Genomic DNA, 90402 nt, shown 5'->3' on the forward strand with positions numbered 1-90402 from the left:
GTGGCCGCCCCCCAAATCAACCCCCGCCACCACCCCGCCCACACGGTGGTGTCGTTCGAAGAGTTGTGCCCCTCCCCCCCCCCCCCCCGCGCGGGGGGGGGGGGGGGCGCCCGGCCGGGCGCCCCCCCGCCATCACGCCGGGCGCTCGACGCGCACGTTCCAGCGTCCGCCGTGGCGTTCCAGGACCAGCGGCAGGTCGAAGCACTTGCCGATCCGGTCGCCGGTGAGCACCTCGTCGGCCGGGCCCTGGGCCAGACTGCGCCCGTCACGCAGCAGCAGGGCGTGCGTGGTCCCGGCCGGCAGCTCCTCCAGATGATGGGTGACCAGCACCGTCGCCAGCCGCGGATGCTCCAGGCGCAGCGCGTCCAGCGCGCCGAGCAGCTGTTCCCGGCCCGGCAGGTCGAGGCCGGTGGCCGGCTCGTCCAGGAGCAGCAGCCGCGGCTCGGGCATCAGCGCCCGCGCGATCAGGGTCCGGCCGCGCTGCCCCTGGGAGAGCGTGGGCCAGCGGGCCTCGCGGCGCTCGGCCAGCCCCAGCGTCTCGATGAGCCGGTCGGCCCGCGCCTCCTGCTGCGGCGTCGGCCGCCACCGGGGCAGCGGGGCGACCGAGTTGGTGAGCCCGGTCAGCACCACAGCGCGCACGGTCAGCGGCTCGGTGAGCGGATGGCGGGGATCGACATGTCCCACGTACGACCGCAGCTCCCGCACATCGACCCGGCCGAGGCGGCGGCCGAGCACCTCCACCGTGCCGCGCGTCGGGTGGGTGAGGGCGCCGAGCAGGCCGAGCAGGGTTGACTTGCCGGCGCCGTTGGCGCCGAGCAGCGCCCAGTGCTCGCCCGCCCGCACGGTCAGTGAGACCTCCTGGAGGATCGGCCGGCCGTCGCGCACGACGTGGACGTCCTCCGCATGCAGGACGATCATCGGCGCACCGCCCGGTTCACCGCGGACAGCACCGCGAGCACGGCGGCGGCCGGCGCCGAGGCGTCCTGCCCCGCGCCCCACACCGTCCGGCCGGCCACCCGGCACTCCGCGAAGGCGAACGGCCCGCTCGCGGCGGTCTCCAGGACCTCCACCGGATACCCGGCGCCCGCCAGCGCGTCGGCGAACGCGGCCAGCGGGCCGGCGCCGGTGCCCGTGTGCTCGGCGGTGCCGTCCTCGCCGGTGCGCAGGACGCAGACGAACCGGTCGCTGCCCGGCGCCTCGGGGTGGCTCGACCAGGACTCCAGCCTGAGCGGGCCGTCGTCCAGGTAGGCGGCCCGGAAGAGGTCGTACAGCTCCTTCGGTGTGACCTCCCGCCCGTCGGCGTCCGCCGCCTCCTGGACGAGGCCCGCGAACTCGGGCCGCATCCGCTCCGGCAGGTCGACGCCGTGCCGGGTGCGCAACAGATAGGCCGAACCACCCTTCCCGGACTGCGAGTTGACCCGGATCACGGCCTCGTAGGAGCGGCCCAGGTCGGCCGGGTCCACCGGCAGATACGGCACCGACCAGGGCGCCTGCCGCTCCGATACGCCCGATTCGGCCGCCCGGCGGGCGTGCCGGGCCAGGCCCTTGCTGATCGCGTCCTGATGGGTGCCGGAGAAGGCGGTGTGCACCAGCTCGCCCGCATACGGGTGCCGGGGGTGCACGGGCAGCCGGTTGCAGTGCTCGACCGTCTCCCGTACCGCGTCGATGTCGCCGAAGTCGACCATCGGGTCGACCCCTTGGGCGTACAGGTTCAGCGCGAGGGTCACCAGGTCGACATTACCGGTGCGTTCGCCGTTGCCGAACAAAGTGCCCTCCACGCGCTGGGCGCCTGCCAGCATGGCCAGTTCGGCGCAGGCGACACCGGTGCCGCGGTCGTTGTGCGGATGCACGGAGAGGATCACCGAGTCCCGGCGGGACAACTGGCGGTGGACGTACTCGATCTGGTCGGCGTAGACGTTCGGGGTGGCGATCTCCACCGTCGCGGGCAGGTTGTGGGTGACCGGGCGGTCGGGGCTCGCGTCCCACAACTCGGTCAGCCCGTCGCACAGTTCGAGCACGAAGTCGGGCTCGGTCAGGTTGAAGGTCTCCGGGGAGAACTGGAAGCGGACGCCGGCCCTGTCCCCGGCCCGGCGCGCCATGTGCCCGGCCGCCTCCCGCACGGTGCGCCGCACCCCGGCCCGGTCCCGGCGCAGCACCACCTCGCGCCACACCGGAGAGGTCGCGATGTACAGGTGGACCACGGCCCTCGGCATCCCCTCGATCGCCTCGAAGGTGCGGTCGATCAGGTCGTCTCTGGCCGGGGTGAAGACGACCGGGGTGACGTCGTCGGGGACGGCCCCGGAGGTCACCAGGTGCCGTACGAAGTCGAAGTCGGTGCGGCTCGCCGACGGGTAGCCGACCTCGATCTCCTTGAAGCCGAGACGGACCAGCAGGTCGAAGAAGCGGCGCTTGCGGGGCGTGTCCATCGGCTCGGCCAGCGCCTGGTTGCCGTCGCGCAGATCGACGGGAACCCACAGCGGCGCCCGGGTCAGGCGCGCGGAGGGCCAGGACCGGTCGTCGGCCGGGACGTGCACGCGCCGGTCGTAGGGCCGGTAGCGGTGGTACGGCATGGGGCCGGGGCGCTGGGGATTCCAGCGGGGAGTCAGGACGGTGGTCATCGTCGGTGGTGCCCTTCGGCTCGGTCGGACGGTGACCGGCGGCACGGCGACCCCGCGGCGGGGTGCCGGTCGCGTCAGGCCCCGCCGCGGCAGCCGAGGAGAAGCAGACCGCGAAGCGTCATGGGGGATACGCTAACCACTCCTCAGGTCCTCAGACAAGTGAGAATCTTCCGTGCGCCCCGACGCCCTACGGCTGCGGGTCCCCTGCCCCCGACGAGTTGGTGACACACCATGGCCCTAGGTCCCGTCCGCCCGAGCCCGCTGGTCGAACAGGCCGCCGCCCGCCTGCGTGAGCAGATCGCCGCCGGTCACTGGCCCGTCGGCACCCGGCTGCCCGGTGAGACCACCCTCGCCAGGGAACTCGGCGTGGGCCGCTCCACCGTCCGCGAGGCGCTGCGCGCGCTCACCGGGGCCGGGCTGGTGCGGCCCCGGCAGGGCGCGGGCGTGTTCGTCGTCGCGACGCGGCCCGTCGAGGACTGGCCGACGCGGCTGCGCCGGGCCGCGGTGTCCGACGTCTACGAGGTCCGGATGGCCGTCGAGGTGCACGCGGCCCGGCTGGCCGCCGCCCGGCGCACCCCCGAGGACACGGCGGCGATCGAGGCCGCGCTCGACGGCCGCCGGGCCGCCGCCACGGCGGACGACCGGGCGTTCGTCGACGCCGACATCGCCTTCCACGCGGCCGTGGTCGACGCCGCGCACAACCCCGTGCTCGCCGATCTGTTCGCCGAGTTCACCCCCGTGCTGCGGGAGGGCCTGGTCGATCTGCTGGCCCTGACCGGCCGGCGCGTACAGGACCCGAACACCGCCGACGACGCCCATGCGGCCCTGGCCCGGGCGATCGCCGACGGGGATGCCGAGACCGCGGCGAACGTCCTGCGCGCGGAACTGGAGGACCCGTTCGGCGGGCCCTGAGCGCATGGGTCACGAGCGGTGCCGACCGGGTTCGCCCGGTTGCCGCGCGGTCCGGAATAGTCCATGGAGTGCACGGGTTGATGCACCACAACGCATGCGCATGCATCGATCCTGGAAGGGTCTGTCATGAAGATCGGCATCATCGGCGCTGGCAACATCGGCGGCAACCTCACCCGACGGCTCACCGCCCTCGGCCACGATGTGTCCGTCGCCAACTCCCGCGGCCCGCACACCCTCACCGACCTGGCCCGGGAGACGGGCGCGACGCCCGTCCCGGCCGCGGAGGCGGCCCGCGGCGCGCAGGTCGTCGTGGTCACGGTTCCGGTGCGGGCGGTCCCGGACCTGCCCTCCGGACTGCTCGACGGGGCGGCCGAGGGCGTCGCCGTGATCGACACGGGCAACTACTACCCGCAGCGGGACGGCCGGATCGCGGGCATCGAGGACGACGGGATCACCGAGAGCCGCTGGACCGAGCGGCAGATCGGCCACCCGGTGATCAAGGCGTTCAACGGCACCTACGCCCAGGACATCCTGGACCGCCACCGCCCGGCCGGCGACCCCGGCCGCCTGGCGCTCCCGGTGGCCGGCGACGACGAGGCCGCCAAGCGGGCCGTGCGCGACCTGATCGACGAACTCGGCTTCGACACGGTGGACGCGGGCGGCATCGACGAGTCCTGGCGGCAGCAGCCGGGCACCCCGGTGTACGGGCTGCGGGCGGGCGCCGAGGCGGTACGCAAGGCCCTCGCCGAGGCGTCACCGCAGCGGCCGTCGGACTTCCGCGCCCAGGCGTAGCGAGCGCGAGCGCTTCCCGGTGTGGCGGGCCTTCGCAGGTCAGCCGTTCCCGGCCCAGGCCCGCAGGGCGGCCTTGTCCGCGAAGGCCGCCACATTCTTGTCGTACGGTTCGCTGGTGTACTGGTGGAAGCGCCACGTGGCCTTGATGCGGGGCTTGCCCGCGCTCACGTAGTCGGCGATCCACAGGCCGTCGCCCGCGTACGAGGTGGTGTCGATGTTCAGCCAGAAGTGACGGTTGGCGTACAGCACGACCTGGTGGCTCGGCCGCAGGTCCTTCACCTTCCGGATGAACAGGTCCTTCTCGGCGTTGCTCGCGTGCGTCCCCTCGCTCGTCGACTCCCAGTCGACGGCGAGGATGTCGCCCGCCTTCTCCGGGGCGTGCCGGACGAAGTACTCGGCCTGGGCGCCGATGTTGCCGGGCCACAGGAAGTGATAGAAGCCGACGACGAGCCCCGCGTCACGGGCCCGCTCGGTCTGGGCACTGAGTTTCGGGTTGACGTACGAACGCCCCTCCGTCGCCTTGATGAAGACGAAGGAGACGCCGTCCGTGTCATAGGACGAGGACTGATACGCACTCACATCGATGCCGTGCAGCATGGGGGACTCCCTCGGACGTCAGTGGGGTGACAGGAGTTGACTGCTGTATGCCCCCTGCCCCGCCCCGCCACCCCCGCGCACGAGGGAGTCATGGCGCACGCCCCGCGACAACCGCCCCCGAAACCGCCGGTGGTACAGCGAACCGTCCCCCGGTGTGTCCGTGGCCGGGCGCACGGGTTTGCGGGGTCGGCATCCGAGGGGATTGCGGGCGACGACGAGGGTGGCGACCGCGTTGCCGGGACGTGGCTGGAGGAGCACCTGGTGCGGACCGGCGACTACACCGACTCGACCAGCGCCTACCGGGCCGCGCTGGACCTGTCGCGGCTGCCGGAGCCGCCCACCGCCGTCTTCGCGTTCAGCGACCGGCTCGCCTTCGGCACGCTGCGGGCCGCCCATGAGCTGGAACTGCCGGTGCCGAGCGGCCTGTCGATCGTCGGCTTCGACCATCTGGAGGCCACTGAGCTGGTCTCGCCCACCATCACCACGGTGCGCCGGCCGCTCTCGACGATGGGCTCGACCGCGGCGATGATGCTCCTGCAGCTCATCAACGGCGAGAAGCCGCCGGCCATGCACATCCAGCTGGCCGCGGAACTCGTCGTACGGCAGTCCACCGGAGCACGGCGGACAGGCCGGTGACGTCCCACCCGCCCTGAACGGGCGACGGCCCGCCAGGCGACGGGGCATCTCGAAGAACACCGTGAAGCCGGCGTCGGCGCATGACCGGCCGCCGAAGTACGAGCGCCGCGGCAGGCGCTGATCGCCGACCGCGCATCAACTATCGGAAAGGGACCGATCCGTACACCATGAAGCGGTACATCCTCACCGGCGCACCCGGCGCAGGAAAGACAACGATCCTCCGACAACTGCAGGACCAGGGGGTCGACGTGGTCGACGAGGCAGCGACCGCCGTCATCACGCGCGAGCAAGCCGAAGGAGACGCTGAGCCCTGGACCCGGGCGGCCTTCATCGAGAAGGTGGTCGACCTGCAACGCCAGAGGCAGATGCAGTCCACCGCGAGCGACGCCACCCTCCAGATCTACGACAGATCTCCGATCTGCACCCACGCCCTCAGCACATACCTCGGGCGCCCCGTCCCGGAGAAGCTCTCCGCCGAGATCGGCAGAATCACCCGAGAACGGGTTTACGAACAGCAGGTCTTCTTCATCCGCAACATCGGGTTCTGCGAGCCCACCGCGGCCCGCCGGATCAGTTTCCAGGAGTCGCTGGCCTTCGAGAGGATCCATGAGCAGAGCTATCGGCAGTTCGGCTTCGACCTCATCGATGTGCCGGCCGGTGACCCGGCCACTCGGGTGGCGATGATCACGGACGTGCTCTCGCGGCTCGCGTCAGAAGCAGTGTCACCCGCTCGATCCAGCGGCCGATCACGGATGAAACCGCCACCGGCCCTCTGAAACGACGTCCGCCTTGTCGTCGCTGACGCGAATGGCTGTGTCGTCGTCGATGAAGTAGATCGGGAAGTCCGCCCGCGCGGCGATGCGATCGGCCCAGGCGTCGTCGCGCTCCGGGAAGTCCGGCGAGTACAGATGGGGCTTCAGATACCAGTCGAAGAGGCCGAAGGGCGGCTTCACGGTGGTCGCGTCGAGAACATGGAGGTCTGCGGTGTCCCCGATGACGCCGGCGGAGTGTTCGGTGAGATTCCGGCTGAAGATCATCGATCCGGCGCTCAACCCCACATAGACCCGGCCTGCCAGCGCTTCCAGGAAGCCGTCGGCCAGGTCGTTGCCGGTGATGCTGCGCGCGAGGTGGTAGTGATTGCCGCCCCCGACATAGACGACGTCGGCGCGCAGCAACCGGTCGAGTACCAGCCGAGGGGGCAGGCCGTTCAGTTCCAGGATGTCGAACTCCTGCCAGCCGAGGCCGTGCAGTCGGTTCATGTCCGAGAGGAGCCACCCATGGTCTCCGGACTCGGCCATGGACGCCGTGGGAACGTACACGATGTTCGCCGACCGGAACGGTTTTCCCAGCATGTCCCGCAGGGCGTCCCGCAGGGTCTCGTTACCCAGACCGTTCGACGTCAGCAGAAGCTCCATCGGACGAGCCAACCATGCCTGATGGACTCACGCAACGCACCGACCACAGACCCGAGCCGGCCTCACGACCGCCCGCTCACCAGGGACGTCATCAGCCCTGGAGCACAAACACGACTGGAGAGAAGGCTTCGCCCGCGATGTCGACGACTCCCGAGAGGGCCGGCCAGAGTGCGCTCCGGCCGGCCCCGGGCCACCGGCTTCGCGCGGCGCAACCCGGCGTTGCCGTACCGCAGTCGGGGTGGCACCCGCACACCGTCCGGCTCCGGCGCCACCAGTCCAGAACCACCACATGCGGGTCGAACGCCCGAGCCGGGTCGGGGCACCGCCCCCGTCCTTTGCGAGCAACGGCTGCCACCCGACACCGGTCTGTGCTGTTTCAGGGTCGGGGTGACCGGAAGCCTCTGCCGGTCACCCCGGGGCTGTCAGCGTCCCGTTGTCACGCGGAACGTACTGAGCACTGCCTTGTGGTCGGTCGGCCAGGTCCAGGTCGGCTTCCAGAACCGGTCCTTGCCCGACTCTGCGACCCGCTTGTTGCGCACGATCGAGGTCGACGGGCCGACGATCACGCTGTCGAGAAGCCTGAGGCGGTGGTCGGGGTGGTAGAAGACAAAGTCGATGCGGTCGCGTTCATCCGCCTTCGGGGCCCAGGTCAGCGACTCCGTCTTGGCCCCGGGGTTGTCGCTGGGCCAGGTGAAGCCGGGGGTGCGGGCCGGGTCGGGGTGGGCGACGCGGTAGCTGTCCCGGAACCCGGCGTCCTCGATCGCCTTGGTGGTCGACCACTCGACCACGGCGCCGTTGTGGTCGAACAGGTTCCGTGTCCGACGGGTCCAGTCGCGGTGCGAGGGTTCGTTGAAGTCGCCGGCCAGGAAGACGAGCCGGCCCTTGGCGCGCTCCCGCGCCGCGTCCGCGAGCATGGTCCTGGTCACCTGCGTACGGCCGGACGCCTCGTTGAGTCGCATGATCAGGTCGACGTCGGATGATGCGTGTGGCCACGGCCTGGACCAGGGGGTCAGGGAAGTCGAGGCAAGCGCCGTCCGCGGTGAGGGAGTAGGTCTGGAAGTCAGTGGTGAGCAGGAGCACGGGGATGCCGCTGGCGGCGGCGTAGCCGATCTCCATGCACACGCCGTCGTCGAGGCTCGGGCCGTGCAGGAGAGCGATCATCGCGTCGAGACGGCCGAGGCGTTCCCGGTCCAGTTCGAACAGACGGCGGCCCTTGACCTCGGCGACCAGGTCCTCCTCGTCGGTGTCGCAGAAGGGCAGGAAGACGCGCTTGGTACCGGCCTTCGCAGCGAGCCGCTCGGCGAGGTCGGCGGCGAGGGCACGGTCATGAGCGGCAAAGAGCCTGCCCCTGCCTCGGGCGCCTCCCGCGCAGGCGACAACCCCATCGAGGCCATCGAACGCAGCAGCAGCCGAGTGTACGAACTGCTCCAGCAGCTCCGGCGCGGCGACATCCAGCGGCTGGGTGTCCTCCGGGCCCGCAACCGCGCCCATCTGATCACCCGGGCCTGGCAGTTCCGGATTCTCACCGCGGACCAGGTGATCGCGTGGCTTCGTTGACGCCGGCTGTCCCCGACAAGGCCGTGGTCCCGGCGAACGTGGAGAAGGTGCTCGCCTGCGATCTGGAGGGCGCCGACCTCCCGTCCGTCGACCTTGCCCTGGGCCTGCTGGAGCGGTTCACCATCTGCGGCCGGTCCGTGGCGGGCGACCTGCGTGCCCTGTGCATCAGCCTCCCCGAGGACTCGGAGGCCCGGCGTGGTGTGCAGGCCACGCTCAGCGAGGCGTCCCGGCGGCTTTACCTCGCCCCCGTCCTGCGAGGCCCCGTCCGACTCAGGGTGTAGGACATCGCACGCCTCGTTCACGCCCTGCTCCGTGCAGCCGAACGGGTCAGCGAGGAAGAGTGCGCGCACGCGCCGGCAAGAACATCAGCACGCCACGATGAACGGGAATGTAAACGTGCTGGTCAGGGTCTGTTTTCGTCAGCATTCGATGATGTTGACCGCCAGGCCGCCGCGGGCTGTTTCCTTGTACTTGACCGACATGTCCGCGCCCGTGTCCTTCATGGTCTTGATGACCTTGTCGAGGGAGACATGGTGGCGGCCGTCGCCGCGCATCGACATGCGGGCCGCGGTGACGGCCTTGACGGCGGCCATGCCGTTGCGCTCGATGCAGGGGATCTGGACCAGGCCGCCGACCGGGTCGCAGGTGAGGCCGAGGTTGTGCTCCATGCCGATCTCCGCGGCGTTCTCGACCTGTTCGGGGCTGCCGCCCAGCACCTCCGCGAGGGCGCCCGCCGCCATGGAGCAGGCGGAGCCGACCTCTCCCTGGCAGCCGACCTCGGCGCCGGAGATGGACGCGTTCTCCTTGAACAGCATGCCGATCGCGCCGGCCGCGAGCAGGAAACGGACCACGCCGTCCTCGTCGGCGCCGGGCACGAAGTCGAGGTAGTAGTGCAGGACCGCCGGGATGATGCCGGCAGCGCCGTTCGTCGGGGCGGTCACCACCCGCCCGCCGGCCGCGTTCTCCTCGTTCACCGCCATCGCGTACAGCGTGATCCACTCCATCGCGTGTGCGAGCGGATCGCCCTCGGCGCGCAACTGGCGGGCCGACACGGCGGCCCTGCGCCGCACCTTCAGGCCGCCCGGCAGGATGCCCTCCCGGGACAGGCCGCGCGCCACGCACTCCCGCATCACCCGCCAGATCTCCAGCAGGCCCGCGCGGATCTCCTCCTCGGTGCGCCGGGCGCGTTCGTTCTCCAGCATCAGCGAGGAGATCGACAGACCGGTCTCGCGGGTCAGGCGCAGCAGTTCGTCACCCGTGCGGAAGGGGTACTTGAGCACCGTGTCGTCCAGCTTGATCCGGTCCGCGCCGACCGCGTCCTCGTCGACGACGAAGCCGCCGCCGACCGAGTAGTACGTCTTGCTCAGCACGTCGGCGCCCGCGGCGTCGTAGGCCCGCAGGGTCATGCCGTTGGCGTGGTACGGCAGCGCCTTGCGGCGGTGCAGCACCAGGTCGGCGTCGGCGTCGAACGTGATCTCGTGCTCGCCGAGCAGCCGCAGCCGGCCGGACTCCCGGATGCCCGCCACCCGCTGGTCGGCGCCCTCCACGTCCACCGTCCGGGGCGCGGCGCCCTCCAGACCGAGCAGCACGGCCTTCGGCGTGCCGTGGCCGTGGCCCGTCGCGCCGAGCGAGCCGTACAGCTCGGCACGGACCGACGCCACGGAGCCGAGCAGGCCCTCGTTGCGCAGCCGGCCGGCGAACATGCGTGCCGCGCGCATCGGGCCGACCGTGTGGGAGCTGGACGGGCCGATGCCGATCGAGAACAGGTCGAACACCGAGATGGCCACGGTGACTCCTCCATACGGGGGTGCGGGACGGGGTGCCGCGCTCAGGGACGCGCGGGCGCGGCACCCCGTACGGCGGGGACTACTTGCCCAGGCCGGGGTAGAGCGGGTGCTTGGCGGCCAGCGCCCGCACCCGTGCCGCCAGGGCGGACGCGTCGTACGACGGCTTCAACGCCTCGGCGATGACGTCCGCGACCTCGGTGAAGTCCTCGGCGGAGAAGCCGCGGGTGGCGAGCGCGGGCGTGCCGATGCGCAGGCCCGACGTGACCATCGGCGGGCGCGGGTCGTTCGGGACGGCGTTGCGGTTGACGGTGATGCCGACCTCGTGCAGCCGGTCCTCGGCCTGCTGCCCGTCCAGCTCGGAGGCGCGCAGGTCCACCAGGACCAGATGTACGTCGGTGCCGCCGGACAGCACGCTCACACCGGCCTCGCGGACGTCCGGCGCGGTCAGCCGCTCGGCGAGGATCCGGGCGCCCTCGACCGTACGGTGCTGGCGCTCCTTGAACTCCTCGGAGGCCGCGACCTTGAACGAGACCGCCTTGGCGGCGATCACATGCTCCAGGGGGCCGCCCTGGAAGCCGGGGAACACGGACGAGTTCAGCTTCTTCGCGAAGTCCTTCTTCGCGAGGATGATGCCACCGCGCGGGCCGCCCAGCGTCTTGTGGGTGGTGGAGGTGACCACATCGGCGTACTGCACCGGGTTCGGGTGCAGACCGGCGGCGACCAGACCCGCGAAGTGGGCCATGTCGACCCACAGGTACGCCTCCACCTCGTCGGCGATCCGGCGGAACTCCGCGAAGTCCAGCTGCCGCGGGTAGGCCGACCAGCCCGCGATGATCACCTTCGGGCGGTGCTCCTTGGCCAGCCGCTCGACCTCGGCCATGTCGACAAGACCGGCCTCGTCGACGTGGTAGGCGACCACATCGAACTGCTTGCCGGAGAAGTTCAGCCGCATGCCGTGGGTCAGATGGCCGCCGTGCGCCAGGTCCAGACCGAGGATGGTGTCGCCGGGCCGGGCCAGCGCGAACAGCGCGGCCTGGTTGGCGGAGGCGCCCGAGTGGGGCTGCACGTTGGCGTACTCGGCGCCGAACAGCTCCTTGACCCGGTCGATGGCGATCTGCTCGGCCACGTCGACGTGCTCGCAGCCGCCGTAGTAGCGGCGGCCCGGGTAGCCCTCGGCGTACTTGTTGGTGAGGACCGAGCCCTGCGCCTCCATGACCGCGACGGGCGCGAAGTTCTCGGAGGCGATCATCTCCAGGGTGGACTGCTGGCGGTGCAGCTCGGCGTCGACCGCGGCGGCCACGTCCGGGTCCAGCTCGTGCAGCGGGGTGTTCATCAGCGACATGTGGTTTCTCGACTCCTCAGCCGGCGGTGAAAGCGACGTACTCGTCGGCCGAGAGCAGATCGGCCGGCTCCTCGGCGACGCGCACCCTGAACAGCCAGCCGCCCTCGAAGGGGGCCGAGTTGACCAGCGACGGGTCGTCCACGACGTCCTCGTTGACGGCGGTGACCTCACCGGTCACGGGGGAGTACAGGTCCGACACCGACTTGGTCGACTCCAGCTCACCGCAGGACTCACCCGCGGTCACGGTGGAGCCGACCTCCGGGAGCTGGGCGTAGACGACATCGCCGAGCGCGTTGGCCGCGAACTCCGTGATGCCGACCGTCGAGACGCCGTTCTCGGCGGCCGACAGCCACTCGTGCTCCTTGCTGTAGCGCAGCTGCTGGGGGTTGCTCATGACCTGAATTCTCCTGTACGCGAGGGAGTGCTGATGACGGGGGAGGGCGGAAGGCGCAGGTGAGCGGGGTGGTGTGCCCGGCATCACAGCGGGGCGGGGCCGCTGCCCGCCCTGCGGGTCCAGTGTCTACTTCTGCCGACGGTAGAAGGGCAGCGCCACGACCTCGTACGGCTCGTGGGTGCCCCGGATGTCCACGCCGACGCCCGTCGTGCCGGGCGCCGCGTGCGCCGCGTCGACGTACGCCATCGCGATGGGCCGGCCCAGCGTGGGGGAGGGGGCGCCGGAGGTCACCTCGCCGGTCACCTCGCCGCCCGCGACGACCGGGTACCCGGCGCGCGGCACCCGGCGGCCCTCGGCGACCAGGCCGACCAGCACACGCGGCGGATCCTGCGCGGCGCGCGCGGACGCCGCCAGCAGCGCCTCGCGCCCGACGAAGTCGCCCTCCTTCTCGAACTTCACCACCCGGCCGAGCCCGGCGTCGAAGGGGGTGAGCGAGGTCGACAGCTCGTGCCCGTACAGCGGCATGCCCGCCTCCAGGCGCAGCGTGTCCCGGCAGGACAGGCCGCACGGGACCAGGCCGACGCCCTCGCCGGCCTTGGTCAGCGCCTGCCACAGCTCCACGGCGTGCTCCGGCTTCACGAACAGCTCGAAGCCGTCCTCGCCGGTGTAGCCGGTACGGGCGATCAGCGCGGGCACGCCGGCGACGGTGCCGGGCAGGCCCGCGTAGTACTTCAGGCCCGGCAGATCGGCGTCCGTGAGGGAGGCCAGGATGCCGGGGGACTCGGGGCCCTGGACGGCGATCAGCGCGTAGGCGTCGCGGTCGTCGCGGACCTCCGCGTCGAAGCCGGCGCCGCGCTCCACCAGCGCGTCGAGCACCACCTGGGCGTTGGCGGCGTTCGCGACGACCAGGAACTCCCGCTCGGCGAGCCGGTAGACGATCAGGTCGTCCAGGATGCCGCCGTCGGACCGGCAGATCATGGTGTAGCGGGCCCGGCCGACACCGACCGAGGCGATGTTGCCGACCAGGGCGAAGTTCAGCAGGGCCGCGGCCTCGGGCCCGCTCACCCCGATCTCTCCCATGTGGGAGAGGTCGAAGAGGCCGGCCCTTGTGCGTACGGCCGTGTGCTCGTCGCGCTCGGAGCCGTAGCGCAGGGGCATGTCCCAGCCGGCGAAGTCGGTCATCGTCGCACCGAGCGAGCGGTGCAGCGCGTCCAGCGCGGTATGCCGCGGTGTTGAGTGTTCGGTACTGCTCATCGGACGGATGTCTCCCAGGGCGTGGGGAAGGCGAGGTGGATCCTCCCCATCTGTCATCGGAACCTGAGAGGTTCGCCCTGACCACCTGCGTGGTCACGGCTTGCACCTTGGGTGGGGCCACCGGACAGCGGCCCGCTTTTCAGATGTGCCTCGCCCGCGCGGTAACGGGGCCTGAGAGATTCAAGGGAGGGACTTGCTCCTTCGGCGTCCCAGCAGGGCTGCTGGGAACTCTCCCGCGCGGATTCAAACGGCCGGTATGCAGTTGGCGGGCTCATCATTGCACGCATCGCCGCCGCACGGCAGGCCGGATCCGTAACCGTGCTGTGGCAGAACGCGCACGACACCGTGAGGCACACGCATTACCTTCTCTTTACACTCGACGGGGATGGGATGTCCGGACCCAAGGGGAGGACGATCACGGTGAACAGGACCACGGCGTACGCCACGACCACGGGCCTTGCACTACCCGGGCAGCCGGGCGCCCCCGCCGCCGAGCCCTGCGCGGACCACCCGGTCCCGGTGCTCCGCGACCTGCGGGAGCGGGCCGGCCGCACCCCGCACGCGCTCGTCTTCGGCCGCCATGATCTGGCCGTGGTCACCGGCCTGCCCGGCAGCGGCAAGTCGACCCTGATGGACCGCGCGGTCGACGGCATCCGCATCGACTCCCAGGACACCCGGGACCGCTGGGACGCCCGCGTCCCGCGGCTGCTGCCCTACGCGCTGTACCGCCCGCTGGTGCGCCTCGCGCACTACGCCGCGCTGCGCCGCGCCCTGCGCACCGGCGAGGGCGTCGTGGTGCACGACTGCGGCACCCAGTCCTGGGTGCGCGGCTGGCTGGCCCGCGAGGCCCGCCGGCGCGGCGGCACCCTGCACCTGATCCTTCTGGACGTGCCGCCCACGACGGCGCTCGACGGGCAGCGCGAGCGCGGGCGGGGCGTCTCCGGCCACGCCTTCCTGCGCCACCGCAGGTCGGTGGCCCGGCTGCTGCGCGCGGTGGAGCGGGGGGAACTGCCCGAGGGCTGCGGCTCCGCGGTGCTCCTCGACCGGGACGCGGCGGATGTGCTGCACCGGATCGGCTTCGCACGGTGATTCGGCTCCGCACGGTGATTCGGCTCCGCACGGTGATTCGGCTCCGCACGGTGATTCGGCTCCGCACGGCGAACCGGCTTCGCACGGTGAAGTCGGTTTCGCACGTTGAACCGGCTCCGTACGGTGATTCGGCTCCGCACGGCGAACCGGCTTCGCACGGTGAAGTCGGTTTCGCACGTTGAACCGGCTCCGTACGGTGATTCGGCTCCGTACGGTGATTCGGCTCCGTACGGCGATTCGGCTCCGCACGGTGAAGGCCGTCACCGCCACCCGTTAGCCTTTTCAGCCACAGCAGCGGTTCCCAGCAGGCGGTAGGCAGATGGACTTCCCGGCACAGGCGCACCCCGCGCACCCTCACCCGCACGGCGGATGGCCCGGCAACGAGCTGGAGGAGGTGCTCTCGGCCTCGCTCGGCGTCCCGTCGGCCGGCGGCCGGATCATCGAGGTCCTCGGCCGCAGCTTCCTGTGGATCCCGCTGCCGAGCGGCGGCGGCCCGAACAGCGGCCCCCTGGACCTGCCCACCGTGGACATCGACGGGCAGGTCCATGTGCCGGTCTTCACCTCCGAGGAGCAGTTCCGCCAGGTCGTCGGCTCCCACATGTCGTACACCATCGCGCCCGCCGTGGAGTTCGCCCGCGGTCTGCCCCCGCAGGTCGGCATCGCGGTCAACCCGGGCGGCGTGGTCGGTGCCCCGCTCCCGCCGGACGCGGTGGCCGAACTGTGCCGGGCCGGCCGCACCGAGCTGGACGGCCCGGCGAGCGGCGGCCGGGTCCGGCTGTTGGAGCCCGACTGGCAGGACGACCCGGTCGACTTCCTGTCCGCCGCGTCCGCCGAGTTCGCCGCGATCGGGGTGGTCCGCGCGGCCCGGCGGTGCCTCGCGGCCATCGAGACGGGGGAGCCGGTGCTGTTCGTGGGGGTCGAACTCAGCCAGTGGGAAGGCGATCTGCGCGCGCTGCCGCTGGAGGCACTGGGCCGGGCCCTCGCGCAGGCGCCGGTGCGGTGGCCGGTCAACCTGGTGCTGCTGGACGTCGCCGAGGATCCGGTGGGGGACTGGCTGAGAACGAATGTGCGGCCCTTCTACGAACGCTAGGCGCTTAGCTGGGAGAGCCGGGATACGTCGTCCTTCGTCTGCTGCGCCGTCGTGGCTGGTCGCGCCGTTCCCCGCGCCCCTATGGGGGTTGCCGGGCGTTGTCGTCTGCGACGCCGTCGCGGCTGGTCGCTTCCCCAAGTTCTCGGCTTCGCTCGAACAGGGGGACCCCCACCGCGGTGGAGCCGCATGGCGATACAGTCCCGCGCCCCTGTGGGCGCTGGGAGGAGCGCAGGCCTGATGGACAGGGTGGGTCGGGGGAGCGGGGCGCTTAAGCTGTGTTGCTGATGCGGGGTACCCGAAGAAGAGGCGGTAAGTCAGGTGAGCGCGAGCCTCAGCGGCAGCGTCGAGCACACGCTGCGCCAGGTCACGCCCGGGCGCTACGACGCCTATGAGGCGCTGCTGCGCGCGCTCGCGACCCCCGGCTCCGGCCAGGTCTGGATGCTGTTGTGGCACGGCCAGTCCGGCTCGCCCGACGCCCAGTACGGGAACATGGAGATCGACGGCCACGGCTACGTGCCCTGCGTCACCTCCGCCCAGGAACTCTCCGCCAGTGGCTGGAACCGCTCGTACGAGGTGGTCGACGGGGTCGACGTCGCCCGGACCCTCTACCCCGACCACTACGGGCTCTGGCTCAACCCGCACGCGCCGGGCGGCGGCGTCGGCGTCCCCTGGCTCGATCTGCGGCGCATCGCCACGGGCCTGGACCGCCAGCCGGCCGGCCCGCTCAGACTGTCCGAACCCGGCATCGAGATCCCGCAGTTCTACGCCCTGCTCACGCAGAACGCCCACCGCACCACGGCCGTCCGCTCGTTGCGCCGGGCCTGGGTGCAACCCGCCCTCGGGGCGCCGTACCTCGCCATCGGCCTTGATGTGTACGACACTTCGCCGCCCGCGGTGGACTCGGTGCGCGCGATGGTGCAGCAGTCGATGGGCGCCGTACCGGACGGACTGCCGGTCGCGACCGTCGCGATGACCGACGAGTACGACCCGGTCGTCATGTGGATGCGGGCCGGTACCCGCCCCTTCTACGACCGTGAGGCGCACGCCGCCCAACCGCCCGCCCCGGCCGCCGGGTACGGCTATCCCCCGCTCCAGGGCAGGTACTGACGAGATGCCGTCGCGGGCGGGCGCGTCCGCCGGGTGACGGAGTGACAGCAGCGGGTCTTCGCGTGTAGAGCGCGCTGAAAAGTCCGACTCCGTCCCGTTGGCCCAACTCCTCCACGTCCGGACCCCGCTACCCACTGTCCGGATAACGGAACCCTCCAGAGCGCATCACGTTTGCGCATCCTTTCACCGTCAAGTCTGGCAGCAGATCGCCCAAGCGTTGAAGACTCCCGCAGCAGGGGCCTGATGCCCCTTCGTACGACGGACTGATCATGCCGCCACAGCGGCAAGTGCGGGCCGGCTACCGCCGGTTGAGAGGGGTCCCTGCCAGATGACGGCACCATTGCACGAGCCGACCGCGGAAGCGGCCCCGAGCCCGGCCGAGGAAGCGGCGGTTGTCAGCGCCGGCGCCAAGGCCGTCCAGGGGCGCTCTTTGGGGCGGATCGCCTGGGAACGCCTCAAGCGGGACAAGCTCGCCCTCACGGGCGGCATCGTGGTCCTGGCGCTCATCGTGATCGCCCTGCTCGCGCCGGTGATCACAAGCCTTGTCGGGCAGGACCCCGACGCCTACCACGAGGATCTGATCGACCCGCTGTTCGGCACCCCCACCGGCTCGCTGGGGGGCATCAGCGGGGACCACCTGCTGGGCGTCGAGCCGGTCAACGGCCGTGACATCTTCGCGCGCATCCTCTACGGCGCCCGCATCTCGCTGCTGGTCGGCTTCCTGTCCGCGGTCGTGGCCGTGATCCTGGGCACCGTCCTGGGCATCCTCGCGGGCTTCTTCGGCGGCTGGGTCGACTCCGTCATCAGCCGGGTCATGGACGGCCTGCTGGCCTTCCCGCAGCTGCTCTTCATCATCGCCCTCGTCTCCGTCATGCCGAGCGAGATGCTGGGGCTGACCGGTACGAGCGTGCGCGTGTTCGTGATGATCCTGGTCATCGGCTTCTTCGGCTGGCCCTACATCGGACGCGTGGTGCGCGGCCAGACGCTGTCCCTGCGCGAGCGGGAGTACGTCGAGGCCGCCCGATCGCTGGGCGCCGGGCGGCTGTACATCCTCTTCAAGGAACTGCTGCCCAACCTCGTCGCGCCGATCATCGTCTACACGACGATGATGATCCCCACCAACATCCTCACCGAGGCGGCACTCAGCTTCCTGGGCGTGGGCGTCAAGCCGCCCACGGCCTCCTGGGGGCAGATGCTTTCGAGCGCGATCGACTACTACGACTCGGACCCCATGTACATGGTGGTCCCGGGCGTGGCGATCTTCATCACCGTTCTTGCGTTCAACCTCTTCGGCGACGGCGTGCGCGACGCGCTGGACCCGAAGGGCGCCCGCTGAACCGCCGTACCCCAAGCGACCCGTGGCTCATTCACGGGATCTCTCATCAAATCCATCCGGAGGATCCGAGATCGTGACTACCCAACGCACCTCAGGGCGGCGCAAGCAGGCCATGGCCGCTGCCGCCGTGGTCGCCGCGCTGCTGACCACGGCAGCGTGCGGCGGCGGCGACGACAGTGGCGACAAGGGCTCGAAGAACGGCGCCGCGGGCTTCGACGCCGCGAACAACAAGGTCGCCCAGGCCTCGCTGGCCAAGAAGGGTGGCACGCTGAGGTTCGGCGGTGCCCAGGACGCCGACTCGTGGGACACCACCCGCGGTTACTACGGCTTCATGTGGGACTTCGCGCGCTACTACAGCCGTCAGCTCGTCACCCCCAAGCCGGCCCCGGGCAAGGAAGGCGCCACGGTGACGCCGGACCTCGCCACCGGCGTTGCCAAGGTCAGCGACGACGGCAAGACCTACACGTACACCCTGCGCGACGGCATCACGTGGGAAGACGGCAAGCCGATCACCTCGAAGGACGTCAAGTACGGCATCGAGCGGGTGTGGGCACAGGACGTGCTCTCCGGCGGTCCGACGTACCTGAAGGAGGTGCTCGACCCCAAGGGCGAGTACAAGGGTCCGTACAAGGACAAGTCCGCGGACAAGCTCGGCCTGAAGGCGATCGAGACGCCGGACGACAAGACCATCGTCTTCCACCTGCCGAAGGCCAACTCGGACTTCGAGCAGATGCTGGCCCTGACCTCGGCCTCCCCGGTCCGCCAGGACAAGGACACCAAGTCCAAGTACCAGCTGCACCCGTTCTCCTCGGGACCGTACAAGTTCGAGTCCTACAACCCGAACAAGGACCTCACCCTGGTCCGCAACCCCGAGTGGAAGCAGTCCTCGGACCCGGTCCGCAAGGCGTACCCGGACAAGATCACGGTCAAGTTCTTCACCAACGCCAACGAGCTGGACCAGCGCCTGATCAACGGTGACCTGGACCTGGACCTCAACCAGACCGGCCTGTCCCCGCAGGGCCGCACCACCGCCCTGAAGCAGCACAAGGCCAACCTGGACAACCCGGTCTCCGGCTTCATCCGTTACGCGACCTTCCCGCAGGTCGTGAAGCCGTTCGATAACATCCACTGCCGCAAGGCAGTCATCTACGGCGCCGACCACGTCTCGCTGCAGACCGCCCGCGGCGGCCCGCTCGCCGGTGGCGACATCGGCACCAACATGCTGCCCCCGGCGGTGCCGGGCTCCGAGGGCCAGAGCTACGACCCGTACGAGCTGGCCGGCGCCAACAAGAGCGGCAACGCCGCCAAGGCCAAGGAAGAGCTGAAGGCCTGCGGCAAGCCGAACGGCTTCAAGACCACCATCGCCGTGCGCAACAACAAGCCGGTCGAGGTGGCCACCGCTCAGTCCATGCAGGCGTCGCTGAAGAAGATCGGCATCACCGCCGAGATCGACCAGTACGACGGTTCGCAGTACAGCGGAATCATCGGCAGCCCCTCGAACGTGAAGAAGAAGGGCTACGGCATCATCATCATGGGCTGGGGCCCGGACTTCCCGTCCGCCCAGGGCTACGGCCGGCCGCTGTGGGACAGCCGCTACATCCTGCAGAGCGGCAACAACAACTTCGCCATGATCGACGACAAGTCCATCGACGGTCTGTTCGACCAGTTCGCCGTCACGCTGGACGACGCGGGCAAGACCAAGATCGCGAAGGAGCTCAACCACAAGGTCATGGAGGGCGGCTACTACCTGCCCTTCGTGTTCGAGAAGTTCATCAACTGGCGCTCCAGCAACCTGGCGAACGTCTACACGTCCGACGCCTACAGCGGCTCGTACGACTTCGTCAACCTCGGTCTGAAGAACCCGAAGTAACCCGGCACACCCGCCATACGGCACGAAAGGCAGGTGAAGGCCGGCGACGCGTGATCGCGGGCCACCGGAAGTCCCCCACCGCCCACAAGGCGTGGGAGGTACCCGGTGGCCCGCGGTCCGCGGCGGGCCGAGAGCTGTGCTCGCTTACCTCATCAGGCGGTTGTTCGCCGCCGCAGTGATGCTCGTGGTCATCATCATGGTGGTCTTCGGCATCTTCTTCCTCGTCCCCAAGTGGGCGGGCGTCGACATCGCCGCGAGCTTCGTGGGCAAGCAGGCCGACCCCGCGGCCGTCGAGGCCGTGCGGGTGAAGCTGGGCCTGGACGACCCGATCTACTCCCAGGTCTGGGAGTTCTTCAAGGGCATCTTCGCGGGCCGCACCTACGCGGCCGGCGGTGACGTCACCCACTGCGCCGCGCCGTGCTTCGGCTACTCCTTCCGCACCGAGCAGGCCATCTGGCCGGTGCTCACCGACCGCTTCCCGGTGACCCTGGGTCTCGCGCTCGGTGCTGCCGTGCTGTGGCTGGTCGTCGGTGTCGCGGCGGGTGTCCTCTCCGCGCTCAAGCGGGGCAGCATCTGGGACCGCGGCGCGATGGTCATCGCCCTGTCCGGTGTCTCGCTCCCCATCTACTTCACGGGCATGATCGCCCTGTCGGTCTTCGCCTTCGGCCTGAAGTGGTTCGACGCCGAATACGTGCCCCTCAGCGAGAGCTTCGGCGGCTGGTTCGGCGGCATGATCCTGCCGTGGATCACCCTCGCCTTCCTCTACGCGGCGATGTACGCCCGGATCACCCGCGCGACCATGCTGGAGATCCTCGGCGAGGACTACATCCGCACCGCCCGCGCCAAGGGCCTGCGGGAGCAGACGGTCATCGGCAAACACGCCATGCGCTCCACGATGACGCCGATCCTGACCATGCTCGGCATGGACCTCGGGGCCCTGATCGGCGGCGCGGTCCTCACCGAGAGCACGTTCAACCTGCCCGGCCTCGGCCGGGAGGTGCTGACCGCGATCAAGGCCCAGGACCTGCCCATCATCCTGGGCGTCGTCCTGATCACCTCGCTCGCCGTGCTCATCGCCAACCTGGCCGTGGACATCCTCTACGCCGTGATCGACCCCCGAGTGAGGCTCACATGACCGAACTCAGCAAGAGCGGAGCGGCCGTGGGCGAACCCACCGCCGCCTCGCCCAGCACCGCCTTCCTCGAAGTGCGCGACCTGAAGGTGCACTTCCCGACCGACGACGGCCTGGTCAAGTCCGTCGACGGACTCAGCTTCAAGCTGGAGAAGGGCAAGACCCTCGGGATTGTGGGCGAGTCGGGCTCCGGCAAGTCGGTGACCTCGCTCGGCATCATGGGCCTGCACACGGCCGGCCAGTACGGCAGGCGCAAGGCGCAGATCTCCGGCGAGATCTGGCTGGACGGCACCGAGCTGCTGTCCGCCGACCCCGACCACGTCCGCAAGCTGCGCGGCCGGCAGATGGCGATGATCTTCCAGGACCCGCTGTCCGCGCTGCACCCGTACTACACGATCGGCCAGCAGATCGTGGAGGCGTACCGGATCCACCACGACGTGGACAAGAAGACCGCCAAGCGGCGTGCGGTCGAGATGCTCGACCGGGTGGGCATCCCGCAGCCCGACAAGCGGGTCGACAGCTACCCGCACGAGTTCTCCGGCGGTATGCGCCAGCGTGCGATGATCGCGATGTCGCTGGTCAACAACCCCGAGCTGCTGATCGCGGACGAGCCGACCACCGCCCTGGACGTGACGGTCCAGGCGCAGATCCTGGACCTGATCCGGGACCTGCAGAAGGAGTTCGGCTCCGCGGTCGTCATCATCACCCACGACCTGGGTGTCGTCGCCGAACTGGCCGACGACATCCTGGTGATGTACGGCGGCCGCTGCGTCGAGCGGGGCCCGGCCGAGAAGGTCTTCTACGAGCCCCGCCACCCCTACACCTGGGGCCTGCTGGGCTCGATGCCGCGCCTCGACCGCGAGCAGCAGGAGCGGCTGATCCCGGTCAAGGGCTCCCCGCCCTCCCTGATCAACGTCCCGTCCGGCTGCGCCTTCAACCCGCGCTGCCCGTACGCCGACGTACCGAAGGACAACGTCACCCGCACGGTCCGCCCCGAGCTGACCGAGGTCGGCAGCCGGCACTGGGCCGCCTGCCATATGTCGCAGGAGCAGCGGGAGCGGATCTGGACCGAAGAGATTGCGCCGAAGCTGTGAGTGAGAACGCAGAGGACAACGCAGTGAGCATCCCTGCACAGAGCGACGACGCAGACGACGCCGGGGTGCGGACCGCGGGGACGGCCACCCTCGACAAGGGCTCCGCACCCGGCGAGGTCCTGCTGAAGGTGACCGGGCTGCAGAAGCACTTCCCGATCAGGAAGGGCCTGCTGCAGCGGCAGGGCGGTTCGGTGCGTGCGGTCGACGGCCTCGACTTCGAGGTGCGCTCCGGCGAAACCCTGGGCGTGGTGGGCGAGTCGGGCTGCGGCAAGTCCACGATGGGCCGGCTGATCACCCGGCTGCTCGAACCGACCGCCGGGAAGGTCGAGTTCGAGGGGAAGGACATCACACACCTCGGCGTCGGCGGTATGCGTCCGCTGCGCCGCGATGTGCAGATGATCTTCCAGGACCCGTACTCGTCGCTGAACCCGCGGCACACCATCGGCACCATCATCGGCGCTCCCTTCAAGCTCCAGGGCGTCACCCCCGAGGGCGGCATCAAGAAGGAAGTGCAGCGGCTGCTGTCGGTCGTGGGCCTCAACCCCGAGCACTACAACCGCTATCCGCACGAGTTCTCCGGCGGCCAGCGCCAGCGCATCGGCATCGCCCGCGCGCTCGCGCTCAACCCGAAACTGGTCGTGGCGGACGAGCCGGTGTCGGCCCTCGACGTGTCGATCCAGGCACAGGTCGTGAACCTCCTCGACGACCTCCAGCAGGAGCTGGGCCTGACGTATGTGATCATCGCGCACGACCTCTCGGTCGTCCGGCACGTCTCGGACCGGATCGCGGTGATGTACCTCGGCAAGATCGTGGAGCTGGCCGACCGCGAGTTGCTGTACAAGGCGCCGATGCACCCGTACACCAAGGCGCTGATGTCGGCCGTGCCGATCCCGGACCCGAAGCGGAAGAACGCCAAGAGCGGGCGCATCCTGCTCAAGGGCGATGTGCCCTCGCCGATCGCCCCGCCGAGCGGCTGCCGCTTCCACACCCGCTGCTGGAAGGCCACGGAGATCTGCCGCACGACCGAGCCACAGCTCCTGGAGCTGCGGCCCGGTCAGCGCGTCGCCTGCCACCACCCGGAGAACTTCGCCGACCAGGCGCCGCAGGACACCGTCCTGCTGTCCGCGGCGAAGGAGGCCGGGGAACTCGTACCGGACGCGATCCTGGAGGAGTCGGCGGAGACGTCGGCCGCGGTCGCGGCGGCGGTCTCGGAGCAGGACGCGGACGCGCCCGCCGAGGAGACCGCGCAGGCGGCAGCTGCCGGTGAGCCCGCGGACAAGAGCGCCGAGAAGGGCGCCGGAGCGGCCACCGCGAAGGTGACCTCGGCGGAGCCCGCGGAGGCGAGCGCGGGCAGGTCCACGGCGGATGTTCCCGAGGGCGAGTCCCGGGGGAACTCCGACGACGAGCCCGAGCAGGCCGCTCCTGACGCCGCCGGTGAGGCGGCGACGGACGAGACGCCGCGGTCGAAGGACGCGTAAGGACACCTGGCGGGGCGGCCGGCGAAGGCCGCCCGACGGACCGGACGGGAGGGCGTGCGGGGCGCGCCCTCCCGTCCGGCGTGTGCGGGCACGGTCAGGCGCCCGGCCGCGCCGGACCCGCGTTCCGCCGCGGGTGAGAATGTCCGGGTGTTCCAGCAACTCTTCGGCCCGTCCGTCCAGCACACCATCGATGTCGTCGGCATCTTCGTCTTCGCGATCTCCGGTGCGCTGCTGGCCGTGCGCAAGAACTTCGACGTCTTCGGCATCGCCGTGCTCGCCGAGGTCACCGCGCTCGGCGGCGGGCTGTTCCGCGACCTGGTCATCGGCGCCGTCCCGCCGGCCGCGTTCACGGACCTGGGGTACTTCAGCACGCCGCTGCTCGCCGCCCTGCTGGTGATCTTCCTGCACCCCCAGGTGGAGCGCATCCAGGTCGCGGTCAACGTCTTCGACGCGGCGGGCCTCGGGCTGTTCTGCGTGGCGGGGACGACGAAGGCGTACGCCTACGGGCTCGGCCTGACCGCGTCGGCGGCGCTGGGCCTGGCCACCGCGGTCGGCGGCGGCGTCCTGCGCGACGTGCTCGCCAACGAGGTCCCCTCCCTGCTGCGCTGGGACCGCGACCTGTACGCGGTCCCGGCGATCGTCGGCGCCGCCTTGGTGGCGGTGTGCCTGCGTTACGGGGTGCTGAATACGTTCACCAGTGGGCTTGCGGCGCTCACCGCCTTCGTTCTGCGGCTGCTCGCGATGCGTTTCCACTGGCGAGCGCCGCGCGCGTGGAACCGGCGGTCGACGGTGACGGAGGAGTAGCGGCGTCGATCCGGCTCCGGCCCATCTGCACGGTCAGCCAGCGGAACACGGTCGGCACCTGGGGCCGCCACAGCGCCATGGTGTGCCCGCCCGCGCTGCGCGGCAGGAACACCACCTGCACCGTCGTCGGCGCCTTGGCCACCGACTCCAGGGCCACGCCCGCCTGGTAGCCGTCACCGGACTCGCCGGAGACGTACAGCGCGATCCTGGGCGGTACGGGGGCCTTCTTCAGCAGCAGATAGGGGTTGTTGCGCGCGCGTACGGCCGGGTCCTGCGCCGTCAGCGAGTTCCGTTCGCCGATCGGGTCGTTGTAGCCGGACAGGCTCACCGCGGCCCGGTAGCGGTCGGGGTGGGCCACGGCCAGCTTGACCGCACAGTGCGCGCCCGCCGAGTACCCGGCGACCGCCCAGCCGGCCGGCCCGGTCTCCGCGCGGAAGTTGTCCGTGACCATCTTGGGCACGTCGATGCTCAGCCAGCTGTCGGCGTTCACCGTGCCGGGGATGTTCGCGCAGCCCGTGTCCACCCCGGCCAGCAGGTTGGTGCGGGGCGCCACCAGGATGAACGGCGCGACCCGGCCGCTTCTCATCAGCGGCAGCAGCTGCTCGTGCGCCTTCAGCGAGCCGAACCACGCCTTCGCCGAGCCGGGGTAGCCGGGCAGCAGTTCCACCACGGGGAACTTCCGGTGCCGGTAGGCGGGTTGGCCGTACTGGGGCGGGAGCCAGACGTAGACCTCCGCGTCCACCCCGGACACCCTGCCCCTGAGCTGGGTCACGCGGACCCCGCCGGCCGCGCGTATGCCGGGGCCGTCGGCCGCCTGGAACGACTGTTTCACCTTGGGCAGCCGCTGGAGCGCCAGCCCGCCGGTGCCGTCCCGGCCGAGGTTCGCGGCCTGCTGCACATGGTTGCCGGTGCCGAGCAGGTCGGACCAGTTGTCGTACAGACCGTTGGAGTTGTTGACCAGGACGAAGACCAGGGTCACGGCGGTGCCCTGGGCGAACAGCAGCATCAGCATCCGGGCGACGACGTGCAGGGCCTTCGGCCCCCGTATCCGCGACCACAGGACGAGCGGCAGGACGAGGGCGACGACGCACAGCACGAAGGTCGTGTAGAGGAACGCGGTCCCGGTGAGGCTCATGCCCCCATAGAGGGGAAAGACCGGTGCGGGGTTACGGACGTGTCCGGACACTTACCGAGAAATTGCCGGAACCTCACCCGGCGGACGGATCGGCCTGTGATCAGATAGGCACTCCGAAAACTACGGCTCAGTAGTTTTACGTTGTACGGTTCACCCATGTCAGAACAAGCCACTGCGGCGGACCGGCGGACCGTGCCCGGCGGCAGCGAGTTCGACCGCGACATCGCTGTCACCCGGCGCGAGCCCGGCGTCTACGCCATCGACCTGCACGCCGGCTGGACGATCGCCAACGCGGTCAACGGCGGCTATCTGCTGGCCGTTCTCGGCCGGGCCCTCGCGGACACCCTTCCGCATCCCGACCCGTTCACGGTCTCCGCACACTATCTGACCGTCTCCCGGCCCGGCCCTGCCGTCGTCCGCACCCAGACCGTGCGCACCGGCCGCACCCTCTCCACCGGCCAGGCCTCCCTCTACCAGCGCGACGATCATGGCGAGGAGGTCGAGCGCATCCGCGTCCTCGCCTCCTACGGCGACCTCGACGCGCTCCCGGACGACGTCCGTACGACGGCGACGCCGCCCGCGCTCCCGCCCATGGACCAGTGCTTCGCCCCCCAGGACGGCCGGAGCCCGGTGGACATCGGCTCGGCCCTCACCGACCGGCTGCTGCTGAAGCTCGACCCCACCACCCTCGGCTGGGCGCTCGGCGCGCCCTCCGGCAAGGGGGAGATGCGCTCCTGGTTCGGCCTCGCGGACGGCCGGGACGTCGGCCCCCTCGCGCTGCTGCTCGCGGTCGACTGCCTGCCGCCCACCGCCTTCGAACTCGGCCTGTCCGGCTGGGTCCCCACGGTCGAGATGACCGTGCATGTGCGACACCGTCCGGCGCCCGGCCCGCTGCGGGTGTCGGTCACCACCCGCAATCTGGCCGGCGGCTTCCTGGAGGAGGACGCCGAGGTCTGGGACAGCGCGGACCGGCTGGTCGCCCAGTCCCGGCAGTTGGCCCGGGTCAGGCTCGGCTGAGCGGCCTGCGCCCCGGCCGGGCCGCCAACCGGCTGTAGGCGTCGGCTCCTTCGGGTGCCGCGACGGCGGCGTCGAAGGGCGTGCCGGCGCCCCGCGGCCGAGACTCCGGCAGCACCCACCGGGCGTTCGCCGACGCGAACTCGACCCGATCCGGGGCGGGTTCTCGCGGATACCCAAGGGCCTCGGAGAGATTCCAGGTGTGTGTCACGATCTCCATCACACAGCCGGCGAGCGTGGCCCGACCCGGAACCTCGCCCCATGGCACCGCCCCGGTGCCGCCCTCCGCTCGTCGCTCTCCCACGCCTTCAGAGCCCGGACCCGGACCTCCTCGTACGCCGCCGCCCAGCCGTCGTCCGGGACGCCGTCCACGAACGAGGCGACCGCGCAGCCGTCGCCGCCCTCGTCGACCACCGTGTTGCGCCGGGTGCCGCCGACGATATGGCTCAACAGGGTGCGCACGTCGAACTCGGCGCACGGCGTCGGACCGGTCGACTGCCACGGCCGTACGGCCGCGATGAGCGCCGCCGCCTGCCCCATGGCGCGGGCGTGGGCGGGACGCGGGTCGGGTCCGGTGGCCCCGGGGATGTCGCTGGTCAAGATGTGCCTTCCGTGAGTCGGTGCGACCAGGATTCCCGGATAACCCGACAGCCGCCGTCACCATTTGCCGCGCTCCGTCCAGGGCGGGATCCGGGGGGAGCGAAGTCCGACCGGCTGCTGTCGACCCTGCCGCTCCAGCAGACCCGGGGCCGCGTCCGGGGTCGGTGCGGGGAGTGGCCGGCCTTGGAGGCCGAGGTCCCGGGGGAGCGGCCCCTCTCGGTCGTCGGGCCCGGAGGGCCGGTGCGGGGTGCGGTCAGTGCAGCCAGTGCCGGCGGCCGATGCCGATCAGCCGGAGCCGGCGGTTCGCGACCCGGGTGACGTGTTCGCGCTCCGCGTCCGACGCGTCCGGCGCCTCCATGGCCTCCAGGAACAGCGAGGCGGTGCTGATCATCTGGTCGACGTAGAGGTGGGCCAGCATCAGCAGGTCGGCGTCGTCCCAGCCCGCGGCCTCCGGGTCCTTGGCCAGCTCCGCCTTCACCTCATCGGCGAACCGCGCCAACTGCTCCCGGATGGCCTCGCGCACCGGCTGCACCCCGCCGTGCCGCTCCCGGGTGAGGAAGCGGATGTGAGCGGGGTACGTCAGCACATGACGGGAGATCAACTCGACGGCGCGGGTGATCCGTTCGTCGCCGTCGGCCGTGGAGACCGTCGTGCGCACCATCGGGTGCAGGCTGCCCAGCGCCTCGTCGACCAGGGCCACCCCGAGGTCCGCGATGGAGCGGAAGTGCCGGTAGAAGGCGGTCGGGGAGATCCCGACGGCGCGGGTGACCTCGCGCAGGCTCAGGCTGCTCAGGCTCTGCTCCTCCAGCAGCCCCAACGCCGCGTCCAGGAGCGCCTGCCGGGTCTTCTGCTTCTGGGCCTGCCGAATGCCGAGAGTGTGACTCATGTCATCCAGTTAACAATTGTTCTCCGGAATTGGGAAGATGTCCTGCGCGTTAGGCTGGATAGTCAGTGAACGGGTGTAACCACAACCGTTCACCGAGACCTCACGAGAGCATCTCGGAAGGGATCGCATCCCATGTTGTTCATCGTCGCCGCGCTCCTGCTGCTGGGCGTCCTGATGGGCACCGTCGCCCACGCGCCGCCGCCCCTCACCGCCGTCGCCGGCGTCGCCATCGCCCTCTGGCTCGGTGTCTTCGCCCTCCGCGAGCGCCACGCCCGCCGTCGCGGCCCGTCGGCCGACTGACCCCACGCACCACACCGGAACCATCCCCCACCGTCCACCCTCGCCGTCCACCCTCACTGTCACGCCGAACCGGCCGACCGTCGGGAGCTGACCACCATGCACCTCACCGCACCGGCAACCCGCCGTCCCGCTACCCGGGACGCCGACGGCATGGCCGTCGCGTCCTTCATCCTGGGCCTGCTCGGCCTCCTCGTCCTCAACCTCGTCCTCGGCCCCATCGCCGTCGCGCTGGCCGGAGTCGCCCTGTGGCGCGGCACCGCCCGCCCCGGCCGCGCCGTCCTCGGCCTCACCCTGGGCATCGCCGACCTGCTGGTCCTGGTGGCCTTCATGCAGGCCGACCACACGGTTTCCTGGAGCTTCTGAGCCGGCGACCGTCCGCCGCGCGCGGGCCCCGGACCCGGCTTCAGGGGGCGAGCGGCCGGGAACGGGCCGCACCCGCGGCGCCGACTGGCCGAGAGGAGCCCCACACCCCCCGAGGCCGCCGGAGCGGGCGCCGTAGAATCGGCCTCACCATGGCATACCTCGACCACGCCGCGACCACCCCGATGCTCCCGCAGGCGGCGCAGACGCTGACCGCCCATCTGAGCGTCACCGGCAACGCGTCCTCGCTGCACGCCTCCGGCCGGCAGGCCCGCCGTACGGTCGAGGAGTCCCGGGAAACCCTCGCGGAGGCGCTGGGCGCCCGCCCCAGCGAGGTCGTCTTCACCTCCGGGGGCACCGAGGCCGACAACCTCGCCGTCAAGGGCCTGTACTGGGCCCGCCGGGACGCCGACCCGGCCCGCACCCGCGTCCTGTCCAGCCCCGTCGAGCACCACGCGGTCCTCGACGCCGTCCACTGGCTCGGCGAACACGAGGGCGCCACCGTCGAGTACCTGCCCGTCGACGGGTACGGCCGCGTCCACCCGGACGCCCTGCGCGAGGCCATCGCCCGCAACCCCGACGACGTCGCCCTGGCCACGGTCATGTGGGCCAACAACGAGATCGGCACCGTTCTGCCGGTGCGTGAACTGGCCGAGGTGGCGGGCGAGTTCGGCATCCCGCTGCACGCCGACGCGGTGCAGGCGTTCGGCCAGGTCCCGGTCGACTTCGCCGCGTCCGGGCTCGCCGCGCTGACCGTCTCCGGACACAAGATCGGCGGCCCGTACGGCATCGGGGCCCTGCTCCTCGGCCGTGAGTACACCCCCGTACCCGTGCTGCACGGCGGCGGCCAGGAGCGGCACGTCCGCTCCGGCACCCTCGACGTCCCCGCCATCGCCTCCTTCGCCGTCGCCGGCCGGGTGGCGGCCGCTGAGCGCGCCTCGTTCGCCCGTGAGATCGGCGCCCTGCGCGACGAACTCGTCGCCGCCGTGCGGTCGGCGGTGCCGGACGCGATCCTCGGCGGCGACCCCGTGAACCGTCTGCCGGCCAACGCCCACTTCACGTTCCCCGGCTGCGAGGGCGACTCGCTGCTGCTCCTGCTGGACGCCCAGGGCATCGAATGCTCCACCGGCTCCGCCTGCACCGCGGGCGTCGCCCAGCCCAGCCATGTCCTGCTGGCCACGGGCGCCGACCCGGACCTGGCCCGCGGCACCCTCCGCTTCTCCCTGGGCCACACCTCCACCCAGGCCGACGTGGAGGCCGTCGCCAAGGCCATCGGCCCCGCGGTCGAACGAGCCCGAGCAGCCGGCCTCACCTGAAACCCCCGTTTGCACCGGGCGCCCCCAGCGCCACCGGCCTCACCCGCTTCACGCGCCGAGCCGTCGCCCGGTCTCATCCGCTTTATGTGCCGAGCCGTCGCCCGGTCTCATCCGCTTTATGTGCCGAGCCGTCGCCCGGTCTCATCCGCTTTATGTGCCGAGCCGTCGCCCGGCCTCACCCGCTTCATGCGCCGAGCCGTCGCCCGGCCCCACCCGGTTCGCTCGACCGATCACACCGGCACCCTCGGCACCAGACGACCGACGCCCTCCACCCCCGGCCGCCGTTCTCGTTTCGGCCGTCCCGACGCTGCGCCCCCGCCCTGCCCTTCGCACGGTCCGGACGGGCCTACCCGCCGTCTCCCGTTCTGCCGTCGCTCCGGCCTTCAGCGGGCCGAGCGGGCCGGCAGGCCTCATGTCGCCGACGCGGTCGTCCGCGCCCGGTCGGTCGATGCCTCGCGCACCAGCCGCAGGTACCGGTCCCAGTCCCAGTACCGCCCCGGGTCCGTGTGGTCCGTACCGGGCACCTCCACATGCCCGATGATGTGCCGGCGGTCCACGGGTATGCCGTAGCGGGCGCATATCGCGGCCGTCAGCCGCGCGGAGCCCGCGTACATCTCGTCCGTGAACGACGAGGCGCGCTCCACGAACCCCTCGTGCTCGATGCCGACGCTGCGCTCGTTGTACTCCCGGTTCCCCGCGTGGAACGCCACGTCCAGCTCGCGCACCAACTGTGTGATCCGGCCGTCCTCGCGGACGATGGAGTGCGAGGCCGCCCCGTGCCCCGGGTCCTGGAAGACCCGCACCGCGCTGCGGTAGCCGCCCTGCGTGACATGGACCACCACCCGGTCGATCCGGTAGTCGGCCGGCCGGTCCGCCCGCCGGTAGTTCGCCGTGGACGCGGCCACCCAGCGCGCGCCCCGGAAGTCCACCGCGCCCGCCACCCGCGGCCTGTCCACCCCCGGAAGCCGCCACCACAGATGGGACAGCTCCTCACGGGCCAGCACGGCCGTGCCCACCGCCGCCACGGCGCCGCCGACCAGCAGCGCACGCCTGCCCAGCTGCCGGTCGCCGTCCAGCTTCTTCTCCCCCATGTGATCGTCAACGGATACTCGCGCGCCCCGGTTCCCGCGTCCCCGTACTCTGGAGGGGCTATGACTGACACCCCGCAGCGCACCCGTCCCCTCCGCGTCCTCGCCGCCATGTCGGGCGGCGTCGACTCCGCCGTGGCCGCCGCCCGCGCGGCCGAGGCGGGCCACGACGTGACCGGCGTCCACCTCGCGCTCTCCGCGAACCCGCAGTCGTTCCGCACCGGCGCCCGGGGCTGCTGCACCATCGAGGACTCACGCGACGCCCGCCGCGCCGCCGACGTCATCGGCATCCCCTTCTACGTCTGGGACCTCGCCGACCGCTTCCGGGAGGACGTGGTCGAGGACTTCGTCGCCGAGTACGAGGCCGGCCGCACCCCCAACCCGTGCCTGCGCTGCAACGAGAAGATCAAGTTCGCCGCGCTCCTGGACAAGGCGCTGGCGCTGGGCTTCGACGCGGTCTGCACCGGCCACTACGCGAAGGTGGTGACGCTCCCCGACGGCACCCGGGAGCTGCACCGCGCCTCGGACCTGGCCAAGGACCAGTCGTACGTGCTCGGCGTGCTGGACGACCGGCAGCTGGCCCACGCCGTGTTCCCGCTGGGCGACACGGTGACCACGAAGGACGAGATCCGCGCCGAGGCCGAGCGCCGCGGGCTCGCCGTCGCCAGGAAGCCCGACTCGCACGACATCTGCTTCATCGCCGACGGCGACACCCAGGGCTTCCTCGCCCGGCGGCTCGGCAGGGCCGAGGGCGACATCCTCGACGAGGCCGGCACCAAGGTGGGCACCCACGACGGTGCGTACGGCTTCACCATCGGCCAGCGCAAGGGGCTGCGCATCGGCACCCCGGCCCCCGACGGCAAGCCCCGCTACGTCCTCGACATCTCCCCGGTGAGCAACACCGTGACCGTCGGCCCGGCCGCGGCCCTCGACGTCACCGCGCTGACCGCGATCAAGCCCCGCTGGTGCGGCGACGCCCCCGAAGGCCCCGGCGGCTACTCCGCGCAGCTGCGCGCACACGGCGACGAGACCGAGGTGACCGCCGAACTGGTGGACGGCGCCCTGGAGGTGTCGTTCGCGGCACCGGTCCGCGGCGTCGCCCCGGGCCAGGCGATCGTCCTGTACGACGGCACACGCGTGGTGGGCTCGGCGACCATCGCCTCGACCACGCGCGCGACGGCCGCGACGGTGTAGCCGGCCCCCGACGCCCCGCTCAGCCGGCGAAGAACTCGGCCAGGATCGGGGCGAGGACGTCCGGGTCGACCATGTGGGTCTGGTCCGCCAGGGTGCGGAACGCGCCCCGGGGAGCGGCCTGCGCGACCTGCGCCGTCGACGTCCGCAGCCATTCGGGGCTCGCCCCGCCCGCCACGGCCAGCACCGGCACGCCGATCGACGCGATCCGCTCCCGCGGCAGCGCACCTCCGCACAGCACGGCGTCGTCGTAGGCGAGACTCGGCGCGATCGCCTCCATGTCGGCCCACATCGGGGACTGCCGCGCACCCTGGATCATCTGCTCGGCCAGCCCGGTGAGCCTCAGGAACAGCTCGACCGCGTCGCCTCGCCGCCCTCGGGCGAGCGCCTCGGTGAGCCGCTCGGTGTACTCGGCGCGCTCCTCCTCACCACCGGGCTGCGCGAACGGCGGCTCGTACACGGCGACCTGAGGAACCGGCAGGCCGCTCGCCGCCGCCTCCAGCGCCAGCGCGCCGCCCGACGAGACGCCGTACAGCGCCGCCCGGCCGCCCACCGCCTCGATCAGCGCCGCCAGGTCCTCGACCTCGCGGGCGACGGCGTACGGCGCCGTGTCACCGCTCGCGCCGCGGCCCCGGCGGTCGTAGACGACGACGGTGAACCGGTCCGTGAGCCGCTTGGCCAGCGGGGCCAGCGTCCCGCCCGTCGACATCGCGCCGCTCACCAGGACGACGGCAGGACCCGCCCCCGAGCGTCCGTACGCGATGGGCGTGCCGTCAGGCGAAATGATCTGCTTGTCCATGCCTGTGCAGACTGCCATCCGGCACGCGCGTCATCGGTCCGACACTTCGGTCACGCCACTTCAGCGGGCGACACTTCTCCTGTGTAGAAGCACAGGTGGTCCTTGATCGGGGCCACCTCGTCCTTGGGCTCCGGATAACCCCAGACGAGGTCCGGGGCGTCCGGCAGCGACCAGTAGGACGCCGTGCCCTTGAAGGGGCAGTCGGTGTGGGTGTCGGAGGGGGTGAGGAGGTCGAGGCGTACGTCCTCGGCCGGGATGTAGTACCGCACCGGGCAACCGGTCTCGCGCAGCAGCAGCGGGCGGTCGGTCTCGGCGAGCACCTGGTCCCCGTGCACCACGCGCACGTGCTGCCCGCCCTGTTCGATGGTGATGGTGTGTCCTTCGGCCATACCGGAACAGCACCCGTCGGCCCCGACTTCTTCCCGCGTACGGTGGGGCGCATGAACATCTGCGTCTTCCTGTCCGCCGCCGACCTCGACGACCGCTACACGCGTCCCGCGCGCGAGTTCGCGACCCTGATCGGGAAGGGCGGCCACACGCTGGTCTGGGGCGGCTCCGACGTCGGTCTGATGAAGGTCGTCGCGGACGGCGTGCAGGAGGCGGGCGGCAGGCTGCTCGGCGTCTCCGTGGAGTTCCTTTCGGCGAAGGCGCGGCACGGCGCGCACGACATGGTGATCGCCAAGGACCTCGCCGAACGCAAGCGGCTGCTCCTGGAGAAGGCCGACGCCGTGGTGATCATGGTGGGCGGCACCGGGACGCTCGACGAGGCCACCGAGATCCTGGAGCTGAAGAAGCACGGGCACACCGACAAGCCGGTCGTGCTGCTCAACACCGCAGGCTTCTACGACGGCCTCAAGGAGCAGTTCCGCCGCATGGAGGCCGAGGGTTTCCTGCCCCGCCCGCTGAGCGACCTGGTGTTCTTCGCCCAGGAGCCGGTCGGGGCGATGGCGTACCTGGAGGAGAGCCGCGGCATCGAGTGACGCCTCGCTGATGCGACCATGGCCCGCATGGCTACTCATGTGATCACCGGGGCGGGCTCCGGAATCGGCGCGGCCGTGGCGCGCCGCCTCCACGCGCGCGGGGACGAACTCGTCCTGCACGCGCGCGACGCCGGCCGCGCGAAGGACCTCGCCGCGGAGTTCCCCAGCGCGCGCACGCTCGTCGGTGACCTCGCGGACCCGGACAGGCTGTCCTGGGCCTTCTCGCACCAGACGCTTCCGGACCGGGTGGACTCGCTGCTGCACATCGCGGGCGTGGTCGACCTCGGCGCGGTGGACGAGCTGACCCCCAAGTCCTGGCGGCACCAGGTCGACGTCAACCTGATCGCCCCCGCCGAGCTGACCCGTCACTTCCTGCCCCAGCTGCGCCTCGCCCGCGGGCATGTGGTCTTCGTGAACTCCGGCGCGGGCCTGAGAGCCCGTGCCGGCTGGGCCGCGTACGCCGCCTCCAAGCACGGCCTGAAGGCGCTCGCCGACGCCCTGCGCGACGAGGAGCACGGCAACGGGGTCCGGGTCACCTCCGTCTACCCGGGGGGCACCGCCAGCCCCATGCAGGCCAAGGTCCACCGGCAGGAGGGCAAGGAGTACGACCCGGCCCGCTGGATCGACCCCGAGTCGGTCGCGACGACGATCCTGACATCCCTGGACCTCCCACGCGACGCGGAGATCAACGACATGACGATCCGCCCGGGCCACTGAGCGCTCCGCCGGGGTGCCGCACTGCGCCACGGGTCGGCTGCTGCACCGTCCTGGCTGGTCGCTCCCCCAAGTTCTCGGCTTCGCAGAAGCAGCGGGACCCCCGTCGCGGCGTCCCGGGGGCGCCGCTTTCAGCCTCCCCGGCTTCGGCCTGACCGGGCCCGCAGCCACCGCCCGGTCTGCGCGACGGGCGGGCGAGGAAGGGCAGCCCGCAGCGGAGCGCTTACCCTTCCGGGGTGAGTGAGAACGACTTCAGAGTCCCGAGATTCCCGGGAGCCACCGGTGTCGGGTCCATGCCCGGCGAAAACGCACGGGAGGCGGCCAAGACCGTCACCGGCAGCTTCGAGGACTTCCCGCATCTGCCCGAGCTGCCCGCCCGCGGACCCGGCGCCGACATGATCGGGCGGACCGCGGGGATGCTCGTGGAGCTGTACGCGCGCGTGGAGCCGAGCGGCTGGCGCCTCGCCGACCGTCCGGGCCGGGACACCAGGCGGGCGCGGTCCTGGCTGGGGCAGGACCTCGACGCGCTGGAGGAGTTCACCCAGGGCCACGAGGGCGACCTCAAGGTGCAGGTGGTCGGCCCGTGGACACTGGCCGCCGCCCTGGAGCTGAGGAACGGCGAGTCCGCCCTCTCCGATGCCGGCGCCTGCCGTGACCTCGCCGCCTCGCTCGCCGAGGGCCTGCGTCTGCACCTCGCCGAGGTACGGCGCCGCGTCCCCGGCGCCCGGCTCGTGCTCCAGCTCGACGAACCCTCGCTCACCGCCGTACTGCGCGGACAGGTCCGTACCGCCAGCGGCTACCGCACCCACAGGGCCGTGGACCGGCAGATCGTGGAGGCCACCCTGCGCGACGTCGTCGGGACGCACAGCGGCGGCCCCGTCGTCGTCCACTGCTGCGCATCCGACGTCCCGTTCGCGTTGCTGCGCCGGGCCGGTGCCGCCGCCGTCTCGTTCGACTTCGCACTCCTCACCGAGCGTGACGACGAGGCGATCGGGGAGGCCGTGGAGGGCGGCACCCGGCTGTTCGCCGGTGTCGTGCCGTCCACGGACGGCCCATTGTCAGACCCTGCCGGTAGCGTCGTGGGTGTCAGAACGCTGTGGCGCAGGCTGGGGCTGCATCCGGGACTTCTCGCGGACGCGGTCACCCTCACCCCGTCGTGCGGTCTCGCGGGCGCTTCCCCCGGGTACGCCCGCGCGGCGCTCGCCCACTGCGTCCGGGCGGCGAGATCCCTCGCGGACAACCCAGAGTAACGGGAGGACAACACGGTGGCCGGCGACAAGCAAGCGGAGACGACGGTGCCCGCCGAGGCACGCGACAAGCACGCGCGGCTCGCTGAGCAGATCGAGGAGCACCGCTTCCGGTACTACGTGAAGGACGCTCCCGTCATCAGCGACGCGGAGTTCGACAAGCTCCTGCGCTCCCTTGAGGCGCTGGAGGAGGAGTATCCGGAGCTGCGCACGCCCGACTCGCCGACCCAGAAGGTCGCCGGGGCGTACGAGACGGAGTTCACCGCGGTCGAGCACCGCGAGCGCATGCTCTCCCTCGACAACACCTTCAACGACGAGGAACTCGCCGCCTGGGCCGACCGTATCCACCGCGAACTCGGCGACCAGGAGTTCCACTTCCTGTGCGAGCTGAAGGTCGACGGCCTCGCGGTGAACCTCACCTACGAGCGCGGTCGGCTCACCCGCGCGGCGACCCGCGGCGACGGCCGCACCGGCGAGGACATCACGCCCAACGTCCGTACGATCGCCGAGATCCCCGACCGGCTGCACGGCGAACGCGTGCCCGACGTCGTGGAGATCCGCGGCGAGGTCTACTTCCCGATGGAGAAGTTCCTGGAGCTGAACGAACGGCTGGTCGCGGCCGGCGACAAGCCGTTCGCCAACCCCCGCAACGCGGCCGCCGGTTCACTGCGGCAGAAGGACCCGCGCGTCACCGCCACCCGGCCCCTGCACATGGTCGTCCACGGCATCGGCGCCCTGGAGGGCTCCTCGGGCTTCACCCGGCTCTCCCAGGCCTACGACCTGCTCAAGGGCTGGGGCATGCCCACCTCCCCGCACAACCGGGTGGTCGACGACCTCGACGGCGTACGGGAGTTCATCGCCCACTTCGGCGAGCACCGGCACTCCGTGGAGCATGAGATCGACGGCGTGGTCGTCAAGCTCGACGAGATCCGTCTCCAGGGCCGCCTCGGCTCCACCGCCCGCGCCCCGCGCTGGGCGATCGCGTACAAGTACGCGCCGGAGGAGGTCAACACCAAGCTCATCGACATCAAGGTGGGCGTCGGCCGCACCGGCCGGGTCACGCCGTACGCGCAGGTCGATCCGGTCACGGTCGCGGGCTCCGAGGTCGAGTTCGCCACCCTGCACAACCAGGACGTGGTCAAGGCCAAGGGCGTCCTCATCGGTGACACCGTGGTGATCCGCAAGGCCGGTGACGTCATCCCGGAGATCCTCGGCCCGGTCGTCGACCTGCGCGACGGCACCGAGCGGGAGTTCGTGATGCCCGCCGAGTGCCCGGAGTGCGGGACGCCGCTGCGGGCCATGAAGGAGGGCGACATCGACCTGCGCTGCCCCAACGCGCGCGCGTGCCCCGCCCAGTTGCGGGAGCGCGTCTCCTACCTCGCCGGCCGGGAGTGTCTGGACATCGAGCACTTCGGCGAGGTGGCCGCGGCGGCGCTGACCCGGCCGCTGGAGCCGGCCGACCCGCCGCTGAGCGACGAGGGCGACCTGTTCGACCTCACGGTGGACAAGCTGCTGCCCATCAAGGCGTATGTCCTCGACCAGGACAGCGGACTGCCCAAGCGGGACCCCAAGACGGGCCAGGAGAAGGTCGTCACGGTCTTCGCGAACCAGAAGGGTGAACCGAAGAAGAACACCCTCGCGCTGCTGGAGAACATCGAGGCGGCCAAGGAGCGTCCGCTCGCCCGCTTCCTGAACGGGCTCTCCATCCGCCATGTGGGACCGGTCGCCGCCCAGGCGCTCGCCCGCGAGTTCCGTTCCGTCGACCGCATCGAGCAGGCCACCGAGGAGGAACTGGCGGGCATCGACGGCGTCGGCCCGATCATCGCCGCCGCGCTCAAGGAGTGGTTCGCCGAGGACTGGCACCGCGAGATCGTCCGCAAGTGGAAGGCGGCCGGAGTCCCCCTGGAGGACGAGTCGTCGGGCGAGGAGGAGGGCCCGCGCCCGCTGGAAGGACTCACCGTCGTCGTGACCGGCACCCTGGAGAACTTCACCCGTGACGGCGCCAAGGACGCTTTGCAGAGCCGCGGTGCGAAGGTGACCGGATCGGTGTCGAAGAAGACCTCGTTCGTCGTCGTGGGTGACAACCCGGGTTCGAAGTACGACAAGGCCATGCAGCTCAAGGTGCCGGTGCTGAACGAGGACGGCTTCGGCGTCCTGCTGGCCCAGGGGCCCGAGGCGGCGGCCGAAGTCGCCCTTCCGGCCGACGAGTAGCCGTTGAAGACCACCCGATCGGCGCATACCAGATGCATACGGGTGGCCGGGGCGCATTCGGGCAACCCCCGACGACCGCTGCCCGTGAGAGCCTTCCGCGGCCTACTGTTGGGATGTGCGCCTGCCGTGCCCAGCTGCGGTCGGGGCATCCCCGTGTGCCCGATGAGCACGGGGAAGGAATGTTCCAACGCGGAGCCGTCGCCGGACGTCGGGCGTCGGGCCGCGTGGCGTGGGCACCGCCGGCTGTGAGAGGGACGGGAATGGAACCGACCGAGAGCGCCGCCCCGGACGCGTGGCTGCGCCTGCGCCGCAGAGCGGTCGCATGGCGGGAGAGCCGGTGGCCGGGCCGGACCGCTGAGCGCGCGGGCGCCGACGGACGCGCCACCGCCGCGCACTCGGCGCTCCGGGCACGCGCCGTTCCCCTGTTCGCCCAGGGCACCCAGGGGGCCCCGGTGCCGGCCGGCACCGACCACTCCCAGCCGGCCTGGCCCGCGCTGCCCGCCGCCGTCGTCGCGGCGGCCGCGTTCGCGCTGGGCGCCGGGTTCTACCGGGCGTTCACCGACAACCACGCCCTCTTCCCGTCCGGCACCGTCGGCTGGTCGCTCGCGCTGCTCACCGGCATCATCGTCGGCCACCTCGTCATGCTCGGCCGGGCCCGCTGGTGGGGCGGCACCGGCTCCGGCGCCGCCCTCACCCTCGCCGTCCTGCTGCTCTACGGCTGGGTGCCCGCCGGCATGGTCAGCCTCACCGTCGTCGTCCTGGTCGGCATCGCCCGCAGGCACCGCTGGCGGCAGGGCGTGCTGCACGGCGCGGTGGACATCCTCGGCATCGGCGCCGCCGCCCTGCTGCTGGGCTCCTTCGGCCGCGTACCGACCGTCGAGGCCCCCTGGAACCCCGACCACTGGGACGTCACCACCGTCCCCGAGGTCGTGCTGGTCGCCGCGGCCTACCTCGCCGTCACCCGCGTCCTGCTGTGGTACCTGAGCGCGCCGCGCGGCGGCGGCCTGCCCACCGTCGCCCGCACCGCCCTGGTCAGACAGGGCCTCGTCGCGGTCGCGCTGCTCGGCATCGCCCCGCTGATCTGCGTCGTGGCGGTCGCCCGTCCGGTGCTGCTCCCGCTGTTCGCCATCCCGCTGGTCGCCCTCGACTCGACCCTGTGGATCGCCCGGGCCCGGGCCGAGGAGCAACTGCGCGACCCGCTGACCGGACTGCCCAACCGGCAGTGGCTGCTGGAACGTATCTGGACGGCGCTCGACGACGCCGAACGCATCGGCGCCCGCTCCGCACTCATGCTGATCGACCTCGACCGGTTCCGCTCCGTGAACGACACCCTCGGGCATCTCGCCGGGGACCGGCTGCTGCTCCAGATCGCCGACCGGCTGCGCCTCGCGCTGCCGCGCGGCGCGGAGGCCGCGCGCCTCGGCGGCGACGAGTTCGCCGTGTTACTGCCGGTCGCCGACTCCACGACGTCCGCCACCCGGGTCGCCCGCAACCTGGTCACCGCGCTCAGCTCGCCGCTCGACCTCGACGGGCTCACCCTCGTGCTGGAGGCCAGCGCGGGCGTCGCCGTCTTCCCCGACCACGCGCTCGACGCCGAGGGCATGCTGCGCCGCGCGGACGTGGCGATGTACCAGGCGAAGCGGGACCGCACCGGCGTCGAGGTGTACGAGTCGAAGCGGGACTCCAACACCCCGGACCGGCTCGGCCTGCTGGGCGATCTGCGCCGCGCGCTGGACGCGCACGAGATGCAGCTGCACTACCAGCCCAAGGTCCGCTTCGACGGGCAGGTCGCCGGCCTGGAGGCGCTGGTGCGCTGGGTGCACCCCGAGCGCGGGAAGGTGCCGCCGGACGAGTTCATTGCGATCGCCGAGTCCTCGGGGCTGATGCCCCAGCTGACCGAGTATGTGCTGGAGACCGCGCTCGGGCAGGTCGCCAAATGGCGGGCCCAGGGACTGCGGGTGCCGGTGGCCGTGAACGTCTCCCCGCGCGATGTCCACACGCCCGGCTTCGCGGGTTCCGTCGCCGCCCGGCTGGCCCGGCACGGAGTGCCCGCGGCGGCGCTTCAGCTGGAGATCACCGAGCATGTGCTGCTGGAGGACCCGCAGCGGGCCGCCGACACCCTCGCCGGGCTCACCGGGCACGGCGTGAAGATGTCCCTGGACGACTTCGGAACCGGCTATTCCTCGCTGGTGCACCTGCGCCGGCTGCCGGTGAGCGAGCTGAAGATCGACCGGTCCTTCGTGGCCCGGCTCGCCGTGGACAACGAGGACGCGGAGATCGTGCGCTGCACCGTCGACCTGGCGCATTCGCTGGGGCTTCTGGTCGTCGCCGAGGGCGTGGAGGACGACGAGACCTGGGAGCGGCTGCGGGACCTCGGCTGCGATGCCGTACAGGGGTGGCTGGTGGCCGCGGCGATGCCGCCCGAGGAGACGACGGCATGGCTGCTGGCGCGGGGGTCCCGCGGCTGGCAACGGCCGCGTGCCGCGCTGCCCGCCGCCGAATGACCCCGCCCACCGGCCCGCCCGTCAGGTTGCTCCTCACGGGACCCGAGTTGCCTCCGGGGCGCGCTTCGGTTTCGGGTCCGCGTGGGGGATTCGCCTTGCTGCCGTGGTCGTTGTAGTGAGCAGTGCCGCGCCGTTCTTCGCCGGCCGGGTGGGGTACCGCCGTCACCGAGGGGTTGTGGGATGTCGCTGTTCGTTCCGAGGTTCGAGGAGTCCGTGATCGTCCGGGAGGCCGAGGCGGAGGTCGTCGGCCGTGCGCCCACCACCATCCGGCTGCTGGCCGACAGCAGCCGGACCGGCGGCGCCCTGTCCACCCAGCGGGTCACCCTCACGGCGGGCGCCGACGGCGCGAAACCGCACTGGCACGACAACTCCGCCGAGATGTTCTTCCTGCTCGACGGCGCCGCCGACATCCTCTCCGGCGAGGACGTCGTCACCGCCGGCCGCGGTGACCTCGTCGTCGTCCCGCCGGGCAAGCCGCACGCCTTCGCGGCCGTACCCGGCGCCGACGCCGATCTGCTCATCGTCATCACACCCGGCGTCGAGCGCTTCGAGTACTTCCGGCACCTGCAGCGCATCCGCCTGGGCGAGGCCACCTGGGAGAGCATCCTCGAAGTCCAGGACCTGTACGACAACCACTTCCTGCGCAGCGAGGCCTGGGAGACCCGCCGGGCCTGACGGGCGGGGCCGGGCAAACCGTTTCACGGCCACCCGGCCCCGCCCCATAGGATTGGCCCCAAACCACACACACTCACCCCAGAGGATCGCTGCATGCCTGGCATCACGCGCGAGGAGGTCGCCCACCTCGCCCGGCTGGCGCGTCTGGAGCTGAAGCCCGAAGAACTCGACCACTTCGCGGGCCAGCTCGACGACATCATCGGCGCGGTCGCCCGCGTCAGCGAGGTCGCCGACCAAGACGTACCGCCGACCTCGCACCCGCTCCCGCTGACCAACGTCATGCGCGCGGACGAGGTCCGTCCCTCGCTCACCCCCGCGCAGGCGCTCTCCAGCGCCCCCGCCCAGGAGCAGCAGCGTTTCAAGGTGCCGCAGATCCTGGGGGAGGACTGACCATGACGGACATCATCAAGCTCACGGCCGCCGAGACCGCCGCGAAGATCGCCTCCGGCGAGCTGACGGCCGTCGAGGTCACCGAGGCCCATCTCGCCCGCATCGAGGCCGTCGACGAGAAGGTGCACGCCTTCCTGCACGTCGACCGTGAGGGCGCGCTCGCCCAGGCCCGCGCCGTCGACGACAAGCGCGAGCGCGGCGAGGAACTGGGCCCGCTGGCCGGTGTCCCCCTCGCCCTCAAGGACATCTTCACCACCGAGGGCGTCCCCACGACCGTCGGCTCGAAGATCCTCGAAGGCTGGATCCCGCCGTACGACGCGACGCTCACCCAGCGGCTGAAGGCCGCCGACGTCGTGATCCTCGGCAAGACCAACATGGACGAGTTCGCCATGGGGTCCTCGACGGAGAACAGCGCCTACGGGCCCACCGGCAACCCCTGGGACCTCACCAGGATCCCCGGCGGCTCCGGCGGCGGCTCCAGCGCGGCGCTGGCCTCCTTCCAGGCGCCGCTCGCCATCGGCACCGACACCGGCGGCTCCATCCGCCAGCCGGCCGCCGTCACCGGCACGGTCGGCGTGAAGCCGACGTACGGCGCCGTCTCCCGCTACGGCATGGTGGCCTTCTCGTCCTCCCTGGACCAGGGCGGCCCCTGCGCCCGCACGGTCCTGGACGCGGCCCTGCTGCACGAGGTCATCGCCGGACACGACCCGCTGGACTCGACCTCCATCGACGCCCCCGTCCCGCCGGTCGTCGAGGCCGCCCGCAACGGCTCGGTGCGCGGCATGCGCATCGGTGTGGTCAAGCAGTTCCGCGGCGAGGGCTACCAGGCCGGCGTCATCCAGCGTTTCGACGAGGCCGTCGAACTGCTGACGGAACTGGGCGCCGAGATCGTCGAGCTGGACTGCCCGTCCTTCGACCTCGCCCTGTCGGCGTACTACCTGATCGCGCCGTCCGAGTGCTCCTCCAACCTGGCGCGCTTCGACGGTCTGCGCTATGGCCTCAGGGCCGGCGACGACGGCGGCCACTCCGCCGAAGAGGTCACCTCCCTCACCCGCGAGGCGGGTTTCGGCCCCGAGGTCAAGCGCCGCATCATGCTCGGCACGTACGCCCTGTCGAGCGGCTACTACGACGCGTACTACGGCTCAGCGCAGAAGGTCCGCACCCTGATCACGCGCGACTTCGAGAGGGCCTTCGAGCAGGTCGAGGCGATCGTCTCGCCGACCACCCCGACCACGGCCTTCGCGATCGGCGAGCGCGCCGACGACCCGATGGCCATGTACCTCGCCGACCTGTGCACCATTCCGACCAACCTGGCGGGCAACGCGGCCATGTCGCTGCCCTGCGGTCTCGCCCCCGAGGACAACCTCCCCGTGGGCCTGCAGATCATCGCTCCGGCGATGAAGGACGACCGGCTGTACAAGGTCGGCGCCGCCGTCGAGGCCGCCTTCGTGGAAAAGTGGGGGCATCCGCTGCTTGAGGAGGCTCCGTCGCTGTGAGCAAGGCACTGTCCAAGGCCAAGGACTTCAAGAAGTCGAAGTCCGGTACGTACCTGTCCATGGCCACCACCGCGTTCGGCGCGGTCGGCGTTGCCAAGCAGATCAAGAAGGCCCGCGCCGAGCACGACACGCTGCGCCTGATCGACGCCACCGTGTCCGCCGTCGCCATCGCCACCGGCCTCGCCTTGCTCTACCGCGAGCTGAAGCGGCTGGGCGACGACGACGTCCTGCTGGGCTGAGAGGGAAGTTTCACCGTGACCACCACGACCGACCTGGTGTCGTACGAGGACGCGCTGGCGTCGTACGATCCCGTCATGGGCCTTGAGGTCCATGTCGAACTCGGCACCAAGACCAAGATGTTCTGCGGGTGCTCCACCGAACTGGGCGCCGAGCCCAACTCGCAGACCTGTCCGACCTGTCTCGGCCTGCCCGGCGCGCTCCCGGTCGTCAACGCGACCGGCGTCGAATCCGCGATCAAGATCGGTCTCGCGCTGAACTGCTCGATCGCCGAGTGGTGCCGCTTCGCCCGGAAGAACTACTTCTATCCGGACATGCCGAAGAACTTCCAGACCTCCCAGTACGACGAGCCGATCGCCTTCGACGGCTACCTCGACGTACAGCTGGAGGACGGCGCGACCTTCCGTGTGGAGATCGAGCGCGCCCACATGGAGGAGGACACCGGCAAGTCCACCCACGTGGGCGGTGCGACCGGCCGTATCCACGGCGCGTCCCACTCCCTGCTCGACTACAACCGCGCGGGCATCCCGCTCATCGAGATCGTCACCAAGCCGATCGTCGGGGCCGGCGAGCGTGCCCCCGAGGTCGCCCGGGCGTACGTCCGTGAGCTGCGCGAGGTCATCAGGGCGCTCGGCGTGTCCGAGGCCCGCATGGAGATGGGGCAGATGCGCTGCGACGTCAACCTGTCGCTGATGCCCAAGGGCGCCGACAAGTTCGGCACCCGCTCCGAGACGAAGAACGTCAACTCGCTGCGGTCCGTGGAGCGTGCCGCCCGCTTCGAGATCCAGCGGCACGCGGCCGTGCTGTCGTCCGGCGGCACGATCGTGCAGGAGACCCGGCACTTCCACGAGGACACCGGGTCGACCACCTCGGGCCGGGTGAAGGAGGAGGCCGAGGACTACCGGTACTTTCCGGAGCCCGACCTCGTTCCGGTGGCCCCCGCGCGCGCGTGGGTCGAGGAGATCCGGGCCGCGCTGCCCGAACTGCCGCTGGTGCGTCGCAGCCGCCTCCTTGCGGAGTGGGGCATCTCGGCCACCGATATGCAGGCCATCCTCAACGCCGGTGCGCTGGACCCGATCCTCGCCACCATCGGCGCCGGTGCCGACGCGGCCTCCGCCCGCAAGTGGTGGATGGGCGAACTGGCGCGCAGCGCCAACGAGTCGGGCGTCGCCCTGGACGAGCTGGCCATCACGCCCGAGCAGGTCGCCCGCGTCACCCGGCTGGTGGCCGCCGGTGACCTGAACGACAAGCTGGCCCGCCAGGTCATCGAGGGCGTCCTCGCGGGCGAAGGCACCCCGGACGAGGTCGTCGACAAGCGCGGTCTGAAGGTCGTCTCCGACGATTCGGCGCTCGGCACGGCCGTCGACGAGGCCATCGCCGGCAACCCGGGCATCGCGGACAAGATCCGCGGCGGCAAGGTGGCCGCGGCCGGCGCCCTGGTCGGCGCGGTGATGAAGGCCACCCGCGGCCAGGCCGACGCGGCCCGCGTCAAGGAGCTGATCCTTCAGAAGCTGGGCGTCGGCGAGGGCTGAGCCACCGCGTGCACCACCCGTCCCTGGGGGGACGCATCGCCATGATGCGTCCCCCCAGGGCGTTTTCGTCACCGGCGACGCCCCGCGACGTACGCACCTGGCACCCGCGACGCACCCACATGGCGCCGGAGAGGCTCCCTTTTCGCGCGAGCGCAGCCGGACGACCCGCGGAAGTTCCCGGTCGCCGCCTCTTGTGAAGAAGCCCACGAACCCGGCAAACGATCTCTTTCAGCTGCAACAGTGGTCAACGATTGCTCATGTGTTCTTTGCGGGCTGTTTCGTTCATCGACGTTCGTTCCCAGGCAAAGATCCGCACATCGTCCCTGGGAGCAGGCCATGGCAGCCCTTGCACGCTGGTGTGTCCGGCACCGTCTGCTCGCCGTCCTGCTCTGGCTGCTCGCCTGCGGCGGTGTCAGCGCTGCCGCCGCCGTCACCGGCTCCGCGTACTCCGAGAGCTATGAGGTCCCCGGCACCGAAGCGGGCCGGGCCCAGGAACTGCTCGGCGCGGGCTTCCCCGGTATGGGCGGTGACAGCGACACCGTCGTCTGGCACACCGGATCCGGCGGTGTCCGCGCCGCCGACGTCGAGCAGACCATGAGCCACACCCTGGACGACATCGCGGACCTGCCCGGGGTGTCCTCGGTGACCAGCCCCTACGACGGCCAGGGCAGCGGGCAGATCAGCCGCGACGGCCGGACCGCATACGCCGTCGTCACCTTCGACCAGCCGGTCGAGCACATCGACAGATCCGAGGCCGAGGCCGTCGTCCGCACCGCCGAGTCGGCCGAGACGGACGGGCTGCGCGTCGAGTCGGGCGGCAGCGCCATCGGGCTCACCGCCTCGTCGGGCGGGCATGTCGCCGAGGCGATCGGCGTGGTCGTCGCCGCCCTGGTGCTCTTCGTCGCCTTCGGCTCGCTCGCCGCCTCCCTGCTGCCCATCGCCACCGCCCTGGTCGGCGTGGGCACCGCGTACGCCTGCATCGCGCTGCTCGGCCACGCCATGACCGTCGCCGCGTTCGCGCCGATGCTCGGCCTGCTCATCGGGCTCGGCGTCGGCATCGACTACGCGCTGTTCATCGTCACCCGGCACCGTCGCGGACTGAAACGCGGACTGACCGTCACCGAGGCCGTCACCGAGTCCGTCGCCACCACCGGACGCGCCGTCGTGTTCGCGGGCGCCACCGTGTGCATCGCGCTGCTGGGCATGCTGATCCTGCGGCTGAGCTTCCTCAACGGGGTCGCCGTCGCCGCCGCGCTGACCGTCGTCCTGACCGTCGCCGCCTCCGTGACCCTGCTGCCCGCCCTGCTCTCCCTCATCGGCGAGCGCGCGCTGAGCCGGCGCGAGCGGCAACGACTGGCCGAGCACGGTCCGCAACCGGAGCTGCCCACCGGCCTCGCCGCCCGCTGGTCCGCGTTCGTCGAACGCCACCCGAAGCTGCTCGGCTCGGTCGCCCTCGCCGTCGTCGCCCTGCTCGCGCTGCCCACCCTCACCCTTCGCCTCGGCACCTCCGACCAGGGCAACGACCCCAGGGACTCGACCACACGGCAGGCGTACGACCTCATCGCCGACGGCTTCGGCCCCGGCGTCAACGGACCGCTGACACTGGTGTCACGCATCGACGGGGCGGACGCCCGGCTCGCCCTCGACAACCTCGACGCCACCCTGCGCACCACCCCGGGCGTCGCGTCCGTGACACCGGCGCGGTTCAACACCGGGGGCGACACCGCGTACCTCACCGTCGTGCCCGACTCGGCGCCGCAGTCGCGGCAGACCAGCGACCTCGTCGACCGGCTGCGCCACGAGGTGCTGCCGCGCGTGGAGCAGGGCACCTCGCTCGACGTGCATGTCGGCGGCGTGACCGCGAGCTACGACGACTTCGCCGACGTGATCGTCGGCAAGGTGCCGCTGTTCGTCGGCGTGGTCATCGGGTTCGGCTGTGTGCTGCTCCTGCTCGCCTTCCGGTCGATCGGCATCCCGTTGAAGGCCGCCGCGATGAACCTCGCCGCCGTCGCGGGCGCCTTCGGCATCGTCGTCGCGATCTTCCAATGGGGCTGGGGCAGCGAACCGCTGGGGCTCGGCAGGGCCGGACCGATCGAGCCCTTCCTGCCCGTGATCATGGTGTCGGTGCTCTTCGGGCTCTCCATGGACTACCAGGTCTTCCTGGTCGGCCGGATGTACGAGGAGTGGCTGGAGACGGGCGACAACCGGCGCGCCGTCCGGGTCGGCCTCGCCGAGACCAGCCGGGTGATCAACTCCGCGGCCGTCATCATGATCTCCGTGTTCCTCGCCTTCGTGCTCGGCGGCGACCGCGTGATCGCCATGTTCGGCATCGCGCTGGCCGCCGCCGTCGCCCTCGACGCCTTCGTGCTGCGCACCCTGCTGGTGCCCGCCCTGATGCACCTCCTCGGCGGCGCCAACTGGTGGCTGCCGGGCTGGCTCGACCGGCGCCTGCCCAGGATCAGCATCGAACCGCCCGAATGCCGCGCCGCCCATGAAAGGCTCGACGCCGTCGTGGCGGAACTGGAGCAGGAACAACAACAGCAGGATGTGGACGACAGCCCCGTGTGACGACGGCGCCGGACCGCGGCCCCTGTGCGCCAAACCCCGGCCCCTGTGCGTCGGACCGCGGCCCCTGTGCGCCGGACCGCGGCCCCTGTGCGCCGGACCGCGGCCCCTGTGCGCCGGACCGCGGCCCCTGTGCGCCGGACCGCGGCCCCTGTGCGCCAAACCCCGGCCCCTGTGCGTCGGACCGCGGCCCCTGTGCAGCTGCGGCCGTCCGGCGCCGAGCAGGGCACCCGCGCCACCGGCTGCCGGGCCCACCCGGTGGCGCGCCCCACGCGCGCGTACGGCTCACAACGATCATTAAGAGACCTCTCAGACAGCGTCCGTACGGTGCGGGGCATGGGAACGAAGACAGTGGACGAGGCCGGCAAGGACACCGGCACCGAAACCGAGCAGGCGGCGGACAACGGAAGGGCCGACGACGCCGCGGACACCGGGACCGCGGCCGCAGGCCGGACCGACGAGGCGGCGGAGTCCGCGGCCGCAGGCCGGACCGACGACCAGGCTGCGGACCGGACCGACGACCGGACCGGCGAGGCCGTCGGGGACACGGATGAGGAGGCGGCCGAGGCGGAGGCCGAGAAGGGCACAGCGGACGGTCCGTCCGGGGTCGGCCAGGGCGCCGGAGCGGTCGTCTCCGCCGTGCTGGGCCTCGTCTCGCTGACCGGCGGCTGGATCGGCACCGTGGCCGCCGCGCGCCAGACCCTGATCGGCCAGCTGAAGACCTCCTCGAACGCGAGCGTCGCCACCCAGGTGCAGGCGGTCTACGGCGACGCCTGGCAGACCACCGCGCTGTGGGCCGCGGGGTTCGCGCTGGCGGCGCTGATCACCGGCGTCGTCGTGCTGGCCCGGCCCGCGTTCGGCGCCCCCGGCACACCGCAGGCCGCCTGGATCAAGTCGGTCGCCTGGGCCGGCGTCTCGCTCGGCGTCATCGGCCTGCTGCTGGCCGTCCTCAAGTACTCCGACGCGCTCCTCGGACTGCCCTCGACCAGCTGAACCAGAGCCCATTCCACCAGGGGCCTTGAACCCCCCGAAAGCACCTTACGGGGGCGTCTGAGGCCCCTTACGCGCGCCGGGAGCCGGCCCGCCCGCCGGAAGATGCGGAACCCTTCCGATGTGCCGCGCCCCCCTGGCCGACGAAGGTGGAGCCATCGCCGGAAGCGATGCCACCACCCGACGCTCCGAGGGGCCCGCCATGATCGAGTACGAACTCCACCAGGTCCGCGCCGGCGAACTACGGCGCCGGGCCGAGTACGAGCGCCTGGTCCGTGAGGCGCTGCGCGGACGCCGCGCCGCCCGCCGTGCGACGGCGGCCCGCCGCCGCGCCGGCCGCGAGTCTCCCTGCGACACCGGGTGCCCGGGCCGTCATCGGCAGCCCCGCACCGCGTGAGCGCCTTCGCGGGGGCGGGCGCCCACACGGGAGACGGCCGCCCGCTCCCGGTCCACGCCCGCCCGCGCCCCCGCCCGGTCCGCCGCACGACCCGGCCGCCCGCACCCGGTCCGGGCAGCGATCCGGCCCCCCTGTGGACAACGGATGCCGCGCTGTCGGACCTCCGTGCGATGCTCAAACCCGTGGAGACCAGGTCCGTCAGTCCCGTGTTCGTCGGCCGCACCGACGAACTGCACACATTGCACGACGCGCTCGCCCGTGCCGCCGCCGGCGAGCCCCAGGCGCTGCTGGTCGGCGGCGAAGCGGGCGTCGGCAAGACCAGGCTGGTCGAGGAGTTCGCCACCGCCGCCGGCCGTCAGGGCGCCGTCGTCGCACTCGGCGGCTGCGTCGAGATCGGCGCCGACGGACTGCCGTTCGCCCCTTTCTCCACCGCCCTGCGCGCCCTGCGCGGCGCCCTGCCCGACGAACTCGCCACGGCCGCCGCGGGCCAGGAGGACGACCTGGCCCGGCTCCTGCCCGAGCTGGGCGAGGCCACCCCCGCCCACGCCCCGGCGCGGCACGACGAGGAGGGCACGGCCCGCCTCTTCGAACTCACCGCCCGCCTGCTGGAACGCATCGCCGCCGACCGCACGCCTACAGCGAGCAACTACGGCTCCTGGAGCGGGCGATGGAACTGTGGGACACCGCCCCGGAGCCGGTACGGGCGGCACTGCGCCCCGTCGACTGCGCCGAGGTCTACCCGCCCTGCGACCCCACCACCCCGCTGCGCTATCCGGACCTGATGGCGGAGGCCGCCGTCGCCGGACGAAGGTGCGGTGAGCGCGAACGCGCCCTGAAGATCACCAAGCGGGCGCTGCAACTCCTCGAGGACGAGGACGACCCGCTGCGCGCCGCCTGGTTCTGGACCCAGCGCTCCGGCCTCGTCCAGGCGCTGGGACGCGGCGACGGACGGCATGAACTGGCCATCGCCGAGCAACTGGTGCGCGGACTGCCCCCCTCCGAGGTGCACGCCGATGTGCTCGCCGGCATCGCCAACTGGGCGATGCTGCACGAGCCGGGCCCCGACGCCCTGGCCGCAGCCGAACGGGCCGTCGAGTACGCCCGCATGGTCGACGCCCGCGAGATCGAACTGGACGCGTGCATCACCCTCGGCACCCTCAGGGTCGACGCGGGCGGCGTCGAGGCCGGACTCGCCGAGCTGCGCCGGGTCAAGGACCGGTCCGTGCGGGAGGGCTACACCCATGTCGCGGGCCGTGCCTAGGTGAATCTGCCCGCCGAACTCGACGCGGTCGGCCGCTCCCGGGAAGCCGTCCCCATCCTGGACGAAGGGATCGACTACACCCGGACGTTCGGCCTGCTCGGCTCCGAGGCCCTGCTGTGGGCCAACCTCGCCGAGTCCCAGTACGCCCTCGGCAACTGGGCCGGGCCGCATCCGCCGCCGCGAACGCGACCCGCCGCGGCCCCAGCGCCAAGCCCCTGGGCTCGGCCGCGCTGTCCCTGGCGCGCCTCGCCCTCGGCCGCGGCGACCCAGCCGAGGCCGCCCGCCAGCTCACCGCGGCCCGCGGCTACTTCGGTACCCGCGACGTCATGCCCCAGCAGTGGCTGCCGCTGGCCCGCGTCGCGGTCGGCCTCGCCGCCGCGGAGGGCCGCGTGCTCGACGTCCGCGCCGAACTGCACCACGCCCTGGACGCCGGTGTCCCGCCCGGCAGCCACCGCTACGCCTGGCCGCTGGTCCGGGCCGCCGCCACCGCGGAGGCCGACGCCCGCGCCCTGCCCGCGGCGGAACCCGGCCGGGCGGAAGCCCTCGACCGCATCGCCACCGCGGCCAAGAAGCTCACCACCGGCGCACCCGTATGGCTCGCCCACGACGCATGGGTCCGCGCCGAACTGCGCCGCGCCGCGGGCGAGGACACCCCCGAGATCTGGTCCGAGGCGGTCACCGCCTTCGAGTCCCTGGACCGCCCCTACGACCTCGCTCGTGTCCGCCACCGGCTCGCGGCGGCCCTGCTGTCCCCGGGCGGCAGACGCCCGGGAGACCCGCCCGCCGGCGGGGACGGCGAGCGGGACCGCGCCACGCAGCTGCTTCGGCTGGCCGGAGCCGTCGCCGATCACCTGGGCGCCCGCCCGCTCGCCGACTCCGTGGCGCTCCTCGCCCAGCGCGCCCGCCTCGTGCTGACCCGCACCCCGCGGTGGACGCCCGCCCCGGCCGACCCGGTCGAGGCGCTGGGCCTGACCAGCCGGGAGCGCGATGTGCTCCGCCTGGTCACCGCCGGCCGCACCAACCGTCAGATCGCCGAGGAGCTGTTCATCTCCCCGAAGACCGCGAGCGTCCATGTCTCCAACATCCTGGGCAAGCTCGGAGTCTCGGGACGGGGCGAGGCGGCGGCGGTGGCCCATCGGCTGGAGCTGTTCCCGCCGCCGCCCGGGGCGGACGACCGGCTCACCGCACGGCCACGGCCGTAGCCGACGGCAGCCGGCAGGCAGCGGGCGGGCCGGGGCGCCCGGCCGCCGTCGCGTCATGTCACCTTGAGTTCCAGGATCCGGTCGTCTTCCTTCTTCGGCTTGCCCCGGCCGTCCGTGTTGCTCGTGACCAGCCACAGCCTGTCGCCGCCCGCCGCGACGACGGTACGGAGCCGGCCGTAGGTGCCCTTCAGGAACGCCTGGGGTGCCGCGGCGGCCTCCGTGCCCTTCAGCGGGATGCGCCACAGCCGCTGGCCTCTGAGCCCGGCCATCCAGACGGACCCGTTCACATAGGCGATGCCGCTGGGGGAGGCGACGTCCGTGTGCCACTGGGCCAGCGGGTTGTGGAACCGGGGGTCCGACGACTTGCCCTCGGCGTCCGGCCAGCCGTAGTTGTCGCCCGGCTTGATCGCGTTCAGCTCGTCCCAGGTGTCCTGGCCGAACTCCGAGGCGAACAGGCGCTGTCGGTCGTCCCACGCGAGGCCCTGCACATTGCGGTGGCCGTAGCTGTACACGACGGAGTTCTCGAACGGGTTGCCGGGGGCGGGCTCGCCCTCCGGGGTCATCCGCAGGATCTTGCCGCCCAGGGACTTCACATCCTGGGACAGACCCCGCTCGCCGCTCTCGCCCGTGCCCGCGTACAGCATGCCGTCCGGGCCGAAGGCGATGCGGCCGCCGTTGTGGATGTAGCCCTTGGGGATGCCCCGGAAGACCGTGTCGGGCGCGCCGAGCTGTTCGCCGGGCGGCTTCCGCTCGTCGTACAGCATCCGCACGATCCGGTTGTCGGAGGCCGAGGTGAAGTACGCGTAGACCATGTGGTCCGAGGCGTAGCCGGGGGAGAGGGCGAGGCCCAGGAGACCGCCCTCGCCGGCCGGGGACACCCCGGAGACCTTGCCCAGCTCGGTCTGCTTGCCCGTCTTCTCGTCGACCCGGGTGATCGTCCCGTCGTCCCGGGAGGAGACGAGCAGGCCGCCGCCGGGCAGGGGGGCCAGGCCCCAAGGCGACTTCAGATGCTCCGTGACCGTCCGCACCACCTTCACCGAGCCCTTGGCGGGCGGGGCCGGTGCGGTCGACCCCGCGGACGGGGCGGCGCCGGACGTCGTCCCCCGAGCGGTCGTACTCCCGTCCCCGCCCGGTGGGCCGCCTCCGTCGGAGGAGCAGCCGGCCGTCAGCAGGAGCGCGGTTGCGGCCAGCACGGCCGACACGACTCGACATTGCACGATCATGGTCCCTTCGACGCGGTGGTTCCGGCGGCGGTTCTCTATCTCTTACACCGCTCGCCCCGCCCGGGTTCCCATACGGCCGCGGATCCGCGGTGTCAGTCCCAGGAGCCCTGGACGGGCGGCAGCCGGGACAGTGCCGTCAGGTCGTCCGGGGTCAGCCGGACGGACGGGGCGCTCGCGTTCTCCGTCACCCAGCGTTCCCGCTTGGTCCCCGGCACCGTGACCACGTGCCGGCCCTGCGCCAGGGTCCAGGCCAGCGCCACCTGCGCCGGTGTGACATGTTCGCCGTGCCGCCGGGCCACCCGGCGCAGCCCGGCGACGATGGGCTGGTTGGCGGCCATCATCTCGGCAGTGAACCGCGGATGGCGGGCCCGCACGTCGTCCGGTTCGAAGCCCTCGCCCGGGGTCAGCGTGCCGGTCAGGAAGCCGTTGCCGAGCGGCATCGCGGCGAGGAAGCCGACGCCGCGGTCCGCGCACCAGGGCAGCAGCGCGTCCAGCGCCTCCGGCGACCACACCGACAGCTCCGCCTGCACCGCGCTCACCGGGAAGACCTGCTGGACGCGCCGGAGCTGGCGCAGCGTCGCGTCGTGCAGCCCGGTTCCCGAGCGGCGCCCGCCGCGCGCGCCCACCGCGCACAGGCCGAGCGCGCGGACCTTCCCGGCCCGGACCAGGTCCGCCATCGCGCCCCACGTCTCCTCGACGGGGACCTCGGGGTCGGCGCGATGCAGCTGGTACAGATCGATCACGTCGGTCTGCAGCCGGCGCAGCGACGCGTCGCACGCCCGCCGCACATACCCGGGGCGGCCGTTGGCCACGATGTGCTGGTCGCCCACCAGCAGCCCGACCTTGGTCGACACGAAGGCCTCCGCGCGCCGCTCCTTGAGGACCCGGCCGATCAGCAGTTCGTTGGTGAACGGGCCGTACATGTCGGCCGTGTCCAGGAGCGTGCAGCCGAGGTCCAGGGCCCGGTGCACGGCCCTGACCGACTCGTCCCCCCGCTGCCGCGACCCGCTGTACGCCCAGTTCATCGGCATGCAGCCGAGTCCGACGGCCCCCACCGCGAGCGCCCCCGCGCCGATCGTCCTGCGCTCCACCTGGTCGTGACCCTCCCTCTTCGGCCCCCAACCTAACCTCTGCCTGTTCACGAGCCTGACATAGCCTCCTGACCATGACTGCTGACGTATGGCTGCCCATCCCGCCGGAGGAGTTCGAGGGGCTTCCCGACGGGCCCGACTACCTGTTCTGGAACGGGGAGGAGGAGTTCCCCGCGGACCCGGCCGACTGCGCCTTCTACGTCGTCCCCTACATGAAACCCAGCGACGTCTGTGTCCGGCCGCTGCCGCGGATGAGCGGTGTGCAGGTCGTACAGACGCTGTCCGCGGGCATCGACCATGTGCAGCCGGGTATCGGGCAGTTGCACCCGGGCGTCCGGCTGTGCAATGCGCGCGGGGTGCACGAGGCGAGCACGGGCGAGCTGACGCTGGCACTGATACTCGCCTCGCTGCGCGGCATCCCGGACTTCGTGCGCGCCCAGGACAGGGGCGAGTGGCGCGGCGGGTTCCACCCGGCGCTCGCCGACAAGAACGTCCTCATAGTCGGTTACGGCTCCATCGGCGCGGCCATCGAAGACCGGCTCGCGCCATTTGAACTCGCGCGGGTGGCGCGCGTCGCGCGCTCCGGGCGCACCTCGGCGCGCGGTCCGGTGCATCCGCTCACCGAACTGCCCGCCCTGCTACCGGAAGCGGACGTCGTGGTCCTGTCCACGCCGCTGACCGAGACCACGCGGGGCCTCGTGGACGCCGACTTCCTCGCGCGGATGAAGGACGGAGCGCTGCTGGTCAACGTCGCGCGCGGACCCGTCGTCGACACCAAGGCGCTGCTCGCGGAGCTGGAGAGCGGCCGTATCACCGCCGCCCTGGACGTGACGGACCCGGAGCCGCTGCCGCCGGGCCATCCCCTGTGGCAGGCGCCCGGTGTGCTGATCAGCCCGCACGTGGGCGGGCCCACATCGGCCTTCCTGCCGCGCGCGAAACGGCTGCTGACGGACCAGTTGAGCCGTTTCGTGAACCGGGAGCCGCTGCGAAACGTGATCCTTACGACGGGCTCCACCCGCGCGTGAGGGTCGACATGGCAGGCGTGTAATCCGTTTCGGGTACCCTCCGCATCCTTCCGGACGCGGGGGGTACCTCTATCTCCGCGATCGTCACGGAGCGTAGAGAAGCTATGTCCCTGCGTGACGAGACTGGTGTATCGTCCCCGACAGGGGCTGCGCCGCGCACCGTTCGGCGCCAGGGATGAACATTTCAGAGATGTGAGGGGGGCGACGGGCGATGCACGGCCTATGGACGAACCATCCGACGCGGCGAGGCCGCCGACGGCGGCCCTGGCGCACGGCGGCGCACAGACGCGGCCATCACACCAGCCACCACCCCAGGCACAGCGGACGCAGGAGGCATGCGCACCGGGACCCCCGGGGCCCGGGAGCGGCACGGACCGGGAGGGACCGGTGAGTTCGCCGCCCACCGTGACGACCACCCCGCGCGGGGCGCTGCGCACGCAGCACCCGGCAGGGCCGCCGCTGCCCCGTCCGCCGGCCGTCGGCGGCGGGTCCAGCATGGTCCATCAGCTCGTTCTGGCCCTGGTGTGCGCGGGATACGCCGTCGGTTCCGCGCTCGACTGGGGTTCCAGCGAAATCGCGCTGATCATGGGGGACTTCGGACTCGCCGCGGCGGCGGGCTGCGCCGCGGTCTCGTGTCTCCTCTACGCCCACAGGCGCCAGGTCCGCTTTCGACCCGCCTGGATACTGTTCGCCCTCTCCTCGGCGATGGTGGCCCTGGGCAACACGGTCTGGGGGTGGTACGAGGTCGTGCTGCGGCGTCCCATGCCCAGCCCCAGCTTCGCCGACCTGTTCTTCCTGTGCTTCGCGCCGCCCGCCATCGTGGGCCTGCTGGTCCTCGCCAAGCGGCCGGTGTCGAAGGCGGGCTGGATGTGCCTGGCGCTGGACGCCTGGCTGATCGGCGGCTCGCTGCTCACCCTGTCCTGGAGTCTCGCGCTCGCGCAGGCCGCCAGGTTCGACGGGCCGAGCGTCGCGCACGCCGCGCTGTCACTCGCGTACCCGCTGCTCGACATCGCCCTGGTCAGCATGGTGCTCGCGCTGCACTTCCGACGCGCCCCGGGCAACCGCACGGCCGTCAACACGGCGATCGGAGCGCTCGCCCTGACCGTGATGTGCGACGCGCTGTTCACCTCGCCGCTGCTGCACAGCAATTACCGCTCCGGGCAGCTGCTCGACGCGGGCTGGTTCGCGGGTTCGCTGCTGCTCGCCTACGCGCCCTGGGCGGCGCCCTCGCGCCAGGGGCAGCACGAACCCGACCGGTCCGGCGGCGGGCACGCCCGCGCCGCCCACCGGCGTGCGACCGGGCCGCGGACCGGCGAGCCCGGCCAGCCGCCACTGCCCGGCCAGGGGGCCGAGCACAGCCGGTATCCGGCCGGCCGGCCGATCACCGGCTCGCTGGCCGCGCTCACCCCCTATCTGGCCGCCGCGGTGTGCACCCTGGGCATCCTGTACAACGTGCTCAACGGGCGCAGCCCCGACCACGTCGTACTCGTCACCGCCGGCTGCGTGGTGCTCGCGCTCGTCGTGCGCCAGGGCATCATGCTGCTCGACAACATCACCCTCACCCAGGAACTGGCGCAGAAGGAGAACCACTTCCGCTCCCTGGTACAGGGGTCGAGCGACGTCATCATGATCGCCGCGCCCGACGGCACCCTCCGGTACGTCTCCCCGGCCGCCGCCGGGGTCTACGGGCGGCCCGCGGAGGAACTGGTGGGCAGCGAACTGGCCGTGCTCATCCACCCGGAGGACCTGGGCTGTGTGGTGCACGAGGTGCGCCGCTTCCTCACCGCCAGCCCCCTCGAAGAACCCACCACCCGCATCGAGTGCCGCTTCCGGTCCGGCGACGGCGGCTGGCTCAACGTCGAGTCGACCGTCAACCGTCACCACGGCGGCCTCATCTTCAACAGCCGGGACGTGACCGAAAGAGTGCGGCTGCAGGCACAACTGCAGCACAGCGCGGAACACGACGCGCTCACCGACCTGCCCAACCGCGCCCTGTTCACCCGGCGTGTGCAGCAGGCCCTGTCCGGCCGCCGTGCCTCCGACCGCGCCGCCGCCCTGCACGGCACGGCCGTCCTCTTCATCGACCTGGACGGTTTCAAGGCCGTCAACGACACGATCGGACACCAGGCCGGGGACGAACTGCTCGTCCAGGCCGCCCGCAGACTCCAGGACGCGGTCCGGCAGGGGGACACCGCGGCCCGGCTGGGCGGCGACGAGTTCGCGGCCCTGATCATCGGGGACGGCGTCCAGGACCGCGGCGCCCGGGAGCGGAACATCCTGGAACTGGCCGACCGCCTCAGGACCACCCTCTCCCAGCCCTACCTCATCGACGGCAATGATGTCCGGGTCAACGCCTCCATCGGGGTCGCCTTCGCCGAACCGGGCCTCGGCGCGGGCGAGTTGCTGCGCAACGCCGATCTGGCGATGTACCGGGCGAAGTCGGCGGGCAAGGGCCGCGTCGAGCTGTACCGACCGCAGATGCAGCAGGACGTCGTGCGCAAGGCGGAGCTGGCCACCCGGCTGCGCGCCGCGCTGCACGACGGCGAGTTCACGCTGCTGCACCAGCCGGTGGTGTGCCTCGGCAGCGGCCGCGTCATGTCGGCCTCCGCACAGGCACGCTGGCGCTCCTCCCAGGGGGTGCTGTTCACACCGGCCGAGTTCCTGCGGGTGGCCGAGGACAGCGACCGGACCTCGGAGCTGGACCGCTGGATCCTGGAGGAGGCGGTATCCCAGGCCGCCGAGCGGGCCGCGACCGGACTCGCCGTACCCGTGGCAGTGCGGATGTCCGCGCGGCGGCTGCTGGACCGGTCGATGCCGCTCGGCTCGGTGGAGGCCCTGCTGACCCGGCACGGGCTGCCGTCGGGGTCGCTGCTGATCGAGCTGGCGGACACCGATCCCCGGGTCTCCCTGGACGAGCTGGAGCGCCGGCTCGGCGCGCTCAGGCGGTTGGGCGTGCGGATCGCTCTGGACGGCTTCGGCAACGGCTACGCGGCGATCACGGCCCTGCGCAGACTCCCCGTCGACGTGCTGAAACTCGACCGCAGCCTGGTCGAGGGCGTCGTCGAGTCCGCGCGGCTGCACAAGATCACCAGTGGGCTGCTGCGGATCGCCACCGACCTCGGGCTGCAGTCCGTGGCCGACGGCGTGGATCTTCCGGAGCAGGTCGTGGCGTTGCGCGCGATGGGCTGCACCCATGGGCAGGGCATGGCGTTCGCCGGGCCACTGGACGAGTACCGGCTGCGCCGGGCGCTCGGATCCGGCCATTATCCGGTGCCGCACGGACCGGCCGAACCGGCGTTCGCGGGCGGCGCGAGGGAGCCGAGCGGGCGCGTCGGGATCGAGGGCACCTGGGTGTCCACCCGCCCGGCCGAGGCCGAGAGCGGGGGAGCACGGATGCCCGAAGGGCTGAGCACGGTCGTGGCCTCGCCCCCGACTGCGGCGCCCCGGAGGTGAACGAGTGAGGAAAGGGCACGCGGTGGCGTCCGCAGATGGTGTGTCCGCCGTGTCCGGAGACGGACGTGGCCTAGGCTCACATGATGAGACTCCCGTCCCACTCACTTGACACGCGGTGCGTGCCGGGGGGAGGGTCGGTGCCATGCGCACCCGAATTCTCGTACTTGGACAGCGCGTCGGCTGAGCTGGGACCCACCGGAGGACGATCCGGAAATCCCAGCGACCTCACCGGCGCGCTCCCCTCGCTTGCCCTACGGCACGAGGGGTTTTTTGTTGCACGGGCACCTGCCGTACAGCAGATCTACACCGCACAAACCTCGCAAAAACCCTCAGCATCGAGAAGAGAATGCCGATGACCGAGCAGGCCACCGGGGCCCATCATCCGCAGCCGCGGCCCCGTTCCGGAGGACAGCAGTCCGCGACCGTCGAGCACGTCACGGGTGCGCAGTCCCTCATCCGCTCGCTTGAGGAGGTCGGGGCCGACACCGTATTCGGCATTCCCGGCGGTGCGATCCTGCCCGCGTACGACCCGCTGATGGACTCCACCCGGGTCCGTCATGTGCTGGTCCGCCATGAGCAGGGTGCCGGGCACGCGGCCACGGGGTACGCGCAGGCGACCGGCAAGGTCGGCGTGTGCATGGCCACCTCGGGCCCCGGCGCCACCAACCTGGTCACGCCGATCGCCGACGCGCACATGGACTCCGTCCCGCTGGTCGCGATCACCGGCCAGGTCGCCTCCAAGGCGATCGGCACGGACGCCTTCCAGGAGGCCGACATCGTCGGCATCACCATGCCGATCACCAAGCACAACTTCCTGGTCACCGACCCCCAGGACATCCCGCGGGTGATCGCGCAGGCGTTCCACATCGCCTCCACCGGCCGCCCGGGCCCGGTCCTCGTGGACATCGCCAAGGACGCCCTCCAGACCCGGACCACCTTCTCCTGGCCGCCGGTCATGGACCTGCCCGGCTACCGCCCGGTGACCAAGCCGCACGCCAAGCAGATCCGCGAGGCGGCCAAGCTGATCACTGCCGCTGGGCGCCCCGTCCTGTACGTCGGCGGCGGCGTCCTCAAGGCGCAGGCCACGGCCGAGCTGAAGGTCCTCGCGGAACTCACCGGCGCGCCCGTCACCACCACCCTGATGGCGCTCGGCGCGTTCCCCGACAGCCACCCGCAGCACCTGGGCATGCCGGGCATGCATGGATCGGTGGCCGCCGTCACGGCTCTGCAGAAGGCCGACCTGATCGTCGCCCTCGGAGCCCGCTTCGACGACCGCGTCACCGGCAAGCTGGACAGCTTCGCCCCGCACGCCAAGATCGTCCACGCCGACATCGACCCCGCGGAGATCGGCAAGAACCGCGCCGCCGACGTGCCGATCGTCGGTGACGCCCGCGAGGTCATCGCCGACCTGATCCAGGCCGTGCAGAAGGAGCACAGCGAGGGCCACACGGGCGACTACACCGCCTGGTGGAACGACCTCGACCGCTGGCGCGAGGCCTACCCGCTGGGCTACGACCAGCCCGCCGACGGCTCGCTCTCCCCGCAGCAGGTCATCGAGCGGATCGGCCGGCTGGCGCCGGAGGGAACGATCTTCGCGGCGGGCGTCGGCCAGCACCAGATGTGGGCGGCGCACTTCATCGAGTACGACAAGCCCGCCACCTGGCTGAACTCCGGCGGCGCCGGAACCATGGGCTACGCGGTCCCGGCCGCGATGGGCGCCAAGGCCGGCCGGCCCGACCGCACCGTCTGGGCGATCGACGGCGACGGCTGCTTCCAGATGACCAATCAGGAGCTGACCACCTGCGCCCTGAACAACATCCCGATCAAGGTCGCCATCATCAACAACGGCGCCCTCGGGATGGTCCGCCAGTGGCAGACGCTGTTCTACAACCAGCGCTACTCCAACACCATCCTGCACTCCGGCCCCGCCGGAGTGAACGGCGACTCCGCCACCGGCGCCGCCGCGCAGCCGAGTGCCGGCACCCGCGTCCCCGACTTCGTGAAGCTCTCCGAGGCGATGGGCTGCTACGCGATCCGCTGCGAGTCCCCGGAGGACCTGGACAAGGTCATCGAGGAGGCGAACGCGGTCAACGACCGCCCGGTCGTCGTCGACTTCATCGTCCACGAGGACGCGATGGTCTGGCCGATGGTCGCCGCCGGCACCTCCAACGACGAGATCATGGCCGCCCGGGACGTCCGCCCCGACTTCGGCGACAACGAAGACGACTGAGCGAGGAAGAGCACACACACATGTCCAAGCACACGCTCTCCGTCCTGGTGGAGAACACACCGGGCATCCTCGCCCGGATCGCCGCGCTGTTCTCCCGCCGCGGCTTCAACATCGACTCGCTCGCGGTCGGCGTCACCGAACACCCCGACATCTCCCGCATCACCATCGTGGTGGGCGTCGAGGAACTGCCGCTGGAGCAGGTGACCAAGCAGCTCAACAAGCTCGTCAACGTCCTGAAGATCGTCGAACTGGAGCCCTCGCAGGCGGTGCAGCGCGAACTCGTCCTGGTGAAGGTGCGCGCCGACAACGAGACGCGCTCCCAGATCGTCGAGATCGTCCAGCTGTTCCGCGCGAAGACGGTCGACGTCTCCCCGGAGGCCGTGACCGTCGAGGCCACCGGGTCCGGCGAGAAACTGACCGCCATGCTCAAGATGCTGGAGCCGTTCGGCATCAAGGAGCTGGTCCAGTCCGGCACCATCGCGATCGGGCGCGGCGCCCGCTCCATCACGGACCGGTCGCTGCGCGCACTCGACCGGTCGGCCTGACAAGGCATTGGGGCGGCCGGGGGAACCCGGCCGCCCGTATGCCGAGACCCCGAATCGTCCTTCCCCCTCACCGTCATACGGTGGAAGCACCACCTGCACACAAGGAGAGAACCCAAAGTGGCCGAGCTGTTCTACGACGCTGACGCCGACCTGTCCATCATCCAGGGCCGCAAGGTCGCGGTCATCGGCTACGGCAGCCAGGGCCACGCGCACGCCCTGTCGCTGCGCGACTCGGGTGTCGACGTCCGGGTCGGTCTGCACGAGGGCTCCAAGTCCCGGGCGAAGGCCGAGGAGCAGGGGCTGCGCGTGGTGACGCCCGCGGAGGCCGCCGCCGAGGCCGACGTCATCATGATCCTGGTGCCGGACCCGATCCAGGGCCAGGTCTACGAGGAGTCCATCGCCCCGAACCTGAAGGACGGCGACGCGCTGTTCTTCGGCCACGGCTTCAACATCCGCTTCGGTTTCATCAAGCCCCCGGCCGGCGTGGACGTGTGCATGGTCGCGCCGAAGGGCCCGGGCCACCTGGTGCGCCGCCAGTACGAGGAGGGCCGCGGCGTCCCCTGCATCGTGGCCGTCGAGCAGGACGCCTCCGGGAACGCCTTCGCGCTGGCCCTGTCGTACGCCAAGGGCATCGGCGGCACCCGCGCGGGCGTCATCAAGACGACCTTCACCGAGGAGACCGAGACCGACCTGTTCGGTGAGCAGGCCGTTCTGTGCGGTGGCACCGCGGCCCTGGTCAAGGCGGGCTTCGAGACGCTGACCGAGGCCGGCTACCAGCCGGAGATCGCCTACTTCGAGTGCCTGCACGAGCTGAAGCTGATCGTGGACCTCATGTACGAGGGCGGCCTGGAGAAGATGCGCTGGTCGATCTCGGAGACCGCCGAGTGGGGCGACTACGTCACCGGCCCGCGGATCATCACCGACGCCACCAAGGCCGAGATGAAGAAGGTCCTCGCCGAGATCCAGGACGGCTCCTTCGCCGCGAACTGGATGGAGGAGTACCACGGCGGTCTGAAGAAGTACAACGAGTACAAGAAGCAGGACTCCGAGCATCTGCTGGAGACCACCGGCAAGCAGCTGCGCAAGCTGATGAGCTGGGTGAACGAGGAGGCGTAAGCCTCATGGGACGGGGCCGGGGCGGATCGCTCCGGCCCCGTTGTCCATTCCGTCCGACCCCGGACGGGTGATCCTTCCGCACAGGCGCAGAACGGCCTTCGCCACGCCACTACACTTCTGCACAACAACGCGTCAGGCCCACAGCGTCGTGCGTCTTCCGCGGCTAGCCCCCTCTCCTCCGCCTGCGGCCGTCGGGACGGCCGTCCGCACGCTTTGGACTTGTGAGGACTCACGTGAGCTCGAAACCTGTCGTACTCATCGCCGAAGAGCTGTCGCCCGCGACCGTGGACGCGCTCGGCCCCGACTTCGAGATCCGGCACTGCAACGGCGCGGACCGAGCCGAACTGCTCTCCGCCATCGCCGATGTGGACGCGATCCTGATCCGCTCCGCCACCAAGGTCGACGCCGAGGCCATCGCCGCCGCGCACCAGCTGAAGGTCGTCGCACGAGCCGGCGTCGGCCTGGACAACGTCGACGTCTCCGCCGCCACCAAGGCAGGCGTGATGGTCGTCAACGCCCCCACCTCCAACATCGTCACCGCGGCCGAGCTGGCCTGCGGTCTGATCCTCGCCACCGCCCGCAACATCCCGCAGGCCAACGCCGCGCTGAAGAACGCCGAGTGGAAGCGCAGCAAGTACACGGGTGTCGAGCTGGCCGAGAAGACCCTCGGCGTCGTGGGCCTCGGCCGTATCGGCGCGCTCGTCGCGCAGCGCATGTCCGCCTTCGGCATGAAGGTCGTCGCGTACGACCCCTACGTCCAGCCCGCCCGGGCCGCCCAGATGGGCGTCAAGGTGCTGTCCCTGGACGAGCTGCTCGAAGTGTCCGACTTCATCACCGTGCACCTGCCGAAGACCCCCGAGACCCTCGGGCTGATCGGCGAGGAGGCGCTGCACAAGGTCAAGCCGAACGTCCGCATCGTCAACGCGGCGCGCGGCGGCATCGTCGACGAGGAGGCGCTGTACGCGGCGCTGAAGGAGGGCCGGGTCGCCGGCGCCGGCCTCGACGTCTACGCCAAGGAACCGTGCACGGACTCCCCGCTGTTCCAGTTCGACCAGGTCGTGTGCACGCCGCACCTCGGCGCCTCCACCGACGAGGCCCAGGAGAAGGCGGGCATCGCGGTCGCCAAATCGGTGCGCCTTGCCCTCGCCGGCGAGCTGGTCCCGGACGCGGTGAATGTGCAGGGCGGTGTCATCGCCGAGGACGTCAAGCCGGGCCTGCCGCTCGCCGAGCGCCTCGGCCGGATCTTCACCGCGCTGTCCGGCGAGGTCGCCGTCCGGCTCGACGTCGAGGTGTACGGCGAGATCACCCAGCACGATGTGAAGGTGCTGGAGCTGAGCGCGCTCAAGGGTGTCTTCGAGGATGTCGTCGCCGAGACGGTGTCGTATGTGAACGCGCCGCTGTTCGCCCAGGAGCGGGGCGTCGAGGTGCGCCTGACCACCAGCTCCGAGTCGGCGGACCACCGCAACGTGGTCACCGTGCGCGGCACGCTCGCGGGCGGCGAGGAGGTGTCGGTCTCCGGCACGCTGGCCGGCCCGAAGAACGTACAGAAGATCGTCGCCGTCGGTGAGTACGACGTCGACCTCGCGCTCGCCGACCACATGGTGGTGCTGCGGTACGAGGACCGTCCGGGTGTCGTCGGCACCGTCGGCCGCATCCTCGGCGAGGCGGGCATCAACATCGCTGGCATGCAGGTGGCCCGCGCCACGGTGGGCGGCGCGGCCCTGGCCGTGCTGACCGTGGACGACACGGTGGGCGCGGGTGTGCTGGCGGAGGTCGCGGCGGAGATCGGTGCGACGTCCGCCCGCTCGGTGAACCTGGTCTGAGCCCGTCGAACCGCCGGCCGGGCCGCGCCCATCGCCCGCCCGGCGGTCACCAGCCCCAACAGCACCCGACGCCGCAGCCCGGCGACCGACACCTACCGCTGCTGCCTGACGCTGCACACCCCCCGCTGACCACGGCTTCGTAGGCACCCGCCCACCGCGGCATGGCCACCGCTCCGCCGGACCGCCGCCCAACGCCCGCCGCCCGGCGACCGCCGCCGCGGCTGTCGCCCACTGTCGCCGTCTGCGCGCTGTCCGGCGACCGGGCGTCCTGTGGCCGTCGCTCGGTGGCGGCCGTCAGCCGCCCGCCGCCGTAGCCTGCTCGCAGTCCGGCGACCGCTGCCCCGCTGCTGCCTGCCGCCCGGCCACTGCCGCTGCTCGCCGCCGTCCGGAGGCGGTCCCGTGGCCGCTGCCGCTGCCTGCCGCCCGGCGTCCGCCGTGGCGTGGTCGTCGCTCGGTGGCGCCGTCCGCCGACCGCTGCCGCAGGCCGTCGCCTGCCGTCTGTCGCCTGGCGGCCGCTGCCCGGCCGCCGCCGCAGCCTGCCGGCTGTCGTCCGTCGCCTGCCGCCCGGTGGCCGGCTGCAGCTGCCCGGCCGCTGCTGTCGCCCGGCCGCTGTCCGACGGTCGTTGTGCGCCTGGCTGCCGTTCAGCGGCGCTCGTCCGGTGGGTGGCTGCTTGTAGTCGTCGGTGGGGCTAGAGGTGTGCTGCCTTCAGGGTCATGTGGAGGAGGAGGCGGTGTTCGCCGTTGGTCAGGTCCAGGCCCGTCAGGTGCTCGACCCGGGACAGGCGGTAGTAGAGGGTCTGGCGGTGGATGCCCAGTTCGGCCGCCGTGCGTCCGGCCTGGCCCGCGCAGTCGAGGAACACCTCCGTGGTGCGGGCCAGCTCATGGTGGGCGGGGGCGAGCAGCGGGGCGACCGCCGGATCGCGCGCCACCTCGTGCGGCAGGGCGGTCAGCAGCCGGTACGGCCCGATGTGCGCCCATTCGGCCACCGGCCCGAGCCCCGGTTCGGCCAGCGCCGCGCGGGCCGCCCCGACCGCCTCCCGCCAGGCGGCCCCCAGCTCGGCGAGCCCCGTGCGGGCGGCCGCGACCCCGGCCGCTCGCCTCAGGTTCGCGGCGTTTGACGCGCCGCCCCTGCCGCGCCGCCTGCCGCCCGCCCGCTCCAGCAGCCGTCCCGCCGCCGACACCGCGGCCCCCACGGTGTCCGTCGACCGTAGCCGCACCAGCAGCGCGAGCGACTGCTCGGCGGAGCCCCAGGGCACCGTGCACAACGCGGTCGCGCCCGGCAGCGTACGGACCGAAAGGGCGTCGGACGGGTCGGCCGACGGCCAGGGGGCCACGCACACCACCGTGTGCGGGCCGTCCGACCGGGCGCCCAGGGCGGTACGCAGCTCCGCGACCGCCATGTCCGCCTGCCACCCCCGCTCCGCGGTCAGCGCCGCCCGCAGCTCCCGGGTCAGGTCGGCCCCGGCCTGCGCCTCGTCCGCGAGCAGCGCGCCGATCCGCGTGGTGACCGTCATCGCCGCGGCCAGCTGCCGCTCGCTCGGGCCGGGATCGTCGTCCAGGAGCCAGACGTAGCCGAGGACGACACCTCGATGGCGTACCGGCAGGCAGATGCGGCCCCGGTACACCCCGGCCTCCGGGGTGCGCGGGATGCGTACCGGTCCGGTCGCCCGGGTGATGCCGAAGCCCTCGAACCAGGCGCGGACCGCCGCCGTCGAACGCCGGGTCAGTATCGACCGGGCGCGGACCGGGTCGAGCGCCGACGCGTCCAGCTCGCCCTCGCTGTCGTACGCGCCGAAGGCGATCAGCTCGAAGTCGCGGTTCTCCAGGGTCGCCGGCGCGCCCAGCAGCTCCGAGATCTCGTCCACCAGCTCCTGGTAGTCACCCTTGTAATCCGCCGCCACCCGGGTATTCTCCCGCATTTCCCGGCTGCCTTCATACATCTGTCTGAGATCCGGTGAGCGGATGCGTGACAGCTGTCGATGGCCGACGATCGGAGGGATCCTTAGGTTTCACGGTGGTTCTCCGTGCCGTACCCGATTCGTCGGCCGACGGCCCATTGGTGCTTTGTTGTGGAGGTGCCCCGTGCTGGGTCCCGTCATTCTCGCCGCGTCACGCAGCGACCGGATGCGCCGCCTGATCTCGGCGGCCCCGGTGACCAAGCAGGTCGTCGACCGCTTCATCCCCGGCGAGACCGTGGACGACATCGTGCCCGTCATAGAGGACCTGACCGCCAAGGGCCTCGAACTGACCCTGGACGTCGTGGGCGAGGACATCACCACGGCCGAGCAGGCCACCGCGGCCCGGGACGCCTATCTGGCACTGACCGACCGGCTGGCGGAGCTGGAACTCGGCCGGAAGGCCGAGATGTCCGTCAAGCTCTCCATGTTCGGCCAGTCCCTCGACGGCGGCCATGAACTGGCCCTGAAGAACGTGCGGTCCGTCGTCGAGGCCGCATCCGCCATCGGCACCACCGTCACGCTCGACGCCGAGGACCACACCACCCTCGACTCGATGTTCGCGATCCACGAGGAACTGCGGAAGGACTTCCCGCGGACCGGCTGTGTCATCCAGTCCTACCTCTTCCGCACCGAGGCCGACGCCCGCAGGCTCGCCGCGAGCGGCAGCCGGGTACGGCTCGTGAAGGGCGCCTACAAGGAGCCCGCCGAGGTCGCCTACCAGCAGAAGCACGAGATCGACAAGGCGTATGTGCGGATTCTGCGGACACTGATGGACGGCGCGGGGTACCCGATGATCGGGTCCCATGACCCGCGGCTGATCTCCATCACCCAGGAACTCGCGCGCAAGGCCGGCCGCAAGCTGGACGAGTACGAGTTCCAGATGCTCTACGGCATCCGCAGCGAGGAGCACCTGCGGCTCGCCGCCGAGGGTCACCGCATGCGCGTCTACACCGCCTACGGCACCGACTGGTACGGCTACTTCATGCGGCGCCTCGCCGAGAAGCCGGCCAACCTGCGCTTCTTCGCCCGCTCGATGGCCAGCAAGGGCTGAGCCCGCATCCCCCGCTCGCAACACCGCTCACGTCAAGGAGTAACGGATCCCATGGACGCTGTGACCCAGGTCCCCACCCCCGTCAACGAGCCGGTGCACGGCTACGCCCCCGGCTCGCCCGAGCGCGCCCGTCTGGAGGCCAGGCTCAAGGAGCTGGCCGAGAACCCGATCGACCTGCCGATGACCATCGGCGGCGAGCAGCGGATGGGCGGCGGCGAGCCCTTCCAGGTCGTCCAGCCGCACCACCACAAGGCGGTCATCGGCACGCTCCGCAACGCCACCCGGCAGGACGCCCAGGACGCCATCGACGCCGCCCTGGCCGCCGCGCCCGCCTGGCGTGCCCTGTCCTTCGACGACCGGGCCGCGATCATCCTGCGCGCCGCCGAGCTGCTGGCCGGCCCGTGGCGCGAGACGATCGCCGCCTCCACCATGCTCGGCCAGTCGAAGACCGCCCAGCAGGCCGAGATCGACACCCCGTGCGAGCTGGTCGACTTCTGGCGGTTCAACGTCCACTACGCCCGCCGGATCCTGGCCGAGCAGCCACCGGCCAACTCCCCGGGCGTGTGGAACCGTCTCGACCACCGCCCGCTGGAGGGCTTCGTCTACGCGATCACCCCGTTCAACTTCTCGGCGATCGCGGGCAACCTGCCCACCGCGCCCGCGCTGATGGGCAACGTCGTCGTGTGGAAGCCGTCCCCGACCCAGACCCACGCCGCCGTGCTGCTGATGCGGCTGCTGGAGGAGGCCGGACTGCCCAAGGGCGTCATCAACCTCGTCACCGGCGACGGCATCGAGGTCTCCGAGGTCGCCCTCGCCCACCGCGACCTGGCCGGCATCCACTTCACCGGCTCCACCAGGACCTTCCAGTACCTGTGGAAGACGGTCGGCGAGAACATCGAGAAGTACCGCTCCTACCCGCGGCTGGTCGGCGAGACCGGCGGCAAGGACTTCCTGGTCGCCCATCCGAGCGCCGACCGCGCGGTGCTGAAGACCGCCCTGACCCGGGGTGCCTTCGAGTACCAGGGGCAGAAGTGCTCGGCCACCTCCCGCGCCTACATCCCGGCGTCCCTGTGGAACTCCGGCTTCAAGGAGGAGTTCGCGGCCGAGGTCGACCACCTCACCATGGGCGACGTCACCGATCTGGCGAACTTCATCGGCGCCGTGATCGACGAGCGTGCCTTCGCCAAGAACAAGGCCGCGATCGACCGCGCCCGGCAGGACCCGGCCTGCACGATCGTCGCGGGCGGCTCCTACGACGACTCGGTCGGCTACTTCGTCCGTCCCACCGTCATCGAGTGCACCGACCCGGAGAACGAGGTCTTCCGCACCGAGTACTTCGGCCCGGTCCTCGCCGTCCACGTCTACGACGACAGCTCCCCCCAGAAGTACGGCGAGATGCTGGCCCAGATGGAATCGGTCTCCGACTACGCCCTCACGGGCTCGGTCATCGCCAACGACCGTGCGGCGGCGGCGTACACGATGGACAAGCTCCGCTACGCCGCGGGCAACTTCTACATCAACGACAAGTCGACCGGGGCCGTGGTCGGCCAGCAGCCCTTCGGCGGCGGCCGTGCCTCCGGCACCAACGACAAGGCCGGCGCCCCGCAGAACCTGCTGCGCTGGACCTCGACCCGCGCCATCAAGGAGACGCTGGTCGCGCCGACCGACCACACGTACCCGCACATGGGCTGACGCCAGGTCGTCGGACGACGGGCCGGGAAGCCGAACCACGGGTTTCCGGCCCGTTCGCGTACCCGCGCACCGCACACTGGCCTCATGGACGACACGGAGACGATCACCACCGACGACGGAGTACGGCTGTGGGCCTTGCGGTCGGGGCCGGGCGACCCGTTGGTGCTGTGTCACGGCGGCCCCGGGCTGTGGGACATGTTCGCGGACGTGGCGCGGCTGCTGACCGACGTGACGGCGGTCGTCCGCTGGGACCAGCGCGGCTGCGGACGTTCGGAGCGCATCGACGGGCCCTGGACGACCGAGCGCTTCGTGGCCGATCTGGACGCCGTACGACGGCACTTCGGGCTGGAGCGGATGGCGCTGCTCGGTCATTCCTGGGGCGCGCAACTGGCGTTGAGCTATGCACTGGCCCATCCGGAGCGGGTGCGGACGCTGGTGTACGTGGCCGGTACGGGGATCGGGCCGGCGGCGGACTGGAAGGACGCCTACGAGCACAACCTCCTCACCCGGCTCGGCGAGCGTCCCGAACGGCTCGCCCGCTGGCGTGAGGTGCCGGACGAGTCCCGGGAACACGCGGTGCTCCAGTGGTCGACCGACTTCGCGGACCGGGAGCGGGCGTTGGAACACGCCGAGCGCATGGCCGACCCCTGGTTCCCGATCAACTTCGCGTGCAACCGGGCCCTCGGCGACGAGACGAAACGCAGCTGGGGGACCCCCGCGCTGTACACCGCCTGCACGGCCTTGGACGTGCCCACCCTGATCGTCGACGGCGCGCACGACATCCGTCCGCGCACCGCCGTGGACTCCCTGGAGCGGGCCCTGCCCCGGGTCCGCCGAGTGGCCCTGCCGGACGCCGGGCACCTGCCGTGGGCCGAGGACCCCGACGGTTTCCGGACGGCGGTCGCCGACGCGCTGACCGTGCCCGGCCGGAGCGCCGATGATTGACGCATGACCTTCACCCTGCGTACCGCCCATACCGCGGAGCTGGCTCCCGAGGAGCTGCGTGCCATCCGCTCTCTTCTGCACGACGGTTTCGCGGGCGACTTCGAGGACGCCGACTTCGAGCATGCGCTGGGCGGCATGCACGCCCTGGTGCATGACGCGGACGGCATCGTCGCGCACGGCTCGGTCGTCATGCGCCGGGCACGGCACCGCGGGCGATGGCTGCGCGTCGGGTACGTCGAGGCCGTCGTGGTACGGCCCGCCGTGCGCCGCCGGGGCCTGGGCGGGCAGGTGATGGGCGCCCTGGAACGGGTGGTCGACCGGGCGTACGACCTCGGCGCGCTGTCGGCGAGCGAGGAGGGCGCCCTGCTCTACGGGCCCCGCGGCTGGCGGCTCTGGACCGGCCGGATCCACGCCCTCTCGCCGGACGGGATCGTACGGCTCGCGGACGAGGAGGGCGGCCTCCTGGTGCGCTCCGCGCCGGCCGCACCGCCCGACCCCGATCACGAACTGGTCTTCGACTGGCGCGACGGGGATGTGCTCTGACCCCCGGACGACGAAACCGCAGGTCACAGGGGTGGCACTCGGTCCGCCGTCTCAGATAGTAGGAAGTCCGACTAATTATGGAGACAGAAGCGCGATCCCCCCTTAGTTTTGTAGGAGCCGAACGTCTCGCTCGATCCAGCGAATGGCGGTCGTGAGCCGGGCCCGTGCAGGCAACCCCTGCGGCACCGCTCCCTGCCCCTCCGGCGTCTCGTAACCCCCTTTTTTTCCGTACTCCAGGTGTATCTCGAAGGAGTCGATCCCCATGGCCGAGACGACCGTCCGCCGCCGAGTCCGCCACGTGTCCCGCACGAGCGAGTCCGACCGCAAGAACGCCGCCGCCGCCCTCCAGCGCGCCCTCGACCGCCGCGACAACGGCGGCCAGACGGGCCACTGAACCGGGCCCGCGCGGCGCGCATGACACCCCAGTGGCCGGGAGCCGCACCCGCACGGGGTGCGGCGCGACCCTACCGGCCGCGCCGCACCTCGAAGTGGTCGATCCGGTCCCCGTTCTGCGCCAGCGCGGACACCGTGAGACGCGCGGCCGGGCCCGTCTCGGCCGCCACCTCCAGGACGGAGAAGCCGGTGTAGCGCACCCGGGACCACTCCACCGTCTCCGCCTCGGTGTCCCGGGACTTCGTCCAGTGGAAACTCCGTACCGCGTCGTGCCGGGTGACATGCCCCTCATAGCTGTCCCCGACCCCGGACGGGAACGAATACAGGTTCCGGCCGCCGCCGCCCGCGGTGACGTACACGATCCCGTCCCGGGTCGGATCCGTGGACCCGCCGATCGGCACCGCCCGGCCCACCGCGCCGTCGCGCACCGCGTCGGTCCGCTCGTACACATGGTTGTGCCCGTTGATCACCAGGTCCACCTGATGCCGCGCGAACAGCGGCAGCCACGCGTCCCGCACGCCCCCGTCGGAGGCGTGCGTGGAGGTGGAGTAGGCGCAGTGGTGGAAGAAGACGACCACGAAGTCGACGTCCCGCGCCGAGCGCAGCTCGCCGAGGGTGCCGTCCAGCCACTTCGTCTGCCGGCCGGCCGTGTGCCCGAGGTTGGCCGGGATCTCGTACGACACGTCGTTCGCGTCCAGCGCCACGAAGCCGACGTTGCCGTAGACGAAGGCGTACGCCCCCGGTGTTCCCTGCGGATCGAAGCCGCTGTCCGGCAGGGAGAAACGGGCGAGCTGGCCGCCGTAACCGTCCGGCGAGTACCAGGCCTCCATGTCGTGGTTGCCGGTCGTCACCATCCAGGGGACGGACCGGGCGACCGGCTCGGTCTGCTTCAGGAACAGGTCCCAGTACCGCGGGTCGTAGCCGTCCGACGTGCTGCCGGTGCCGTTGGCGTCCGCGTAGCAGATGTCGCCCGCGTGCAGATGGAAGGCCGGCCGCCGGCGCAGCAGGACGTCGTCGTTGGCGCTCGCGCTCCTGCTGACGCCCTGGTCGCCGAAGGCCGTGAAGACGAAGCGCTCCGGGGTGGCGGGCGCGGTGCGGAAGGAGGCGATCGTCGAGCGATGGGCGGGGGAGGCGGGGTCCCAGCCGTCGTGGCCGACGCCGTAGTAGTACGTCGTGCCGGGACGCAGACCGTCCAGGGCCGCATGCACGTAGTACTGCTCCACCGCGGGCCGCACCCCGTCCAGGCCCGGCGTGTGCAGGTCGCGCAGCTCCGCGTCGGTCCGGCGACTCAGCTCATCGGGGCGCGAGCCGACCCGCACGAACGGCCGGCGGACCGCGAACGGCACCTGCCAGGAGATCCGCATCCCGGTCTTCGGGTCGGCGCCGAACGCGAGATGCCGGCCGAACGGGGCGATCGCGCCGCCCGCGACCCGCGAGGTCGCCGCTGCGGGACCGGAGGCCGGCGCGGACGCCGGGCCGGACGGCCCCGAGCAGCCGGACAGCAGCCCGCCGGCCACCGCGCCCGCCGTCACCAGGGTGCGGCGCCGGGACAGCCGGGTCCGCAGATACTCGTGCTGCTCGGCCATGCTCATCCGGCTCGCCAGCCGCCGCGGGATGCCGAAGTCGGGGGTCTCCATGACGATGAACTTTTCCACCGGCCGCCGACGACCGCCCCACACCCGGGTGAACGTCCGACGAAGCACCGGGCCGGTCACCCGTCCGAGCGGCCCCGCGTTGTCCGTATGGCGGACGGCTCATGTCATCCCATGGGACGAGGAGTAGGGTGCCGACATGTCTCGCAGCATCAATCTCGCAGTGATCCCCGGCGACGGAATCGGCCAGGAGGTCGTGGCCGAAGGTCTCAAGGTCCTCTCCGCCGTCCTTCCGCAGGATGTGAAGCTGGAGACCAAGGAGTACGACTTCGGCGCCCAGCGCTACCACGCCACCGGTGAGACCCTCACCGAGGCCGACCTCGACGCGCTGAAGCAGCACGACGCCATCCTGCTCGGTGCGATCGGCGACCCGTCGGTCCCCTCCGGCGTCCTGGAGCGCGGCTTCCTGCTCAAGCTCCGGTTCGCCTTCGACCACCACGTCAACCTGCGTCCGTCGAAGCTGCTCCCCGGCGTCGCCACCCCGCTGGCCGGTCAGCCCGAGATCGACTTCGTCGTCGTCCGCGAGGGTACCGAAGGCCCCTACACGGGCAACGGCGGCACCATCCGCACGGGCACCCCGCACGAGGTGGCCACCGAGGTCTCCGTCAACACCGCCTTCGGTGTGGAGCGCGTGGTCCGCGACGCCTTCGCCCGTGCCCAGGCACGCCCGCGCAAGAAGCTCACGCTGGTCCACAAGAACAACGTGCTGACCTTCGCCGGGCACCTGTGGACGAACATCTTCAACCAGGTGGCCGCGGAGTACCCCGAGGTCGCCACCGAGTACATCCACGTCGACGCCGCCACCATCTACCTGGTCACCCAGCCCGAGCGGTTCGACGTCATCGTCACCGACAACCTCTTCGGCGACATCATCACCGACCTCGCCGCGGCCGTCTCCGGCGGCATCGGCGTGGCCGCCTCCGGCAACATCAACCCGAGCGGCACGTTCCCGTCCATGTTCGAGCCGGTCCACGGCTCGGCCCCGGACATCGCGGGCCTGGGCAAGGCGGACCCCACCGCCACCGTCCTGTCCGTCGCGCTGCTGCTGCGCCACCTCGGCTACGACACCGAGGCGGTCCGTATCGAGGACGCCGTCTCCGCCGACCTCGCGGAGCGCGCAGCGGGGCCCGCCCGCAGCACCTCGGACATCGGCGACGCGCTCCGCGTACGCGTAGCCGGCTGAGCCCCGCCGCGCCGCACCAAGCCGTCGGGTTGCTCAGGCACCCGGCGGCTTCCCCATCGTCCCCGCCGGGTGCCACCATCGACCCCTGGGCCGTATTCACCCCGATTCCTTCCACCTGTGCCCCGCGTGATAATCGGACGCGGAGCCGCGGCATGAGGGAATGCTCGGACGTCCTAGCACCGGCCGCCGGCCGGGCGGGCGTGAGCGCGGCCCGTCACTACAACCGGTGAAGGACTACCACTGATGACGACGCCCACGATCGGGCTCAAGCCCTCCGCCCACCCGCTGCCCGCAGCGGAGCGGGAGGCGATCCTCGCCAACCCCGGATTCGGCCGCCACTTCACCGACCACATGGTGACGATCAAGTGGACCGAGGGCCGGGGCTGGCACGACGGCCAGCTCGTTCCGTACGCGCCGATCCCCCTCGACCCGGCCACCAACGTCCTGCACTACGCGCAGGAGATCTTCGAGGGTCTCAAGGCCTACCGCCGCCCCGACGGCTCCGTGGCGACCTTCCGCCCGGACCAGAACGCCAGGCGTTTCCAGAGTTCCGCCCGCCGACTGGCCATGCCCGAACTCCCGGTCGAGACCTTCATCGAGGCCTGTGACGCCCTGGTCCGCCAGGACAAGGACTGGGTGCCCGCACACGGCGGCGAGGAGTCCCTCTATCTGCGGCCCTTCATGATCGCGACCGAGGTCGGGCTGGGTGTGAAGCCGGCCAACGAGTATCTGTTCCTCGTCATCGCCTCCCCGGCCGGCGCGTACTTCGCCGGGGGCGTCAAGCCGGTCTCCATCTGGGTCTCCGAGGACCGGGTCCGCGCCGTTCCCGGCGGCATGGGCGACGCCAAGACGGGCGGCAACTACGCCGCCTCGCTGCTCGCCCAGGCGGAGGCGGCGGCCGAGGGCTGCGACCAGGTCTGCTACCTCGACGCGGTCGAGCACCGGTGGGTCGAGGAACTCGGCGGCATGAACCTGTACTTCGTGTACGGCAACAAGATCGTCACGCCGACCCTCAGCGGCTCGATCCTGGAGGGCGTCACCCGCGACAGCCTCCTGACCGTGGCCCGCGACCTCGGTTACGAGTCGGAGGAGGCCCGCGTCTCCATCGAGCAGTGGCAGCGCGACTCGGAGGACGGCACCCTCACCGAGGTGTTCGCCTGTGGCACCGCCGCCGTCATCACCCCGGTCGGCACGGTCAAGCGCGCGGGCGCCGAGTGGAAGGAGTCGGAGGGCGAGCCCGGCAAGGTCACCCTCGAACTCCGCCAGGCCCTCCTCGACATCCAGCGCGGCATCACCGAGGACAGCCACGCCTGGATGCACCCCCTCGGCTGACCACCACGCCGACGGCCCGGCTTCCCCCGGACCCCGGACCCCGGACCCCGAGTCCCGAGTCCCGAGTCCTGGGGTCCGGGGCCCGGGGTCCGGGGCGAAACCGGTCGGCGGGGACACCAAGAGTGGAGCGAGGACCGGCTTGGCGTCGAGCACGGCCGACTGCTCACCCGCTGCGCGGCGGCCCGTGCCCGCCTCGACGCCTACGTCGACCTGTACGTTCCCGACGGCCACCGCGATCCGCACCGGACGCTCCGGCCGGAGGTCCGGAACCGCCCGCAGGCCGCCGCCACCGACGACGCCCGCGACCGGCGGGCCGCCATCGAGGGCGCCTGGCACCGCGCCCTCGTCGCCCTGACCGCCGCGGGCGTCTCGCACGGCGCGTTCCGGCCCGTGCACGCCGACCGCTTCGCCGCCCGGCTGCGCGCCCTCCTCGACGCCTTATCCGTCCATGTGGCGGTCGGCCTGCGCGGCACCCGGCCGGGCCCAGACCCTCGGCCACGTACGGGAGTTCCCAAACGAGTCGCTGGGACCTGCGGAGTACCCGGACGCCTGACGACGTCGGCGGCCGGGGTCCCGCACGCCCGTGAACGCAATGAACACAATGCGGTTCGCTCTTGTCGCACCTGCGAACCCCCGGCACGTTACGTCCATGGGACGAGAGCACTGGAAGAGGATCTGGATCGGCTCGGCGGGCAACATGGTCGAGTGGTTCGACTGGTTCGTGTACGCGAGCTTCGCCACCTACTTCGCCGGGGCGTTCTTCCCGAGCGGCAACCCCACCGCCCAGCTGATGAACACCGCCGGCATCTTCGCCGTCGGCTTCTTCATGCGCCCGGTCGGCGGCTGGCTGCTGGGCCGGGTGGGCGACCGCAGGGGCCGCAAGGCCGCGCTGACCCTGACCGTCACACTGATGTCCGCGTCCGCGGTACTCATCGCCGTCGCGCCGACCTACGCGGTGGCCGGCTACGGCGGCGCGCTCGTCCTGCTCGTCGCCCGTCTGCTGCAAGGGCTGTCGGTGGGCGGCGAGTACGCGGCCAGCGCCACCTACCTCACCGAGGCGACGGACCCGCGCAGGCGCGGCTTCGCCTCCAGCTTCCAGTACGTGTCCATGACCGCGGGCCAGATCGTCGGCCTCGGCCTGCTGATCGTCCTGCAGCGCACCATGTCCGACGACGCGCTGCACAGGTACGGCTGGCGCATCCCGTTCGTGGTGGGCGCGCTCGGCGCCGCGGTCGTCTTCCATCTGCGCCGCACCATGCTGGAGACCGAGGTGTACGCGCAGGATGCTTCGGGCAGCGAGGAGCGCGGCACCCTGCGCGCGCTGTGGCGGCACCGGCGGGAGGCGTTCCTGGTCATCGCGCTGACCATGGGCGGCACGGTCGCCTACTACACGTACACCACGTACCTCACCAAGTACCTGTCGAACTCGGCGGGCCTGGCCAAGGAGACCGCCACCCTCGTCTCCTTCACCGCGCTGCTCGTCTTCGCCTGTCTGCAACCCCTCGCGGGCCGGCTCTCCGACCGGATCGGCCGCCGCCCCCTGCTGATCACCTTCGCGGTCGGCTCCACCGTGCTCACCGTGCCGATCATGATCCTGCTCAAGCACGCGGACGGCTACTGGCCCGCCCTCGGCCTCGCCCTGCTCGCGCTCGTCGTGGTCACCGGCTACACCTCGATCAACGCGTGTGTGAAGGCGGAGCTGTTCCCGACCGGGGTGCGCGCGCTCGGCGTGGCGCTGCCCTACGCGATCGCCAACGCCCTGTTCGGCGGCACGGCGGAATACGTCGCCCTGTGGTTCAAGAGCGCGGGCGCGGAGTCCGGCTTCTTCTGGTACGTGGCCGGCTGTGCCGCGGTGTCCCTCGTGGTGTACGTCACCATGCGGGAGACGAAGGACCTGGATCTGACCCGGGTGCCGTCTCACGAGGCATCTGGTGTGACGACCGCATCCTGAGACGGGCGGTGAGCCGGGGGCGGACTGTGCCACACTGCCCCCGTGCTCTCGTTCGCCATGATTATTGGCAGCAGGCGCGCCGGTCCGCAGTGACCACCACGTACGACCAGGTACGGGTGGCCACCGTCGTCCTCGACCCGCGCGCAGACCTCTCGCACCCGCGAGGGGTTTTTTCGTTTCCTGGCCCACCTTCAGCCGGGAACGGAGCGCGGGGGAGTATGGGGGGATGGTGGAGCCGGTCATTCCGGAACGACCGAGATCCCAAACAGGAGCCTTGAGACCATGACCGAGACGGAAACCAGCGAGCTCGACGACTCGTTCCACGTGTTCGACACCACGTTGCGCGACGGCGCGCAGCGCGAGGGCATCAACCTCACCGTCGCGGACAAGCTCGCCATCGCCCGGCACCTGGACGACTTCGGAGTGGGCTTCATCGAGGGCGGGTGGCCCGGCGCGAACCCCCGGGACACCGAGTTCTTCGCCCGCGCCCGGCAGGAGATCGACTTCCGGCACGCCCAGCTCGTCGCGTTCGGCTCGACCCGTCGCGCCGGCGCCAAAGCCGCCGACGACCCGCAGGTCAGGGCGCTCCTGGAGTCCGGCGCCCCGGTCATCACGCTGGTCGCCAAGTCGCACGACCGGCATGTGGAGCTGGCGCTGCGCACCACGCTCGACGAGAACCTGGAGATGGTCCGCGACACCGTGTCCCACCTGCGCGCGCAGGGCCGCCGGGTGTTCGTCGACTGCGAGCACTTCTTCGACGGCTACCGGGCCAACCCCGAGTACGCGAAGGCGGTCGTCCGGACCGCAGCGGAGGCCGGCGCGGACGTCGTGGTGCTGTGCGACACCAACGGCGGCATGCTGCCCGCCCAGATCCAGGCCGTGGTCGCCACGGTCCTCGCGGACACCGGCGCCCGGCTCGGCATCCACGCCCAGGACGACACGGGCTGCGCGGTGGCCAACACCCTCGCGGCCGTGGACGCCGGCGCCACCCATGTGCAGTGCACCGCGAACGGCTACGGCGAGCGGGTCGGCAACGCCAACCTCTTCCCGGTGGTCGCGGCCCTGGAGCTGAAGTACGGCAAGAAGGTCCTCCCGGAGGGCCGGCTGTGCGAGATGACACGCATCTCGCACGCGATCGCCGAGGTCGTCAACCTCACCCCGTCCACCCACCAGCCGTACGTCGGCGTCTCCGCCTTCGCCCACAAGGCCGGCCTGCACGCCTCCGCCATCAAGGTCGACCCGGACCTGTACCAGCACATCGACCCCGAACGGGTCGGCAACACCATGCGCATGCTGGTCTCCGACATGGCGGGCCGTGCCTCCATCGAGCTGAAGGGCAGGGAACTCGGCATCGACCTCGGCGGCGACCGGGAACTGGTCGGCCGGGTCGTGGAGCGGGTCAAGGAACGCGAGCTGAAGGGCTACACCTACGAGGCGGCGGACGCCTCGTTCGAGCTGCTGCTGCGCGCGGAGGCCGAGGGCAGGCCCCTGACCTACTTCCGGGTCGAGTCCTGGCGGGCCATCGTCGAGGACCGCCCCGACGGCACCCACGCCAACGAGGCCACGGTCAAGCTCTGGGCCAAGGGCGAGCGCATCGTCGCCACGGCGGAGGGCAACGGCCCGGTCAACGCCCTGGACCGGGCCCTGCGGGTGGCGCTGGAGAAGATCTACCCGCAGCTCGCCAAGCTCGACCTCGTCGACTACAAGGTCCGCATCCTGGAAGGCAAGCACGGCACCCAGTCCACGACCCGGGTCCTGATCGCCACGTCCGACGGCAGCGGCGAGTGGTCCACGGTGGGCGTGGCCGAGAACGTCATCGCGGCCTCCTGGCAGGCCCTGGAGGACGCCTACGCCTACGGCCTGCTCCGAGCAGGAGTCGAACCGGCAAAGTAACCCCCGGGGCGGGCCACCGCCCCGGACTCCCCGCGTTCCCGAGACCAAGGGGCGCGGGGCTGTATCGCCGCGCGGGCCTGTTCGGCGGCGCGGGTGATGCTTGCGCCGACGGAGCCGAGGGAGCGGGCGATGTTCTCCAGGCGGGTGGCGGCCGGGGTGTGGGGGCCGAGGACGGCGACGCCTTGGCCTCTCGACCTCCGCGTCACCACCTCCCACGGCGACATCGCCGCCCGCGGCCTCGGAAGGAGCGGAAGGCGGCCGTAGCCGAGACCATGAGGACGAAACGACCGTATATGGGCGGATTCGGGTAGCTTCGAAGGATGAAGGCCGTACCGAGGGCCGCACCCGCGGCCGTACGACGGGCCCGAAGCCTCCGGCGACTTCGGCGCCGGCGGCTACCAGGGCGGTGATGTGTCGGGCGCCGACTTCGACCCCGACGACTTCGGGGGCGGGTTCGGCGACGGCGGCGGCTTCGACGGGGGAGGCGACGTCGGCGGGGGCGGCGGCGACTTCGGCGGCGGCTTCTGAGGCCGGTCCCGAAAGGGGACCGGCGGCTCAGGCGTTCTTGATGGCCGAGATGTCGAAGTTCAGCTTGATCTTGTCGGAGACCAGGACACCGCCCGTCTCCAGGGCCGCGTTCCAGGTCAGACCCCACTCGGAGCGCAGGATCTCCGTCCTGCCCTCGAACCCGACGCGCTCGTTGCCGAAGGGGTCCTTGGCGGAGCCGTTGAACTGGAGGTCGATGGAGAGCGGCTTGGTGACGCCGAGGATGGACAGGTCACCGGTGATCCGGTAGTCGTCCCCGCCCAGGGACTCCGCCTTGGTGGAGCGGAAGGTCATCGTCGGGAACTCGTCGGTCTTGAAGAAGTCGGACGACTTCAGGTGGCCGTCGCGGTCGGCGTTGCCGGTCTCGATGCTGTCCATCGTGACGTCCAGCGAGGCGGTCGACTTGGCGGGGTCGGTGCCGTCGAGGTGCAGCGTGCCGGACAGCTCCGTGAAGCTGCCCTTGACGTTGGTGACCATGGCGTGGCGGGCGACGAAGCCGATCGTGGTGTGGGCCGGGTCGATCGTGTAGTCGCCGGTGACCGAGGCCAGGTGGGGGCTCACCGTCGCCGCGGCGGTGGCGTCGGTCGTCCGGTCGGCGTGCTTGTTGCCGAAGATGCCCATCTCGTACTCCTTGGGGACGAAGAGATCATTGATGTTGAACGTTCAATGAGCCGTTGAATGAGACCGTAGACCCATCCGGTTTAATATTCAACATCATCCGTCGGTGTGTCGCCTCTCGTACGGTGCGTCACGCGATTCCCCGGCGGGACGGCCGTACCGCTAGGCTCTGCGCGGACCGCCGTCCGAGGGGGTCGCGTCACTCCGGGGATGGCATGTGCCGTACGTGAATGTGAGGCCGCTCTCCGGTGACGGCTTTGTGACCTCTCCACAAGCGCGACACCCTCTGAGCAGTCGGAACGGCTGTATCGCGGTGAGGTTCTGTTCAGGGGTACCAGGAAAACGGGCCGGAGACTGTACGGAGTCGACGGCTCGCTTTTCTTGGTGTCCTTCGTAAGGTCGCTACATGACCGTTTTGGAAGAGACGACGGGTGAGCCGGCCGGTGAACCGGCGGACGCGCGCGGGCGGGTCGCCGAGTTGCACGACATCCGTGCGAGGGCGCTGGCGGGGCCCAGCGAGAAGGCGACCGAGGCGCAGCACGCCAAGGGCAAGCTGACGGCCCGGGAGCGCATCGAGCTGCTCCTCGACCCGGGTTCCTTCCAGGAGGTCGAGCAGCTGCGCCGGCACCGGGCGACCGGGTTCGGCCTGGAGGCCAAGAAGCCGTACACGGACGGTGTGATCACCGGCTGGGGCACGGTGGAGGGCCGTACGGTCTTCGTCTACGCCCATGACTTCCGGATCTTCGGCGGCGCGCTGGGCGAGGCGCACGCGACGAAGATCCACAAGATCATGGACATGGCCATCGCGGCCGGAGCCCCGCTGGTGTCCCTGAACGACGGGGCGGGCGCCCGGATCCAGGAGGGTGTCTCCGCGCTGGCCGGCTACGGCGGCATCTTCCAGCGCAACACCAAGGCGTCGGGCGTCATCCCGCAGATCAGCGTGATGCTTGGGCCGTGCGCAGGCGGCGCCGCCTACAGCCCGGCGCTCACCGACTTCGTGTTCATGGTCCGTGAGACCTCGCAGATGTTCATCACCGGGCCCGACGTGGTCAAGGCGGTCACCGGCGAGGAGATCACCCAGAACGGACTGGGCGGGGCCGATGTGCACGCCGAGACCTCCGGTGTGTGCCACTTCGCCTACGACGACGAGGAGACCTGCATCGCGGAGGTGCGCTACCTCCTGTCGCTGCTGCCGCAGAACAACCGGGAGAACCCGCCGCGCGTGGAGTCGGCCGACCCGGTGGACCGGCGCGGCGATGCCCTGCTCGACCTGGTCCCGGCGGACGGCAACCGCCCCTACGACATGGCCAAGGTCATCGAGGAGATCGTCGACGACGGCGAGTATCTGGAGGTCCACGAGCGCTGGGCCCGCAACATCATCTGCGCACTGGCCCGCATCGACGGACAGGTCGTCGGCATCGTCGCCAACCAGCCGCAGGTGCTCGCGGGTGTGCTGGACATCGAGGCGAGTGAAAAAGCTGCGCGCTTTGTTCAGATGTGTGACGCTTTTAACGTCCCGATCGTCACCTTCCTGGATGTCCCTGGGTTCCTCCCCGGTGTCGACCAGGAGCACGGCGGGATCATCCGGCACGGCGCGAAGCTGCTGTACGCCTACTGCAACGCGACCGTGCCGAGGATCTCGCTCATCCTCCGCAAGGCGTACGGAGGCGCGTACATCGTCATGGACAGCCAGTCCATCGGCGCCGACCTCACGTATGCCTGGCCCACCAACGAGATCGCGGTGATGGGTGCGGACGGCGCGGCCAACGTCATCTTCCGCCGGCAGATCGCCGGGGCCGAGGACCCCGAGGCCATGCGGCAGAAGATGGTCAAGGAGTACAAGGCCGAGCTGATGCACCCGTACTACGCGGCGGAGCGTGGCCTGGTGGACGACGTCATCGACCCGGCCGAGACCCGCGAAGTGCTGGCCAAGTCCCTGGCGATGCTGCACACCAAGCACGCCGACCTGCCCTCACGCAAGCACGGCAACCCCCCGCAGTGACCCCGGCGGACCCGCGGTAACCCACTGGTTCCCGCGCGGAAACCTCTCTTACGGAGACTGACAGCCATGAACACTCCCGACATCCGCGTCGAGAAGGGCCACGCCGAGCCCGAGGAGGTCGCCGCGATAACGGCGATTCTGCTGGCCCGTGCCGCCGCCCGCAGCTTTGAGGCTGCCCCCGCGCACCGAGGCCGCGCCAAGGCCGGCTGGCGCCGCCTGGACCGCGAGCCAGGATTCCGAGCCCCCCACAGCTGGCACGCCTGACCCCCCGCACGCCAAGAAGGGCCCCTCACCACCAGAGGGGCCCTTCTCGGCGTGCGCCCCAAGGGGGCGCGGGGAACTGCGCTCAGGGGGACGCGCCCCCGAAGGGGCGCGGGGAACGGCGAGCGGCCACCGACCACCCGCAGCCGGCGTACGACCGCCCGCGGCCCCCGGTAGTCGAACGCCGCGGGAAACAACTCAGCGCAGCCGAGCCATCAACGCGTGCTCCACGAGAGTGATCAGCGCACTCTTCGCATCCGCCCGGTGCCGCGCGTCCGTCGTGATGATCGGCGTGTCCGGCCCGATCTGCAGCGCCTCACGCACCTCGTCGGGGGAGTACGGCTGGCTGCCGTCGAAGCCGTTCAGGGCGATGACGAAGGGGAGACCCGAGTTCTCGAAGTAGTCGACCGCGGGGAAGCAGTCGGCCAGCCGGCGGGTGTCGACCAGCACGATCGCGCCGATGGCGCCGCGCACCAGGTCGTCCCACATGAACCAGAACCGGTCCTGGCCGGGGGTGCCGAACAGGTAAAGGATCAGGTCCTGGTCGAGGGTGATGCGGCCGAAGTCCATGGCGACCGTCGTGGTCGTCTTGTCCCCGGTGTGGGTGAGGTCGTCGATGCCTGCTGAAGCGGACGTCATGACGGCCTCTGTGCGCAGCGGGTTGATCTCCGAGACGGCGCCGACGAACGTGGTCTTACCCACGCCGAAGCCGCCCGCCACCACGATCTTCGCTGAGGTGGTGGAGCGGGAAGGACCGCCGCTAGAGCTTGCGAAGTCCACTGAGCACCCTTTCGAGCAGTGTCACGTCTGGCTGGCCACCGGCGGTCTCGTCGCCGCCGGGCTGATGGATGGCTACCAGGCCCGCCTCCGCCAAGTCGGCGACGAGGATCCTGGCCACGCCGAGGGGGATGGTCAGCAACGCCGAGATCTCGGCGACCGACTTGATCTCTCGGCACAGATGGCAGATCCGCTGATGCTCGGGCAACTGGCCCTGCATCTGGTGCGGCTGCGCGGTGGTGTGCACCAGCGCCTCGATGGCGAGCTGGTACCGCGGGCGGGTCCGGCCGCCGGTCATGGCGTACGGACGCACCAAGGGGTTGTTCGCCGCCGTGGTGGGCGCCGGCTCGGGGCGGCGCTGCGGCTGCACCGGCTGGATGCGCGGTGCCGACGGCTGGTCGTACGGCGAAGGGCCGGGGCCCTGCGGTGCGTACGGCTGCCGGTGGCTCGGGGTGGAGGGGAAGTTGTACCGGTTCGCCGAACCGTCGCCCTGGCCCTGGGCAGGACCGTACGACCAGTTACCCGCAGACGAACCGCTTGGGGGTGTTGCCACTTTTCTCCTCCTCCGACCGTGCCGGGCACCCGTCCCTGGGAAGCCGCGTCCCGAAACCTTACGGCCCCGGGACCCGAAAACGCACCGTCTGTCTGTTAGTTGAGAAGGCTTCCCTGGAGTTCCGCGCGGAGATCCGGGGTGAGAACCGTGCCCGCGCGGTCCACCAAAAGCGCCATCTCGTACCCGATGAGGCCGATGTCCGCCTCGGGGTGTGCCAGGACTGCGAGGGACGAGCCGTCGGAGATGGACATGATGAAGAGGAATCCCCGCTCCATCTCCACAACCGTCTGATTCACGCTGCCCCCCTCGAAGATCCGGGAGGCGCCTGCCGTCAGAGACGTCAGACCGGAGGCGACGGCCGCGAGCTGGTCGGCGCGGTCGCGGGGAAAGCCTTCGGACATCGCCAGAAGGAGTCCGTCGGCGGAGACCACCACGGTGTGGGACACCCCCGGGGTGCTGTCCACGAAGTTGGTGATCAACCAGTTCAGGTTCTGTGCCGCCTGGCTCATCGGGCTCACACTAACGCTCCTGGTCGTAGGTGCTGTCAGGACCGAAGCCCTGGCCGTTCGTTTCACTGCCTGCACCGGCGTTGCGCCCGCGCTGGACGCCCCGACGCAGGTTGCTCAGCCGGCCCCGGATGTCCTCCGGGGCGCGGGAGACCTGTGGGCCTCCCTGCGGGGTGGCTTCCGCGGCGCCCTCGACCAGGTTGGCCTTGGGCACCCGCCGAGGCAGGCCGGAGGCGGTGACCCCGCCTGCCTTGGGCTTGCGCAGCTGCGAGGCCTGCTGCCAGCGCTCGTCGTTGGCCGAACGCCACGCGCTGTCGCCGTTGCTCTCCGGTGCGGGAGCCGACGGCTCCTGGCGCGCGCCCGCCGCGCCGCCCGCGCCGTTGCCGTTCGGACCGCTCGCGTGGGATCCGCGGCGGGGCAGCCCGGCGTCGGTCAGCTCGTGGACGGCGGAGGAAGCCGGTCCCGGACGGTCGAAGCCTACGCGGTCCCGCTCCGCCACGTCACCGGCCTGCGCGGATTCCGGTTCGGCAGCGTACTGGGCCGGATAGCCGTGGTGGTAACCGTCCTGCTGCGGCCAGCCGCCCTGCTGCGGCTGCTCCTCGAAGGGGCGGTAGGGGTCGGCCGCGGCGGCATGGGCGCCGGCCTGCTGCTCCTGGACGGGCTCCGGATACGACGGCTCCGTATAAGACAGCTGCGGGTAGCCGCCGCCCGCCGCGAAGGCGTCGCCCTGCGGGAGGCCGCCGCCCGCCGCGAAGTACTGCTCGTCGTACGCCGCACGGCCCGGCTCCTCGTAGGCCGGCTGCGGGTCGTAGGCCGCGGGCTGCTCCTGGTAGCCGGTACCGCCGGCGTCGTAGGCCGGCGCGCCGAACTCCTCGGCGTAGGAGGGCGCCTCGGGGGTCTCCGGCTGCGCCTCGGCGGGCTGGGCCGGGTCCTGCGACTGGGCCTCCAGGGCCGCGCGGCGCTCCTCGCGCATCAACGAGCGGCCCACCGGGTTCAGTTCGCGGATGTCGTCCGGGACGTCGGTGTAGCGGGTGTCGTCGAAGCCGAGTTCGGCGGCGGTGCGCAGCGGCGGCGGCTGGTTGAAGTTCTCGCCCTGGAACTGCTGCTCCGGGATGATCTGCGAGACCGTGAACTCCTCGCGGTCCAGCGGCTGTTCACCGCCACCGCCGTGGGTGATGGCGTCGGGGAGCATGACCAGGGAGGTGGTGCCGGCCTGCTCTCCCGAGGGCCGCAGCTGGACGCGGATGCCGTGCCGGTCGGACAGCCGGCCGACCACGAACAGGCCCATGCGCTGGGAGATCGCCGCGTCCACGGTCGGCGGGTTGGCGAGCTTGTGGTTGATGTCCGCGAAGTCCTCGGCGGTCAGGCCGATGCCCTTGTCGTGGATCTCGATCATGATCCGACCGTCCGGCAGCCGGGTGGCGGTGACCCGAACCTTGGTCTGCGGCGAGGAGAACGTCGTCGCGTTCTCCAGCAGCTCGGCCAGCAGGTGCACGAGATCGGTGACCGCGCGGCCGTGGATCTCGGCCTCCGGTACGCCGGACAGTTCCACGCGCTCGTACTGCTCCACCTCGGAGGAGGCCGCGCGCAGTACGTCGACGAGCGGGACGGGCTGGTCCCAGCGGCGGCCGGGTTCCTCGCCGGCGAGGACGAGCAGGTTCTCGCCGTTGCGGCGCATACGGGTGGCGAGGTGGTCCAGCTTGAAGAGGTTCTCCAGCTGGTCCGGCTCGGCCTCGTTGTTCTCAAGGTCGGTGATCAGGGTCAGCTGGCCCTCGATCAGCGCCTGGTTGCGGCGCGAGAGATTGGTGAAGATCGCGTTGATGTTGCCCCGCAGCATGGCCTGCTCGGCGGCGAGCCGGACGGCCTCGCGGTGGACCTGGTCGAAGGCCCGGGCGACCTCGCCGATCTCGTCGGTCGAGGCGATCGGGATCGGCGGGACCCGGGTGTCGACACGGCCCGGGTCGGTGCGCGAGAGCTGGTCGACCAGCATCGGCAGGCGCTGCTCGGCGATGCCGAAGGCGGCGTTGCGCAGCTGCCGCATCGAGCGGCTCATCTGCCGGGCGACGGCACCGGCCAGGATGAACGCGACGAGCAGCGCGACCACGACCGCGGCACCCGTGATGAAGGCAGCGGTCCGGGCGTCGGCGGCGATGCCGGATGCCTCGCTCACGGCCTTGTCGGCCAGGTCCGCCTCGATCTGGCGGTACGCGGTGAACTTGAGGGTGTTGACCGCCCACCAGTTCTGCGCGGTGATGCCCTTCTGGGCGAGCTGGTCACGGGCGGGCGCGCCGGTGTCCGGCAGGGTGGCCACGGCGGAGACCATCGTGGTCGTGTTGGACGGCGGGGCCACGTACTTCGGGTCCTTGGCCCTGGCCTCCTGGACCAGTGCGACGCCGTCGGCCTTGATCTTCTTCTCGGCGTCGACGAGCTTCTGCGCGTCCGCGTCGGTGCCACCGGCGCGGTACTCCTCGACGGCGATCCGCTCCAGATAGGCGTAGGAGGAGAGGGCGACCCGCTGGGTGGCCAGGTTCGGCGCGTCCGGGCCGGGCTTGACCAGCAGGTGCATACCGATGGAACGCTCCAGCGACAGCGCGGCCTTGGTCAGCGAGATGGCGTAGACGGTACGGCCGTAGGAGGTGACGCTGCCGGTGCCCAGACCGAGTTCGTTGGCGAACTCCATCAGGGGATGGGCGACGCCGACGTAGCCCTCTTCGGTGTTCACACCGGTGAGCTTGGTGGTGTAGGCGCTCGCCCGCAGGCCCTGGAGCTTGGGCTCCTCCTGCCGGAACAGCTTCAGACGGCGCTCCAGGCCGGCCGTGTGCGGCATGCCCTGGGCGGCCTCGTCGAAGGCGGCGGCGGCCTGGTCGGTCTTCTTGCGGGCCTCGGTGACGGTGTCCTTGTCGGTGTTCAGCAGCAGGGGCGCCGCGGAGACATCACGCTCGACGTAGAGGGCGTCGGCATAGGTGAGGGCGGCGCGGACCAGGCGGGCGGTGCTCTCCGCGTCCCGGGCCTGCTGCCAGGTGTCGATCGAACTCTTCACCTGGAAGCCGCCCATGACGAGACCGACCACCACGGGTATCAGCAGGATCGCGTTCAGCCGGGTCGGCACCCGCCAGTTGCGCGGAGAGAGACGGCCGCCGCGCGGGGTGGGGGTCGCCGACCGCTCCCAGCCGGGCACAGGGGTGGGCGCCGCAGCGCGCGGCGGGGTGAAGTTCCCCCGGGCCGACGGCTCGGGACCGCTCTTGCTTCGCCTCACTCGACCAACAACCTCTCGGCGGCGGGCACCTACGTCGTGCCGCAGTCTCTCAGAGCCCCGTGGGTCAGGGATCACTCAGCCCCACTCAGCTACGGAGTACGTCCTTGACTAATGGGCAGTTCAGGCATTCCAGCACGACGACCAGCACACTTCCAAACAGTGGAAATCACGGATTCCGAGTGATCCGTATCGCAGATAAAACGGTCATAAAGAGCGAGCCCCGTCAAAAGACGGGGCCTTTGTGAGCGCAGCGGCACCGGTCGACAACGACGCGTGGCCGTACCATCCGATTCCTCTGCCGAAACGTTATGAACAGCGGAGCCGACCGTGTCAAAGGCCACAGCCCGCTCCGCTGTCCGTACGACAACTGCCGTATGTCACTGCCGACTTGAGTGCTAGCCGCTACCTCAGCCGGGCCATGAGGGCGTGCTCGACCAGCGTGATCAGCGCACTCTTGGCGTCGGCCCGATGCCGGGCGTCCGTCGTGATGATCGGCGTGTCCGGTCCGATCTGCAGTGCCTCACGCACCTCGTCGGGGGAGTACGGCTGGTGGCCGTCAAAACCGTTGAGCGCGATGACGAACGGCAGACCGCTGTTCTCGAAGTAGTCGACCGCCGGGAAACAGTCGGCCAGCCGACGGGTGTCCACCAGGACCACGGCGCCGATGGCGCCGCGCACCAGGTCGTCCCACATGAACCAGAACCGGTCCTGGCCGGGGGTGCCGAACAGGTAGAGGATCAGGTCCTGGTCGAGCGTGATACGGCCGAAGTCCATGGCCACCGTGGTGGTGGTCTTGTCCCCGGTGTGGGTGAGGTCGTCGATGCCCGCGCTGGCGGACGTCATCACGGCCTCCGTGCGCAGCGGGTTGATCTCGGAGACGGCACCGACGAAGGTCGTCTTGCCGACGCCGAAGCCACCCGCCACCACGATCTTCGCGGAGGTGGTGGCCCGCCCCCCGTCAGAGCTTGCGAAGTCCACTGAGCACCCTTTCGAGCAGTGTCACGTCCGGTGCACCGCCGTTGTTCTCGTCGCCACCCGGCTGGTGGATGGCGACCAGGCCGGCCTCGGCGAGGTCGGCGACCAGGATCCGGGCCACGCCCAGGGGCATGGTGAGCAGCGCGGACACCTCGGCCACGGACTTCACCTCGCGGCACAGATGGCAGATCCGCTGGTGCTCCGGGAGCAGCCCCATGAGCGCTGCCGGGTCGGCCGTGGTGCTGATCAGTGCCTCGATGGCGAGCTGGTAGCGCGGCCGGGTCCGGCCGCCGGTCATCGCGTAGGGACGTACCAGCGGCTGGTCGCCCTCGTCCCCGTACGGCTCCGCGTACGGATCATGAGAGGCGGTGGGCGGGGTCATGAATCCTCCGGGCGGGACAGCAGGTCGGTCAGTCGTGCCGTCTGACGGGGCCGTGGGGGGATTGTGGCGGCCGGACGGTGATTTGGTGAGCTGGGTAGATCCGGGGCCGGTCAGTGGAGCAGACTGCCCTGTAGTTCGGCGCGCAGGTCGGGTGTGAGGACGGCGCCCGCGCGGTCGACGAGGAGCGCCATCTCATAGCCGACGAGGCCGATGTCGCACTCGGGGTGGGCCAGGACGGCGAGGGACGAGCCGTCCGAGATGGACATGAGGAAGAGGAACCCGCGTTCCATCTCGACGACCGTCTGCGCCACATCGCCCCCCTCGAAGATCCGGGAGGCCCCGGCCGTCAGCGAGGTGAGCCCGGAGGCGACGGCCGCGAGCTGGTCGGCGCGGTCGCGGGGAAAGCCTTCCGACATCGCCAGAAGGAGTCCGTCGGCGGACACGACGACGGTGTGGGACACCCCGGGGGTGTTGTCCACGAAGTTGGTGATCAACCAGTTGAGATTCTGTGCCGCCTGGCTCATCTGGCTCAACTAACGCTCCTGCTGGTGAGTGGGGCTCGGGAAGCTGCCGGTCTGGCCGTTGTTGACCTGACGACCCTGCGCGATACCCCGACGGAGATTGGTCAGCCGTCCGCGCACGTCATCGGGCGCGCGCGAGACCTGCGGACCGCTTTGGTGCTGTTGCTGCTGAGCCGTGCCCGGGACGAGGTTCGCCCGGGGTACCCGGCGCGGCAGGCCGGAGGTGGTGACCCCGCCCGCCGCGGGCTGGCGCACCCGCTCGGCCTGCCGGACGAGTTCGTCGTTCGGCGAGCTGCGCCAGGAACTCGTGACAGGACGCTGCGGACCCGTCGAAGGAGCCGGCCCGCCCTGCGGCTGCTGCCCGGCCGGAGCCGAGCCGTTGCCCTGCTGGCCGCCGCGGAACCAGTTGGTCTCCAGCGTGTCGTACAGCGGTGTACGGCCGTCACCGGGACCGGTCGCCGGGGGCAGCGCCTCCGGCTCCTGACGGGGCGTGCGCCGCGGCGGCACCGACGGGCGCTGCCCGGAGAAGTCGGCGCCCCGGCCGTTGGTCTGCGGCCGCTCGAACTGGCCCGTGTGCTGCTGGTTCGGCCGGCCGGGCAGCGAGTGCCGCCCGGTGGAGCCGTTGTCGAAGTCCTGTGCGGGGAACTGGCCGGTGGCACCGTTGTCGTAGCCCTGCGCCGGGGACCGCCCGGTGGAGCCGTTGTCGTAGTCCTGTGCCGGGGACCGCCCGGTGGCACCGTTGTCGTAGTCCTGTGCCGGGGTCCGCCCGGTGGAGCCGTTGTCGTAGTCCTGTGCCGGGGACCGCCCGGAGGAGCCGTTGTCGTAGCCCTGTGCGGGGAACTGGCCGGTGGAGCCGTTGTCGTAACCCTGCGCCGGGGACCGCCCCGTGGAGCCGTTGTCGTAGTCCGGCGTGGCGAAGGGGCCGGTGGAACCGTCGTCGTACGCCTGCTGGGCGGCGAACCCGTCCGGGGCGGGGGCGTCCGGCCGGCCGCTCGGCGTGCCGAAGACGTCGGAGCGCACGAACTGGCCCGAGCCCTGCCGGCCGGGCCCGCCCGGGCGGCCGAACGAGCCGCCGCCCTGCGGGGCGTCGAGGCCGGGGCGGGCGAACTGACCGGTGTTCTGGGCGTCGTTCGCGCCGGTGAAGTCCGGCCGGGAGAACTCGTCCGTGACGGCCGGATCCTGAGGGGCGTCGGCCGCCGGGATCGCCGGTATCTCCGCCGTCGAGCCGGGGCCCTGGCGGTCGTCGAACCGCGGCATGCGCGAGGTCTGCGCCGCATCCTGCTCGTCATGGCCGCGCGGGGTGTCGAGCGAGGCCCGGGACAGCGGCGGCCGCGCGTTCTCGTCGCTCCAACCGGGCGTGCGCGGCTGCGGGTTGCCGCCCGGCAGCTCGGCCCGCGGCCCGCCGCGCGGTGGCAGCTGCGGCTGCCGGCCCCGGTCGGCGCCGCCGCCGCGCTGCGGGGGCATGCCACCGAAGACATCCTGCTCAGGTCCGCCCGGACCGGCCGCCCGCAG

76 protein-coding genes, 5 pseudogenes and 2 riboswitches are annotated in these 90402 nt (G+C 71.3%); of the genes and pseudogenes, 51 read left to right on the top strand and 30 right to left on the bottom strand.

Features of this window, described 5'->3' with window-relative positions; all coding sequences use genetic code 11:
• Positions 1-132: 132 nt before the first annotated feature.
• Together ABT245_RS27255 and ABT245_RS27260 are read right to left on the bottom strand one after the other, a co-directional pair.
• Positions 133-918, bottom strand: coding sequence for an ABC transporter ATP-binding protein (locus ABT245_RS27255; protein WP_351738015.1), 786 nt, complete (start codon positions 916-918; stop codon positions 133-135).
• On the bottom strand, positions 915-2618 hold the full coding sequence (locus ABT245_RS27260) for a 2-isopropylmalate synthase (protein ID WP_351738018.1): 1704 nt from the start codon (positions 2616-2618) through the stop codon (positions 915-917). Before ABT245_RS27260 ends, ABT245_RS27255 begins: the two co-directional genes overlap by 4 nt.
• A gap of 231 nt (positions 2619-2849) precedes the next feature.
• On the opposite strand from ABT245_RS27260, the gene ABT245_RS27265 reads away from it, so the two are divergent.
• Together ABT245_RS27265 and ABT245_RS27270 are read left to right on the top strand one after the other, a co-directional pair.
• Complete coding sequence (locus ABT245_RS27265; RefSeq protein ID WP_351738021.1) at positions 2850-3530, top strand: FadR/GntR family transcriptional regulator; 681 nt, start codon at positions 2850-2852, stop codon at positions 3528-3530.
• A 111-nt stretch (positions 3531-3641) separates the two neighbouring features.
• The gene (locus ABT245_RS27270; RefSeq protein WP_351738212.1) at positions 3642-4322 is read left to right on the top strand and encodes an NADPH-dependent F420 reductase; all 681 of its coding nucleotides are present in this window, start codon (positions 3642-3644) and stop codon (positions 4320-4322) included.
• Between the two features lie 39 nt (positions 4323-4361).
• On the opposite strand, the gene ABT245_RS27275 is transcribed toward ABT245_RS27270, so the two are convergent.
• Complete coding sequence (locus ABT245_RS27275) at positions 4362-4919, bottom strand: glycoside hydrolase family 25 protein (RefSeq protein WP_351738023.1); 558 nt, start codon at positions 4917-4919, stop codon at positions 4362-4364.
• A gap of 90 nt (positions 4920-5009) precedes the next feature.
• On the opposite strand from ABT245_RS27275, the gene ABT245_RS27280 reads away from it, so the two are divergent.
• The gene (locus ABT245_RS27280; protein WP_351738026.1) at positions 5010-5555 is read left to right on the top strand and encodes a substrate-binding domain-containing protein; all 546 of its coding nucleotides are present in this window, start codon (positions 5010-5012) and stop codon (positions 5553-5555) included.
• A 167-nt stretch (positions 5556-5722) separates the two neighbouring features.
• Positions 5723-6331 carry an AAA family ATPase gene (locus ABT245_RS27285; RefSeq protein WP_351738029.1) on the top strand — a complete coding sequence of 203 codons (609 nt, stop codon included), beginning with the start codon at positions 5723-5725 and terminating at the stop codon, positions 6329-6331.
• On the opposite strand, the gene ABT245_RS27290 is transcribed toward ABT245_RS27285, so the two are convergent.
• The 3 genes and pseudogenes from ABT245_RS27290 to ABT245_RS27300 form a co-directional block, all read right to left on the bottom strand.
• Positions 6302-6970, bottom strand: coding sequence for a Type 1 glutamine amidotransferase-like domain-containing protein (locus ABT245_RS27290; protein WP_351738032.1), 669 nt, complete (start codon positions 6968-6970; stop codon positions 6302-6304). The genes ABT245_RS27285 and ABT245_RS27290 overlap by 30 nt on opposite strands.
• A 422-nt stretch (positions 6971-7392) precedes the next feature.
• The gene (locus ABT245_RS27295) at positions 7393-7929 is read right to left on the bottom strand and encodes an endonuclease/exonuclease/phosphatase family protein (RefSeq protein WP_351738035.1); all 537 of its coding nucleotides are present in this window, start codon (positions 7927-7929) and stop codon (positions 7393-7395) included.
• Positions 7930-8059: 130 nt separating this feature from the next.
• A pseudogene (locus tag ABT245_RS27300) lies at positions 8060-8461 on the bottom strand (nucleoside 2-deoxyribosyltransferase); the annotation flags it as partial.
• 53 nt (positions 8462-8514) lie between these two features.
• Here ABT245_RS27300 and ABT245_RS27305 point away from each other — a divergent pair.
• Positions 8515-8808, top strand: coding sequence for a hypothetical protein (locus ABT245_RS27305; RefSeq protein WP_351738038.1), 294 nt, complete (start codon positions 8515-8517; stop codon positions 8806-8808).
• A gap of 138 nt (positions 8809-8946) precedes the next feature.
• Here ABT245_RS27305 and ABT245_RS27310 read toward each other — a convergent pair whose 3' ends face one another.
• The 4 genes from ABT245_RS27310 to gcvT form a co-directional block, all read right to left on the bottom strand.
• Positions 8947-10314 (bottom strand): L-serine ammonia-lyase, encoded by a 1368-nt coding sequence (locus ABT245_RS27310; protein ID WP_351738041.1) that lies wholly within the window; start codon positions 10312-10314, stop codon positions 8947-8949.
• A 79-nt stretch (positions 10315-10393) separates the two neighbouring features.
• Positions 10394-11656, bottom strand: coding sequence for a serine hydroxymethyltransferase (gene glyA / locus ABT245_RS27315; protein WP_351738044.1), 1263 nt, complete (start codon positions 11654-11656; stop codon positions 10394-10396).
• A gap of 16 nt (positions 11657-11672) precedes the next feature.
• A complete protein-coding gene (gcvH, locus tag ABT245_RS27320) occupies positions 11673-12050 on the bottom strand; it encodes a glycine cleavage system protein GcvH (protein WP_351738047.1) in 378 nt (125 codons plus the stop codon).
• A gap of 126 nt (positions 12051-12176) precedes the next feature.
• Complete coding sequence (gene gcvT / locus ABT245_RS27325; protein WP_351738050.1) at positions 12177-13304, bottom strand: glycine cleavage system aminomethyltransferase GcvT; 1128 nt, start codon at positions 13302-13304, stop codon at positions 12177-12179.
• A 40-nt stretch (positions 13305-13344) separates the two neighbouring features.
• A riboswitch (glycine riboswitch) is annotated at positions 13345-13453 on the bottom strand.
• A riboswitch (glycine riboswitch) is annotated at positions 13454-13550 on the bottom strand.
• 174 nt (positions 13551-13724) lie between these two features.
• On the opposite strand from gcvT, the gene ABT245_RS27330 reads away from it, so the two are divergent.
• The 9 genes from ABT245_RS27330 (at position 13725) to ABT245_RS27370 (ending at position 24304) form a co-directional block, all read left to right on the top strand.
• Positions 13725-14393, top strand: coding sequence for an AAA family ATPase (locus ABT245_RS27330; RefSeq protein WP_351738053.1), 669 nt, complete (start codon positions 13725-13727; stop codon positions 14391-14393).
• A 319-nt stretch (positions 14394-14712) separates the two neighbouring features.
• Positions 14713-15483 carry an enhanced serine sensitivity protein SseB gene (locus ABT245_RS27335; RefSeq protein ID WP_351738055.1) on the top strand — a complete coding sequence of 257 codons (771 nt, stop codon included), beginning with the start codon at positions 14713-14715 and terminating at the stop codon, positions 15481-15483.
• Between the two features lie 318 nt (positions 15484-15801).
• Complete coding sequence (locus ABT245_RS27340; RefSeq protein ID WP_351738058.1) at positions 15802-16590, top strand: enhanced serine sensitivity protein SseB C-terminal domain-containing protein; 789 nt, start codon at positions 15802-15804, stop codon at positions 16588-16590.
• A 328-nt stretch (positions 16591-16918) separates the two neighbouring features.
• Positions 16919-17926 (top strand): ABC transporter permease, encoded by a 1008-nt coding sequence (locus tag ABT245_RS27345; protein WP_351738062.1) that lies wholly within the window; start codon positions 16919-16921, stop codon positions 17924-17926.
• 73 nt (positions 17927-17999) lie between these two features.
• Positions 18000-19796, top strand: a complete 1797-nt coding sequence (locus tag ABT245_RS27350; RefSeq protein WP_351738065.1) for an ABC transporter substrate-binding protein — start codon at positions 18000-18002, stop codon at positions 19794-19796.
• 136 nt (positions 19797-19932) lie between these two features.
• Positions 19933-20931: an ABC transporter permease gene (locus ABT245_RS27355; RefSeq protein ID WP_351738068.1), complete on the top strand. Its 999-nt coding sequence runs from the start codon at positions 19933-19935 to the stop codon at positions 20929-20931.
• Entirely contained in the window at positions 20928-22022 is a 1095-nt protein-coding gene (locus ABT245_RS27360) for an ABC transporter ATP-binding protein (protein ID WP_351738071.1), read from the top strand. The genes ABT245_RS27355 and ABT245_RS27360 overlap by 4 nt, the downstream gene beginning before the upstream one ends.
• A 23-nt stretch (positions 22023-22045) precedes the next feature.
• On the top strand, positions 22046-23500 hold the full coding sequence (locus tag ABT245_RS27365; protein WP_351738074.1) for an ABC transporter ATP-binding protein: 1455 nt from the start codon (positions 22046-22048) through the stop codon (positions 23498-23500).
• Between the two features lie 147 nt (positions 23501-23647).
• Positions 23648-24304 carry a trimeric intracellular cation channel family protein gene (locus ABT245_RS27370; protein WP_351738076.1) on the top strand — a complete coding sequence of 219 codons (657 nt, stop codon included), beginning with the start codon at positions 23648-23650 and terminating at the stop codon, positions 24302-24304.
• Here the strand turns inward: ABT245_RS27370 and ABT245_RS27375 are convergent.
• Entirely contained in the window at positions 24213-25439 is a 1227-nt protein-coding gene (locus ABT245_RS27375) for an alpha/beta hydrolase (RefSeq protein ID WP_351738079.1), read from the bottom strand. The genes ABT245_RS27370 and ABT245_RS27375 overlap by 92 nt on opposite strands.
• Positions 25440-25595: 156 nt before the next feature.
• Between ABT245_RS27375 and ABT245_RS27380 the strand changes: the two genes are divergently transcribed.
• A complete protein-coding gene (locus ABT245_RS27380; RefSeq protein WP_351738082.1) occupies positions 25596-26456 on the top strand; it encodes a thioesterase family protein in 861 nt (286 codons plus the stop codon).
• Between the two features lie 216 nt (positions 26457-26672).
• Here ABT245_RS27380 and ABT245_RS27385 read toward each other — a convergent pair whose 3' ends face one another.
• Together ABT245_RS27385 and ABT245_RS27390 are read right to left on the bottom strand one after the other, a co-directional pair.
• Entirely contained in the window at positions 26673-27053 is a 381-nt protein-coding gene (locus ABT245_RS27385) for a maleylpyruvate isomerase N-terminal domain-containing protein (protein WP_351738085.1), read from the bottom strand.
• 253 nt (positions 27054-27306) lie between these two features.
• On the bottom strand, positions 27307-27939 hold the full coding sequence (locus ABT245_RS27390) for a TetR family transcriptional regulator (protein WP_351738088.1): 633 nt from the start codon (positions 27937-27939) through the stop codon (positions 27307-27309).
• 132 nt (positions 27940-28071) lie between these two features.
• On the opposite strand from ABT245_RS27390, the gene ABT245_RS27395 reads away from it, so the two are divergent.
• The 3 genes from ABT245_RS27395 to ABT245_RS27405 all read left to right on the top strand — a co-directional run bounded on the left by ABT245_RS27395 (position 28072) and on the right by ABT245_RS27405 (position 29915).
• Entirely contained in the window at positions 28072-28239 is a 168-nt protein-coding gene (locus ABT245_RS27395) for a hypothetical protein (protein WP_351738091.1), read from the top strand.
• A 96-nt stretch (positions 28240-28335) separates the two neighbouring features.
• Complete coding sequence (locus ABT245_RS27400) at positions 28336-28602, top strand: DUF4190 domain-containing protein (protein ID WP_351738093.1); 267 nt, start codon at positions 28336-28338, stop codon at positions 28600-28602.
• A gap of 149 nt (positions 28603-28751) precedes the next feature.
• Positions 28752-29915, top strand: a complete 1164-nt coding sequence (locus tag ABT245_RS27405; RefSeq protein ID WP_351738095.1) for a cysteine desulfurase family protein — start codon at positions 28752-28754, stop codon at positions 29913-29915.
• A 410-nt stretch (positions 29916-30325) separates the two neighbouring features.
• On the opposite strand, the gene ABT245_RS27410 is transcribed toward ABT245_RS27405, so the two are convergent.
• Positions 30326-31006, bottom strand: coding sequence for an N-acetylmuramoyl-L-alanine amidase (locus tag ABT245_RS27410; protein ID WP_351738098.1), 681 nt, complete (start codon positions 31004-31006; stop codon positions 30326-30328).
• A gap of 60 nt (positions 31007-31066) precedes the next feature.
• On the opposite strand from ABT245_RS27410, the gene mnmA reads away from it, so the two are divergent.
• Positions 31067-32197, top strand: a complete 1131-nt coding sequence (gene mnmA / locus ABT245_RS27415) for a tRNA 2-thiouridine(34) synthase MnmA (RefSeq protein ID WP_351738101.1) — start codon at positions 31067-31069, stop codon at positions 32195-32197.
• 19 nt (positions 32198-32216) lie between these two features.
• On the opposite strand, the gene ABT245_RS27420 is transcribed toward mnmA, so the two are convergent.
• Entirely contained in the window at positions 32217-32993 is a 777-nt protein-coding gene (locus ABT245_RS27420; protein WP_351738104.1) for an alpha/beta fold hydrolase, read from the bottom strand.
• A 50-nt stretch (positions 32994-33043) separates the two neighbouring features.
• Positions 33044-33382 (bottom strand): DUF427 domain-containing protein, encoded by a 339-nt coding sequence (locus tag ABT245_RS27425; protein WP_351738107.1) that lies wholly within the window; start codon positions 33380-33382, stop codon positions 33044-33046.
• A gap of 51 nt (positions 33383-33433) precedes the next feature.
• Between ABT245_RS27425 and ABT245_RS27430 the strand changes: the two genes are divergently transcribed.
• The 14 genes and pseudogenes from ABT245_RS27430 to ABT245_RS27495 all read left to right on the top strand — a co-directional run bounded on the left by ABT245_RS27430 (position 33434) and on the right by ABT245_RS27495 (position 51394).
• Positions 33434-33973 (top strand): LOG family protein, encoded by a 540-nt coding sequence (locus ABT245_RS27430; protein WP_351738110.1) that lies wholly within the window; start codon positions 33434-33436, stop codon positions 33971-33973.
• Positions 33974-33991: 18 nt separating this feature from the next.
• On the top strand, positions 33992-34690 hold the full coding sequence (locus tag ABT245_RS27435; RefSeq protein WP_351738113.1) for an SDR family oxidoreductase: 699 nt from the start codon (positions 33992-33994) through the stop codon (positions 34688-34690).
• Between the two features lie 233 nt (positions 34691-34923).
• A complete protein-coding gene (locus ABT245_RS27440) occupies positions 34924-35937 on the top strand; it encodes a methionine synthase (RefSeq protein ID WP_351738116.1) in 1014 nt (337 codons plus the stop codon).
• A 15-nt stretch (positions 35938-35952) separates the two neighbouring features.
• Positions 35953-38145, top strand: coding sequence for an NAD-dependent DNA ligase LigA (gene ligA / locus ABT245_RS27445; RefSeq protein ID WP_351738118.1), 2193 nt, complete (start codon positions 35953-35955; stop codon positions 38143-38145).
• A 260-nt stretch (positions 38146-38405) separates the two neighbouring features.
• Positions 38406-40649: a putative bifunctional diguanylate cyclase/phosphodiesterase gene (locus tag ABT245_RS27450; RefSeq protein WP_351738121.1), complete on the top strand. Its 2244-nt coding sequence runs from the start codon at positions 38406-38408 to the stop codon at positions 40647-40649.
• A gap of 180 nt (positions 40650-40829) precedes the next feature.
• On the top strand, positions 40830-41324 hold the full coding sequence (locus tag ABT245_RS27455) for a cupin domain-containing protein (RefSeq protein WP_351738124.1): 495 nt from the start codon (positions 40830-40832) through the stop codon (positions 41322-41324).
• A 93-nt stretch (positions 41325-41417) separates the two neighbouring features.
• On the top strand, positions 41418-41714 hold the full coding sequence (gene gatC / locus ABT245_RS27460) for an Asp-tRNA(Asn)/Glu-tRNA(Gln) amidotransferase subunit GatC (RefSeq protein ID WP_351738126.1): 297 nt from the start codon (positions 41418-41420) through the stop codon (positions 41712-41714).
• Between the two features lie 2 nt (positions 41715-41716).
• Positions 41717-43210, top strand: coding sequence for an Asp-tRNA(Asn)/Glu-tRNA(Gln) amidotransferase subunit GatA (gene gatA, locus ABT245_RS27465; protein ID WP_351738129.1), 1494 nt, complete (start codon positions 41717-41719; stop codon positions 43208-43210).
• Positions 43207-43449: a hypothetical protein gene (locus ABT245_RS27470; RefSeq protein WP_351738132.1), complete on the top strand. Its 243-nt coding sequence runs from the start codon at positions 43207-43209 to the stop codon at positions 43447-43449. The genes gatA and ABT245_RS27470 overlap by 4 nt, the downstream gene beginning before the upstream one ends.
• Positions 43450-43464: 15 nt before the next feature.
• Positions 43465-44979, top strand: coding sequence for an Asp-tRNA(Asn)/Glu-tRNA(Gln) amidotransferase subunit GatB (gatB, locus tag ABT245_RS27475; protein WP_351738134.1), 1515 nt, complete (start codon positions 43465-43467; stop codon positions 44977-44979).
• 336 nt (positions 44980-45315) lie between these two features.
• Positions 45316-47547, top strand: a complete 2232-nt coding sequence (locus ABT245_RS27480; RefSeq protein ID WP_351738137.1) for an MMPL family transporter — start codon at positions 45316-45318, stop codon at positions 47545-47547.
• 333 nt (positions 47548-47880) lie between these two features.
• Complete coding sequence (locus ABT245_RS27485; protein WP_351738140.1) at positions 47881-48537, top strand: hypothetical protein; 657 nt, start codon at positions 47881-47883, stop codon at positions 48535-48537.
• Positions 48538-48736: 199 nt separating this feature from the next.
• Positions 48737-48931, top strand: coding sequence for a hypothetical protein (locus ABT245_RS27490; RefSeq protein ID WP_351738143.1), 195 nt, complete (start codon positions 48737-48739; stop codon positions 48929-48931).
• A gap of 170 nt (positions 48932-49101) precedes the next feature.
• Positions 49102-51394 (top strand): annotated as a pseudogene (locus tag ABT245_RS27495) (AAA family ATPase).
• 53 nt (positions 51395-51447) lie between these two features.
• Here the strand turns inward: ABT245_RS27495 and ABT245_RS27500 are convergent.
• Together ABT245_RS27500 and ABT245_RS27505 are read right to left on the bottom strand one after the other, a co-directional pair.
• Positions 51448-52617 (bottom strand): PQQ-dependent sugar dehydrogenase, encoded by a 1170-nt coding sequence (locus ABT245_RS27500; protein WP_351738146.1) that lies wholly within the window; start codon positions 52615-52617, stop codon positions 51448-51450.
• A 92-nt stretch (positions 52618-52709) separates the two neighbouring features.
• Positions 52710-53708 (bottom strand): aldo/keto reductase, encoded by a 999-nt coding sequence (locus ABT245_RS27505; protein WP_351738149.1) that lies wholly within the window; start codon positions 53706-53708, stop codon positions 52710-52712.
• 74 nt (positions 53709-53782) lie between these two features.
• Between ABT245_RS27505 and ABT245_RS27510 the strand changes: the two genes are divergently transcribed.
• The 6 genes from ABT245_RS27510 to serA all read left to right on the top strand — a co-directional run bounded on the left by ABT245_RS27510 (position 53783) and on the right by serA (position 63900).
• Positions 53783-54733, top strand: a complete 951-nt coding sequence (locus ABT245_RS27510; protein WP_351738152.1) for a 2-hydroxyacid dehydrogenase — start codon at positions 53783-53785, stop codon at positions 54731-54733.
• 387 nt (positions 54734-55120) lie between these two features.
• Entirely contained in the window at positions 55121-58186 is a 3066-nt protein-coding gene (locus tag ABT245_RS27515) for a putative bifunctional diguanylate cyclase/phosphodiesterase (protein ID WP_351738154.1), read from the top strand.
• Between the two features lie 352 nt (positions 58187-58538).
• Positions 58539-60416, top strand: coding sequence for an acetolactate synthase large subunit (locus ABT245_RS27520; RefSeq protein ID WP_351738157.1), 1878 nt, complete (start codon positions 58539-58541; stop codon positions 60414-60416).
• A gap of 20 nt (positions 60417-60436) precedes the next feature.
• Entirely contained in the window at positions 60437-60961 is a 525-nt protein-coding gene (gene ilvN / locus ABT245_RS27525) for an acetolactate synthase small subunit (RefSeq protein WP_351738160.1), read from the top strand.
• Positions 60962-61078: 117 nt separating this feature from the next.
• Complete coding sequence (gene ilvC, locus ABT245_RS27530) at positions 61079-62077, top strand: ketol-acid reductoisomerase (protein ID WP_351738163.1); 999 nt, start codon at positions 61079-61081, stop codon at positions 62075-62077.
• Between the two features lie 233 nt (positions 62078-62310).
• Complete coding sequence (gene serA / locus ABT245_RS27535; RefSeq protein ID WP_351738166.1) at positions 62311-63900, top strand: phosphoglycerate dehydrogenase; 1590 nt, start codon at positions 62311-62313, stop codon at positions 63898-63900.
• A 689-nt stretch (positions 63901-64589) separates the two neighbouring features.
• Here the strand turns inward: serA and ABT245_RS27540 are convergent.
• Positions 64590-65819 carry a PucR family transcriptional regulator gene (locus ABT245_RS27540; protein ID WP_351738169.1) on the bottom strand — a complete coding sequence of 410 codons (1230 nt, stop codon included), beginning with the start codon at positions 65817-65819 and terminating at the stop codon, positions 64590-64592.
• 163 nt (positions 65820-65982) lie between these two features.
• On the opposite strand from ABT245_RS27540, the gene ABT245_RS27545 reads away from it, so the two are divergent.
• From ABT245_RS27545 to ABT245_RS27565, 5 genes are all read left to right on the top strand, one after another.
• Positions 65983-66909 carry a proline dehydrogenase family protein gene (locus tag ABT245_RS27545; RefSeq protein ID WP_351738172.1) on the top strand — a complete coding sequence of 309 codons (927 nt, stop codon included), beginning with the start codon at positions 65983-65985 and terminating at the stop codon, positions 66907-66909.
• A gap of 51 nt (positions 66910-66960) precedes the next feature.
• A complete protein-coding gene (pruA, locus tag ABT245_RS27550) occupies positions 66961-68601 on the top strand; it encodes an L-glutamate gamma-semialdehyde dehydrogenase (protein WP_351738174.1) in 1641 nt (546 codons plus the stop codon).
• A gap of 84 nt (positions 68602-68685) precedes the next feature.
• On the top strand, positions 68686-69546 hold the full coding sequence (locus ABT245_RS27555; protein WP_351738176.1) for an alpha/beta fold hydrolase: 861 nt from the start codon (positions 68686-68688) through the stop codon (positions 69544-69546).
• A gap of 3 nt (positions 69547-69549) precedes the next feature.
• The gene (locus ABT245_RS27560; protein WP_351738178.1) at positions 69550-70089 is read left to right on the top strand and encodes a GNAT family N-acetyltransferase; all 540 of its coding nucleotides are present in this window, start codon (positions 69550-69552) and stop codon (positions 70087-70089) included.
• Positions 70090-70351: 262 nt separating this feature from the next.
• Positions 70352-70483, top strand: coding sequence for a hypothetical protein (locus ABT245_RS27565; protein ID WP_086025501.1), 132 nt, complete (start codon positions 70352-70354; stop codon positions 70481-70483).
• 70 nt (positions 70484-70553) lie between these two features.
• Here the strand turns inward: ABT245_RS27565 and ABT245_RS27570 are convergent, their stop codons facing one another.
• Positions 70554-72119, bottom strand: coding sequence for a purple acid phosphatase family protein (locus ABT245_RS27570; RefSeq protein WP_351738182.1), 1566 nt, complete (start codon positions 72117-72119; stop codon positions 70554-70556).
• Positions 72120-72273: 154 nt separating this feature from the next.
• Between ABT245_RS27570 and ABT245_RS27575 the strand changes: the two genes are divergently transcribed.
• The 5 genes and pseudogenes from ABT245_RS27575 to cimA all read left to right on the top strand — a co-directional run bounded on the left by ABT245_RS27575 (position 72274) and on the right by cimA (position 78493).
• The gene (locus tag ABT245_RS27575; RefSeq protein WP_351738184.1) at positions 72274-73317 is read left to right on the top strand and encodes a 3-isopropylmalate dehydrogenase; all 1044 of its coding nucleotides are present in this window, start codon (positions 72274-72276) and stop codon (positions 73315-73317) included.
• Positions 73318-73560: 243 nt separating this feature from the next.
• Positions 73561-74649, top strand: coding sequence for a branched-chain amino acid aminotransferase (locus ABT245_RS27580; RefSeq protein ID WP_351738187.1), 1089 nt, complete (start codon positions 73561-73563; stop codon positions 74647-74649).
• A gap of 120 nt (positions 74650-74769) precedes the next feature.
• Positions 74770-75202, top strand: a pseudogene (locus tag ABT245_RS27585) (TetR family transcriptional regulator C-terminal domain-containing protein); the annotation flags it as partial.
• A 96-nt stretch (positions 75203-75298) separates the two neighbouring features.
• Complete coding sequence (locus ABT245_RS27590) at positions 75299-76600, top strand: MFS transporter (RefSeq protein WP_351738190.1); 1302 nt, start codon at positions 75299-75301, stop codon at positions 76598-76600.
• A 282-nt stretch (positions 76601-76882) separates the two neighbouring features.
• Entirely contained in the window at positions 76883-78493 is a 1611-nt protein-coding gene (gene cimA / locus ABT245_RS27595; protein ID WP_351738193.1) for a citramalate synthase, read from the top strand.
• Here the strand turns inward: cimA and ABT245_RS27600 are convergent.
• Positions 78454-78678, bottom strand: a pseudogene (locus ABT245_RS27600) (MarR family transcriptional regulator); the annotation flags it as partial. The gene cimA and the pseudogene ABT245_RS27600 sit on opposite strands and share 40 nt — an antisense overlap.
• A 370-nt stretch (positions 78679-79048) precedes the next feature.
• A complete protein-coding gene (locus tag ABT245_RS27605) occupies positions 79049-79660 on the bottom strand; it encodes a YceI family protein (RefSeq protein ID WP_351738195.1) in 612 nt (203 codons plus the stop codon).
• A gap of 403 nt (positions 79661-80063) precedes the next feature.
• Between ABT245_RS27605 and ABT245_RS27610 the strand changes: the two genes are divergently transcribed.
• Positions 80064-81659, top strand: a complete 1596-nt coding sequence (locus ABT245_RS27610) for an acyl-CoA carboxylase subunit beta (protein WP_351738197.1) — start codon at positions 80064-80066, stop codon at positions 81657-81659.
• A 66-nt stretch (positions 81660-81725) separates the two neighbouring features.
• A complete protein-coding gene (locus ABT245_RS27615) occupies positions 81726-81923 on the top strand; it encodes an acyl-CoA carboxylase subunit epsilon (protein ID WP_351738200.1) in 198 nt (65 codons plus the stop codon).
• 195 nt (positions 81924-82118) lie between these two features.
• On the opposite strand, the gene ABT245_RS27620 is transcribed toward ABT245_RS27615, so the two are convergent.
• The 8 genes and pseudogenes from ABT245_RS27620 to ABT245_RS27655 form a co-directional block, all read right to left on the bottom strand.
• Positions 82119-82700, bottom strand: coding sequence for a GTP-binding protein (locus tag ABT245_RS27620; protein ID WP_050369277.1), 582 nt, complete (start codon positions 82698-82700; stop codon positions 82119-82121).
• Complete coding sequence (locus ABT245_RS27625; RefSeq protein ID WP_351738204.1) at positions 82681-83250, bottom strand: DUF742 domain-containing protein; 570 nt, start codon at positions 83248-83250, stop codon at positions 82681-82683. The genes ABT245_RS27620 and ABT245_RS27625 overlap by 20 nt, the downstream gene beginning before the upstream one ends.
• Before the next feature lie 95 nt (positions 83251-83345).
• Complete coding sequence (locus ABT245_RS27630) at positions 83346-83759, bottom strand: roadblock/LC7 domain-containing protein (RefSeq protein ID WP_283285850.1); 414 nt, start codon at positions 83757-83759, stop codon at positions 83346-83348.
• Positions 83760-83769: 10 nt separating this feature from the next.
• Positions 83770-87012, bottom strand: coding sequence for a sensor histidine kinase (locus ABT245_RS27635; RefSeq protein WP_351738207.1), 3243 nt, complete (start codon positions 87010-87012; stop codon positions 83770-83772).
• A gap of 402 nt (positions 87013-87414) precedes the next feature.
• The gene (locus ABT245_RS27640) at positions 87415-87990 is read right to left on the bottom strand and encodes a GTP-binding protein (RefSeq protein WP_351738210.1); all 576 of its coding nucleotides are present in this window, start codon (positions 87988-87990) and stop codon (positions 87415-87417) included.
• Positions 87971-88369, bottom strand: a complete 399-nt coding sequence (locus ABT245_RS27645; protein WP_121890765.1) for a DUF742 domain-containing protein — start codon at positions 88367-88369, stop codon at positions 87971-87973. Before ABT245_RS27645 ends, ABT245_RS27640 begins: the two co-directional genes overlap by 20 nt.
• 110 nt (positions 88370-88479) lie before the next feature.
• Positions 88480-88893 carry a roadblock/LC7 domain-containing protein gene (locus tag ABT245_RS27650; RefSeq protein WP_121890767.1) on the bottom strand — a complete coding sequence of 138 codons (414 nt, stop codon included), beginning with the start codon at positions 88891-88893 and terminating at the stop codon, positions 88480-88482.
• 9 nt (positions 88894-88902) lie between these two features.
• A pseudogene (locus ABT245_RS27655) lies at positions 88903-90402 on the bottom strand (nitrate- and nitrite sensing domain-containing protein); the annotation flags it as partial.

It is taken from the genome of Streptomyces sp. NPDC001508, assembly GCF_040298665.1.
Taxonomy (GTDB): domain Bacteria; phylum Actinomycetota; class Actinomycetes; order Streptomycetales; family Streptomycetaceae; genus Streptomyces.

What these genes read in the sequence shown, in the direction of transcription:
- ABT245_RS27255 (WP_351738015.1), bottom strand. Translation starts at nt 918, where the DNA reads ATGATCGTCCTGCATGCGGAGGACGTCCACGTCGTGCGCGACGGCCGG.
- ABT245_RS27260 (WP_351738018.1), bottom strand. Translation starts at nt 2,618, where the DNA reads ATGACCACCGTCCTGACTCCCCGCTGGAATCCCCAGCGCCCCGGCCCC.
- ABT245_RS27265 (WP_351738021.1), top strand. Translation starts at nt 2,850, where the DNA reads ATGGCCCTAGGTCCCGTCCGCCCGAGCCCGCTGGTCGAACAGGCCGCC.
- ABT245_RS27275 (WP_351738023.1), bottom strand. Translation starts at nt 4,919, where the DNA reads ATGCTGCACGGCATCGATGTGAGTGCGTATCAGTCCTCGTCCTATGAC.
- ABT245_RS27280 (WP_351738026.1), top strand. Translation starts at nt 5,010, where the DNA reads ATGGCGCACGCCCCGCGACAACCGCCCCCGAAACCGCCGGTGGTACAG.
- ABT245_RS27285 (WP_351738029.1), top strand. Translation starts at nt 5,723, where the DNA reads ATGAAGCGGTACATCCTCACCGGCGCACCCGGCGCAGGAAAGACAACG.
- ABT245_RS27290 (WP_351738032.1), bottom strand. Translation starts at nt 6,970, where the DNA reads ATGGAGCTTCTGCTGACGTCGAACGGTCTGGGTAACGAGACCCTGCGG.
- ABT245_RS27295 (WP_351738035.1), bottom strand. Translation starts at nt 7,929, where the DNA reads ATGCGACTCAACGAGGCGTCCGGCCGTACGCAGGTGACCAGGACCATG.
- glyA (WP_351738044.1), bottom strand. Translation starts at nt 11,656, where the DNA reads ATGTCGCTGATGAACACCCCGCTGCACGAGCTGGACCCGGACGTGGCC.
- gcvH (WP_351738047.1), bottom strand. Translation starts at nt 12,050, where the DNA reads ATGAGCAACCCCCAGCAGCTGCGCTACAGCAAGGAGCACGAGTGGCTG.
- gcvT (WP_351738050.1), bottom strand. Translation starts at nt 13,304, where the DNA reads ATGAGCAGTACCGAACACTCAACACCGCGGCATACCGCGCTGGACGCG.
- ABT245_RS27335 (WP_351738055.1), top strand. Translation starts at nt 14,713, where the DNA reads ATGGACTTCCCGGCACAGGCGCACCCCGCGCACCCTCACCCGCACGGC.
- ABT245_RS27345 (WP_351738062.1), top strand. Translation starts at nt 16,919, where the DNA reads ATGACGGCACCATTGCACGAGCCGACCGCGGAAGCGGCCCCGAGCCCG.
- ABT245_RS27360 (WP_351738071.1), top strand. Translation starts at nt 20,928, where the DNA reads ATGACCGAACTCAGCAAGAGCGGAGCGGCCGTGGGCGAACCCACCGCC.
- ABT245_RS27375 (WP_351738079.1), bottom strand. Translation starts at nt 25,439, where the DNA reads ATGAGCCTCACCGGGACCGCGTTCCTCTACACGACCTTCGTGCTGTGC.
- ABT245_RS27380 (WP_351738082.1), top strand. Translation starts at nt 25,596, where the DNA reads ATGTCAGAACAAGCCACTGCGGCGGACCGGCGGACCGTGCCCGGCGGC.
- ABT245_RS27390 (WP_351738088.1), bottom strand. Translation starts at nt 27,939, where the DNA reads ATGAGTCACACTCTCGGCATTCGGCAGGCCCAGAAGCAGAAGACCCGG.
- ABT245_RS27395 (WP_351738091.1), top strand. Translation starts at nt 28,072, where the DNA reads ATGTTGTTCATCGTCGCCGCGCTCCTGCTGCTGGGCGTCCTGATGGGC.
- ABT245_RS27400 (WP_351738093.1), top strand. Translation starts at nt 28,336, where the DNA reads ATGCACCTCACCGCACCGGCAACCCGCCGTCCCGCTACCCGGGACGCC.
- ABT245_RS27405 (WP_351738095.1), top strand. Translation starts at nt 28,752, where the DNA reads ATGGCATACCTCGACCACGCCGCGACCACCCCGATGCTCCCGCAGGCG.
- ABT245_RS27410 (WP_351738098.1), bottom strand. Translation starts at nt 31,006, where the DNA reads ATGGGGGAGAAGAAGCTGGACGGCGACCGGCAGCTGGGCAGGCGTGCG.
- mnmA (WP_351738101.1), top strand. Translation starts at nt 31,067, where the DNA reads ATGACTGACACCCCGCAGCGCACCCGTCCCCTCCGCGTCCTCGCCGCC.
- ABT245_RS27420 (WP_351738104.1), bottom strand. Translation starts at nt 32,993, where the DNA reads ATGGACAAGCAGATCATTTCGCCTGACGGCACGCCCATCGCGTACGGA.
- ABT245_RS27425 (WP_351738107.1), bottom strand. Translation starts at nt 33,382, where the DNA reads ATGGCCGAAGGACACACCATCACCATCGAACAGGGCGGGCAGCACGTG.
- ABT245_RS27430 (WP_351738110.1), top strand. Translation starts at nt 33,434, where the DNA reads ATGAACATCTGCGTCTTCCTGTCCGCCGCCGACCTCGACGACCGCTAC.
- ABT245_RS27435 (WP_351738113.1), top strand. Translation starts at nt 33,992, where the DNA reads ATGGCCCGCATGGCTACTCATGTGATCACCGGGGCGGGCTCCGGAATC.
- ABT245_RS27450 (WP_351738121.1), top strand. Translation starts at nt 38,406, where the DNA reads ATGGAACCGACCGAGAGCGCCGCCCCGGACGCGTGGCTGCGCCTGCGC.
- ABT245_RS27455 (WP_351738124.1), top strand. Translation starts at nt 40,830, where the DNA reads ATGTCGCTGTTCGTTCCGAGGTTCGAGGAGTCCGTGATCGTCCGGGAG.
- gatC (WP_351738126.1), top strand. Translation starts at nt 41,418, where the DNA reads ATGCCTGGCATCACGCGCGAGGAGGTCGCCCACCTCGCCCGGCTGGCG.
- gatA (WP_351738129.1), top strand. Translation starts at nt 41,717, where the DNA reads ATGACGGACATCATCAAGCTCACGGCCGCCGAGACCGCCGCGAAGATC.
- ABT245_RS27480 (WP_351738137.1), top strand. Translation starts at nt 45,316, where the DNA reads ATGGCAGCCCTTGCACGCTGGTGTGTCCGGCACCGTCTGCTCGCCGTC.
- ABT245_RS27485 (WP_351738140.1), top strand. Translation starts at nt 47,881, where the DNA reads ATGGGAACGAAGACAGTGGACGAGGCCGGCAAGGACACCGGCACCGAA.
- ABT245_RS27490 (WP_351738143.1), top strand. Translation starts at nt 48,737, where the DNA reads ATGATCGAGTACGAACTCCACCAGGTCCGCGCCGGCGAACTACGGCGC.
- ABT245_RS27500 (WP_351738146.1), bottom strand. Translation starts at nt 52,617, where the DNA reads ATGATCGTGCAATGTCGAGTCGTGTCGGCCGTGCTGGCCGCAACCGCG.
- ABT245_RS27510 (WP_351738152.1), top strand. Translation starts at nt 53,783, where the DNA reads ATGACTGCTGACGTATGGCTGCCCATCCCGCCGGAGGAGTTCGAGGGG.
- ABT245_RS27520 (WP_351738157.1), top strand. Translation starts at nt 58,539, where the DNA reads ATGACCGAGCAGGCCACCGGGGCCCATCATCCGCAGCCGCGGCCCCGT.
- ilvN (WP_351738160.1), top strand. Translation starts at nt 60,437, where the DNA reads ATGTCCAAGCACACGCTCTCCGTCCTGGTGGAGAACACACCGGGCATC.
- ABT245_RS27540 (WP_351738169.1), bottom strand. Translation starts at nt 65,819, where the DNA reads ATGCGGGAGAATACCCGGGTGGCGGCGGATTACAAGGGTGACTACCAG.
- pruA (WP_351738174.1), top strand. Translation starts at nt 66,961, where the DNA reads ATGGACGCTGTGACCCAGGTCCCCACCCCCGTCAACGAGCCGGTGCAC.
- ABT245_RS27555 (WP_351738176.1), top strand. Translation starts at nt 68,686, where the DNA reads ATGGACGACACGGAGACGATCACCACCGACGACGGAGTACGGCTGTGG.
- ABT245_RS27560 (WP_351738178.1), top strand. Translation starts at nt 69,550, where the DNA reads ATGACCTTCACCCTGCGTACCGCCCATACCGCGGAGCTGGCTCCCGAG.
- ABT245_RS27565 (WP_086025501.1), top strand. Translation starts at nt 70,352, where the DNA reads ATGGCCGAGACGACCGTCCGCCGCCGAGTCCGCCACGTGTCCCGCACG.
- ABT245_RS27570 (WP_351738182.1), bottom strand. Translation starts at nt 72,119, where the DNA reads ATGGAGACCCCCGACTTCGGCATCCCGCGGCGGCTGGCGAGCCGGATG.
- ABT245_RS27575 (WP_351738184.1), top strand. Translation starts at nt 72,274, where the DNA reads ATGTCTCGCAGCATCAATCTCGCAGTGATCCCCGGCGACGGAATCGGC.
- ABT245_RS27580 (WP_351738187.1), top strand. Translation starts at nt 73,561, where the DNA reads ATGACGACGCCCACGATCGGGCTCAAGCCCTCCGCCCACCCGCTGCCC.
- ABT245_RS27590 (WP_351738190.1), top strand. Translation starts at nt 75,299, where the DNA reads ATGGGACGAGAGCACTGGAAGAGGATCTGGATCGGCTCGGCGGGCAAC.
- cimA (WP_351738193.1), top strand. Translation starts at nt 76,883, where the DNA reads ATGACCGAGACGGAAACCAGCGAGCTCGACGACTCGTTCCACGTGTTC.
- ABT245_RS27605 (WP_351738195.1), bottom strand. Translation starts at nt 79,660, where the DNA reads ATGGGCATCTTCGGCAACAAGCACGCCGACCGGACGACCGACGCCACC.
- ABT245_RS27610 (WP_351738197.1), top strand. Translation starts at nt 80,064, where the DNA reads ATGACCGTTTTGGAAGAGACGACGGGTGAGCCGGCCGGTGAACCGGCG.
- ABT245_RS27615 (WP_351738200.1), top strand. Translation starts at nt 81,726, where the DNA reads ATGAACACTCCCGACATCCGCGTCGAGAAGGGCCACGCCGAGCCCGAG.
- ABT245_RS27630 (WP_283285850.1), bottom strand. Translation starts at nt 83,759, where the DNA reads ATGAGCCAGGCGGCACAGAACCTGAACTGGTTGATCACCAACTTCGTG.
- ABT245_RS27645 (WP_121890765.1), bottom strand. Translation starts at nt 88,369, where the DNA reads ATGACCCCGCCCACCGCCTCTCATGATCCGTACGCGGAGCCGTACGGG.
- ABT245_RS27650 (WP_121890767.1), bottom strand. Translation starts at nt 88,893, where the DNA reads ATGAGCCAGGCGGCACAGAATCTCAACTGGTTGATCACCAACTTCGTG.